The organism is Heterorhizobium halophytocola (assembly GCF_017873095.1).
GTDB lineage: Bacteria > Pseudomonadota > Alphaproteobacteria > Rhizobiales > Rhizobiaceae > Allorhizobium > Allorhizobium halophytocola.
In genome coordinates this window covers 110,294-224,401 of the sequence record NZ_JAGGJU010000001.1, presented here as the reverse complement: position 1 = coordinate 224,401, position 114,108 = coordinate 110,294, and the positions used below count along the sequence as shown (strand labels likewise).

Below are 114,108 nucleotides of genomic sequence, written 5' to 3'. Positions count from 1 at the left end.
CGCGCATATGTTGCATCTGCGAAGGTGGATAGGGCGGTGGCGAGAAGGCTGGGTCGGAAATGCGGCAGGTACGGGACGAGCCGGTGCCGCACGGGGCGGCACCGAAATTTCGTCAGCCGGCCATGGCCTGCTTGGCCGCGATGCGGGCGCGGATGGATGCGACGTCGGCGCGGGGCGTCGCGGCAAACAGGGTCTTGGTGTAGTCGTGCTTCGGATCGGCAAATACCGCTTCGCGGCTGCCATATTCCACCGCTTCGCCGAAATACATCACCATCACTTCATCGGCGATATATTTGACCACCGAGAGATCGTGGCTGATGAAGACATAGGTCAGGCCGAACTCTTCCTGCAGGTCGGCGAGCAGGTTCAGCACCTGGGCCTGGACCGAGAGGTCGAGGGCCGAGACCGGTTCATCGAGCACCAGCAGTGTCGGGTTCAGCATCAGCGCGCGGGCAATGGCGATGCGCTGGCGCTGGCCGCCCGAAAACATGTGCGGATAGCGGTTGTAGTGCTCCGGACCGAGCCCGACCTTGACCAGCATCTCGATCGCCCGGTCGCGACGCTCGGCCGTGGAGATCTTGGTATTGATCGCCAGCGGTTCGCCGAGCACGTCGCCGATCTTCTGGCGCGGGTTGAGCGAGCCATAGGGGTTCTGGAAGATGATCTGCACCTTCTGGCGCATCTCCTGCGTCAGGTGGCCGGGACGCGTGTCGACCTTGTGCCCGTCGATCAGGATCTCGCCCGAGGTCGGCTCGTCGATGAAGGTCAGGATGCGGGCAAGCGTCGACTTGCCGCAACCGCTCTCGCCGACGATGGCCAGCGTCTTGCCGGTCTCCAGCTTGAACGAGACGCCCTTGACGGCATGCACGGTCTTGTCCGCCTTGAACAGGCCGCCGCCGACATGGTAGTCGCGCTTGACGTCGCGGATCTCCAGCATCGGCGTGGCGGAAGTCTGGGATACGGGGTTCATTGAACGCCTCCGGCGCTTTCCTGGGCCATGAAGTCGGACACCGTGCTCAGACGGTTTCCGGTCGCGTTTTCCGGCAGTGCCGAGAGAAGCGCCTTGGTGTAGGCGTTCTTCGGGGCTTCGAACAGCGACAGCACGTCGGCCTCTTCCATCTTGCGGCCCTTGTACTGGACGATGACGCGGTCGGCGGTTTCCGCCACCACGCCCATGTCGTGGGTGATCATGATCAGCCCCATGCCGGTCTCGGCCTGCAGCGTCATCAGCAGATCGAGGATCTGCTTCTGGATCGTCACGTCGAGGGCGGTCGTCGGCTCGTCGGCGATCAGCAGCTTTGGATCGCAGGCGATGGCAATCGCGATCATCACGCGCTGACACTGGCCACCCGACATCTGGTGCGGGAAATGGCCGAGGCGCTCTGCCGGATCGGGCAGGCCGACCAGTTCGAACAGCTCGATGGCGCGCTGGCGGCGCTCCTTGCGGCCAAGGCCCATGTGGATGCGCAGCACTTCCTCGATCTGGAAGCCGACGGTGAAGCACGGGTTAAGGCTGGCGACCGGCTCCTGGAAGATCATCGCCATGTCCTTGCCGATCAGCTTGCGCCGTTCGGCGGCCGACATCTGCTGGATGTCGGTGCCCTGGAACAGCATCGTGTCGGCGGTGATCTTCGCCGTATCCGGCAGCAGGCCCATGACGGCCAGCATCGAGACGGATTTGCCCGAGCCGCTTTCGCCGACGATCGCCAGCACTTCGCGGGGCTCGACCGACAGCGATACGCCGTCGACGGCCTTGAACCAGCCGGTGGCGGTCTCGAATTCGACCGTCAGGTTTTCGATTTCAAGCAGCGCCATGATCAGGACCTCTTCATCTTGGGATCGAGCGCATCGCGCAGGCCGTCGCCCATCAGGTTGATGGCAAGAACGGTGATCAGGATCGCGAGACCCGGGAAGGTGATCACCCACCAGGCGCGCAGGATGAATTCGCGCGCTTCGGCGAGCATCGTGCCCCATTCCGGTGCCGGCGGCTGGGCGCCCATGCCGAGAAAGCCCAGCGCCGCCGCGTCGAGGATGGCGTTGGAGAAGGAGAGCGTCGCCTGGACGATCAGCGGCGCGGTACAGTTGGGCAGGATCGTGCGGAACATCAGACGCAGCGGACCGGCACCGGCAAGCCTGGAGGCCGTCACGTAGTCACGGTTCTTTTCCGACATCACGGCCGCACGGGTGAGGCGGACGAAATGCGGCTGCATGACGAGCGCGATGGCGATCATGCCATTGGTGAGGCCGGGGCCCAGGATCGCCACCAGCACGAGGGCCAGAAGCAGCGAGGGAAAGGCCAGCACGATGTCCATCAGCCGCATGATGATGGTGTCCACCCAGCCGCGATAATAGCCGGCGATCAGGCCGACGATGATGCCGGTCGACAGCGCGATGGTGGTGACGAAGACGCCGATGAACAGCGAATATTGCGCGCCGAAGATCAGGCGCGAAAGGATGTCGCGGCCGACGGCATCGGTGCCGAGCAGGAAGGTCGCCTTGCCGCCCTCGGACCAGGCCGGCGGCATCAGGATGGAATCGCGGTACTGCTCGAAGGGCGAATGCGGGGCGACGAAATGGGCGAAGACGGCGATGAAGATCAGCGCCAGAAAGATCACCAGTCCGAGGACGGCGCCACGGTTCTCGGAAAAATAGAACCAGAATTCCTTGAGCATCTGCCGGCGCATGGCGGCCGATGTGGTCGGAGCGACCTCGTTGTCGATTTGTGACAGATCTGCCATGGGGATTTTATCCTTCTTCTTCTAGTGGCGGATGCGGGGGTTGATCAGGCCGTACAGCACATCGACGATCAGGTTGACGATCATGATGATGCCGGCGATCAGCAGAAGGCCGCCCTGGATGACCGGATAGTCGCGCCGGAACACGCTGTCGACCATCCACTTGCCGATGCCCGGCCAGGAAAAGATGGTCTCGGTCAGGATCGCACCTGCCAGCATCACGCCGATCTGCAGGCCGATGGTGGTGATCACCGGGATCATCGCATTGCGCAATGCATGCAGGCCGACGACACGCAGAGGTGCCAGGCCCTTGGCGCGGGCGGTGCGGATGTAGTCCTCCGACAGCACTTCCAGCATGGCCGAGCGGGTCTGGCGCGCGATGACTGCGAGCGGAATGGTGGCGAGCACCACGGAGGGCAGGATCAGGTGGCTTGCGGCCGAGGCGAAGGCGCCCTTCTGGCCGGAGAGCAGGCTGTCGATCAGCATGAAGCCGGTGACCGGCGGGAAGAAATACATCAGCGAGATGCGGCCCGATACCGGTGTCCATTGCAGGATGCCGGAAAACAGGATGATCAGCAGCGGGCCCCACCAGAAGATCGGCATGGAATAGCCGACAAGGGCCGCCCCCATCATCGACTGGTCGACCACCGTGCCACGCTTGATCGCGGCGATGATGCCGGCCGGAATGCCGATCACGATGGCCAGGATGATGGCACAGAGCGACAGTTCGACGGTTGCCGGAAACAGTGTCAGGAACTGTTGCAGGATCGGCTTCTTGGTGACGATCGAGGTTCCGAAGTCACCGGTCAGCACGCCCTTCAGATAGTCGAAATACTGGAACACCAGGGCGCGGTCGAGGCCGAGCTCGTGGCTGATCGCCGCATGGCGCTCGGGCGACATGACGCGCTCGCCGGACAGCAGCGCCACCGGATCGCCGGGCAACAGGCGGATGAACAGGAAGGCAATGACGGATACCCCGATAAAGGTCGGGATCAGGACTGCGAGGCGTCGCAGAAGAAAGCCAAACATAAGGTGGACCTGCTTTATCTTCTTCTTGGATGTCTGGCTGTTCGACGATGTCTCATCGTCAGGAACGCCATCTCATGACCGGGCCATGTCTTCTTGTGTGCCCTGGTCTTTGTGCGAAGGCCGCGGAATTGGCAAATCCCGCGGCCCTCTGTCAAGCTAAAAAGCCTTGATCACTCGGAGATGTCGACCTTGTCGAACTTGAAGTCGCCGAGCGGGCTCTGGGTGAAGCCGGTGACTTCCTTGCGCATCGGAACGATCGACAGCGAGTGGTCGATGGTGGCCCAGGGTGCCTGTTCCTTGAAGATGACCTGCGCCTGCTCGTAGAGCTTGGTGCGTTCCGCCTTGTCGGAGGTCGCCTTGGCCTTCTTCACCAGCTTGTCGAAGTCTTCGTTGCACCACTGCGCACGGTTGTTGCCGCCGACGGCATCGCAGCCGAGCAGGGTGTCGAGGAAGTTGTCCGGGTCGCCATTGTCGCCGGTCCAGCCGAGCATGGCCGCACCGTCGCGATCCTTCTCCTTCGAGCGCTGCAGATATTCAGCCCACTCGTAGGATACGATCTCGACCTTGACGCCGATCTTGGCGAAGTCGTCCTGCATGATTTCGGCCGCACGGCGGGCGTTCAGCATGTAGGGACGCGAAACGGGCATGGCCCAGATCTTCATCGACAGATCCTTGACGCCGGCATCGGCCAGCATCTTCTTGGCTTCGTCGAGGTTGTAGGCGTCGTCCTTGATGTCCTTGTTGTAGGACCACATGGTCGGCGGGATCGGGTTGGTGGCGGGCTTGGCCATGCCCTGGAACACGGCGTCGACGATGGCGTCCTTGTTGATCGCCATGTTGAGCGCCTTGCGCACTTCCGGCTTGTCGAACGGCGCCTGGGTGGTGTTGTAGGCCATGTAGGCGACGTTCAGGCCTTCCTGCTCCAGAACCTTCAGGTTCGGATCGGCCTTCATCGATTCGACGTCGGCAGCGTTCGGATACGGCATCAGCTGGCATTCGCCGGCCTTCAGCTTCTGGTAGCGAACGGCGGCATCCGTGGTGATGGCGAAGACCAGATCGTCGATCTTCGGCGCCCCGTCCCAGTAGTCCGGGTTGGCCTTGTAGCGGATGACGGCATCCTGCTGGTAGGCGACGAAGGCAAACGGACCGGTGCCGAGCGGCTGCTGGTTCATCTGCTCCATCTTGCCGTCAGCTTCGAGCTTGTCGGCATATTCCTTCGACAGGATGTAGGAGAAGGGCATTGCCAGGTCGGCGAGGAAGGGTGCTTCCGGACGGTTCAGCGTCACCTTGACGGTAAGATCATCGACCTTTTCGATCGACTTGATCAGGCCGGGGAAACCCATGCCTTCGGCATATTCCCAGGAGGCGCCGGCAACATACTGGTTCCACTTGTTGTCCTTGTTGATCTGGCGATCGATCGAGAAGACAACGTCGTCGGCGGTGAGGTCACGCGAGGGCGTGAAATACTCGGTCGTCTGGAACTTCACGCCCTTGCGCAGGTGGAAGGTGTAGACGGTGCCGTCCTCGGAAATGTCCCAGCTCTCGGCCAGGCCCGGAACCGGGTTGGTCGTGCCCGGCTCGAATTCGAGCAGGCCGTTGTAAACGGTGTGGGCTGCGGCATCGAAGGTCGTGCCGGCGGTGTAGAGGCCCGGGTCGAAGCCTTCCGGCGAACCTTCCGAGCAATAGACGAAGGTCTTTGCGCTGGCGGCGCTGGAAAGGAACGATGCCGCGAGCAGGGCAGCTGCAGCAAAGGCGAGTTTCGTTTTCATTCTTGTCTCCCATGGCATGGACGTCCGTAGACACGTGCCAGCCGGTTGTTGTCGATCGAAATGACGACGGCTCTTTTTATCAGGGGCGGCTGCTCCCTTTTTCGTCCGCGCGTCAAATACCCCTTCATGGCTCGAGCGGCGAGGTCGGATCCTTCTCGAATGCCAACCCAGCGCTCGGGCGCCCCCCTCTTATCGGGGAAAACTGCGCGGTGAAAGATGGCGCCTGCCTAAATTATGCCCAATCGCGGAAGGAGAGCCTAAATTGTTCAATAACGAAATTATGATGCACAATCTTGAAATATAATTGCTTGGCTTTCCGAGCATATGAGAATGTTCGATGCGCCGAACCCGCGTGTTGAAGCATCGTATTGCGTCTATATTCGCTATCGCGGATGCATATGCTTTGGAGCATCTCCTTCGCCTTCACGCCGATCCTTGGCGCCGATGCTTGGAGGCGCCCGCGTCGAGCGCTTGCGGCAGGTCACTGTATATGAGGAGTTGTGAAGCGACGCTTTGTGTTATCTGATGCGGCCAGTGTCTGGCGGCAAAGGGTAATGGTCGGGGGACCGAGGAGGGGAGAAACCGTGTCGGTTTCAAGGGGGAAAATCACCGGTGTTCCGCGGCGACAAAAGAGCGGCCTCGACCGATTGAAGACCGTGCTAGTCGGGCTCGAGCCGCGCACGTTGCGCGTCAAGCTGCTGCTGCTGATCTGCCTTGTGACATTGTTCGGCACCGTCACCATCGGGGCTGCCGGTTATCTGCGCCTGCGCCAGGTGATCGTCGAAAGCGCGATCGAGGCGCTGGCGGGCGAGACCCGGCTCGTCGCGCTGAAATTCACCGCCGCCTATGAGGGCCTGCAGGCCGATGTGCGGCTGCTGGCCCATACGCCGCCGGTCCCCGGCATGATCCGGGCAAGCCGTTTCGGCGGCGTGGACCGGGACTCCGGCTCGACGGAGCAGCAATGGCGCCAGCGGCTGGAAACGATCTTCACCGGCCTGCTGGAACTGCGGCCCGCCTATACGCAAGCGCGCTATATTGGTCTGGCCGATGGTGGGCGGGAACTGGTGCGGGTCAACAAGACCGCAAAGGGCATCGAGGTCGTTTCGCGGGACGACTATCAACGCAAGGCTGGCGAACCTTATTTCTCCGCTGCCGTGGCGCTGCCGCCGGGCCGGGTCTATTACTCCGATGTGACCTATAATCGCGAGCAGGGCCAGATCGTGCTGCCGAAGGTCCCGACCATTAGAGTTGCCCTTGCGGTCTACGATGAGCAGGGACGGGAATTCGGTCTTATCGTCATCAATGCCGACTATGCCTCGCTGCTGGAGGAGACTTTCGATCAGGTACCGTCGAACCGCGAGGTGACGGTGATCAATTCGGCCGGCGACTATATGCGGCGGAAGCCCGGCGCGGGGCTCGAGCCGCTCGAATTCCACGAGAACTACAGCCGCCCGCCGCCGGTCTTCCAGAACTATTTCGGGCCGGGCGAGCAGGCCGAACAGGAATATCACACCGACGACGACCTCTACTATTTCGTCAGGCTCGGTATTTCGCCGTCCGAAACGGCGCACGAGATCGGCACGGCGATCCGCGTGCCCCTGGCCGCGCTTCTGGCGCCGGCCTATGTCGGCCTGCGCGAGACGGTGGTGATTGGCACGGTCCTTGTCGCCATCTCGCTCCTGGCCGCCTTCGCCTTCGGCACGCTACTGACCCGCCGCCTGGCGCAGATGACCGAGACGATCCGCGGTGCGGATGGGGCGAGCGGGAGGCTCGAACTGCCGGAGGGAGAGAACGACGAGATCGGTGAACTCTCGCGTGCCTTCAACCGGTTGCTGTCGGAGCGCGAGAAACTGATCGACAAGTTGGTCCGCTCCAATGGCGAACTGGAGGAATTCGCCCATGTCGCGGCCCACGATCTGAAGGCGCCGCTGCGGGTCATCGACAATGCCTCCAAATGGATCGAGGAGGATCTGGGCGACGACCTGACGGAAGAGATTACAGAAAACATGGGCCTTCTGCGGGGCAGGGTGCAGCGCATGGAGCGGCTGCTCGACGATCTTCTCGACTATGCCCGGATCAACCGGCTGGATGACGAGCGCTACCACGAAAAGATCAGCGGCGAGACGCTGATGCGCGACGTGACCGCGCTGCTCAATCTGCCGGAGGCGTTTCGCATCGAAGTTTCCCCGGCCTTCGACCACCTGCAACTGCACCGCATGCCGCTGCAGCAGATCTTCCTGAACCTCGTCTCCAATGCGGTGAAGCATCACGACAAGCAACAGGGTACGGTCTCGATCGGCGCGGAGGAAACCGCGAGCTTCTTCGTCTTCACCGTCAGCGACGACGGGCCGGGCATTGCGCCCGCCTATCACGAGACGGTGTTCAAGATGTTCCAGACCCTGCGGCCGCGCGACCAGGTGGAAGGCAGCGGCATGGGGCTCGCCGTGGTCAAGAAGCACATCGAACTCTTCGGCGGCACGATCCGCGTGCATTCGGAGGAAGGCGCCGGCACGACATTCCGCTTCACCTGGCCGAAGCGGCAAGAGCGCCATTGAGGCATGTTCCGGACGTGCGGACTCGCTTCCGCAAGTGAGTGCTCGGTTGTTGCGCCTGCCCCTTTGCCGAGATCGGCGCACCGGGCGGAGACAGGCGTCCATGGCGTTGCAAAACGGCAATCGGTCGGGGACGACGAACGAGAAATATCGGTCTGCCCCTTTCACCGGCAGGCTCAGTCCCTACACTGTATAAGGACTTCTAATTTTTTTCTGGGGGAGACATGACGCGCCTGCCGATCGACACCGACTACCTGCTGGAGACCCTGGGCAAACTGCTCTCGATCCCCAGTCCGACGGGCTATACCGACACGGTTGTCCGCTTCGTCACGCGCGAGCTCGAGAAGATGGGGCTCGAAGCGGAACTGACGCGGCGCGGGGCGATCCGCGTGGTGCGCCAGGGGTCCCGTCGGGAGGGAGCCCGCGCCATCGTCACCCATCTCGATACCCTGGGGGCGCAGGTCAAGGCGCTGAAGGACAATGGCCGTCTGGCCCTCGTGCCGGTCGGTCACTGGTCTGCCCGTTTCGCCGAGGGGGCGCGGGCGACGATCTTTGCCGAGAAGGGGGCCTATCGTGGCACCATCCTGCCGCTGAAGGCGTCCGGCCATACGTTCAACGACGAGGTCGACACGCTGCCGGTCGGCTGGGACTATGTCGAACTCAGGGTCGATGCCATGGCTCGCGACGCGGCTGATCTCGAACGGCTGCAGATCGATATCGGCGATATCGTCGCCATCGACCCGCAGCCGGAATTCATCGATAACGGATTCATCGTCTCACGCCATCTCGACGACAAGGCGGGCGTCGCGGTCGCCCTGACAGCGCTCAAGGCGCTGCAGCAGGAACATGCGGTGACGCCGGTCGACATCCACTTCCTGTTCACCATCGCAGAAGAGGTCGGGGTCGGCGCGGCCTCGATCCTGACGCCGAACGTCGCCTCGATGGTGGCGATCGACAACGGTACGTCGGCGCCGGGGCAGAATTCCTCCGAATTCGGCGTGACGATCGCCATGGCCGACCAGACCGGGCCGTTCGACTATCACCTGACGAAGCGGCTGGTCGAACTCTGCCGGGATAACGATATCCGCTACCAGAAGGACGTGTTTCGCTATTACCGGTCGGATTCGGCAAGCGCGCTGGAGGCCGGCGCCGATGTGCGCACGGCGCTGATCACCTTCGGTGTCGACGCCTCGCATGGCTATGAGCGCATCCATATGCATGCGCTGCGCTCGCTCTCCGAACTGGTGACCGCCTATGTCTCGAGCCCGGTGACGATCAAGCGCGACTTCGAGGCAACGGCCGAGGGCATCAAGGGCTTTACCCGGCAGAAGACGGTGGAGGCCGAGCAGGCGCTGACGCCGGATATCGAGAACGAGGAACTCGGACCGCAGTCCTGAAGACCGCGGTCGGCCGGCGGACTTGAAGGTTTATTCGAAGACGCAACGCGGAAAATAGAAGGACACCACCCAGTTCGGCGCGTCGACGATCTCGCTGATCCTGAGGTCGCCGCAGGTGGAGACCAGCATGTAGGCATCGACCGGCGACAACTTGTAGCGCGCCGAGAGAAGATCGATCATGCCGGAGACGGCATCGCGCGCGCCCGCCATCAGATCCGGACCGATACCGGTCGTCACCTCGTAGCCCTTGGCGTCGAGGTGGTTGGTAACGGGGCCGGGCGTGGTGAAGCGCGGCATTTTCAGATTGGCGTTCTTGACCAGATCGAGCGTCAGCACGACCTCCATCGGACTTTCGATCGCCGTGCCGCAGACCTCGCCGTCGCCTTGGGCTGCATGGGTGTCGCCGACCGAAAACAGCGCGCCTGCAACCTCCACCGGCAGATAGAGTTCGGCACCGGCCGAGAGATCGCGGATGTCGAGATTGCCGCCGACGCGGCGCGGCGGGATGACGGAGTGCTGGCCGGGTTCGGCGGGCGCCAGGCCGATCGTGCCTGTAAACGGCTTCAGCGGTACGCGCGCATGGTCGCCGAACAGGGCAGGGGTGAGCCCTGTCGCGTCATAGCTCCAGAGCGTCAGCGCGGGGTCCTCGAACTGGTCGGCCAGAAGCCCGAAGCCGGGAATATTGGCGGTCCAGCCGAAACCGGAGGGCTTGAAGCTTTCCAGCGTCACCTTGATCGCATCGCCGGGTTCGGCACCCTCGATATAGATCGGACCGGAGACCGGGTTGGTCTTGGAAAAATCAAGCGCGATCAGGTCGTCCAGCGTGCTGTGCGCGGTGAGATAGCCGCCCGAGGCGTCGAGGCATTCGAACCGGATGGTCGAGCCGGGCGTGACGCGTTCGGCGGGGCTGAGCGCATTGTCCCAGCCGAAATGGTGCTGTGCCGAGTGGATGGTGTAGCCGCATTGCTTGCACATCAGGTCTCTTGTCCTTCAGAGGCTTCGATCCGCAGCACCTGTCAGCCGGCAGATCGTGTTCAACATCAGTTCGGCGCCCTTTTCGATATGGGGCCAGTCGGTCCATTCCTCGGGCGCGTGGCTGATGCCGCCGCGGCTCGGCACGAAGATCAGGCCGGCCGGGCAAAAGGCCTGCATGGTCTGGGCATCGTGTCCGGCGCCCGACGGCATGATCCGGTGGGGAAGGTTCAGGCGGGTTGCCGTCGCAACGATAGCATCGCGCACGCCGGCATCAAGGGCCATCGGCGGCAGATGGCTGCGTTCCTCGATATCGAAGGCCAGGCCATGGCTCATCGCCGCCTGCCGGATGGCCGTTTCGATTTCGCCGCGCAGGTCCGCCATGACCTTCGCCGACGTATCGCGGATGATCATGGTGAACTCGGCTTCCCCGGCAATCGTGTGCGGAAAATTCGGTTTCAGATCGACCTTGCCGATGGTGACGCGCGACTGGTCAGAGCCGACCCTGTCGATCACGCCGCGAATGGCGCTGCCGGTTTCGGCAAGGCCGAGAAAGGCGTCGGCGCGTAGATGCATCGGCGTCGTGCCGGAATGGTTGGCAGTTCCCCGGAATGTGACGCCGAGCACCAGCACGCCGGACACCGCGTCGACGATGCCGATCGGCAGTCCCTCGCTCTCCAGCACCGGACCCTGCTCGATATGCAGTTCGAGGAAGGCCTTGATGCTGCCGGCCGGCCAGGCCGCTTCGCCAAGGCGTGAAGGATCAAGGTCCTGTGCCCGCACGGCGTCGGCGAGCCGGACGCCGTCGGCGTCTTCGGCCGTCCTGATCCAGTCCGGCGTGACGCGACCGCTGATCGTCTGGGATCCGAGCATGCCGCCGAACCGGCCCTCTTCCTCCGATGTGGCGACGACGACGAGAGGGGTTTCAAGCGCAAGCCCGGCGTCGCGGATGGCGCGCGCGCATTCGAGCGCGACTGCGACCCCCAGCGCCCCGTCGAAGGCGCCGCCCTCCGGCACCGTGTCGAGATGGGAGCCCGCCATCACGCACGCGCCCTCTGCCGGGCCGAGTCTGCCGAAGAGATTGCCGGCCTGGTCGCGGCTGACGGCCAGCCCGTCCGTCTCCATCTGCCCGGCCAACCAGTCGCGTACCGCCATGTCCGCATCCGAGAAACCGGGGCGGTTGAAGCCGCCGGTCGCAGGATTGGCGCCGAAGGCGTTCACCCCGTCGAGCAGGGCCTTCAGCCGCGCGGAATTGATCTCTGCCGTTTTGCTGGTCATTGAGTGCCCCTTCGATATCTCAGTCAATTCGATGTGCATAAATTATGAGCGAATTCGCTGGAGAGGCAAATTTATCATGATAAATACTTGTCATCCGGGATTTTTGCATAGTTAATTGAGGCAAGCGCCATTATGAGGGGAACACGACATGAAGACGCTTCTCGCTGCGGCCCTGACCGCGGCTTCTCTGCTCTTTGCAGCGCCGGCCTTCAGCCAGACGCCGCCCAATGTTTTGATCGTCGGGCAGATCGCCGAACCCAAATCGCTCGATCCGGCCGCCGACACGGCGGTCAACGACTTCCGCATCCTGGTCAATCTCTATGACGGCCTGGTCCGCTACAAGGACGGCACTCTGGAGGTCGAGCCATCGCTCGCCAAGAGCTGGGACATCTCCGATGACGGCAAGACCTATACCTTCAAGCTGCGGGAAGGCGTGACCTTCCATGACGGCACGCCGTTCAATGCCGAAGCGGTGAAGTTCAATTTCGATCGCATGCTGAAGGAAGACCATCCGCAGCACGATACGGGACCGTTTCCGCTCGCCTTCTTCTTCTCCACCGTGAAGGAGGTGAAGGTGATCGACGACCTGACCGTCGAATTCGATCTCTCCGACCCTTACGCACCCTTCCTGTCCAACCTTGCCTACCCGACCGGCCTGATCGTCTCGCCGGAGGCGGTGAAGCAGTACGGCAAGGATTTCGGTCGCCATCCGAGCGGCACCGGTGCGTTCAAGTTCGCCGAGTGGGAATCCAATTCCAAGGTGGTGATCACCCGCAACGAGGACTACTGGGACGGCGCACCGCCGCTGGAAGCCGTGGTGTTCCGGCCGATCACCGACGCCAATACGCGGGTCGCCGAAATGATGGCAGGCGGGCTCGATGTCATGGTCGAGGTGCCGCCGGACAATCTGGCGCAGTTTCGCGACGATGGAAATTTCAAGGTCTACGAGCAGGCCGGGCCGCATCTCTGGTTCCTGATCCTCAACACCAAGGAAGGTCCCTTCGCCGACAAGAAGATCCGGCAGGCCGCCAATTACGCGATCAACAAGAAGGCGCTCGTCGACAATATCCTGCAGGGTACGGCCGATGTCGCGGCCGGCCCGACGCCGCCGGCCTTTGCCTGGGCCTATGACGAGAAGCTGCAGCCCTATCCCTACGATCCGGACAAGGCCAAGGCGCTGCTGAAAGACGCCGGCTATGACGGCAAGGAACTGACCTTCTACGTCACCGAAGGCGGCTCCGGCATGCTCGACCCGATGGCCATGGGAACCGCCATCCAGGCCGATCTCGAAGCCGTCGGCATGAAGGTCAAGATCGAGACCTATGAGTGGAACACCTTCCTCGGCAAGGTGAACCCCGGCCTCGAGGACAAGGCCGACATGGCCGAGATGGCCTGGATGACCAACGACCCGGATACCCTGCCGTTCCTGGCGCTGCGGTCGGAAGCGCTACCCGACAAGGGCGGCTTCAACTCGGGCTATTATTCGAACCCGAAGGTCGACGACCTCCTGGAAAAGGCCCGCCAGTCGACCGACCAGGCCGAGCGTGCCAAGCTCTACAAGGAAATGCAGCAGATCGTGAAGGACGACGCGCCCTGGGTCTTCGTCGCCAACTGGAAGCAGAATGCAGTAACCGGCGCCGGCGTCGCCGACTTCAAGCTGCAGCCGTCCTTCTTCCTGATGCTGCAGAAGGTCTCCAAGCCCTGAGCTGCTGACTATTGAGGGGCTTCCCGGTTCGTCGGGGAGCCCTGAGCCTCGCCAACAAGGACCGGGAGCATGGCCGCCTATATCGCAAAACGGCTCGTCGCCGCCATACCCGTCATCTTCGGACTGTCGATCATCGTCTTCGTCATCATGGCGATGATCCCCGGCGATCCGGCACTCGCCATTCTCGGCTCCTATGCCACCCCTGACAATGTCGCCAAGCTCAACCAGCAGCTCGGCCTCGACAAGCCGCTCGTCAGCCAATATTTCATCTGGCTCGGCAATATGCTGCAGGGCGATTTTGGCCGGTCCTATACGCTCAACCGACCGGTGATCGACGAGGTGCTGGAGCGCTTCGCCGCAACGCTCATTCTCGCCGGCCCCGCACTGGTCCTCTGTTCGGTCTTCGGCCTGCTTGCCGGCATCGTCTCTGCCGTGCGCCAGTATGGCTTCGCCGACAAGGCGATCACTTTCGTCGTGCTGATCGGCATTTCCATGCCGTCTTTCTGGCTCGGCCTTCTGCTCATTCTGGTCTTTGCCGTGAAGGTGCGGCTGTTTCCGCCAAGCGGCATGTACGCCATCTATGGCGGCGGCGATCTCTTAGACCTGCTCCATCATCTGGCGCTGCCGGCTTTCACCCTCGCGGTCGTGGCAACCGGGGTGATCGCCAGGCTGACGCGCACCTCGATGCTGGAGGTGCTGCGGCAGGATTATATCCGCACCGCGCGCGCCAAGGGGCTCACCGAGCGCAAGGTCATTTACAAACACGCCTTCAAGGCGGCGCTCGTCAGCGTCATCCCGGTGATCGGCATCCAGGCCGGCTTCGTGCTCGGCGGCGCCGTCTATATCGAGACGGTGTTCCAGTGGCCGGGCATCGGCTCGATGCTGGTGAAGGCGATCTCGACGCGCGATCTCCTGCTGGTGCAGGGCGGCGTGCTGGTGGTGGCGACCGCCTATGTGCTGTTCAACCTGCTGGTCGACGTGATCCAGACCATTCTTGATCCGAGGTTACGCTGATGGCCGATACGATGGCGGAGACGAAGCCGCAGGTGGCCCGCCCGAAAAACCGGCCCGGCGCCTGGCGGCTGCTGGCCAACAACACGCTCGCATCGGCAGGCCTTGCCGTGCTGGCGATCGCGATCCTGCTGGCGATTGCCGCGCCGATCCTGCCGCTCGCCGACCCCAACGCCACCGCGCCGGCCGACCGTTTGCTGCCGGTGCTGGCCGACGGCCATCTGCTCGGTACGGATGCGCTCGGTCGTGACATTCTGTCCCGCCTTATCTGGGGCACGCGCGTCAGCCTGGCGGTCGGCATATCGGCAACCCTGATCGCCGCCTTTTTCGGTTCGCTGATCGGGCTTGTCGCCGGCTATGCCGGCGGGCGGGTGGACAGCGCGCTGATGCGCGGCATCGACATGGTGATGGCCTTTCCCTACATCCTGCTGGCGCTTGCCATCGTCGCGGCGCTCGGGCCGGGGCTGCTCAACGCGCTCTACGCGATCGCGGTCGTCAACATTCCGTTCTTCGCCCGCAATATCCGCGGCATCACGGTTGGCCTGTCGCGGCGCGAATTCGTCGATGCCGCGCGGCTCTCGGGCAAGTCGCACACGCAGATCCTGTTTCTCGAAATCCTGCCCAATGTGCTGCCGATCATCATCATCACCATGTCGACGACGATCGGCTGGATGATCCTGGAAACCGCGGGCCTCTCCTTTCTCGGCCTCGGCGCCCAGCCGCCGCAGGCCGATCTCGGTTCGATGCTGGGGGAGGGGCGCAAGATCCTGTTCACCGCGCCGCATGTCTCGATCGTGCCCGGCCTGATGATCTTCGTGCTGGTGATGAGCATCAACCTGCTCGGCGACGGCGTGCGCGACGTGCTGGACCCGCGGCTGAAATCCGGCGCCCTGACCCGGCCGGTCGCCCGCACCGCCGTGATGCGCGAGACGGTGCCGCAGATTGCCGCAACGCCCGACATGACGCTCGACATGCGCGACATGCGCACCGAATTTCACATCGGCGGCGATATCTACAAGGCGGTCGGCGGCGTCGACCTGCAGCTGAAGCAGGGGGAATGTCTGGGCATCGTCGGGGAATCCGGATCGGGCAAGTCGGTGACCGCGATGTCGATCATGGGGCTGGTGCCGACGCCACCCGGGAAAATCGTCGGCGGCGCGGCGCTGCTGCAAGGGGACGATCTGTTCTCGATGTCGGACGAGGAGATCCGCCGGCTGCGCGGCTCGACCGTGTCGCATGTTTTCCAGGACCCGCTCTCGACATTGCACCCGCTGTTTACCGTCGGTGACCAGCTGATCGAGGCGATCCAGGCGCATCAGCCGGTGTCCCGGAAGGAGGCCGAGGACAGGGCGGTGGACCTGCTGGCCATGGTCCGTATCCCCAATCCGCGCGAGCGGCTGAAGGCCTTTCCGCATGAACTGTCCGGCGGCATGCGCCAGCGCGTCTGCATCGCCATGGCGCTGTCGAACGACGCGAAGATGATCATCGCCGACGAACCGACAACCGCGCTCGATGTGACGGTGCAGGCGCAGGTGCTGTCATTGCTCGCCACCCTGCGCCGCGAGCACAATGTCGCGATCCTGTTCATCACCCACGATTTCGGCGTCGTCTCGGCGATCTGCGACCGGGTGGCGGTGATGTATGCCGGCAAGATCGTCGAGACCGGAACCACCGAGGAGATCTTGGCAGCACCCGCCCATCCCTATACCGCAAAGCTGATCGCCTGCGTGCCGGCGCTGGGCGAACCGGGCCGCAGGCTTGATGCAATTGCCGGCCGTCCGCCGGTGGTCAACCGGCTGCCGCCCGGTTGCGCCTTTGCCGATCGCTGTCCGCGGGTAGAACCGGACTGCCGCAAGGGCGAAATCCCGATGGCGCCGCTTGGCACGGGACGGAGCGTGCGCTGCCTGCATCCCGTCAACCGGGAGACTGCCGATGTCTAGGACGCTGCTCGAAATCACCTCGGTGGAGCGCCGTTTCGGCGGCGGCAAGACCCTGTTCGGCAAGGTGAAGCCCGCGGTACACGCCGTCCAGGGCGTGGACCTCTCGGTCGCCAAGGGCGAAACGCTGGGCGTGGTCGGCGAAAGCGGTTGCGGCAAGTCGACATTGGCGCGCCTGATCGTCGGTCTCGACCGGCCGACCGGCGGCACTATCGCGCTTGCCGGCGAGGATCTGGTGGCGCGTGCCAGGACCGATCACCGGGCGCTTGCCCGCAAGGTGCAATATGTCTTCCAGGACCCCGTCGCCTCGCTCAATCCGCGCAAGACCATCCGCACCATTCTCGAAGCGCCGCTGATCCATCTGCTGAAGCTTGATGCGCCGGCGCGGCAAAGGCGGCTGGCCGAGATCATGGAGGCGGTCAATCTTGCGCCTGAGTTCCTCGATCGCTACCCGCACGAATTTTCCGGCGGGCAGGCGCAGCGCATCGGCATTGCAAGGGCGCTGGCCGCCGATCCAGAGCTGATCATTCTCGACGAGCCGGTCTCGGCGCTGGACGTTTCCGTGCAGGCGCAGGTCCTCAACATCCTCGACGGCCTGAAGCGGGATTTCGACCTTACCTATGTGTTCATCAGCCACGACCTTTCCGTGGTCGAAAGCATCAGCGACCGGGTGGCGGTGATGTATTTCGGCCGGATCGTCGAGATCGGACCGGCAGCGGAAGTGTTCTCCAACCCGCGGCATCCCTATACCCATCTGCTCTTGAGCTCGGCGCCGGTTCCCGGGCGCAAGTCGCTGATCCCGGAAGACACCAATACCGAATTGCCGGATCCCTATCATCCGCCGCCGGGATGCGCCTTTTATGCCCGCTGCCCGCGCGCCACGGATATGTGCAAAACCCGGGTGCCCGGCCTTGACGAGGGGCAGGCCTCTGCCGATCATCTGGCCGCGTGCTATCATCCGCATGAAGAGACCCGTTAAATCCATGAAGCAAGAGCGCGAGGCCGAGATCCTCGATGCGCCGCCGGCCGTTCTGGCCAGGCGTCGCAAGCGGCCCGATATCCTCGCCGACCAGATCCGCGAAGCGATCGTTACCACCGGCCTGAAGACCGGCGACCGGGTGCCGGCCGACTGGATCTCGCCGGAAAAGCTCGGCGTCTCGCGCGGCACCTGTCGGGAAGCGCTGAAGGTGCTGGAGTTCCAGGGATTGGTGAGCTCCAAGACCGGACCGGGCGGCGGCATCTTCGTGTCCCAGGTCTCGGCTGACGACGCGATCCGCCTGCTCGACAATTTCTTCCTCTCGGATGCCCCTTCGATTTCCGACATCTATGCCCTGCGCAAACTGCTGGAGCCCGAGATCGTCGCCGATCTGGCGGGAGAGCTGACGCCGGCACAGCTGGTGCAGCTGCAGGCACAGATCCATCTCTACGAGGACGAACCGACATCGGCGGCCGACGAATATCGCCAGCGGCTGGCCGAACTCGACTTCCACACCGGTCTGGCGCGGATGAGCCGCAACCGCCTGCTCGGCTTCGTCTGTACTTTCCTGCTCAGCCTGTTGCGCGACAAGACCGAATGCCGGGCGATCTATCTGGAGCCGACGCCCTGGTGGATGCGGGAAAGCGGTATCAACTACCAGGTTCGGCTGTTGAAGGCGCTGAAGGCCGGCGACAAGGAGCGCGCCCGGCAATTGATGCGCGAGCATATGGGCGAGGCGGAACGCTTCATGCTGGAGCGTGCGGTGCTGGTGGAGAAGAACGGCAAGCCGGAGGCTGGATAGGCCCCACCAGCCGGTGGAACTGTTACAGCACAGTCCGCCGCTCAGCTGCCCCCGCTGGAACCCCCGCCGCGGCCATCGCACCAGATGTTACCTTTGTTCGGCCAGGGCTGGGCCAGTCCTTCCCTGATCAGCACCTCACCGGCGTCGCGTCGGTCCGCCAGTATCACGCTGACCAGTTCGCGGTGATAGTAGCCCTTCTTGCCCTCGTCCTTCAGCGTATAGCCACGGCTCATCAAAACCTGCAGCCGCTTCGTCGCGGCCATGCCGATCTGCTTTTCCCGGGGGCATTCGGGATGAAAGGTCTCAGGTGTGTCGATGCCCGTCATCCGCCACTTCTTTCCCTTTTCCCAGCCTGTATCGCCATCGACGAGGCAGGTGACCTTGCGCGCCGCCCGGTCTCCGCCATCGCAAAGGTCGATGGCCTGCGCGGGACTGGCGGCGATGGCGAAGAGCAGAGCAGCGAATAGTCCGGGGAGGGGCAGGTTCAGCATGAGGGATGGCGTCGTCCGGTTGCAGGGCAGGCCGGCCATCAGTCTGATTCGTCTGGCGAAAAGGAGGCGAGGCGCCAAGACCGAAGCAACCGCACATCACAAGACCGAGCCCTTGCGGGGTCTGGCGCGTTTCTTGCTTCGGAATAGTCATGAACTTTCAAAGGATCATGGCGCCGCGTGCGCATCCCGATATCGTCTGGCAACGGCTGTTTGCCGAACTCGATCGCGACGGCCAGGGGCTGAGCATCCAGATCCGTCGTACCATCGTGTACGGGATCGAAACCGGGACGCTGACGGAACGCACCCGCCTGCCGCCGAGCCGGCAACTGGCGAGCCTGTTGGGGGTTGCCCGCAACACGGTCACGGCCGCCTATCAGCTGCTGATCGACGAGGGGTTTCTGGTGTCGCGCGAACGCAGCGGCATTTTCGTCGCGAGCGGGCGGCCGCACAGCTTGCCGAGCCTGGAAACGGTGAAAACCAGTGCCGACGAATGGACGCCTGCCTTTGCCGTCCGCCCCTCGGCGTTGCGCCAGATCGACAAGCCGCGCGACTGGTTCGACTATCCCTATCCCTTCCTGTTCGGCCAGTTCGATCCCGGCATTTTCCCGACCAACAACTGGCGCGAGGCGATCCGGGCAACCTCGAGCGTCAAGGAGATCAATGGCTGGGCCGGCGACCAGATCGACGATGACGATCCGGATCTTGTCGAGCAATTGCGCGTGCAGGTGCTGCCCAAGCGCGGCATATTTGCAGATCCTGGCGAGGTGATCGTCACCATCGGTTCGCAGCAGGCGCTTTCCATGCTGGTGCAGCTTTTCGTCGGCCGGCAGACGGCCGTCGGCATCGAGAATCCGGGCTATCCCGACATGCGCAACATGGTGCGGCTTGCGACGGACGATACCCGGCTTCTGTCCATGGACAGGCACGGGGTCTTGCCGGACCCGGTGTTTTCCCGCTGCGATATCGCCTTCCTGACCGTCGGCCACCAATGCCCGACCACCGCCGTCATGCCGCTCGACCGACGCAGGGCACTGCTTGCGGCAGCGGACCGCGACAAGGTCATCCTGGTCGAGGACGACTACGAGGCCGATCTGATGCTGGATGGCGAGCCCGAGACGCCGTGTCTGAAGAGCCTCGATGAAACCGGCCGGGTGATCTATGTCGGCAGTTTTTCCAAGGCACTCGCGCCCGGCCTGCGCATCGGCTACATCGTGGCCCCCCGGCCGGTGATCGACGAATTGCGGGTGCTCAGGCGCATGCTGCTGCGCCATCCGCCGACCAACAACCAGCGGGTGCTCGCGACCTTCATCGCGCTCGGCCATTACCGTCTTCATCTGCAGCAGACCGGCGCGATCCTCAGAAGGCGCGCCCAGATGATTGTCGATCGGCTGCCCTTGCTGCTGCCGACATGTCGATGGCGCCGCGATCCGGGCGGCAAGAGCTTCTGGATCGAGGGGCCGGCCGGTCTCGACAGCCGCCAGCTTGTGCACTCTGCCCGCGAAAGAGGCGTGCTGATCGAGGCCGGCGACATCTTTTTCGACGATCCCGAAGCCGGCCTTCGCACCTTCAGGCTCGGCTTCACCGCAATTGCGGACCGCAGGATCGAGCAGGGACTGACGCTGCTGGGCGAACTCATCCCCGGCCATGGATAGGGCGTGCGGGCAGGGAGGCTGGCGCATGGATTGCCCATGCTTTGGGCTGAGGGTGCCAGATCGGGGACTGGCACCATAGAAAGCCGGCCTTGGCTCTATGCCGCCGGATGTTCCTGTCCTTTATTTTGCAGTGCGGGATAGATCGGGGCGGCATTGAAAGCTTCTCCTCCAGTCCCGCTAAAGAATTGAAAAGGCCGTAAAAGCCAAAAGGGGAACTTCCATGACCGATACCATCGTAAAGGCTGGCATCAGCCGGCGTCAGGTGCTGAAGGGCGGCGCCCTGGCGGCTACCGCACTCGCCATGCCGGCCGTCATCAGCTCCAGGGCGCTCGCCTCCTCGGGCGAGATCAACATTCTCATGTGGTCCGACTATCTGCCGGAAAGCTTCCTGAAGACCTTTCAGGACGGCACCGGCATCAAGGTGAACTACACCGGCATCGGCTCCAACGAGGAAATCATCAACAAGATGAAGGCGACCAAGGGTCGCGGCTTCGACATCGTCTCGCCGACCAATAACCGCTCGCTGCAGTGGAAGCCGCTCGAAATCCTCCAGCCCTTCGACATGTCGAAGGTCGATATCGACAAGCTCAACCCGGCGATGGCGAAGATCGGCTCGACCGACTGGGCCTTTACCGATGGCGACATCTACTGGGTGCCGCATATCTGGGGCACCGAGGGCATCGGCTGGCGGACCGACAAGTTCAAGCCTGAGGGCGCACAGCCGAGCTATGGCGATGTCTGGAAGGATGAGAACGCCGGCAAGACCATGGGCCGCGGCCATTCCATGTTGCTCGGCGCCGGCCTCTACATGGAAACGTTCGGCGAGCTGGAGCCGGGCTCGGTCTGGAAGGCCTACGAGTCCCCCGAAGCCATGCAGCCGATCTGGACCAAGATCACCGACTGGTGCATTGCCCGCAAGAAGAACATCAAGCTGATCTGGAACGACGCCGACAGCCAGAAGAACGGGTTGATGAACGAGGGCGTCATCGTCGGCCAGACCTGGGACGGGCCGCCGCTGGCGCTGAAGACCGCCGGCGAGCCGGTAACCTATGCCGCACCCGTGGAAGGCGCTCTCGCCTGGGTCGACGGCATGGCCTTGCCGACCGGTGCGGAAAACACCGACCAGATCTACGAATTCCTGAAATACGCGTTCAATCCGGAATATGCCGGCGAAGCCATCGATCACCACGGCTACAATTCGCCGGTCATCGGGGCCGAAAAATTCGCCGGTGAGGCCTATTCCAAGAACTTCGCCGAAGCCTATCCGGGCGATGCGCTGGCCAAGCTCAACCCCTGGCCGGCGGAGCCGCAATGGTATGCCGACGCCCGCACCGAGTTCACCAACAAGTTCGTCTCGGCCTGATGCTTCATGCTTCCCCGGCGGCCGCATGACGGTGCCGGGGAAGTCCGAGGCAGCCTCCGGCCGGACGATGTCCGCGCCCGATCACGACCGCTTTCGGTTTCCTGGAGTGTTGGATGACCAAAGACATCACGCTTGACCATGTCTCGGTGAGTTTCGGTGACTATACCGCCGTCGATGACGCCCATCTGACCATTCATGGGGGCGAGTTCTTCTCGTTTCTTGGGCCCTCGGGCTGCGGCAAGACCACGCTGCTGCGCTGCATCTCCGGCTTTCAGGAACCCAGCTGGGGCGAGATCCGCATCGGCGGCAAGAACATGCGGGGAATCGGGCCGAACAAGCGCCCGACCGCGCTGATCTTCCAGAATCTGGCACTCTTCCCGCTGATGTCGGTCGCCGACAACATCGCCTTTCCGCTCGAGGTTCGCGGCATCGACCGCAAGACGCGGCGCAAGCGCGCCGACGAATTGCTCGAACTCATTGCGCTGCCGGGGCAGGGCGACAAGAAGGTGAGTGCGCTCTCCGGCGGCCAGCGTCAGCGCGTGGCGATCGCCCGCGCGCTGGCCGTCGAACCCGACATCCTGCTGCTCGACGAACCGCTTTCGGCGCTCGATCTGAAGCTTCGCCAGCATATGCGCCGCGAACTGCGTGCCATCCAGCAGCAGGTCGGCCTCACCTTCATCTACATCACCCACGACCAGGGCGAGGCGCTGACCATGTCGGACCGGGTCGCGGTGATGAGCCGCGGGCGGATCGAACAGGTGGCCGAATCCAGAACCGTCTACGACCATCCGGCCACCGGTTTCGTCGCCAGTTTCGTCGGCGAAAACAACGCGCTCTCCGGCACGGTGCTGGAAAATGACGGCACACGCCTGACCGTCGATCTCGGTCTCGGCACGCCTGCCGTCGTGGCGGCGGTTGGCCGCGGGGCGAAGCTGAAGGTCGGCGAGGCATGTCACGTCTTCGTCCGTCCCGAAAGCATTGCTCTCGGGCCCGGCGACAGCGTCAACCGCTTCGACGCCGCCGTGGTGCGCGAGGAGTTCGAGGGGCAGGTGCGCCATCTGATCGTCCGCTGCGGCGAGCGGGACCTGCGGGTGACGCAGGTCGGGCAGGGGCAGGGCAACGGCGGCGGACAGCCCTCCGTTCCGGGCGGCGCGGTGTCGATCGCGTTCGCGCCGGAGCTGGCGACGGCGCTTCCCGTCGGCCATCTGGCCAGCGTCTGAGGAGGCCGGGATGGGCAAGATCACCGGTTTCTTCTCGGGCTTTGCCAGCCGCAACGGCCTGCCGGTCGCCATCTACCTGCTGACCGCGGTAACGATCTGGATCTTCGTGCTGGTGGTGCTGCCGCAGCTCACCATGTTCGACTTTTCCTTCCGCCATAACCTTCCACCGCCGAAGATCGGCGGTCCGGAGGATGTCTACACGCTGGAACAGTACCGGTATTTCGCGCTCGGCAACGAGATGGGCGGCAGCAGCTACAATGTGCTCGATATCGCCGTCCTGCTCAAGACGCTGGTTGCTGCGGTGTTCGTCACCATCCTCGATCTGCTGATCTGCTATCCCGTCGCCTTCCTGCTGGCGCAGTCGGCCGATGGCGGCACCAAGCGGCTGCTGATCCTGGCCCTCATCGTGCCCTATTGGGTGAACGAGATCCTGCGCGCCTTCGCCTTCCGCATCCTGTTCGGCGCCACCGGCGTGATCAACAGCCTCGGCATGGGGATCGGCATCTGGGATACGCCGATCGATTTCATCGGGGAGAATGTCGCGCTCTATGCGGGGCTTGCCTATGCCTACATCCTGCTGATGATCTTCCCGCTCTACAACGCGATCGAGAGCCTCGACCGCAACCAGATCGAGGCCGCCCGCGACATGGGGGCCAGCTGGTGGCAGGTGCATCGCCGCGTCGTCATTCCCTATGCCAAGCCGGGCATCGCCTCGGGCGCGACCATGGTCTTCATGCTGACGGCCGGCGCGCTGGCAGCCCCGCAGATCCTCGGCGGTCCTTCGAGCCTCTGGTTCACCCAGATCGTCTACCAGTGGTTCAACAGCGGCGGCAACTGGCCGCGCGGTTCGGCCTATGCGGTGATCCTGCTGATCCTCTGCATCAGCTTCGTGCTGCTGGTCATGCGCGTCTTCAAGGTCTCGATCGCGGAGATCGGTCGATGAGCGCACAACGATCCTTCGGGCCGACCGGCGCCTTCTACCTCACACTATTCTTCCTCTATCTGTTTGGCCCGCTGCTGGTGATGATCGTCACAGCCTTCAACTCCTCCGGCTTTCCCCGCATCTCGCCCTGGGACTGCCTGACGGCCGACTGGTTCCACAAGCTGGCATCCGACGAAAAGCTTTTGACCGGCCTCGGCACCTCCTTCATCATCGGTCTTGGCGTCATGGTCGTCGCCGTGCCGATCGGGCTTGCGGCGGCCATGGTGTTGAGCCAGGTCGGACCGCATCTGCGCTCCATCCTGTATGCGATCTTCATCGCGCCGATCTTGATGCCGGGTGTCGTCATCGGCCTGTCGACGCTGATCTTCTGGGACCGGCTCGGCACCTTTTTTAATGCCGGCTACAATTCGCTGTTCTATGACGGCATGTTCCTGACGATCATCGGACAGGTCACCTTCATCTCCGCCTATTCCATGCTGATCTTCCTGTCGCGGCTGCAGCGCTTCGATCCGACGCTAACGGAGGCCGCCCTCGACATGGGCGCCACCCAGACCCAGGCCTTCGTCAAGGTGCTGCTGCCCTTCATGACGCCGGCAATCCTGTCGGCGGCCGTGCTTGCCTTCCTTGCTTCGATGGAAAACTACAACACCACGGTCTTCACCATCGTTGCCGATGCCACCTTCACCACTGTGCTCTCGCAGAAGGTGCGCTACGGCCTCGACCCGTCGATCTCGGCGGTCGCCGTCATCATCGTCGGCTTCACGCTGGTCGGCGCCATCCTGTTCGAGACCTGGAAGCGAAGCCAGGCACGGGCGGCAAGGCCGGCCGTGATAGGGACGACCGAACGTGCCTTCGTCCGCCTCGTCCGGCACCCGGCCACGATCACCGCGCTGGTGCTCGGCTGCTGCGCCGCCGCCTTCATCTGGGTGAAGACCTATGATTCCAGCGCTTGCATCGCCCATGTCGAAGAGATGAAGCGCGCCTACCAGCAGGAGCTGCAGGACGAGCAGCGCCCCGCAACCCCGTCCGCACCTGCCGAAAAACCTCCAGCCGCCAACGCCCCCGCCGCCAACACCGGCGCCTTCGCCCCCGGCAATCTCGCGCCGGCAACCCTGGCGCCCGCCGCGCCCGCAAAGCCGGCCTCGCCCTTCGGCAGCGCGTTTTCGCCGGATAATTTGAAGGGCGGGGACTGAGAGGGGGCGGGTAGGAGGGGCGGCGGCGCGTCTTCTTCGGCACGCCGGATGGTCGTGTCAGTGTGACAAAGTGGGCCCGCATTCTCGCGACAACCTCACCGCCTTAGGCTTGTAGTCGCGGCTGAACTTGCTTCGCCGCCTTCTGTCGCTCCATTTTCATTCAAAACACACTAATTCACTGTCTCCGAAGCCGGGATCAGGCCAACAAGCCAATATTTCTATCCAGAGCAAGCAAAACTATCAGCCTTCAATATGTGCGAGGTCTCTTCATTATAAAACCTGTTGATCCTCTATTTCTTTAAATAAAAATGTGTGGTTTGGTTGCGTGAGTGTGATCGGCCGTCGCATCATTGATTGCGATGGGCGCAAGTAAGTCTATAAAGATTCGAGAGTAATTTCGCAGATTTACTGCGCTGCAAAAGCGATATGTCATATGCAGGACCCGAACGAACAACCCTTAGTGCGTAAAATAAATGGTATCTCAAACCAAATTTTAGAACTCGTAGATGTTTTGAACGAGGCAAGCTACGGATCAATTTCGAGCCCTGTAACGCCTGAAAATCTAGCCGAGCTTACGCGAGAAATGATTGGTGACCTCTTTGAAATGGGAGGCCGCATTGGTCAGGTAGAAGCTAAGCTATTGGCCAATGAGATAGGAGACGCCGCAGCGCTGTTTCGTATGAAGACGTTCAGGGTGGAGGTTGGATCGCTGCGTTTGGCAAGGCGGTATCAGCCGTTACGTGAATCGACAACACATCAGACGAAGCGGACTATCGGCGACGCGCTCGAGCGGATTGAGAGGCGTATCGTTGATCTCATCTGGGACATTGACGGGCAGTTCGATAAATCGAATTCGCCGATGTCGCTTTTCATCCTAATGTCACTCAGCGTGAAGGATCGTGAGCGTTTAGAAGCAGTACATGAGCTCTTTATTTCGGAGGGGTTTCCTGTCTGGTGGTGCTTCGATCTCCCGCCGGGCGCAGACTGGAGATCTGTTCTTGATGAGCAACTGCAAAAAGCTGCTGCAGTCGTAACGTTTTGGACAGAGGAAAGCGTGCGTTCGACAGCAGTGACAGAGGAGGCTGCAGTTGGTCAAAAAGGCGGAAAGCTCCTGCACGTTCTTATGGATGACGTAACTCTTCCTTACGGCTTCTCAGAAACTCAATATGCTGACTTGCGGAACTGGGATGGATCCGCGCTTCATCCAGAATATCGCAAGCTATCACAGGCCATCCGAGACAAGTTAAATCCGCCGACCCCTGAAGAGATCAATCAGCGAATCGTGGCTGCTGCGCCGATTGCTGCCACCATTGAGGATGGGCGCATTACCGCTCGGGATGCACCTCCAACTGCCAAGCCACTTCTAACTGACGAGTTTGATCTTGAGCAACGTCTGGAGGCGCAGGCCACTCTGGCAGAGAAGGCGAATCGCGCCATCACCAGTCTCGATAACAATCTTGGCGATGCCATTAGGCTGGACATCGACCATTTTTTGAACCAAGCGAGGCGGCGGCCCGCATCGTGGTATACGCTAACTGATAGCATATCAGACCTCCGCTTCTATCTTAGAATGGGGGACGAGCTAAGCTGGCCTGGTAGCTCGCGCAACATGATCGAAAATCTATGTGACAGGCACGAAGCTCTTCGTCCCTATTTGCAGCCTGTTCAACCATCGGCGGTTTCTTCACCATCGTTACCAGTCCCAATGTTTGGCCAAGATAGCTATAACGCTGACCTTTTAGGGATGATCACATCGAAGGCTATAGCAGCTTTCGAGAGCGTCGAAGCAGCACATGTTTTAGCAGAGCCAGCGCGAAAGACTGCTGAGTACTTCACTGGATCAATCGAGCAAGCCCTCTCTTCCCAGCCAAGCAGCGAGCCGTCAGATAATAAAAGGCTAGCGAAAATACGTAGGGGATTGCTCGATCTTGCAGGTTTCATAGGAAGTGTAATTGTATCGATTGGCGCGGGTGTCGCAGGGAATTTGTTAACATCCGTTACTGCAGCGAAAACGCTGAAGCAAACGTTAGAAAAAATAATGAATTTACTCACCGATCTATTTTGAGGGTGCGAGATCTTAACGACTATCTCACCGTCTGAACGCTGTCTCGTCAGGCTATCAGCGTGCCGCCTGCGGCGCAAATATTCTGATGGAGCAGATCCCGCGAACAACTGCGAAATCGCGAGCCTCTACCGCGGATTTCAGGATGCCAAGGCAATGCGAAACAACATAGGCAACGATTTGTAAAATTGAAAATTCGAACTTTCTACCAAAAGTCAGAAAACTCAATTCAGAATAGAGTGTTCTGATATCTCTTCTTGAAGACAGCGATTTATGAATTTTTGGTAGCGGGAGAGGGACTCGAACCCCCGACACGCGGATTATGATTCCGCTGCTCTAACCACCTGAGCTACCCCGCCACACGCGCCGGATTGCAGGTCTTTGGAACCGCCCGGCGTCAGGATGAGCGGCTTATAGGGCGGGGTGGCGTTGTGTGTCAAGCGCGGGCGCAGCAAAAATCCGGCTTTGTGGGCAGGGATTTGTCATTGACGCCGAACGGCTCGCAAGCGGCCGGGCTTTCCTGTCTTTGGCGCCCCGTTCAGCCGGGACAAGACGGCGCCGGTACTCCAGCTGCGACAGGCATTGTCGCCGCGTTCGGCACCCGGAAATGTCCGCGTGACAGCAGTGCCGGCAATGGGTTAGCCTTCCTGCCGACCACTGCCATTCGGACCGGGAGACACTGTAGATGCGGATTGCCTGTCTCGGCTGGGGATCGCTGATCTGGGATCCGCGAGATCTGCCGATCGTGCCTGCCTGGCATGACGACGGTCCCCTGATCGGGATCGAGTTTACCCGGATGTCGCATGACGGGCGCATCACGCTGGTCATCCAGGAGGGGGCTGCGCCGATCCGGGTCTACTGGGCACTGATGCAGAAAATGGAGCTTGCCGCCGCCCGCGAGGCCCTGCGGCGCCGCGAAGGCAATGCCGCTGACCGGCATATCGGTTCCTGGAGCGTCGGCGCGCCCGTGCCGCCGGGGATCTCCGACCTGGCGGAATTTGCCGCAAGGCACAAACTCGACCACGTCATCTGGACGGCGCTTCCGGCGCAGTTTCACGGTGTGGTGGGCGACGTACCTTCGGTCGAACGGGTGATCGCCTATCTGCAGGGGCTCAAAGGCGAGCTGGCGTTTCTGACGGAACGCTATATCCGCCGCGCACCGGCGCAGACCGATACGCTCTATCGCCGGCGGATCGCGGACGCACTCGGCTGGAGGATAAGCGACACCTGGCCGGATTGAGCAGGCGACCATGCGGCGTGCCTGCAATGTTCCTCTGCCTGCCGGCGCGAGGACAATGGAGGGCACGCCGATGAGGCGCCGCGATGAACGCCGGTTTACGCGGCGGCGGTCGCCAGCAGGCTCTTCAGCGCTTCTTCCGCGTCGGCTGCCCGTTCCGAGCGGTCGATGAAGCCGCCGCCATAGACGCGGGCGTCGGGGCCGGGAGCCGAATAGAGCACGCAGGCCTGGCCCGACGCGATGCCGGCCTCGCCATCGGCGAGATCGACATAGATGCCGCTGTCGTCGGCATGAAGCGTCGCAGGCGTCGGGGGGCGGGTGGAGCGCACCTTGGCAAAGCAGGCAAAGCCGCCCCGCGCCTCGTCCTCGATCGTGGCATCGCCGATCCAGTTGATGTCGCGCAGATAGACGCGGTGGGTTTCGAGCGCCTCGCGCGGACCGACGATCACCCGGCGCGAGCGGGCGTCGAGATAAATCACGTAGAGCGGTTCGCCGGTGGCAACGCCCAGACCCTTTCGCTGGCCGATCGTGTAATGCAGGATGCCGTCATGACGCCCGAGCACCCGGCCATCCAGATGCACGATCTCGCCGGCCAGCGCCGCATTCGGCTTCAGCTTGGTGATCACGTCGGCATATTTGCCCTGCGGCACGAAGCAGATGTCCTGGCTGTCGGGCTTGGCGGCGACGACGAGGCCCATGTCCTCGGCCAGCTTGCGGGTCTCGGCCTTCGACATTTCTCCAAGCGGAAAGCGCAGATAGTCGATCTGCTCCTGCGTGGTGGCAAACAGGAAATAGGACTGGTCGCGTTCGCTGTCGATCGGGCGATAAAGCGCGCGGTGGCCGGGATCGTCGGGCAGCGGCGTCGCCTTGGAGCGGATGTAGTGGCCGGTCGCCAGCGCATCGGCACCGAGCTCGCGCGCGGTCGCCAGCAGGTCGGCGAATTTGACCGTCTGGTTGCAGGCAACGCAGGGGATCGGCGTCTCGCCGGCGATATAGCTTTCCATGAACGGGTTGATCACCGTGTCGCGGAAGCGCTGCTCGTAGTCGAGCACGTAATGGGGAATGCCGAGCGTTTCGCAGACGCGGCGCGCATCGTCGATATCCTGGCCGGCACAGCAGGAGCCGGCGCGGTGGACGGCGGCGCCATGGTCGTAGAGCTGCAGGGTGATGCCGAGCACGTCATAGCCCTCGGCCTTCAGCAGGCCGGCAACGACGGAGGAGTCGACGCCGCCGGACATGGCGACGACTACGCGGGTATCTTCGGGTCTCTTGTCAAAGTCCAGCGTGTTCATCGGGCAGATCGTCTCGTCGGGTGCGGGTCGGGCTTCTCAAGGGTCGGGCATGTCGGAAGCCGGGCCCTGCACATGGCCGGCGGCCTTGTGCCGCCGCGTTCCTGTCCCGCACGATATAGAAAGGATCGTCCGTTCATGCAAGGCATTCGCCGTGGCAGCGGAGAGAAGCGCGATGCGGCAAAGGCGGGGGAGTGTCTGCCGGCCCCCCGTGATTTCGCCGCCAAGCCATGCCAGTATGCGCGCGACCGAACCGGAATTTCAAACCAGAGCGGTGGCTTGCGCCCGATATTGCGCGGGGTGGCACCGTCCAAGGAGCGGCAGATGATCGAACGTCCCTATCTTCTCTTTCTCGGCGATGCGCCGGACAAGCTGGCGGCCAAGGTGGCGCAGGGCATTCGCGACTGGCGGCCCGACAATGCCGTCGGCCAGCTGCGTTTGCCGGGCTGCAAGGCCGATCTGGGGCTGCCGGACCTGTCGATCGGCGAAGCCGTCGAGGCGGGCGTGAAGACGCTGGTGATCGGGGTTGCCAACCGCGGCGGCGTCATCTCGCCCGCATGGAAGACGGTGCTGATCGAAGCGCTGGAGGCGGGGCTCGATATCGCCTCCGGCCTGCACAACCTGCTGCGCGACGAGCCGGAACTGGCCGAGCGGGCGCGTGAGCGCGGGCGCCAGTTGCACGACGTGCGCGTGCCGAGCGTCGCCTATCCGATCGCCAATGGCCGGCCGCGCACCGGCAAGCGGGTGCTCGCCGTCGGTACCGACTGCTCGGTCGGCAAGATGTATACCGCGCTCTGCCTGGAAAAGGCGCTGACGGAAAAGGGCGTCAAGGCGACGTTTCGCGCCACCGGCCAGACCGGTATCCTGATCACCGGCGAGGGCGTGCCGCTCGATGCGGTCATCGCCGATTTCATGGCAGGCTCGATCGAGTATCTGACGCCGGACAACGAGCCGGATCACTGGGATCTGATCGAAGGGCAGGGAAGCCTGTTCCATGCCTCCTATTCCGGGGTGACGCTGGCACTGATCCATGGCGGCCACCCGGATGCGCTGGTGCTTTGCGACGAGCCGGGGCGGCCGCATATGCGGGGCCTGCCGGATTACCGTCTGCCGTCGCTGGAGGCGCTTCGGGACCTGGCGCTGTCGATGGCGCGGATCGTCAATCCCGATTGCAAGGTGGTCGGCATATCGCTGAACACCTCGGCGCTGGACGACGAGGCGGCACTGAAGCTCTGCGAGGAGACCGAGGCCCGCATGGGACTGCCGACGGTCGATCCCTTCCGTCACGGCGCCAAGCGGTTGGCCGACGCGCTGGACGGGCTCTGAAAGGCCCTCTCTCATCTGATCTCAAACCGGATACTGCCACATGCCTTCGATCTCTCTCGATATCGCCGACGAACGTTTCCCGGTCGCCGGCGCCTTCACCATCTCGCGCGGTTCGCGCACCGAAATCCGAGTGGTCCGGGTCACGCTGGCCGCAGGCGGGGTGAAGGGCGAGGGGGAATGCGTGCCCTATGCGCGTTACGACGAGACGGTGGAGAGCGTGACGGCGGCAATCGCGGCGCTGCGGGACGATCTTTCCAACGGCATCAGCCGGGCGGAGCTGCAAGGCCTGCTGCCGGCCGGTGCCGCGCGCAATGCACTCGACTGCGCCTTCTGGGACCTGGAGGCCAAGCAAACCGGCCAGTCGATCCCGATGCTGGCCGGATTGTCACCGCCCGCGCCGCTGGAAACCGCCTTCACCCTGTCGCTCGGAACGCCTGAGAGCATGAAGGCGGCGGCGACAAAAAATGCCCATCGTCCGCTGTTGAAGGTGAAGCTCGGCAACGAGGGTGATCTGGAGCGGATCGAGGCCGTCCGGGCCGGCGCCCCGGCATCGCGCATCATCGTCGATGCGAACGAGGGCTGGACGGTCGAACAATACCAGGCGCTGGCGCCGAACCTGGTGCGGCTCGGCGTGGCGCTGGTCGAACAGCCGCTGCCGGCGGGCAAGGACGCAGCCCTTGCCGAGATCGACCGGCCGCTGCCGGTCTGCGCCGACGAGAGCTGTCACGACCGGGCCTCGCTTGCCGATCTCAAGGGCAAATACGACGTGATCAACGTCAAGCTCGACAAGACCGGCGGGCTGACCGAAGCCCTGCTTCTGGTCTCCGAGGCGCGTCAGCAGGGCTTCCAGATCATGGTCGGCTGCATGCTCGGAACCTCGCTTGCCATGGCGCCCGGCTTCTATCTGGGGCAGGGTGCCGAATTCGTCGATCTCGACGCACCGCTGCTGCTGGCCGGCGACCGGGACGAGCCGGTGCCCTATGAAGGCTCGCTCATGCACCAGCCGCCACCCCTGCTCTGGGGCTAGGTTTGGAGCCGGAAACGAATGTATTATTTTAGAAATATGTAGATTTGCGATCCCTCGCATGCTCTCCTCACCACGGGTTGCGAGGGGATAGACTATGAAAATTCGCATGGGGATAATCGCGATGCTGTGCTGTGCGGCTGTTTCGTCCTCCTGGGCGCATGGGGGCGGCTGCCGGAAAAATTCTCCGCCCGGCCAATGCTGCCACATGGATCGCAAGGCCGGCACCAGTCATTGTCATTGAAGTCATTGCCATTGACGTTCCAGCTACTTGCAAGGCATCAGCAGCGGCCCGCGCGGAACCGGCGGCCCGGTGGGCTGCAGGCAATGATCAGAAGGCCACCTGTTCCGTCGCGAGTTCAGACGGCGGGAACATGTCTTCAGCAGAATTCCTGCCGTTCAGCCGCGCATAGCGGGCAGGCGGCATGCCGGTGTGACGGGAAAAGGCGGTCGTGAAAGTGCTGGCCGAACCGTAGCCGACCCGCTCGGCGATTTCCTGGACCGTCGAGCCGTCGTCCCGCAGAAGCCGTTTGGCGAGTGCCATCCGCCAGGCCAGCAGATATTCCATTGGCGCGATACCGACAATGCGGCTGAAGCGGGCGAAGAAAGCCGAGCGTGACAGGGCGGCTTCGCCTGCCAGTTCGGTGACCGTCCAGGCATGGTCCGGCCGCGCGTGCAGCGCGTGTAGCGCCGGGGCGAGCCTTTCGTCGGCAAGGCCGCGGGTAAGACCGGGTGCACCGGACCCAGCCGCACCGGAGCGCAGCGCCTCGATCAGCAGCACCTCCAGCAGCCGCTCCAGGACGAGTTCCCGCGCCTGCCTGCCTGCGCGCGTCTCGTCATTGACCAGCTCCATCAGCGTGGCAAGCCGCGGCTCTGCGCGCACCACCACGATATCGGGCAGCAGCGAGACCAGCAGGGCGGCATCCGGTGAACCGAACTGGCAGTGCCCGATCTGCGCGCGCATGTCCGGCAGGCCGTCCTGCCGGCCGATCCGGAAATGCCCCTCCGCGAGACGGGTCGGAGCGGTCGCCTCGAGGTCGTCGGGGGCCTCAAGGCTTTCGTTGACGAGATCCTGCATGGCCGGGACCAGAACGAAGTCGCCGGCCTCCAGAACAAGGGTCTGCTTGCCGCCGAAGATCATGCGGCAGCGGCCTTCCAGCACCGCGCAATAGAAGGGTTCACCCAGTGCCGGGCGGTGGACCCTCCAGTGCCCTGCGCCCTCCACAAACTTGGAAAAGCGTGCTCGGGGCTGAAGCAGCGTGACGATCTCGGTCAATGGGTCAATGGTCATGATCAGGACTTTGGCAAAAGAAACGTGGATCCTGAACTATAGGAAGTCTTCACCTCCGCCGCTAGCCTTGGTGCATAACGAAACAAGGAGATAGTCATGCCTAACATATTGATCACCGGTTGCTCGTCGGGTTTCGGTCTCGAGACGGCAAAGCTCTTTCTCGATCGGGGCTGGTCGGTCATCGCTACCATGCGCAGGCCCGACGCATCGCAGCTGCCCGTCCACGAGCGCCTGCGCATTCTCGCACTCGACGTTACCGACACGGCCAGCATTGCGTTTGCGGTCGAGGAGGCTGGCACTATCGATGTGCTGGTCAACAATGCCGGCTTCGGCGCGCCAGCGCCGATCGAGCTGACCGCGCCGGAAACCATAAAAGCTCTGTTCGAGACCAACACGATCGGCACCCTTGCCGTCACGCAGGCGGTTCTGCCGCAAATGCGCAAGCGGCGGTCAGGCGTCGTGGTCAACGTCACATCCTCCGTGACCCTCAAACCCCTGCCGGTGATCGGCGTCTATCGCGCGAGCAAGGCTGCGGTCAATGCGCTGACGGAGTCGCTCGCAATCGAGATGCAGCCGTTCGGTGTTCGGGTCCATATCGTGCTGCCGGGGCGCTCGCCCGAGACCCAATTCGGCGCGAATGCGCGGCCGCACCTGCGGGGAATGGACGATCCCGACTATGCACCACTACTCCAGTCCTTCGTGGAGACGGTGCAGAGCGACAGTGGACCGATCACGCATGCGCCTGACGTGGCGGAAGCCGTCTGGAAGGCCGCGACCGATCCGACCGCATCCCTGCGCATCCCGGGGGGCGCCGATGCCGAACTCTGGATGGCCGAGGCCGGGCAGTAAGTGCCGCATTTGAAGGGCTGGCGGCGCTCCGCCGCCCTCGACGGGGGAGCGCGAAGACTGCGAGGTTCTCCCCCCGGTGAGCCGGACTACATCGCGTCCAGTTCGGCGCGGTGCCGCTGCATCGCCTTGAAGCGGGCATAGTCCCGGTCATAGCGCGGGCGTGTCGCGGGGTCGGGTTTGCGGATGGCAGGCTCGGGGATCATCGCCGCACCGGCTTCGGCAAGGCTGCCATATAGTCCGCCTGCCATGGCCGCGTTGATCGCATTGCCGATCAGCACGGCGTCATCGGTCTTCGGCAGCATGAGGTCGCAGCCGGTCACGTCGCCATAGAGTTCGACGAGCAGCGGGTTCTTCACATGGCCACCGGTCAGGTGCAGCCGCTCGGGCGTAAAGCCGCGCTCGCGCATGTGGTCGAGGATCTGGCGCAGGCCAAGCGCGATCGCCACGCAGGCGCGCCAGTAGATCCGGCAGAGCCCGTCGAACGAGGGGTCGAGCGTGAGGCCGGAGATCACGCCATACATCGAGGGATCGGCAAAAGGCGAGCGATTGCCGTGGAAATCCGGCAGGACATTCAGCCGCGCGGCAAAGGCCGCTCCTTCGATGGCACGCAGGTCCCGGATCCTCGCGATGATCGTCTGGTGCTTGTCGGTGGTCGGTTCGCCGCCGGCGGAATGGATGCGGATCAGATGGTTCAGCAGCCCGCCGGTGGCCGACTGTCCCGCCTCCACCAGCCATTGATCTGGAATGACGGCATCCTTGAACGGGCCCCAGAGGCTGCGCCCGAAATGCGGTTCCGGCGCAAAGCTGATCAGGCAGCTCGACGTGCCGCCGATCAGCGCCGCCTGACGTGCCAGCTGGTCGGGATCGCTGGCCGCAGGTCCCAGAACGCCAAGCGCGCCGGCATAGGCATCGACCATCCCGGCTGCGACGGGAATGCCGGGATCGAGCCCGAGTTCGGCCGCAGCCCGGATCGTCAGATGGCCGACGGCATGGCCGACCGCGACCGCCGTTTGCGGCAGTCCGCCCTTCTCGATCAGGTCTTCAAGCCCTGTGGCCGCCAGGAAATCCGTCGCCCAGCCGGTCTTCTCGTGCGAGCGAAACGTCCATTTCGAGCTGAGCGTGTTGAGCGACCGGGCGGTGCTGCCGCTTGCCTTCCACGTCAGGAAGTCTGCGAGGTCGAAGAAATGGCCGGCTCGGGTCCACAGATCCGGCCGATGCCGCTTCAGCCACATCAGCTTGGGGATCTGCATTTCCGGCGAGATCAGTTCGCCGGAATGGGACAGCACGGGGTGGCGGGTGGCGCTCACCTCATCCGCCTCGCCGATGGCGCGGTGGTCGAGCCAGGCGATGGTGTCGAAGGCATGGGCGCCCTCGGGGTTGAGGACCAGCGGCGCACCCTCGGTGTCGCGCAGGACGAGCGAGCAGGTGGCGTCGAAGGCAATCGCGGCAATCCGGTCCGGCGTGATGCCGGCTGCCGTCAGCGTGGTGCGCACGGCAATGGCCGTGGCGCTCCAGATCTCCTCGGAGGAATATTCGGCAATATCGTCACCCTCGACGCGCATCTCGATCGGGTGCTCGCGGCGTGCCAGAAGCTGGCCGTCGCGCGTCACCACACCGGCGCGCGCGCTGCCGGTTCCGACATCGACGGCAATAAGATGATCGCGCATTACGGGTGTTGTCCGTCCCTTTGGTCGTTTTGGCGGACAAGGTGGAGCAAATCCCCCATCGCGTCAAACGAGAGATCGGCATTAAGCTTACCAACCGCTTCCCGCAGGGCAGGGGCCTGGGCATGGCCGCCACCGGTAAAGGCGAAAACCCGCATGCCGGCGGCACGGGCCGCCGTGATCCCGGCCGGGCTGTCCTCGATGACGGTACAGCGGGCGGGATCGTGGTGCATTTCGCGCGCGGCATGCAGAAACAGATCGGGCGCCGGCTTGCCATGCTCGACCATGGTGGCGGAAAAGATCTGCGGCGCAAAGCGCGGCAGGATGCCGGTGATCGTCAACGACAGGCGGATGCGCTCCGGCTGCGACGAGGAGGCGACGCACCAGTCGATATCGTTGTCCTCAAGTGCCTGCAAGGCGTCGGCAATACCGTCGATCGGCTTCAGTTCCTCGTGGAACCGGCTGTAGAGCTTGGTGCGCATCTGATGCAGGAAGCCGTCGTCGATATGCACGCCGAACTGTTCCCGCGCGATCGCGATCGTCGAGGAAAGGCTGCGGCCGAGGAAAAGCTCGGCCGCGCGCTGTTCGTCCATGGCGAGACCTGCAGCGGTCAGCATCTCGACCAGTACGGTGAGCGAAATCGGCTCACTGTCGACGAGAACGCCGTCGCAATCGAAGATGATGAGCGGTCGCTCATCGACCGCTGCAGGTGCGCCCTGGAATGTCAGCCGAGTTTCCCTTCGAGGTAGAGCGTCAGGGTCTTCGCCGTGCCGACCGAACGCAGGCTTGTCAGCGCCTCGACGAAGCGCTTGGTGAAGGCCGGGTTGGTGCCGACGCTGCCGAAGATGTCCTTCAGTTCCAGGAAGGCCAGCGGATCGGACTGCGACTTCACGGCCGCCGCATGGATGCGGTCGGCATTCGGATCGTTGAAGACGATGTCCTTGCCGCTGTCCGACTTGCCTTCGAAATAGCGGCACCAGAGCGCCGAGACCAGTGCCAGACCCTGGACGTCGAGGCCCTTGGCCAGACGGTCGGCGGTCGACGGCAGGATGAATTTCGGCTGGCGGTTGGACCCGTCCTGGGCCAGCCGCGGGATCGTGTCGCCGATCTTCGGGTTGAGGAAGCGGCGCTCGATCAGGTCGAAATACTCGTCCAGGCTGGTGTTCGGCACCGGCGGCACGATCGGGATGATCTCTTCCTTCTCCAGCTTGGCGAGGAAGGCGCGGATCAGATCGTTTTCCATGGACTCATGGACGAAGTGGATGTCCATCAGCGCTGCCGGATAGGCGATCGCCGCATGGCCGCCGTTGAGGATACGCAGCTTCATCAGCTCGTAGGGCGCAACGTCATCGACGAAGGTGACGCCGACTTCTTCCAGCGCCGGACGGCCGAGCGTGAACTTGTCTTCCAGCACCCACTGCTTGAACTCCTCGCAGAACACCGGCCAGTTGTCGTCGATGCCGTAGGTGTCGCGGGTGATCGTCAGTTCGCGCTCGCCGGTTGCCGGCGTGATGCGGTCGACCATGGCGTTGGGGAAGGAGACGTTTTCGTGGATCCAGTGGGCGAAGCCGGCATCCGACATTTCGGCCAGGCCAACCACGGTTGCTTCCGTCACTTCGCCGTTGCCGGGAATGTTGTCGCAGCACATGACGGTGAACGGCGCAAGCCCCGCCTCGCGGCGCTTCTTCAGGCCGGCGATGATCAGGCCGAAGACGCTTTTCGGCTGGTCGGGCGTTGCGGCATCCGCTGCCATGGCCGGATGGGTCGGGTCGAACTTGCCGGTTGCCGGGTCGATGAAGTAGCCACCCTCGGTGATCGTAAGCGAGACAATTCGGATCGCCGGGTCCGCAAGGGTGGCAATGATCTGGTCGAAGTCAGGTGCCGCAATCATGTCGATCATCGGGCCGGTGACGGTGGCCGAAGAGCGATTGTTGTCCTGTTCGACCACGGTGGTGAGGTAATCCTGGGCGGCCAGCTTTTCCTTCATCTTGCCGTCGCTCGGCATGACGCCGGCGCCGACGATCGCCCAGTCGTGGTCGCGACCGGCGTTGAAGAGTTCGTGCAGGTAGATCGCCTGATGGGCGCGGTGAAAATTGCCGACGCCGAAATGAAGGATGCCGGGCGACAGGTCGTCGCGCTTGTAGGTTGGCACCGACGCCGTCTTGGCCGCTTCATCCAGGGTTGCGAGCGAAAGCTTGCAGGTCATGTTGGTCTTCCTCGATTGATGAGGTTGGGGGTCCGGGACGGCCGCTCAGCTCATCCAGTTGCCGCCGTCGACATTGTAAGTCTGGGCGACGATGTAGTCCGCGTCGGCGCTGGCAAGAAAAACGGCCATGCCGGTCAGATCCTCGGCCGTTCCCATCCGGCCGAAGGGGACCGCCTCGCCGACGAGCTTCTTCTTCTCGCCGATAGGACGGTTTTCATATTTGGCAAACAGCGCGTCGACGCCTTCCCAGTGCTCGCCGTCGACGACGCCGGGGGCGATGGCGTTGACGTTGATGCCATGCTCGATCAGGTTCAGACCCGCCGACTGGGTGAGCGAGATCACGGCGGCCTTGGTGGCGCAGTAGATCGCGACGAGCGCCTCGCCGCGGCGGCCGGCCTGGCTTGCCATGTTGATGATCTTGCCGCCCTTGCCGCGGGCGATCATCGATTTCGCCGCAGCCTGCATCATGAACAGCGTGCCCGAGACATTGATCGAGAACAGCCGCTCATAGCTCTCGCGGCTGATCTCGGTGATCGGCGCCAGATCGAAGAGGGCGGCGTTGTTGATCAGGATATCGAGGCCGCCTGTGCGCTCCTCGACCACCTTGATCGCCGCATCGATCGAGGCCTGTTCGCGCACGTCAAGCAGCACCGGATAGGCCGCGTCACCGATTTCGGCCGCCGTCTGGCTGGCACGCTCGAAATTGATGTCGGCGATGGCAACGGTGGCGCCTTGCGCGACATAGGCCTGGGCGAAAGCCCGCCCGATCCCGCGGGCGGCACCTGTAATAAGCGCCGATTTCCCGTCGAGGCGCCCGCTCATTTCGCCATGCCCTTGTCGTCGAAGCGGTGGAGGCGCTCTTCGTCCGGGGTGACATAGACGGTATCGCCGTGACGGACCGGAATTTCGCCGCTGGCGCGGGCCGTGATCTGACCGATGCCGTCGATATCGATATGCAGGAAGGTGTCGGAGCCCAGATGTTCGGCGACGACGACCTTGCCCTTCCAGGCGCCTTCGGTGGTCGACAGCGTCACGTGCTCGGGGCGGATGCCGACGGTGGGGGCGCCGAATTTCTGCGCCGTCTCACCCGACAGCAGGTTCATCTTCGGCGAGCCGATAAAGCCGGCGACGAAGAGGTTGCGCGGGCTGTGATAGAGCTCCAGCGGCGAGCCGACCTGCTCGATATTGCCCTTGTTGAGCACGACGATCTTGTCGGCCATGGTCATGGCTTCGACCTGGTCGTGGGTCACGTAGATCGAGGTGGCGCCGAGCTTGTGGTGCAGTTCGGTGATTTCGAGACGCATGTTGACGCGCAGCGCCGCATCCAGGTTCGACAGCGGTTCGTCGAACAGGAAGCATTCCGGCGAGCGCACGATTGCCCGGCCGATGGCGACGCGCTGGCGCTGGCCGCCCGACAGCTGGCGCGGCTTGCGCTCCAGGTAGTCGGTGAGATTGAGGATCTTGGCTGCGTCTTCGACCTTGCGATCGATTTCGGCCTTCTCCACGCCAGCCATCTTCAGCGGGAAGCCGATATTGGAGCGGACGCTCATATGCGGATAAAGGGCGTAGGACTGGAACACCATGGCCAGGCCGCGCTGCGACGGCTGGAGGTCTGTGGCGTCCTTGCCGTCGATCAGGATCCGGCCGCCAGAGACGTCTTCCAGACCGGCGATCAGGCGCAGAAGGGTGGACTTGCCGCAACCCGACGGGCCGACAAAGACGCAGAACTCGCCATTGTTGATCTCGAGGTCGAGCGAGGGGATGACGACGGCCTCGCCGAAGGACTTGGAAACTTTTTCAAGCTTGATGCTGCCCATTGTCGTTTTCCTTACTTAACAGCGCCGAATGTGAGGCCGCGTACGAGTTGCTTTTGGCTGAACCAGCCGAGAATGACGATCGGGGCAATTGCCATGGTCGATGCCGCCGAGAGCTTGGCATAGAACAGGCCTTCGGGGCTGGAGTAGGAGGCAATGAACGCCGTCAGCGGAGCCGCTTTCGAGGTCGTCAGGTTGAGCGTCCAGAAGGCTTCGTTCCAGGCCAGGATGACGTTCAGCAGAAGCGTCGAGGCAATGCCGGGAACGGCCATCGGGGTAAGGACGTAGATGATTTCCTTCATCAGCGATGCACCGTCCATGCGGGCCGCCTCGAGGATCTCGCCGGGGATTTCCTTGAAGTAGGTGTAGAGCATCCAGACGATGATCGGCAGGTTGATCAGGGTGAGCACGATCACCAGTCCGATCCGGCTGTCGAGCAGGCCGAGGTCCCGGAAGATGATGTAGAGCGGCACCAGAACGCCGACCGGCGGCAGCATCTTGGTCGACAGCATCCACATCAGCACGTCCTTGGTGTGCTTGGTCGGCGAAAACGCCATGGCCCAGGCTGCCGGAATCGCGATGATCAGGCCGCAGACGGTCGAGCCGACCGAGATGATGACCGAGTTCATGAAGTAATGAAAATAGGTCTCGCCACGGGTGCTGGTCAGGATGTCGTGATAGTTTTCCAGCGTCCAGCGGAAGAACAGGAAGGAGGGGGGAGAGGCAATCGCCTCGCCCTCGGTCTTGAAGCTGGTCAGGAACGTCCAGAGGATCGGGAAGAAGATCAGGAAACCGATGAGCCAGGCGAGACCGGTCCATACGACCTTTCTGCGGGTTGAGATTGCGCGTGCCATGGTTCAGCTCTCCAGATTCTTGCCGATCAGGCGGATGAGGAAGAAGGCGACGATGTTGGCGAGAATGACGGCGACGATACCGCCTGCCGATGCGCCACCCACGTCGAACTGCAACAGGGCCTGGGCGTAGATCAGATAGGTTAGATTGGTGCTCTGCGTGCCGGGACCGCCATTGGTGGTGACGAGGATTTCGGCAAAGACGGAGAGCAGGAAGATGGTCTCGATCAGCACGACCACGGTCATCGCACGCGAAAGATGCGGCAGGATGATGTAGACCAGCTTGGAGATCGGCCCGGCGCCATCCATTTCGGAGGCTTCCTTCTGCTCCTCATCGAGCGACTGCAGCGCGGTGAAGATGATCAGCGTGGCAAATGGCAGCCACTGCCAGGCAACGATGATGATGATCGAGGTCAGCGGCGCCGTGGCGAGCCAGTCGATCGGCTGCATGCCCAGCGATTTGGCGATCCAGGCAAACAGCCCGTTGACCGGGTTCATCAGCATGTTCTTCCACACCAGCGCCGACACGGTCGGCATGATGAAGAAGGGCGCTATGACGAGAATACGCACAATACCCTGGCCGAACATCGGCTGGTCGAGCAGCAGGGCGAGGGCAATGCCGCCGATCACGGTGATGGCGAGCACGGAGCCCACCAGGATCAGCGTGTTCTTCAGAGCGGCGAAGAAGGCCGGATCGGTCAGGAAGTACTTGTAGTTCGTGAAGCCGGCAAATTCTTCCATGCCGGGCATCAGCAGATTGTATCGCAGGAACGAGAAATAGATCGTCATCGCCAGGGGCACGATCATCCATGCCAGTAGCAGAAGCACGGACGGTGCCATCATCAGACGTGCCGCAGAATGTGTGTGGGTGGTCGCCATAGGGACTGCGCCTTTCGCCATCAGCTGTTGATGAGGCCGCGGTTTGCGCGAGGTCGCGGACAAAACAGGCGACCCTTGCACCTTCCCGGCACCGCAGCCGATCCGGCCTTTTGAATACTGCAAAAAAGAAAATGGGGCGGTCGTCGGCTGTTCGCGTTCGGGCGGGCCGGCGTCCGCCCCAGTTGGGACAGGGAAGGGTTTAAGCTTCCCTGTGCCTTATCTGAGGAGGATTATTACTTGATGTAACCGCCCTTGGTCATCTCACGCGTGGTGAGCGACTGTGCGTTCTGGAGAGCCTGGTCGACCGAAACCTGGCCGGCAAGCGCTGCGGAGAACTGCTGGCCCACGGCCGTACCGATGCCCTGGAATTCCGGGATCGCGACGAACTGGACGCCCGTATAGGGGACCGGCTTGACCGTCGGGTTCTTCGGATCCGCCGAGTTGATGCTGTCGAGCGTCATCTTGGCGAAGGGAGCGGCTTCCTGGTATTTCGGGTTTTCGTACAGCGAAGTACGGGTGCCCGGAGGTACGTTGGCCCAGCCATCCTTCTCGGCAACCAGTTCGCTGTAGTGCTTCGAGGTTGCCCAGGAGATGAACTTCTCGGCAGCATCGACCTTCTTGGAGCCTGCCGGGATGGCGAGGTTCCAGGCCCAGAGCCAGTTGCCGTTCTTCTCTACGCCGTCCTTGTGGGGAGCGAGCGCAAAGCCGACCTTGTCGGCGACCTTGGAATCGGCCGGGTTGGTCACGAAGGACGCAGCCACGGTCGCGTCGATCCACATGCCGCATTTGCCGGTCTGGAACAGAGCGAGGTTTTCGTTGAAACCGTTGGACGAAGCGCCGGGAGGACCCGATTCCTTCATCATGTTGACATAGGTTTCGAGCGTGTCCTTCCACTCCGGCTGATCGAACTGGGGCTTCCAGTTTTCGTCGAACCAGCGTGCGCCCATCGAGTTGGACATGGCGGTGAGGAATGCCATGTTCTCGCCCCAGCCGGCCTTGCCGCGCAGGCAGATGCCGTAGACTTCATTGTCCTTGTCCGTCATCTTCTTGGCGGCATCGGCAATGAAGGACCAGGTCGGCTTGTCGGGCATGGTCAGCCCCGCCTTTTCCATCAGGTCCTTGCGGTACATGATCATCGAGCTTTCGCCGTAGAACGGTGCCGCATAGAGCTTGTCGTCCTGGGTCAGACCCGAACGGATGGCCGGCAGAAGGTCGTCGACATCATAGTCGTCGCCGAGCTTGTCGAGCGGCACGAGCCAGCCCTGCTTGGCCCAGATCGGAACTTCATAGGTGCCGATGGTCAGAACGTCATACTGTCCACCCTTGGTGGCGATGTCGGTCGTGACCTTCTGGCGCAGGACGTTTTCTTCCAGCGTGACCCATTCGAGATCGATGTCGGGGTTGGATTTCTTGAAGTCATCCGTCAGCTTCTGCATCCGGATCATGTCGCCATTGTTGACGGTGGCGATGGTGAGTGTTTCAGCCGAGGCTACACCAGCCAGGGCCAATACCGAGCACGCGCCCAGCAGAATTGTCTTGAAAGTCATAACTTCCTCCCAGAAGAGAAATGAGCAATCGCTTTGCTCATGGGCAATTACTCACTTTTGTAGATCGCAAAGTCAATGCGGATTCCGTGTTGCAGTGCCGAAAGGCGACCGCAAGCCCATGAAAGTTATCAATAAAAAATCTATTTTAGGGTCAGTTTTCGAGCAGAAAACGCGCCGCATCCTCGTCGGTGATCAGCGCATTGATCTGCTGACCCCGTACCGCCGCGCGGATTGCCGCGTGCTTGCGCCGGCCCCTGGCCAGGCCGAAGACGCAGGACGTCTCGCGCGAGGGAAGCGGCAGACTGGCGATCCGCTCCTTGACCGGGCTTTCGACCAGATTGCCGTCCTCGTCGAACATCCAGCCGCAGATTTCGCCGACGACGCCGGCCTCGCTCAGGATCTCGATTTCCTCGGGTTTCAGGAAGCCGTCGAGCATCAGCGGCGCGCGGGCGTTGAACTCGCCGATGCCGACAAAGGTGACATCGGCCTTGGCGCCGAGGGCGATGGTCGGGCGCACCAGCGCCTGCTGGTGCAGCAGGTCGCGCTCGGCCCTGGACGAGACGATGACCGGCATCGGCATCGGAAAATGCTGCGCCTTGATCGCATCGGCCATCGAGAAGATGACGTTATAATAGGCGGCGGAACCGTCGGGGCTGATATTGCCGGTGAGCGAGACGATCCGGTGCTGGGGACATTCCATCGGCGAGAGCTGGTCGATGATGGCGCGCAGCGTTCGCCCCGTGCCGATCGCGACGATCATCGGGTCGGTCTTCTTCAGCCAGCGCTCCAGTTCGACGGCGCCGGCTTCTGCTATGCCGGCATTGCCGGTTTCCGATCCCGGGTCGCTCGGCACCACTTCGACCTGACGCAGATCGTATTTCTGCTTCACCGCCTGGGCCAGTTCCATGCATTCGGCAATCGGATGGTCGAGGCGCACCTTGACCAGCTTTTCGGCGACGGCAAGCGACACCAGGCGCTGCGCACTCTGGCGGGAAATGCCCATGGCGGCTGCGATTTCGTCCTGGGTCCGGCCCGCAACATAGTATAGCCAGCCGGCGCGTGCCGCGTCGTCCAAGCGTCCGCTACTGCCAACCCGTCGTGCCATGATCACCTCTTCGTCCAACGAGTAGCCAGCACACTCACAGGTGTCAATGCGCGCAAGACGCGCGTGCCGTCAAAGGATGCTGACGATATCGGCATGGGTTTTGGCCAGCCTCGAGCGGACGCTGCGGATGGTATCCTCGGTGAAATGCGACGTCGGGCCATAGACCGACATCCCGGCAATCATGCGTCCGTCGGCGGTCAGGATGGGGATGGCGATCGCCGCCACACTGTCTTCCCGCTCGGCCCGGTTGAAGGCGATGCCCTGCACGCGGATCTCGTCCAGCTCCTCCTGCAGGCGGACCGGATCGACGATCGTATTCTGTGAAAACGGCGACAGGTCGGTTGCCGCAAGATAGCTCTTCCAGGCCGAGGGATCGCTGAACGCCAGCCAGAGCTTGCCGTTGGCCGTCGCATAGGCCTCCATGCGCGCGCCGACGCGGGCGTTATAGAGGAAGGTCTTGTCCGAATGGGCGGCCGCGATGCAGGTGATCATCGTTCCGTCGAAGGTGGTCGCCATCGCGCTCTCGCCGGTCTCGTCGGCTAGGCGATTGAGGAAGGGCTGGATCTCGACGGCGAGCTTGCGGAAGCTCTTGGCCCGTTCGCCGTAATCCACAAGCTTGTTGCCCAGCCGGAAAACCCCTTTTTTCGGCGAGACGAGCACGCCTGTAGCCGTCAGCGTCTTCAGGAAACGGTGGGCGGTAACGGCATTCAGACCCACGAGGTCTGCGACGTCCCGGGCGCTGATCTGCTGGCGGCTGTCGTCGAGCAGATCGAGGATGGCAAAGGCCTTCATCACCGAGTTGTTCAACGGGGTTACCATGATTTCGCGCCACGGTTGCGGAGGTGTCGCCGACCGACAGGCGGCGCTTGACGCTCCATACAGACAATGTAATATTATTTGAGATTAAGATATCACTATGTGAAATGTCAAGGTGTCGGGGAAGAGGAGCCCCATTCACGGTCCCGTCGGTTCAGCCTATTGGAGGAGGTGAAGCCGGCCTGGGATCTGTATCGGCAAGTGCTTATATTTTCGTGAGATTGTGCCGGATACGCTGACTTTTGCGGTAAACACCTTAAGGTGGCTCCGGCAACTATTCCAAAGGGAGGGAACAACATGAAACTGGTCAAGACCGCTATACTGGCAGGCGCCATCGCAACACTGATGTCGGGTGTGGCTGCCGCACAGGAATTCACCTTCAAGCTGCACCATTTTCTCGGGCCCAAGGCGCCGGCCCAGACCCAGATGCTGGAGCCCTGGGCCAAGGCCGTGGAGGAAAACAGCGGCGGCAAGGTGAAGATCGAGATCTATCCGTCGATGTCGCTCGGCGGCGCGCCGCCGGAGCTCGTCGCCCAGGCGCGCGACGGCGTCGTCGACCTGATCTGGACGGTCAACGGCTATACGCCGGGCCTGTTTCCGCGCACCGAAGTGTTCGAACTGCCGTTCATCCACACCAATGACATCACCGCCACCGATCTCGCCATGCGCGACATGTTCGACGAGTATCTGGCCGACGACTACAAGGGCCTGAAGGTCCTCTTCCTGCATGTCCATGCCGGTCAGGCGATCCAGATGGCTTCGGCCGAGGTACGCAAGCCGGAGGATCTCGCCGGCAAGAAGATGCGCATTCCGACCCGCACCGGCGCCTGGGTGATCGAGGCGCTCGGCGCCTCGCCGGCCGCCATGCCGGTGCCGGACCTGCCGCAGGCGCTGTCCAAGGGCGTGGTCGACGGTGCGTTGATCCCCTGGGAGATCATCCCGGCGCTCAGCCTGCAGGACCAGACGAAATACCAGATCGAGGGCGCCGACATGACGCGCTTCGGCAACACGACCTTCCAGGTGTCGATGAATCTCGACCGCTGGAATGGACTGCCGGAAGACGTGCAGAAGGCGTTCACCGATGCCTCGAACGAGGACTGGGTGAAGAAGGTCGGCGAGATCTGGCGCAATATCGACAATAACGGCATCAAGGTCGCGACCGACGCCGGCAACACGCATATCGAGCTGACCCCGGAAGAGACCGATGCCTTCAAGGCCAAGCTCGATCCGGTTGTCGACCGCTGGGTTGCCGACGTGAAGGGCAAGGGCATCGATGGCGACATGCTCGTCAAGAAGGCCCGCGAACTGATCGCGTCCCACGCGTCGAAGTGAGAGCGGATGGCTGAGGAAACGACAATGTCGAAGCGGACGGGGCTGGAAGGCCTCGTCCGTGCCGTGATCGTCGGCTGGGCGCTGTGCGGCGGCGTGGTGCTTCTGGCCGTGGTCGCCATGCAGACGGCAAGCGTCGTGATGGGCGCCTTCGGGGCGCCGTTGCCGGGTGATTTCGAGCTGACCGAACTCGGCATCGCCGTCGCCGTCTTTGCCTTCCTGCCCTATTGCCAGATGACCGACGCCAATGTGACGGCCGACATCTTCACCAGCGGCCTTGGCTCCCGGGCGCTTGGCATACTCGGACTCATCGCCTCGTTGCTGGCGCTGGTCTTTGCCGTCGTCATGGTCTGGCGCACCTGGGCGGGGATGGAAAACCAGTTCGACTACGGCTACCAGACGGCGATTCTCTCGATCAAGATCGGTTATGCCTTCATCCCGATCATCGTTTCGCTGGTGCTGCTGGCAATCGCCTCGGTGCTGTCACTGATCGACAATGTCCGACAGACCGCATCCCCTTCCAAGCATGTGACGACGTAATGGACCACAGCCTCTTTCTCGGCCTGATAGGCCTTGTCGCCCTCATCGTGCTGATCGGGCTGCGCGTCCCGATCGCCTATGCGATGATCCTGATCGGCGCGGTCGGCACGATCTCGCTCAATGGTCCGGCCATCTTCCTCAACCAGTTGAAGACGCTGGGCTACAGCCAGTTTTCCAAATACGATCTCTCGGTCATCCCGATGTTCGTGCTGATGGGCTATCTGGCCACCAGGGCAGGGCTGTCGCAGGACCTGTTCCGCGCCGCCAATGCCTGGTTCGGGCGGATGCGCGGCGGGGTGGCGATGTCGGCGATTGCCGCCTGCGCCGGCTTCGGCGCGGTCTGCGGCTCGTCGCTGGCGACCGCGACGACCATGGGGCAGGTCGCCCTGCCGGAGCTCAAACGCTACAATTATTCCGGTTCGCTCGCCACCGGCTCGCTGGCCGCCGGCGGGCTGCTCGGCATCCTCATTCCGCCGTCCGTCGTACTGGTCATCTACGCGATCATCGTCGAGGCCAATATCGTCTCGATGTTTGCCGCAGCCCTGATCCCGGGTCTGATCGCCGTCCTCCTGTTCATCCTGACGATCGCCGTCTTCGTGCGGATCAACCCGCAGGCCGGCCCCGCGGCGGAAAAGCTGCCCGAGGGCGAGTTTCTGGCGGCGACGCTTTCGGTCATCCCGGTGCTGGCGATCTTCGTGCTGGTGATCGGCGGCATCTATGCCGGCTTTTATAATCCGACACCGGCCGCCGCCATCGGCGTCGCGCTGGTGGCGATCTACGGCACGCTGCGCCGCGGCGTGAAGCTCTCCGACTATCGCTGGGCGATCCTGGAGACCGCCAAGACCTCCGGCATGATCTACCTAATCCTGTTCGGTGCCGAACTGCTGAAGATCTTCATGTCGCGCGGCGGCGTGCCGCAGGCGGCCGCCAGCTGGATGGTCAATTCCGGTCTGCCGCCGATGGGCATCGTCATCGTGCTGCTGATCGCGCTGATCTTCCTCGGCTGTTTGATGGATTCGATGTCGATGATCCTGCTGGTCATGCCGTTCTTCTGGCCGGTGGTGGCCGAACTCGATCTCGGCATGGATCCGGGCGACGTGAAGATCTGGTTCGGCGTGCTTGCCCTGATCGTCGTCGAACTCGGGCTGATCACCCCGCCGGTCGGGATGAACGTCTTCGTCATCTCGGCGCTTGCCAAGGATGTGCCGATGCGCGAGACCTTCCGCGGCGTCATGCCCTTCTTCCTGGTCGAGATCCTGCGCCTTGCGATCCTGATTGCCTTTCCGGCCCTGTCTCTCTGGCTGCCGCATCTGGTCACCGGCTGAGCCTCGGGAGTAGGGGCTCTGGGAGTGGTCGTATTCGTCACGGCCGCATTGCGTCGGGCCGGCAAATGGCTATCGTCACGCTGCATGCGCGAGATTGCGAGGAGGAGACCCGCCGATGCCTGCACCCGAAAACCGCTTCAAGTCCGCACTCGGCAAGGGCAGGCCGCTCTATGGCCTGTGGGTGGCGCTCGCCTCGCCGCATGTCGCCGAGCTCTGTGCCGGCACCGGCTATGACTGGCTGCTGATCGACGGCGAACACGGCCCCAACGATATCCCGCTCCTGGCCTCGCAGGTGCAGGCGATGGCCGCCGGTCCGGCGCAGCCGATCGTCCGGCTGCCGGCCGCCGATCCGCGGCTTGTCCGCCAGGCCCTCGATTTCGGCTGCCAGACACTGATGATCCCGATGGTCGAGACGGCTGCGGTCGCGGAAGATCTCGCCCGCGCCAGCCGCTATCCGCCGCGGGGCGTGCGCGGCATCGGCGCCTCTTTGACGCGGGCGACCGGCTTCGGGGCGATTGCCGACTATGTCGACACGGCCGATGACCAGATCTGCCTGATCCTGCAGATCGAAAGCCTGGCGGCGATTGCCAGTCTTGAGGAGATCGCCAGCGTGCCCGATGTCGATGTGCTGTTCATCGGGCCGGCGGATCTGGCGGCCGACATGGGCCTCAAAAGCACACCCGGTGCCCCCGAGGTGGTCGAGGCCGCCATCGACGCGATCCGGCGGATAAAGGCACTCGGCAAGCCGGCCGGCATCATGACCGTCGATCCCGCGATGATCGCGGCGGCGGTCGATGCCGGGGTCGACATGATCGGCATCGGCAGCGATGTCGGCGCGCTGATGAAGGGCGCCCGTGACCTTCTGGCAAGCACGAAGGGTTGATGTATGGCGTGCGGCGCTTTCGCGGACGAGGCGCGGCCAACTGAAAAGGCGTCTGGCGCATGTCTCCCGAGGGGGCGCGGTAAAGAGAAGCGCAAAACAGGCCTTCAAAGCGGTTGGGCTGATCGGGAAGAGCGCGACCTTGCGTCAGGACGCCAGGCTCTCGGGCTGGCGGGCTGCAGCAGCGGTCGCCGACAGCGGTGCGTTGGCCGGTTCCCTGACCGTCATCCGGTTGCCGCGCCATTCGAACCCGTTGCCGAACCATGCGGATATCCAGAGCGCGGGCAGCGCCAGGTCGCGCAGGATCAAGGCCGCCGGCGTGCGCCAGGACAAGGGCCAGCCATAACTGGCAATCAGCACGAGTTCAGCCCCATACCAGAGGCCGGCATAACCGACCGCCGAAAGGGGGGGCCATGATCCGGTCATGGCCAGCAGAAATGCGGCGATCAGCGGCAGCGCGCCGCCGACAAACAGTTCCGGCAGGAAGAACAGCGGGAAGGAGGCGCGCCTTAGTCGCGCCCAGCGCAATTGGCGGCGCCACACGCTCAGCCATTCGCGGGCGCCGAGCGGCTGGGCGAAGGGGCGGGTGACAAGCCGGACACTGAGCCCGTCGCCGCGCACGATCTTCGTCGCCGCCGCATCTTCGGCCACCTCGTCGGCCAGTCGCGCGATCCCGCCATGGCGGTCGAGCAGCGCGCGTGGCAGCATCATCGTCTTGCCCTGGGCAAAGCCGAGGCCGATCTCGTCGGCGACCAGCTGCCAGCGGGCCTGGTAGCTGTTGAGCCAGGCGCATTCGATCTCGGCAGCAAAACCGTCCGGCGCGCTGCCGACCGGCGGTGAGCAGACCATGCCGGTACGATCTTCCTGCCATCGGGCAAACAGCTGGCGCAGATAGTCGGCGGGCATCAGCACATTGCTGTCGGCCATGACGACGAAGCCGTGGCGGGCGGCGTGCCAGCCTTTGACCAGATTGTTGAGCTTGGGATTGATGCTGACCGGATCCTGTCCGACCAGCAACTGGGCAGGCTGCTGCGGATAGCGCTCGATCAGCCGGCGCGCGACGGCCGCCGCCGGGTCCATGTCGCTCTCGACGCAGAACAGGATCTCGTATCCGCTCGGCCAATCCAGCAGAAAGGTGGAGCGCAGAGTCTGCTCCAGATGGTTTTCCAGTCCGCAGAGCGGCCTGAGAATGCTCACCGGGGGAAGGGGCATGGTCGGCTCGATCTCGGCCGTTTTTTCGGCCCGGAGCGCCCTGCGGATGGCGATCGCGATGCCGGCCAGTTGTGCGCCGCCTGCAAGGAGAAGAATGGTCGTCAGTGTGCCGATCATTTTCGAGACTCGGATTTCAGCATGATCCGGATATGACGCCAGAACCAAAACAGTTTTGTGACAAGGGCAGCAGGGCGACCTTGCGCACGCGTCCTTGCTGTCCGTCCTGCCGGCGAAAGGGTGCAAAACGGAAGGCCTCGGGTTGACTCTGCCGGCCCCTGGTTTTCAATCGCCATGGGGTCCATGGACAACAAGGGCGCCACCACAAGGAGTGCCGGCAGGGATGACGACAACAGACGTGAAACTGGAGGAGAGCTGGAAAAAGGCGCTGTCCGGCGAATTCGACAGCCCCTATATGCAGGCGCTGAAGACCTTTCTGAAGGACGAGAAGGCGCAGGGAAAACAGATCTTCCCCAGGGGGGCGGAATATTTTCGCGCACTCGATCTGACGCCGCTCGACCAGGTCAAGGTCGTCATTCTCGGTCAGGATCCCTATCACGGTCCGGGACAGGCGCATGGCCTGTGCTTTTCCGTGCGTCCGGGCGTGCGCGTGCCGCCCTCGCTGGTCAATATCTACAAGGAATTGAAGAGCGATCTTAACCTTGCACCGCCGCCGCACGGATTTCTGGAGGATTGGGCGAAACAGGGCGTCCTGCTGCTGAACAGCGTGCTGACCGTCGAACAGGCCCGTGCCGCCTCGCATCAGGGGCGCGGCTGGGAGCGGTTTACCGATGCCGTTATCCGTCACGTCAACGACGAGCGGCCGCATGTCGTCTTCATCCTCTGGGGCGCCTATGCGCAGAAGAAGGCGGCTTTCGTCGATCAAACCAAGCATCTTGTGTTGAAATCCGTCCACCCGTCGCCGCTATCAGCCCATAACGGCTTTTTCGGCAGTCGGCCGTTCTCGAAGGCCAATGCCTTTCTTAAGGCGCACGGGATGGCGCCGATCGACTGGAGCCTGCCTGCAAACGCCGACAGCGCGTGAAACGCTCTTGCCGCCGCGACCCGTCTCTGCCTGACTAGATTGACTGCTGTTTTTGACCTGATTTCCGGGAGCCCCGATGTCCTCCATCTTCAATCCACCGAGCGTGCGCAAACCCTTTGGCCAATACAATCACGGCCTGCTGGTGCCGCCGGGTGCCAGCCTGCTGGTGACCTCCGGCCAGCTCGGCATCAAGCCCGACGACACGATACCGGCCGATCTCGAAGGACAGGCCGAACTCTGTTTCCAGGCGGTCGAGGCAATCCTCACGGAGGCCGGAATGGGGTTCGAGGACGTCATCCGCATTTCCGGCTTCGTCACCCGCAGGGAAGATTTCCAAACTTACATGGCGGTGCGGGATCGTTACACGAAAGAGCCGCGGCCAGTCTCGACTTTGCTCGTCATAGGTGGCTTTACCCGCCCGGAATTTCTCGTGGAGGTGGAAGTAACGGCGGCGAAAGTCTTTTGAGGGCGTCCGTTCCTGATGGGCGACCATACTTTTTCTTGAAAAATTCCCCAGTGGTTTTAACGGGTTGCGCAGTATTTCCCCCGGGGGATGGCGAATAGTTGCCGGGCGGCTCAGGAACAAAAAATCAAGCCGGATGTTTTCTTGCCATGGTAACTGAGGAGAAAGGATCCCCGCCATGAACACGAAGCTGATTGCTATTACCGCCGTATTCGCAACTGCCCTTTCGGGTGCAGCTCTGGCCCAGGAAGGCACCGTAACCGGCGCTGCCGGCGGCGCTGTCACCGGTGCCGTCGTTGGCGGTCCCGTGGGTGCTGCCGTGGGTGGTGTGGTCGGCGCGATTGCCGGTACCGCTGTTGCCCCGCCGCCGCAGAAGGTCGTCACCTATGTTCAGGAACAGCCGGTTCCGGCGCAGCCCATCGTCGTCCAGCAGCAGGTTGCTGTCGGCCAGCCGCTGCCGCAGACCGTCGCTCTGACCCCGATCCCGCAGGATCCGACCTATTCCTACGCCGTGGTCAACAACCAGCGCGTTATCGTCGACCCGCAGACCTATGTGGTCGTCGGCGTCTACTAAGACCCGTATCAGGAGAGAAGGCCGGTCCACGGCCTTCTCCTCTCACGATTTTCTAAGGCTAAGTCCCGCGCCGGGGCCAAGCTTGCCGACCATTTGCAAATTGTCAGTTATCGCCGGGGCACATGGTCTTGGCACCACAGCGCTTAATAGTTATATTGTATAATGGCCAAGAGGCCCCGTTATCCCGCCATTCCAGCACCTTCACTGGTGCCGGATGCCAATTCGAGGTCATCAGATGCAGAGCGACAACGCCGAATTCGACGACAAGAGTAGCCGCAGCGGCTATGCCGGCTGGATGGTGATCATCCTGATCGCCGCCATCCTGGGCATCTCCGCCTATTTCATGTTCGGGACGTCCAGCGGCGTCAGCCAGGAAAAGATCGCGGTCGATCTCAAGGATGCCAAGCAGAGCGTCAAAACCGACAGCCCGCCCGCGCAGAATTAAGACCGAGCTCGCCGCTGCCGGGTTCCGCGAGATTACTTCGCGCGGAGCGAACCCTTTTCCTGTGAGAGAAACCAGGCATAGGTTTGCCTGATCCCGTCTTCCAGTTGAATCGTTGCCTGCCAGCCCAGCCGGGTGAGCCGGCTCACATCCATCAGCTTGCGCGGCGTGCCGTCCGGCTTTGAGGGGTCGAAGGCGAGCGTGCCGCCGAAACCCACGACCGCTGCCACGGTCTCCGCCAGTTCGCGGATGGTAACATCGGTACCGCAACCGACATTGATATGGCTGAGCATCGGCGCGGTCTCGCGCTCGTAGGTGGCTTTTTCGAGATCCATGACGAAGAGCGAGGCGGCCGCCATGTCGTCGACATGCAGGAATTCGCGCCGCGGCGTGCCCGTGCCCCAGATCATAACCTCGTCGCGGCCCTCCAGCTTCGCCTCGTGCAGGCGTCGGATCAGCGCCGGGAGCACATGGGAATTCTGCGGGTGGAAATTGTCGCCGGGGCCATAGAGATTGGTCGGCATGACCGATCGATAATCCGTGCCATATTGCCGGTTATAGCTCTCGCACAGCTTGATGCCGGCGATCTTGGCAATGGCATAGGGTTCGTTGGTCGGCTCCAGCGTTCCCGTCAGCAGAGCATCCTCGCGCATCGGCTGTTCCGCCCGTTGCGGGTAGATGCAGGAGGAGCCGAGTTGCAGAAGCCGCTCGACGCCGGCCGCATAGGCCTGATGGATCACATTGGCTTCGATCATCAGGTTTTCATAGATGAAATCGGCCGGATAGATATTGTTGGCCAGAATGCCGCCGACCTTGGCGGCGGCCAGGATCACGGCATCGGGCTTTTCCTGCTGAAAGAATTCCCGGACCGCCGACTGCTCGCGCAGATCGAGTTGCGCCGAGGTGCGGGTTACGAGTTCGTCGGTGCCGCGGGCCTCCAGTGCCTTGACGATCGCCCCGCCGACCATGCCGCGATGTCCGGCCACGAAGATTTTCATATGTCTTTTCCTTACCCGAAAGGATAGTGCCTAGGGCCTTGCCAGCGAAAGGGGGAGCCTGCGTCTGTCCCGATTGCGCTTTCCTCAACCCCTGTCGTTCGGTCAGTTTTCTGCGCTGACCGGCACCTGAAGTCCGTGGGCCTTCAACAGAGCATGGCGCTTGGCGGTCTTCAGATCGTCCGAAACCATCTCTGCGCACATGTCCTGAACGGTGATCTTCGGTACCCAGCCGAGTTTCTCCCTGGCCTTGCCCGGATCGCCGAGCAAGGTGTCGACTTCCGCGGGGCGGAAATAGCGCGGATCGATCCGCAGCACCACGTCGCCCGGCGCGACGAAAGGCGCATGTTCGCCCTCGACCGCCGTTACCGTGGCGATTTCGTCGACGCCCCTGCCGGAAAATTCGAGCGTGATGCCGAGATGGGCGGCGGACCAGGTGATGAACTCGCGCACGGAATATTGTACCCCCGTGGCAATGACGAAATCTTCGGCGGCGTCCTGCTGCAGCATCATCCACTGCATCCGGACATAGTCCTTGGCATGGCCCCAGTCGCGCAGGCTGTCGATATTGCCCATATAGAGGCAGGTCTCGAGACCCATCGCGATATTGGCAAGGCCACGGGTGATCTTGCGGGTGACGAAAGTCTCGCCGCGGCGCGGGCTCTCGTGGTTGAAGAGAATGCCGTTGCAGGCATACATGCCATAGGCTTCGCGGTAGTTCACCGTGATCCAGTAGGCATAGAGCTTGGCGGCCGCATAGGGCGAGCGCGGATAGAAGGGTGTCGTCTCGCGCTGCGGCACTTCCTGCACCTGGCCATAGAGCTCTGAGGTCGAGGCCTGGTAGAAGCGCGTCCTCTTTTCCAGCCCGAGAAAGCGGATCGCCTCCAGCAGGCGCAGCGTGCCGATGCCATCGACATCGGCGGTATATTCCGGCGCCTCGAAGGAGACGGCGACATGGCTCTGCGCCCCGAGATTGTAGATCTCGTCCGGTTCGACCTCGGAGATGATCCGGTTCAGGTTGGAGGTGTCCGAAAGATCGCCATAATGCAGCTTCAGCTGCGCCCGGTTCGTATGCGGATCTTCGTAAATATGATCGATGCGCTGCGTATTGAAGAGAGAGGCCCGGCGCTTGATGCCATGGACTTCATAGCCCTTTTCCAGCAGAAATTCGGCAAGATACGAGCCGTCCTGGCCCGTAACACCGGTGATCAGGGCTTTCTTCATCTGAAATCCTTTAGAGTATTGTTTATTTCTAAATTCGTATAAATATAGTTTCTGTGGAGTATTACTTGCAGACCGCGCGCGCTTGTACAAGCCCAAAGCTTGCAAGGGAATTGTGTTCCTGCCGTTTATATGAACGGGCGGAACAACAACTGGAAAATAAAGGGGGCGGCGGGACCGGGTGAGGGGCTTGCGCCCGTCAGAACCGCGTCATCTCGGCCCTGACCCTCTCCATGAACGCGGCCCTCGTCTCAGGCGTGCAGTTGTTCATGTCGTAATGGGCAAGATATCGGACCGGCGCGCCGAGCTTCACCTGGCCGCGGATGACGCGGTTGATGGTCTTTTTCGGCGGATTGCCGACGAGAAAGGCCCGCCAGCGGGTGCCGCCATAGCTGACGACGGCGGCGACCTTGGTGATGTGGCGCAGCGTCGGAGTCAGCTTGCCGTCCTTCAGGTCGAAGGATACGCCCGGCAGCCAGACGCGATCGAAATAGCCCTTCAGCATGGCGGGAAAGCCGAAGTTCCAGACCGGCGAAACAATGACAAGCGCTTGCGCCGCCCTGAGGCGTTCGACATGGGTTTCCACCGGCGCGGTATTGGCCGGATAGTCGTGATAGGTCCGCCGGTCATGCGCCGACATCACGGGGTCGAAGCCCTCGGCATAGAGGTCGCAGGCATCGACCTGGTGGCCTGCCTGTTCCAGGCTTTCGCAGACGAGCCGGAACAGGGCCTTGTTGAAACTCTCCTCGACGGGATGGGCATGGATCACGAGAACGCGCATGGGACGAAAATCTCCAAACGTCGCCGACAGCGCAGTTCCTGCCTGTCGGACGGCGGGTTGAAATTTTCCGCGACGTTTTCCCTGCAGGCAGGGGTACCTTCGGATCTTTATGTGTGCCGGCGCGCCATGCCTAAGGCTCGACGCGCATGGCGGTTGAAGCCTCAGTCCTGGCCGAGAGCCTGCAGGCCCGGAAACAGATAGTTCCTGCCGGACTTGAAGTCGAAGTCGGGATTGTCCCAGGCGATCATCTTGCCGGGATTGAGAAGCCCCTTCGGGTCGGTCTCCTTCTTGAAGGCGAGCTGCACCTGGTCGGTCTGCTTCATGCCCCCTTCCTCCAGCGTATAGCGATGCGGGTTGAAGATCGGGCAGCCGTTTTCCTCGTGCAGGCGGATGATCTCCTCCAGCCGCTCCTTCGTCGTATAGCGCACCAGCGGCAGGCCGGAGCACTGGATGCGGCCGTCGAACTTGATGAATTCGAGATGGCCGATCACCTCGTCCGCAAACATCCTCGTCATCTTCTCGACCTTGGCGACATGGTCGGGGCCGGGATACTGCACCTGCAGATAGGTGATGTTGCTGTCGAGCTTCAGAGCCCGCAGCGTCGTGTGGTTCCAGCCGAGCTCATAGGCATGCGGAATCCCCTTCATGCTCTCGACCGTATCGGACCGGAAGCGGATATCGCCCTTCATCTGCTCGGTGTAGGCGAGGAACGGGGCCATCGAATGTGGCGCCACCATCAGCACGACGACCGATTGACCTTCCTTCAGCCAGGGCTTGTGCCGGGTGAAATAGTCGAAGGGGATGGGGGCCGCGATCGGCGCGACTTCCTTCAGCAGGATGCCGTTCTTGTGCGTCAGCGCATCGGCGAAACGCACGGCATCCATGAAGTCGTCATAGCCGACGATCACGTCGACCCAGTCATAGGCGGGTGCCAGCGGCATTTCCACTTCGGTGATGATGCCGTTGGTGCCATAGGCATGGGAGACCTTCTGCAGGTCCCAGGTCGACAGGTCGAGCACCCGCGGCTCGGCCTCCATGGTGACGACCCGCAGCCTCAGGATATTGCCGAGGTCGCGCAGGCCGCCCCAGGTGATCGAGCCGACCCCGCCCGAACCGCCGGCAATGAAGCCGCCGATCGAGGCCGTCTGCGCGGTCGAGGGATGGAAACGCACCTCCTGGCCGGAATGCGCCTTTGTCTGCCGGTCGAGTTCGGCGATGATGATGCCCGGTTCGCAGATGACGCGCCCCGGATGGATTTCCCTCACCCTGTTCATGTTGATCAGGTTGAGCACGATGCCGCCCGACAGCGGCATGGCCTGGCCGTAGTTGCCGGTGCCGCCGCCGCGCGGGGTCACCGGCACGCCGTGGGCAAAGGCGACCTTCAGCGTGCGGATCACCTCTTCTTCCGACTTCGGCGAGACGACCAGATCGGCCGTCACGTGGTCGAGCTGCTCCTTCAGGATCGGCGAATACCAGTAGAAGTCGCGGCTCTTCTGCTTGACGAGGGCCGGGTGGTCCTCGACATCGATGCCGGCAAGCTCTTCCTTGATCAGCGCGTAATCGGGCATGGTTCAGTCTCTCATGATCGGGTCGAGTTCGCGATAGTCCGGCAGGCTGCGGTCGATGCCCATGCCATTCCGCATGACGATGCGGTCGGCCTGCGGACGGGAGAGGAATTCGCTCCAGTTGCGAGCGGAGAAAAGTACAAGATCGGCCGGCGATCCGACCTTGATGCGGCCGATGTCAGGACGCTTCAGGATGTCTGCCGGTGTCGTGGTGACGATCCGCGCGGCAGTGTCGAGCGGGTGGTCGAGATGGAGGATCCGGACCGCCTCGCGAAACACCTCGACGCAATCGAGATCGCCATAGGCATAGAAGGGATCGCGGGTGTTGTCGGAGGAAACCGCGGTGGCTACGCCGGCGGCGGCCAGTTCCTTGAACAGGGTGACGCCGCGGGAGCGCGGCGTGCGATCTCCTGGCTGGCGGTCCTGCAGGTAGAGATTGCACATCGGCAGCGAGACGACGGAAAGTCCGGCCTCGGCCACCCTGTCGATCACCCGGGTGGCAAAGTCGTCGTCCTGACGGGCGAGCGAGCAGCAATGACCGACGGTGACGGCACCGTCGAAGCCGTTGCGCAACTTGGCCTCGGCCACGGCCAACAGTGCGTGGACGCCCGGATCCTGCGTCTCGTCGACATGCAGGTCGATGTCGAGGCCGTTTTCTGCGGCCGCCTTGAAGAGGATGTCGAGTCGCTGGTCGAGATCGGGCCACATCTGCGGCACGCCGCCGAGCAGGCCGCCGTGGCGGGCAACGGTTGCGACCAGATCGGCGAAATAGCCATCGTCGTCGATGCGGTCGAGGGGAAAGAGGGCGACCGCCTGCAATTCGACCCGTCCCGCCCATGCCTCGCGCTTCTCGGCAAAGACCTCGAAAGAGATGGCGTGTTGCGGGGCGACGCTGTCGAGATGGGTGCGCAGCAGTTTCGTGCCATGCGCGTAAGCCGATTTCAGCGAGAATTCCATGCGGGCGGCGAGGTCGTCCGCTGACCACCTGGCCTGCCTGTCCTCGCCGACAGCTGCCAGCGCGCCTGGAAAATCACCGGTCGGATTGGGCTTGCGCGGCCAGATATGGCCCTTGTCGATATGGGTGTGCATGTCGACGAAGCAGGGCCAGACCATGCCCTGATCGATATCGGCCATGGCGAGGTCTGCGGGAGCCGAACCGGCCGGCAGGATCGCTTCGATCCGGCCTGACGCAATCACGATGTCGGCGCTGACCAGCCCCTCGCGGGCAGAAGTGTCGAAACCTTCGACGCAGACGGCGGGCAGCGTGGCATTGCGCAGCGCATAGCGGTCGGTCCGGGGTAGGGTGATCGAAAAGGGCGCCATCAGTTCTCCCGCTTCAGGCTGCTTTCGTGCCAGCGGTGCAGCGCCAGCCACGAGATGAAGGAGGTAATGGCGAAGATCACCACGCCGAGGCAGGAGAGCAGGAAGAGGGCTGCAAAGAGCCGCGGGATGTTGAGCCTGTACTGGCTTTCCAGCAGGCGGAAGGCAAGACCGGAACCTGCGCCGGCCGAACCGGCGGCAAATTCGGCGACCACGGCGGCAATCAGCGCCAGTCCGCCGCCGATCCTCAGCCCCGTCATGAAATAGGGGAGCGAAGCCGGCAGCTTCAGATAGAGCAGCGTCTGCCAGCGCGAGGCGCCGTAGAGGTCGAAGAGGTTGAGCAGATTGTGATCGACGCTCTTCAACCCCTGTACCATGTTCGACAGGATCGGGAAGAAGGCGACGAGGAAGGCACAGATCAGCAGCGCCACCTGCGTCGACGGCGCGTAGATCAGGATCAGCGGCGCGATCGCCACCACCGGCGTCACCTGCAATATGACGGTGATCGGCGCAAACGCCATCTCGATCCAGCGCGACTGGACGAGGAAGATGGCGATCGCCACGCCGCCGATCAGCGCCAGTGCCAGCGAGGCCATGGTGATCTTGGTGGTGACCCAGAGGGCAGGGGCAAGCGTGCCCCAGTCCTTGTAGAGTGAGCCTGCGACCGCGAGCGGGCTCGGCAGGATATAGGGCGGGACGCCGCTGATGATCACGCCGACATGCCAGATCAGGATCAGCGCCGCCACGACGCCCATCGGGATGACGATCGGCAGCAGCTTTTGACCGCGGTTCGATGCATGCGGCATTTGCGGGGCGGGGCGGCGAGATGTGTCGGCCATCAGTGCTCCTCCGATCCGATCGCTTCGAGCAGCGCGTTGGACACCGTCTCGCAGGCCTGGCGATAGTCCTCGGACGTGCGGTAATGTGCGTCGCGCGACAGGCTGGTGACCAGCGGCATATCCGCATGCACGCGGCCGGGCCGCGCCTTCATCACCACGATGCGGTTCGACAGATAGGCGCTTTCATAGACCGAATGGGTGACGAAGATCACCGTGATGCCGGTCTCGTGCCAGAGCCTCAGCACATCGTCGTTGAGCTTCTGCCGGGTGATCTCGTCCAGCGCTGCGAAGGGCTCGTCCATCAACAGCAGCTTGGGCTTGGTTACCAGCGCCCGGGCGATGGAGACGCGCATTTTCATGCCGCCCGACAGTTCGCGCGGATAGGCGTCGGCGAAATCCTGCAGGCCGACGGTCGCAAGGGTTGCCAGGATGTCGGAGCGCGCGGCCGATTTGGAGATGCCGCGCAGTTTCAGCGGCAGATGGACATTGCCGAACACCGTCTGCCAGGGCATCAGCGTCGGTTCCTGGAAGACGAAGGAGATGTCGCCTTCCGGCAGGCCCCTGGCATTGATCCGGCTTGCCGGCCAGTCGATCGCGCCCGAGCTCGCATCGCCAAGCCCGGCGATGATCCTGAGTGCCGTCGACTTGCCGCAGCCCGAGGGACCGAGAAGGCTGACGAATTCGCCAGCATTGACGGTCAGCGACATGTCGGACAGCGCAAGGGTGCCGCTGGAAAACTGCTTGGAGACATTCTCCATCACCACCAGCGGGCGGCGGGGTCTGGCCGAGGGGGAGGAAGGTGTCGCCATGCCTACTGTTTCTTCATGCCTTGCAGGGCCGGAAACGATGCCGATTGGATGTCGGGCGCCATCCATGCCTTATTTCTTCAGGTCCATGCCGACCTTCTTGCAGACGAACTGCGTCGTATAGGCTTTCTTGTAGTCGAGATCGGCCGGCTCGACGCCAATCTGCACCATTTCGTCGAAGAAGGTCTTGTAGCGCGCATCGGTCATGCATCCGATACCCTTGTCCTCGGCATCGCCTGATACAACGATGCCGTATTCCTTCAACTTGGCGATCGTGTATGCGATCTGACCATCCGTCATCTCCGGATTGTCCTTCTTGATCAGCGCGTTCGCCTTGGTGTTGTCGCCGTAGAGATAGTTGTACCAGCCCTCGATCGAGGCATCGACGAAGCGCTGGACGACATCCGGCTTCTCGTCGATCGTCTTCTGCATCGCGGTGATTTCGGTCGAATAGGGGCTGTAGCCGTTGTCGGCGAGCAGGAAGACCTTCGGCGCCCAGCCGGCCTGCTTCTCGATCTCGTAGGGCTCGGAGGTCAGGTAGCCCTGCTGCGCCGATTTCGGATCGGCGATGAAGGGGGCGGGATTGAAGGTATAGGGCTTGTACTGCTCGTCCTTGAAGCCTTCGTAATTCTTTTTCATCCACTCGAAATAGGTGGTGTAGCCTTCATTGCCCATGAAGATGGTGTCGGCCTTGGCGAGATCCGCGAAGCTGTCGATGCCCTGATCGGGATGGGCCATCAGCACCTGCGGATCCTTCTGGAAGATCGAGGCGACGCCGACCATCGGAATGCCCGACTTGACGCCATCCATGTCACCCAGCTGGCCGCCCATGTAGAAATCGACCTTGCCGGCGATCAGCAATGCCCGGTTGGCGGCGTTCGGCCCGCCCTGCACGATGGTGACCTTCAGGCCGTATTTCTCGTAGGTGCCGTCGGCGACCGCCTGGTAGAAGCCGCCATGCTCGGCCTGGGCCAGCCAGTTGGTGCCGTAGGAAACATCGTCCAGCGCATAGGCCGGTGCCGCTGCCGCGAAGGTCGCGGTAATCGCGGCCGCAGCCATCAGGGTCGTCATGGAAAAGGTTTTGGTCATGGCTGGCAAATCCCCTGTTAAACCGCAGGCATCGTGGGAGCCTTCAATCGTCAGGGGTATTTGAGCGGTTGCCATGCGCGTTGAAAAGCATCAAAATTCGCGCGCATTGATGCCTTTGCGGCATCAGCTACTCAGCTGTTGCGTAATTAAGCGATGTGATCAAAACTTGGGCAGAAGAGTCCGCCATGCTGCATTCCCGCAAACTACAATATATCGATGAAATCGCTCGCTGTGGTTCGATCCGCAAGGCGGCCGCACGCCTCAACGTGGCCTCTTCCGCGGTCAACCGGCAGATCCTGGCGCTGGAGGAGGAGTTCGGTGCGCCGATCTTCGAGCGCTTGCCGCGCGGCCTGAGGCTGACGGCCGCCGGCGAGCTCTGTGTCGAACATATTCGCGAGGTGCTGAAGGATTTCGAGCGGCTGGAAAGCCGGATCCGCGCGCTGAAGATGCCGCAGGCCGGCAAGGTCTCGATCGTCGCGACCGTCGGTCTGGCGGCCGGTCCCCTGCCGGAGATCATCGCCCGCTTCATCGAGGCGCATCCGCGAGTGCGCCTGCATCTGAGAAATGATGCGGGCTCGACCACCGTAAACCCGGTGCTGACCGGCGAGGTGGATATCGGCCTCGGCTTCAACATTCCGGCAACCCCCGGCATCCGAACGCTTGCCAATTTCGACATCCCGATCGGTGCCGTGCTGCCCCCGGGCCATCCGCTGGCCGCGGAGGAGGGGCCGATCGATCTCGTCGACCTGGTGCAGGAGCGTCTGGTGCTGGCCCAGCCGGGCACCAGCCTGCGCAATGTCATCAACCTGATGCTGTCGCCGGTGCCGCTACCGGTCGAGCCGGTGCTGGAGAGCAATTCGTCCGAACTCTTGAAACAGCTCGTCCGCTCCGGCACGGGCCTCAGCCTGCTCAACCCGCTCGACGTGATTGCCGAGTGCCGCCGCGGCGAGCTGGTCTTCCGGCCGCTGGCCGATGCGCATGTGCGACACCAGCCGATGAAGCTCTTCGCACGATCACGGGCAACCCTTGATGCCGCCACCAGCCTGTTCGTCGAATATCTGCTGCAGGAGATCCTGCTGCTGGTGCGCGAACTGCAGGACAAGGGGCATGTGCCGGCGCCGGAGCGCGGCGCATCGGCCCTTGCGGTTCCGCCCGATGCCGATCAGGGCTTGTAGAGGTTTGCCAGCGGATAGTCGCGCAGGTCGCGCAACAGCTCGATGAAGCCGGCGACCTGATGCTCGCAGATCGCCTTGCCCTTCTCGGCCGTGCCCTTGGAGGCATCGCCGACGACGCCGTTCGGATTGAGATCGTGCGCGATCCAGGCCAGCGAATGCGGCGGCAGCGGCGTCAGGTATTTCGAGTTCGCCTGCATGTCCTCGGCCCTCGAGACGAAGTTCTGGGCCTTGTCCATCCGCACCAGGTCGGGGCGGAAGGCGAGCATCAGCGAGGTCTCGACCTCGCCGCCATGGATGCCGTATTTGCGCTCGTGCTCGGAAATCATGCCGTCCGGATTGCCGAACCGGCCCCACTGGGTCGAGACGACGGCCATCTGGCAACGGACTCTGAGCTCGCGCGCGACAATGCTCATGATGTCGACATTGCCGCCGTGGGAATTGACGATGACGAGCTTGCGCACCCCGGCCTCGGCCACCTTGGCGCCGATCGCGGTCCAGGCGGGGATCAGGATCTCCGGGCCGAACGAGAGCGTGCCGGGACCGAAGACATGTTCGTTGGCCTTTCCGATCTCCTGCGTCGGCAGCACCAGGAAGTCGAGGTCGTCAGGCCGCTGGCGCTTCAGTTCGGCCAGCATGCCCTGCGCAATCGCCACGTCGGTGGCAACAGGCAGATGCGGCCCGTGCTGCTCGGTCGAGGCGATCGGCAGGATGGCAACGGTGGTGTCCGGCGAGAGTGCGGCAAAATCGCCGGTATTCAGCTCGTTCCAGTAGAAGGGCTTGGCGGCCATATCCGGTGTGCTCCCGTTCTGTGATCTCCCGGCATAGGCAATACGGTGAGGTGCGAAAAGCATCAATTTGCGGTCGGCCCGCTGCCAAAAAGGGGGCATGGGCTTCCGGCGGTCCATCATCGTCCGGCCGCGCGCGCGCGGTAATCCGGCGTAACGCGATCCTTGCCAATCCATGGCCGATTGTGTCACTCCAATGGCCATGAAACAGCTGCTTTCGCGCCTTCTCAAATCCGATGTCCCGCCCCCTTCAGACAGGGCGCGTCCGCGCCTGACGCGTGACCCGGCGGACTATGCCGCGGTCTATGCGATCGGGGACGTGCATGGCTGTTTTCAGGCCCTGCGCGCCCTTGAACAGCGCATTGTCGAGGATGCGGCCGCGCCGCCCGGCGCCAAGCTGATCGTCATGCTTGGCGACTATGTCGACCGGGGACCGCAGTCGCGCCAGGTGCTGGACCATGTGACGGGCCCGCCGCCGGAAGGGTTCGAACGGCTGATCCTTGCCGGGAATCACGAAGAAGTGTTTCTCGATTTCCTCGCCGATCCGCAGGCCCATATGCGCTGGCTCGATCTCGGCGGGGTCCAGACCCTGCTGTCCTATGGTATCGACGTCGAGCCCGTGCTGGTGCGCGGCGGCATCAAGGAACTGGGCGACCTGGCACGGGATGCCGTGCCCGAGCGCCATGTGGAGGCCTTGTTGTCAGCGGCGGTCAGCGTCACGCTCGGCGATATCGTCTTCGTGCATGCCGGCGTGCGGCCGGGCGTTGCCATGGACGAGCAGACCGACGAGGACATGATGTGGATTCGCCAGCCGTTCCTGACCACCGGACCGGAGCTGCCGATCGTCGTGGTGCACGGCCATACCCCCAACCCGCAGCCGAGCCGGGCGCCGGGGCGGCTGGGCATAGACACCGGCTGCTATGCCACCGGCGTGTTGACCGCGGTGCGGATCATTGGCGGCGAGATCGAGATCTTCTGACGGCGAAGGCTGCACGTCGTCCATCCAGCCATTCGGGCCCCGAAGAGGCTATGGCGCATCCGGCCGCAGGTCCGGATCGAGGCCGGCGGCAAACAGGCCGTCGCGCCGATCGCGCGGGATCAACCGCAGGCTTGCGCGAATGAAGGGTTTCAGCGATGTCCCGCTGTCGGCCAGCGTCGCGGCGATCTGCTTGGCGCTGGCATAGGTGAGCAGGGTCAGGAGGTCGGCCTCCACCGCATCCTGTGCTGCGGCGAGCGAGGCAGCGCTTGCCTTGCGCCAGACGACGAAGCGGGGGACCAGCACAGCATATTCGGCCGGCGCATATTCGATCGACCGCTGCATCAGCCAGGCCAGTTCGTCGGGGTTTTCGGCGATCGCAAGACGGATCATCGCAAGGCGTGCCCACAGGTCACCATCAGTCGGCGTGCAGCCGATTGCATGTACCACATAGGCATCGCCATCCGTCATGGCCGCGGCCCAGGCCTCGTAGCGGTGAAACGAATTCTGTCGGTCGAGATTGGCAAGCATGACGGTCAGCCCGGCGCGCAGGATGTCGGCCCGGCATTCGTCGTCCTCGATGAGGGCCATTGCCTGACGCTCGGCGCTGGCCAGGGCTGTAGCGCTGATATCGGCGCCGGCAGACAGGCTTCGGGCGGTCGAGATCAACTGGCTGTGGCGGGCGGAGCGGGCGAGCTCATCGATACCAAGCCAGAGCGCCGCCGCTGCCGCCAGCAGGGTGGCGCCGACCAGCCAGCGCGGCCGCGCCGACGGGCCATGCGCCTTACGCCTCCTGGTAATAGGAGGCGTAGCGCGAGGAGTAATATTCGTTCGATCCATAGGCACGGTAAAGCTTCATCTTGTCCTCATCGACCTTGTTGAGGATCGCGCCGGCGCATTTGCCGTAGATCGTCTCATCCAGATGCAGGGCGCTCTTGGCCGCCTTGCGCGAGGTGCGGCCCCATTCGACGACATAGAGGAAGCTGTCGAGCTTGGGGGCGATTGCGCGTGCGTCGACGACCGGCAGCAGCGGCGGCAGATCGAGGATGACGTAATCGAAAAGGGCGCGGGCGTTCTGCAGGATGCCGTTCATCGCCGGAGAGGCCAGGAGTTCGGACGAATGCAGCACCCGGCGGGTGACCACGGCCGGCAGGAAGGCCAGTTTGGTCTTCGGGTCCATCAGGGCAAGATCGCGCACGCTGCGGCCGTCGAGCAGGGCCTCGAGCAGGCCTTCCTCGGCATGTCGCCCGAGTGCCCTTGTCGCGCCGGGATTGCGCAGATCCGCGTCGATCAACAGCACGCGCGCGCCCTGCATGGCCAGCAGCGAGGCGAAGTTGACGGCGATCGTCGACTTGCCCTCCGACGGCAGCGAGGAGACGATGCCGACCAGCTTGCAGCCGGTGGTCCGGCTCGACAGGTCGACGCCGATCTTGGCGCTGCGCAGGGTCTCGGCAAACATCGACATCGGGTGGTCGATGGCATAGCTGGAAATGCTGTCGCTCTTGTGGATCTGCTGGGTATGGTCGCGGTCATCGCTCTGCTCGATCCGCTTGCGGCTGGTGACGATCGGCGCCATGCCGAGGAACTCGACGCCAAGCGTCTGGCGCACCTGCTCGTTTGTGCGGAAATAGCGGTCGCGGAATTCACGGAAGGCGGCGCCGGCACTGCCGACCAGACCGCCGAGCAGGACGGACAGGACCAGCACCAGCGGCTTGCTCGGTGCGCTCGGGCGCGACGGCGCCGACGCCTTGCCGATCACCCGGGCATCGGTAATCGGGAAGGACTGCTGCTGGGTCGCCTCCTGATAGCGCTGCAGGAAGGTCTGGTAGAGGTTCTTGTAGGTGTCGGCGGTGCGCTCCAGTTCGCGCATCTGCACCTGGGTTTCCGAAGCGGTCACGGTGACGCCCTGGGCTGCCGCGACGCTGGTGTCCAGCGCCTGCTCGCGCGATTCCGCCACCTTGACGTCGCTCTGGTAGCTTTCGGCAATGCGTCCGAGTTCCTCGAACATCAGCCGCTCGTATTCCTTCATCTCGCGGCGAAGACGCACGGCCTGAATATGGTTGGAGCCGAGTCGGCCGGAAATGTCGGCTTCCAGCTTCGAGGCTTCCAGATATTTGCGCCTGAGGTCGTTGGAGATCGAACTCTGCAGCACGTCGTCGACGATCGCATCGGTGCGGTGGCTGTCGATGATCGACTTGATCCGCTCATAACGCGCCTTGGCCTTGGCGGTGTCGGCACGCGCCAGGATCAGCTGACTGTTGAGCTCGGACAATTGCTGGTCGGACATCAGCTGGCCGCCGGCGGCCACCAGGCCGTTGTCGGCGCGGAACCGCTGGACCGCGAGGTCGGATTCCAACGCCTTTTCCTTCAACTCGTCGATGCGTTCCAGCAGCCAGTCGCTGGCCCTGCGGGTGGCGTCGTATTTCGAGTTGAGCTTGTCGAGCAGATAGGTGCTGGCGATGGTGTTGGCGATGCGGGCGGACAGGGCGGGATCCGGCGAGGTGTAGTCGATCCGCAGCACATAGCTGCGATCGACGCGGTCGACCGCCATATTGCTCTGCAGCGTCTCGATCGCGGCCAGGCGATCGCGCTCGGCCTTGTCCGCATCCGACAGGTCGGGCGTGCTGGAAAACCAGTCGGCGGCATTCACGAATGTGCGGACAAAGCCCTTCACCATGGCAAGCGGGCTTGCCGGCTGATGGGTGAATTCCGGCGCCTCGGTCAGCTTCAGCTTGTCGACCACGGCGCCGGCGATCGTCTCCGAACGCATGATCTGCACCTGGCTCAACACCGAGGCCTCGTCATCGGCCAGCGACCCGATCGCCGACAGCTGGTTGACGATATCGCTCTTGCTGCGGTCGATCAGCACGGCGGTGGAGGCGGTGAAATACGGCACCGCCGTCAGCAGGTAGATCAGGCCGAGGACAATCGCGACGAGGACGCAGAGCATCACCAGCCGCCACTGGCGCCGCACCACGGCAAGGACCCGCTCGACATCGATCGCCAAGGCTCCGTCGTCGTCGGGCATATCATGCCCGACGTCGGAACCCACCTTATCTGGAGAGAGCACGTCCTAACCTCGCAAATGTCGACGCAATACTGGTATCTGAGACGTCGCGATCAGTTCGTCGGGCTGATGATGAACCGCGTTCCGCCGCCGCCGCCGGCGGAATAGCTGCCGCCACCGCCGGTGGAGAAGCCGCCGCCGCTCTGGCCGATGGAGGAGCTGCCGCCGACACCACCCGAACCGCCGCCGCCGGTACCGCCGGCTCCAGCCCCGCCAATGGCGCCGCCACCACCGCCGCCACCACCGATCGCTCCACCGCCGTCACCACCACCAAGGGCAGCCGTCTGGACTTCGTTGGAGGCCGACAGGAAGGCGGCCGTCACTTCGGGCGCGTTGAGTTCGGCGATCTTCTGCTGGATCAGCGCCGCATATTCCGGCTGCGTCGGAGCGCAGGCCCGTGCCGCGCGGGCAAGGCCCGAGCCGATTGCCGATTTCTGCGCGCTGTTGGCTCCGCCGACCTGGGCGATGATCGCATCGAGCGACTGCGAACTCGACCCCGCAAGGGCGCGGACCCGTGTCGACAGTGCAAGTCCGCCGGCCGGGTTCTGGCTCAGAAGATCTGCCGGATTGGCCAGGAAGGATTCAATGTTCTCGTCGCTGAGCCTGGCAGGTGTCTGGAAGCAGGCGGCCGCGCCCTGCGCATTAGCTGAATTTAAATCAGCGTTGCTAAATGTATAGGCAAGCGCGAGGCCCAAGCTGTATTGAATAATAGTTATATGCAAAGTCATGTCAGCGACCTTTCGTGCGGCCTTTAAAATAAAAGTAACCCTATTATACTTGGCCGGAATTTGCAACGCGGCATTGCACCTGGGCTCTATAGCGGAAAATGCCGCGTTGTTATTCCGTTACGCTAATGTGTCAGGTCTTCCGCTCCGTCGCGGACAGTCAGCGCATCGCTGGTGACACCCGAGGCTGTCGAGGTGACCGAGTTGACGATGCTCAGGAATTTGACCAGTTCGATCGACTTGGCGTTCGAGACGTAGATCAGGTCCTTGTCCTGCATGGCAAACTGCTTGACCGCGAAGAAGGTGCCGGGGTCGCGCAGATTGGCCCGGAAGATGACCGGGATCTCGTCGCCCGCGAGTCCCGAGGTGTCGATTGCCAGCTTGTCGAGCGTGTGGCGGTCGACCATGCGGTAGAGCACCACCTCCGCCGGATCGCCCCGATCGTCGAGCACGCCGCCGACCTTGGCCAGCGCTTCGGCCAGCGTCAGGTTGGATTCCTCGAAATCGAAGCGGCCATTGGTGCCGGCTGCGCCGAAGGCAAGATAGGTGCGCCGCTCGCGATCGATATTCACGATGTCCCCCGGAGCGACATAGATGTTCTCGGCCGGGGTCTTGACCAGCTTGTCATAGGGAACGGTGGCCGTGCGGCCGCGCCGCTGCAGCGTCACCGTCGTCTCGATGCTCGGCGAGGAAATGCCGCCGGCCGTCGAGATCACGTCGAGTACCCGCTCGCCGGCCGCCGTCACGCTGACCTTTTGCGGCGCATTGACGTCGCCGAGCACCGCAACCTGGCTCGACCGGCTGTCGGTGACCGTGATCACCACCTGGGGCTCGATGGCGCGGTTGGCCAGAAGATCCTCGATCTGCTGTTCCACGGCTTCCTTGGATCGCCCGCCGGCACGGACATTGCCGGCATAGGGCACGCTGATCATGCCCGAGCTGTCGATCTGCTGCGAGGGCAGGGTGATATAGTTGCCGGGACGGCTGCCGGCTTCGGCCGGAATGAACAGGCCGCCCGCCTGTGCTTCGAAGATCGACACCTGAACCGTGTCGCCGATCCCGAGCGGAATGGCCGGGGCCGCGCCGCGCCCGCCGCCGAAGCCGCCGCTCAGCGACGAGGAGATCTCCGACTTGAAATAGGGGAGAATGCTCTTGCTGATGTCGATCAGCACATAATCGATCCCGGTCTTCTTCTGGTCGTTCGAGACGGTGATCGAAGCCTGCTTGACGATTGCGTCCGAGGAGGGGCCGGATGTCGGCAAAGATGTGCAACTGCTTAAGGTGGCGACGGCAGCAAGTGTGATAAACTTCTTGTCGAGCAACATTCAGGAGCCTATTATTTTAAAGTAATATATCGCAAATTTTTGCATATTTATATTGAGTGAGACAATGTTTAAGGCAGATTATTTGTTTTGCAGTGCATCCGTTAATGTTTTTGTGTTGCCGCATTGCAACTAAAAACAGATTAATTCGTTGATTACTCAAAAAGAACTAATGTATAATTAGATTTTTGTATTTTAAGTTTGTGCTTAAAATGAAAATTCTAAATCATTGATGGCTGTTTCAGCGAGAATTAACTGTCTGCGGCTCATCGCCTCGTCTCGCGACTTGATAGAGGCGGGCGAACGCCGGCTGCAGATGCTGTGCGGTGGTGAGACAGGTCTGGATGAAGCGGACTTTTATCCGCGCCGATTGCGCATCAGGCTGAGGGCGCAGAGTGGTGCGAGGAGGGCCGCCAGATAGCCGGCCATGCCCGGAAGCTGCACCGAGAAGTCGACCGCGGAATGGACCAGGACCAGCGCGAGCACGGCAAAGCCGAGAGCTGCGTAGTGGCGTGCCGAGCGGCGCTGGCGCCATCCGATGAAGAAGGTGGCCGCCAGGCGGTAGAACCCATAGCCGGCAGCCAGCGCAAAGCTCAGGCCGAAGCCCATCAATCCCTCGAGATAGACATTGTGGCCACGCTGGAATATCCCGTCGATCCCGCAGGCTCCGTCGCGAAAGGCGGGGAAGGCCTGGGCGAAGGTGCCGAACCCGTATCCGGCAAGCAACTGTGCGGCAAAGGCCCTGACCTCCAGCGGGTAGATGCAGAAGCGCTGGTCTCCAAGCCCCTGTATCTCCGCCCTCAACTGGACCCGGCCGGAGATGGACCACATAATCAAGACTGTCGCCAGGATCGCGATCGTCATGCCGGCGAGCCGCATCCGGCGTCCGGTTGCCCGGCTGAACCTGTAGCGACCCAGATGCCAGGCGCCGGTGAGCAGGGGGACCAGGGCCAGCGCCGCCACGGCACTCGCAGCTATGCCGCCGCGCGATCTCGTCAGCATCAGGCCGGTGAGGCAGAGGAGCGCCAGCAGCCCGCCTAGAACGAGCCTGCGCCGGCACCGGTCATGCTGGCGCTTCGGCACCATCCCCTGTGCCAGCCCGCCATCGCGGGCGTCGCGCCAGGCCAGTGTCGCAAGCGCCAAGGCGGTGACCCCGAGAAAAGTGGCGGCGGAATTGCGGTTGACGAAGCTTGCGGTGAAGTCGCCGATATAATGCACCTTGTCGGTGAGCATCAGTCGGTCCGGATAGACGAGGAAGCCGATCAGGGTCACGACCGCCAGTCCTCCGGCGCCGATCACAATGCCGCGCAACAGCCGTTCGGCATCGGCGTCGGTGCGCGACAGGGCAAGGCCGGAGACAAAGATCAGGAAGGGATAGGCGATCTGCAGCAGGGCGCTGCGTGTTTCGGCCGGCGCCACCGAGAGGTGGGACCCGCCAATGGCCGTCAGCCTGTCGGCTTCGTCCCAGGCCGGGTTGCTGACGCCGATGGCGGAAAGGTCGATGGTCTGGAGCAGCGCAAGGGCTGCCAGGAAACCGGCAATGGCGAAGGCTGCCGCGGCAAGAGGCCGGCTCGTCGCCGGGATGCCGTAAAGGCAAACCGTGACTGCGCCAAGGATTGCGGAGCATATGGTCAGCAGTGCCTGGACTTCCAGCCGCGCGGCACCGAAGGCCATGAGGCCGAACAGCACGGTCACGGTGAACAGCCCGATGATGGCCCGCTCCGCCGGAATGTGCAGCGCCGGGCCGGCGGCCAAGCCCGTCTGTGTCCTCACGCGTGTCCCCCTGGCGGCTCGGTCGGATGCGCTCCCTGGTTGCGCAGCGCCATTCTATCCGGGCAAATGGCGGGGATTGCAAGCCTTCGCTCTTCACGGTCCTGCAGGCCGGGACCGCAGCGCGGACCGGCACAACTGGCCCGTTTTGACCCAAAAAGATGCAGATCGATAAAATTGGAGATATCCGTTTAAGTGTCTCGCAAATGGATATGCGTAGGGTTCTTCACACGGAGACGTAGTGGCCTGCCGATAACCAGACACGCACTGCTCCCGTCCCAGGCGCAAAGCCGGGCATAGTCAGCGACAGGCGCCGCAAACGGCGTGACCGCAAACGCGAACGGGGAATGCTCATGTGGAAGAAGATGCTCATCGCGGCCGTCTCGGCGGTGGCAGGACTGGCTTTTGCATTTTCTGCGGAAGCGGCAGGACCGGGTGGTCTCGCCCGCAATCTCGCCAGCGCGCCGGGCGTCAGCTTCATCAGGGTTGACCGGCCGACACTTGCGCCCTTTGCCTATGTGAAATTCTGCATGACCTATCCGGGTGAATGCAACAGCCGCGGCGGCACCTCTCTGGTCCATCTCAACCGCGCCAAGCGTGGTCAGCTGTTTGCCGTCAACCGGCGCATCAACCAGCAGATCCGGCCGGTTCACGATGCCGCAGGGCTCGGTGGCGATGTCTGGCAGGTCAATGTCACCTCCGGCGACTGCGAGGAATTCGCGCTTGCCAAGCGCCAGCGGCTGATCGCGCTCGGCTGGCCGTCGAGCGCTCTCAGGATTGCCGTTGCGCGGACCTATTCGGGCGAGGGCCATGCCGTGCTGGTGGTCAAGACCAGCGCCGGCGACCTGGTGCTCGACAACCGCACCACGCTCGTCAAGCCCTGGCAGACCGTTGCGCTGCACTGGGAGAAGATCCAGTCCTCGGACAATCCGCGCCTCTGGTACACGATGTAATTCGAAACGATACCGCCGGTCCTTGCGGCAATGCCCATGCCCGGCGGCCCGACGGCCTGAAAGATTTGCGGACGAGCGCTGTTCGTCCCCCCGCTCTGCCTCCTGTCCGCCATGATCCTCCAAAGGGACTGGCGGACTTTTTTCATTGGATGGTTTCGACCGGCCTCGGCTTGCCCCATTCGGAAATGGCGATGCCGCCGATCACCAGGACCAGGGCCAGAAAGTGGAATGGCTCCAGCCGCTCGCCGTTCAGCAGCACCGAAAGGCCGGTGCCGAAGACCGGAACCAGGTTGATGAACAGCCCGGCCCGGTTGGCGCCGATGCCTTCGACACCCTTGATGTAGAGGATCTGCGAGACCAGCGAGGGGAAGATCGCCGTATAGAGAATGACCCCGATGCCGATATGGTCGGGCCAGATCGCCTTCGCCTGGGCGATCTCGTAGAGAAGCGGGGGCACCGCGGCGATGGCCGCCCCCAGTGAGGCCGCCGCCATCATGCTCTTCCAGTGGATGGCCGGCTTCCAGCGCAGGCCAACCGTGTAGAGGGCATAGGCCAGCACCGCCACCAGCAGCAGCGCGTCGCCGTAATTGAGGTTGAGCTGGGCGAGGGTCGCAAGGTCGCCGTGGCTTGCCGTCAAAACCACGCCGAAAAAGCTGATGGCGAAGCCTGCGATCTGGACGGCGGTCACGGGCACGCGGAACAACACGAAGTTCAGCACGAAGATCAGCACCGGAATGCCGCCCTGTTCGATCGCGCCGTTGACGCCGGTGGTGTATTGCAGGGCGGAATAGAGGAAGCCGTTGAAGGCGGTATAGCCGACGGCACCGAGACCGAGAAGGATATGGAGGTTTCGGCGAATCAGTGGCCAGTCGCGGCGCAATTGCGGCCCCGCGATCGCCGAGATGATCGCCAGCGCCAGGATCCATCGCGACAGCGTCAGCACCATCGGGCTGACATGGCCGACGGCCATCTTGCCGAAGGCTGCATTGCCACCCCAAAGCAGGGTTGTCACGATGAGGAACAGGTAGGATCTGCCGGACACTTCATACCATCAGCGTTTACTAGGGCGACGGTGGGCGTCCGTCGACAACAAGGTTGTGGGCAATAGGCGAGGCATGCTTGTTTGTCACGTAAAAAGCCAAATTGCTGGGCACAAACCGGTCGCTTTCCTGAGAACAACACATTATAGATGCGCGGGTTTGCTCAGGGCCGTACAGTCGCTCTGATTGCATGGCAAGGGTGTAGAAAGACAGGATCTTTAGAAATGACCAATGTGGTGGTGATCGGTTCCCAATGGGGTGACGAAGGCAAAGGCAAGATCGTCGACTGGCTGTCGGAACGGGCCGATGTCGTCGTGCGCTTCCAGGGCGGTCACAATGCCGGACATACGCTGGTCATCGACGGTGTCTCCTACAAGCTCTCGCTTCTGCCCTCGGGCGTGGTGCGTCCCGGCAAGAAGGCCGTCATCGGCAATGGCGTTGTGGTCGATCCGCATGCGCTGCTGGCCGAAATCGACCGGCTCGGCGCGCAGGGCGTCACGGTCACGGCCGATAGCCTGCGCGTTGCCGACAACGCCACCCTGATTCTGTCGCTGCACCGCGAACTCGACGGCATGCGCGAGGATGCCGCCTCCAACAGCGGCACCAAGATCGGCACGACGCGCCGGGGCATCGGCCCTGCCTATGAAGACAAGGTCGGCCGCCGCGCGATCCGCGTGATGGATCTCGCCGACCTCGATGCGCTGGGCGCCAAGGTCGAACGCATTCTCACCCACCACAACGCGCTGCGTCGCGGCTTCAATGTCGCCGAAGTCGAGCACCAGACGATCATGGACGAGCTGACGGCCGTTGCCGACCGCATCCTGCCGTTCATGGAAACCGTCTGGGCGATGCTCGACAAGGAGCGTCGCAAGGGTTCGCGCATCCTGTTCGAGGGCGCCCAGGGATCGCTGCTCGACATCGACCACGGCACCTATCCCTTCGTCACCTCCTCGAACACCGTCGCCGGCCAGGCCGCGGCCGGTTCGGGCATGGGACCCGGCGCGCTCGGCTATATTCTCGGCATCACCAAGGCCTATACGACCCGTGTGGGCGAAGGCCCGTTCCCGACCGAGCTCAACGACGAGATCGGCCAGTTCCTCGGCGAGAAGGGGCATGAATTCGGCACCGTCACGGGCCGCAAGCGCCGTTGCGGCTGGTTCGACGCAGCCCTGGTGCGCCAGTCGGTCGCCACCAACGGCATCACCGGGATCGCGCTGACCAAGCTCGATGTCCTCGACGGCCTGGACGAGCTGAAGATCTGCGTCGGCTATATGCTGGACGGTCAGCAGATCGACCATCTGCCGGCTGCCCAGGCCGCCCAGGCACGGGTCGAGCCGATCTACGTCACACTCGAAGGCTGGAAGCAGTCGACGGTCGGCGCCCGCAAATGGGCCGACCTGCCGGCGCAGGCGATCAAATATGTGCGTCAGGTCGAGGAGTTGATCGGGGCGCCGGTTGCACTACTTTCAACCAGTCCCGAGCGGGACGACACAATACTTGTGACTGATCCGTTTGAGGATTAATGTCTTACCTCTTTATGTTTTTTGTAACGTTGCCCGGGCAGCGTTCAAGAGAAAGTTCTGATGGCTGACTTCATCGCAGTAATTCGTCGCGCGGTTTCGGGCCTTTCCAGCAACACGCCTGAAATGCGTGAGAAGGTCTACGACAAGGCACGCACGGCCGTCCGGCGGCAATTGGAAAGCATGAATCCGCGTCCGTCGGACGAACTGCTTGCCCGCCAGCTCGACAAGCTCGAAGCGGCAATCGTCGAAGTCGACGCCGAATATGCCGAGGCACTGCCGGCGGATGAAGCTCCCGTGGTGGCAGAGCCGCCTCCGGTCATCCCTGCCGCAGCGCCTGTGCCAGCACCAGAGCCAGAACCAGAACCAGAACCAGAAACAGAGCCCCGGATCGCCGCAAGCCAGCCGCTGCCGCCGGTCGTGGAGCCGACGCCGGTCGAGCCGGTCACGGAGCCCGAGCCGGTCGAGCCGGAGCCGCCGCGCGACAGCGTCGTCGAGGCGCCCTCGGTCGATGCACGGGACACCGGCCCGGTCGATTGGGCCTATGAGGGCCCGTCCGAACCGATTTCGCCGCCTGCCGTGACCCCCGAGACATCGGAAAAGCGGGTGGCAGCGCTCGACTGGCCCGCCGAGCGGGCAGCCTCCGATATCGACTATGCGACGGAAGCGGAAGAGCAGGTCGATGGCTTCGTGCCGGTCTCCGAACTGCCCGGCGGGGTTGCCGAGTTTTCCGCCCATGGCGAGGAGCAGGAGGCGGCCGAGGGCGCCCCGAGCGAGGACACGGTCGCAGCCTGGGAGCTCTATGAGGCCAGCCGGGAGCGGGAAACGCTGGCGTCGAACGCAACGATGCCCGCCAGCGGCCATTTCGAACCGGAGCTGGAGGCGCCCGCCGTCTTCGAAGCACCGGCGGGCGAGCCGGAACCGACTTTGTCGCCTGAAACCGCTCTGCGCGGTGAGCCGAGCGTCGACATTCCGCATGGCGGCGGGCTGGACAGCCGCGAGACGGAAGCCGCGCGCGACGAATTCGATCTGCTGGCGCACACCCATGCGCCGGCCGATGCGGCTGCCCGCTCGAACCAGCCTTCGCTCGACCTGCTGCAGTGGGAACCGGAAGCGGCCGCCGCACCGGCGCCTGCCGAAAACCACGATGCCTTTGCCCAGTGGTTTGCCGAGAACGCCGCTGCGAACCAGTCGGAGATCGACGAGCATCTGGAGGCGACAGACAACGATCCGATGATCGATGATGGCGGCGTCACCTTCCCCGAGTCCGCAGAGCCCGCCACCGACGAGGCATTGCTCGCCGGGGCGGCAAGCAATGCCGCCTATGGGCAGAAGCGGACCAAGCCGCGTCCGCGCCGCAGCGTCATGCCGCTGGTGCTTTCGGTCGCAGTCCTCGTGGTGATTGCCGGCGGCGGTTACGCTGCCTGGTCCAACCGCGATGCCATCCAGGTGATGATCGCCGACATGACCGGCGCGTCCACGGCGGACGACACGGCGCAGACCCCGGTCGCGGATACGACGACCGACCTTGCGCCGGAGGCGACGACGCCCGCCGAGACCGACAGCGGGGCTGGCACCGACACGGCCTCCAACGACCAGCCGGCAGAGACGGCGCCGCCGGCGCTTGCTGATGGCGAGACGTCCGGCAAGTTCACCCAGCGGCTGCAGACCGATGGAACCGAGGTCGACGAGGGCGAGGCACCGGCCTCGAGCGCCGGCGAGGGACGCTCCGTCGCCCAGCAGACATCGGCCCCGAGCAACGAGACCGCGGCCGCCGGCAGTGGCGCCGCTGCCGATGGTGCCGGTGCCAATCAGGGGGCCGGACCGACGACCGAAAATGCCGCAGCCCTTGAAGGGGGCCAGAAGGCCCTGCTTTACGAGGAACGCATCGGGCAGGCGACCCCGACCGCCCATACCGGCCGGGTCGAGTGGAGCCTGGTCAGCGAGACCGGCGAGAATGGCCGTGCGGAACCGGAAGTGCAGGGCAAGCTTGTGATCCCGGATTCGGGTCTCAGCGCGCTGATCACCTTCAAGCGCAATGCTGACAATTCGCTGCCGGCCAGCCATCTGATCGAGATCGTCTTCTCCGTTCCGCCAAACTTCGAGGGCGGCGCAATCCAGGACGTCCAGCGTGTGGCGATGAAGAAGACCGAGCAGGACCGCGGCGATCCGCTGGTCGCCGTTCCGGCCCGGATCACCGACGACACCTTCCTGATCGCGCTCAACGATTTCAAGGATGTCGTGCAGCGCAATATCGAGCTGATGCGCGATCGGGACTGGATCGACATCCCCGTCACCTACCGCAATGGTCGCCGCGCGCTGATCACGCTCGACAAGGGCGCCGCCGGTAAGGCCGATTTCGACAAGGCGATCAAGGAATGGGCGGCCCTCGGCACCAGCGGCGGCTGATACGGCAAGCCTCGCCGGTGATCGTACCGTAAAGTTCAAGAAGGGCCGCGAGATGATCGCGGCCCTTTTGCCTTTCCGGCAGATCCTGCGCGGATCGCGTCAGGGCACCCGCCCGAACGCAAAACGGCGGCCCGAGGGCCGCCGTCGTTTTCAATTCAGTGGCTGAGTTCTCATTCCGCCTTGTGGGCAGATCCTCAGGCTTCGACGACGTTCAGCGCCTGGGCCCTCTCGCGGGCTTCCTTCTGTACGGCGAGCTGCACCTTTTCAAAGGCGCGGACCTCGATCTGGCGGACACGTTCGCGCGAGATGTCGAATTCGCTCGACAGTTCCTCCAGCGTGATCGGATCTTCCGAAAGGCGACGTGCCTCGAAGATGCGGCGTTCGCGCTCGTTCAGGACGCTGAGGGCCTTCGACAGCATGCTGCGGCGGGTTTCTAGCTCGTCCTGCTCGATCAGCGTGTCTTCCTGGCTGTCGTGCTCGTCGACCAGCCAGTCCTGCCATTGGCCGGATTCGCCTTCGGTGGCGCGGATCGGAGCGTTCAGCGATGCGTCGCCGCTCAGGCGACGGTTCATCGAGATCACTTCCTCCTCGCTGACCTTCAGCTTGGTGGCGATTTCCGACACCTGATGCGGCTTCAGATCGCCTTCGTCGATGGCCTGGATCCGGCTTTTCATACGGCGCAGGTTGAAGAACAGACGCTTCTGGTTGGCGGTGGTGCCCATTTTGACGAGCGACCAGGAGCGCAGGATATATTCCTGGATCGCGGCCTTGATCCACCACATCGCATAGGTGGCAAGGCGGAAGCCGCGCTCGGGATCGAACTTCTTCACCGCCTGCATCAGGCCGACATTGCCTTCCGACACGACCTCGCCGATCGGCAGGCCGTAGCCGCGATAGCCCATGGCGATCTTGGCAACGAGACGAAGGTGACTGGTGACGAGCTGGTGGGCCGCGTCACGGTCTTCATGTTCCTGATAACGCTTCGCCAGCATGTATTCCTGCTGCGGTTCCAGCATCGGGAACTTGCGAATTTCATCGAGATACCGGCTGAGACCGCCTTCGCCGGCGGCAATGCTCGGTAATGTACTGCGGGCCATCTAGCACCCTCCTTTAAAGTTGGGCTCCTCTGAAGAACGCATGTTCGAGCAAGCCCGTTCCGGCGGATTTTCAGAAAAACTCCACACGGATCCAGCTAACAGATAATTATGGCCGAACACGGATTCAAGACTTCGCAAGCATCGCCACCAGAGGTGACGCATTGTCGCGCCGGCGTTGACAGCGCGACATTGCTTTCTGCCGGCTGGATGGCCGGGCCTGTCAGTAGGTTCGGAAGGCCTGAAGCAGCGCTTCCATGTCGTCCGGCACCGGCGCCTCGAAATGCATGGTCTTGCCGGTCGAGGGATGCTCGAACTGCAGCAGAAAGGCATGCAGCGCCTGTCGGTGAAAGCCTTTTACCACGGACCTCGCCGGTTCGTCGAGCAGATTGGCCTTGGTCTTGAACGCCGCGCCATATTCCTGGTCACCCACCAGCGGGTGGCCGATATGGGCCATGTGGACACGGATCTGGTGGGTGCGCCCGGTTTCCAGCCGGCACTCGACCAGCGCGGCAAGCGCACTGGCGTCAGGCTTTTCGACGAACCGCTCCAGCACCTGGTAATGGGTGATCGCCTCGCGCGCGTCATCGCTCTCGGCGCGCTTGACCGCCCGCTTGGTGCGGTCGCCGGCACGCCCCAGCGGCGCGTCGATCGTGCCGTGCAGACCGCGTGGCCGGCCCCAGACAAGGGCCTTGTAGGCGCGTTCCAGCGGCCCGGTGCGCCCATGGTCGGCAAACTGGTCGGCCAGATGCCGGTGGGCGAGATCATTCTTCGCCACCACCATGACGCCGGACGTGTCCTTGTCCAGCCGGTGGACGATGCCCGGGCGCTTGACGCCCCCGATCCCCGACAGGGTGTCGCCGCAATGGTGGATCAGCGCATTGACCAGCGTGCCGGTCCAGTTGCCGGCGCCCGGATGGACGACCAGACCCGGCGGCTTCGACACGACGATCAGGTCGGCGTCCTCGTAGAGAATGACGAGCGGAATGTCCTCGCCTTTCGGCTCGGGATCTTCCGGCTCGGGCAGATCGATGTCGATCCGGTCGCCGGGCATGATCTTGCGCTTCGGCTCGGTCACCGGTTTGCCGTTGATGCTGACGGCCGACTGCTCGATCAGCGCCTTGATCCGGTTGCGCGAAAACTCGCCGGCCAGCGCCTGCGTCAGCCAGGCGTCGAGCCGGCCTGCCGCATCCTCGTCGGCAATCAGGGCTTTCCTTGCCGTTCCAGCTTCGGTAAAGGGGTCCGTCATTTCGTCATCCCGCGTGAATTCCACCGGCAGCGCGGCGAAGGGCTGGCGAGCCATTGGCACAGACCGCGGCTCACGACAATCCTGAATGGCCATCGGATATGGCTGTTTTTCCCCGAACCCCGGTTCGCATCGGGGAAAAGCCCCTTTTTGAGCGGACGGTCAAGTGCGGAGACCCGTGATCATGTCAAACGTCGATATCGACGACCAGGAAGAAAAGCCGCTCGATCCGGCGATGGAATCGGTGCGCCGCAAGATGATCAAGCTGCAGCTGGTCTCCGGCGGCGTCATGCTGGTGATGTTCATGGCCGTGCTTGCAGCGATCGTCTACAAGGTGACGCGGCCGGAGCCCGGTGCTGCGGCCGTCGCCTCGGGGCAGGGGCTCGTTGTTCCTTCCGACCAGCCGATCCAGGCGACCGCCAATCTTCCCGCCGGCTTCACCGTCACCTCGACCGCGCTGTCCGGCGGACAGATCCTGTTCTATGGCACCGCCGGCGACGGCGCGGCCCATGCGCTGGTCTTCGACGTGAAGGCCGGGCGGATGGTCGCCGACGTCACGGTTCGCGAACAGTAGGCGGCGCGATGGCCGGGCCCCTGATCAGGATCGAGGATGCCGCAGATCCGCGCATCGCGGAGTTTCGCGACATCCGCGAGCGAGACCTGACGGGACGCCAGGGCCGGTTCATTGCAGAAGGCACGGTGGTCCTGCGGGTGCTGTCGCAGGTGCATGCGGCCTCCACCAACGCCAATCCGCAGACGCCATCCGCCCGCTTCGTCGCGGAAAAGCTGCTGCTGCTGGAAAACCGGGTCGATGGCCTCGAAGACCTACTCGCCGCCTTTCCCGAGGAGGTGCCGGTCTATGTGGCGCGTTCGGCCTTGCTCGACGCCATTGCCGGCTTTCCCCTGCATCGCGGCGTTCTGGCCCTTGGCCGTCGCGAGGCGCAACCCGAGAACCACACGTTTCTCGGCTGCTTGCCTGAAACCGCGCTGGTGGTCGCTGCCTGCGGCATTTCCAACCACGACAATATCGGCGGCATCTTCCGCAATGCGGCCGCCCTCGGCGCCGACGCCGTCCTGCTCGACGAGACCTGCTGCGATCCGCTATATCGCAAGGCACTCAGGGTCTCGGTCGGCGGGGTGATGAAGGTGCCCTATCGGCGCGGCAACGCGATCGAAGCCAATCTGGCGGCGCTGGCCGAGGCGGGCTTCTCGATTCTGGCACTGTCGCCTGCCGGCCGAAGCGAGATTGGCGATGTCGCGGCAAGTGGCCGGGTGGCGCTGGTGCTCGGAACGGAAGGCGAGGGGCTCTCGCCATCCGTGCTGCAGCGTTTCGACACGGCCCGGATTGCCCAGTCGCCGTCGATGGACAGCCTCAATGTCGGCGTTGCCGGCGGCATCGCGCTCTACACGCTCGCGCGCAAACTCGGCCGCATCTGATCTTGCCCGACCCTGACCGGTCGGGCGCTCAGGCGCTGCCGCCCGATCCCTGCGCCCTGTCCATGTCGATCTTGCGCTTGCGGGCACGCTCCGCCAGCGTGATGCGCTTGCCGTTGTCGCGTCTTGTGGTCTTGGTCGACAGGATGTCGTCGACGGCCGAGCCGCGGCCGTCCTGCATGGCGCTGAGCACGATCATGCCGGCTGCGATATCCGCGACCTCGTTGCGCAGCGCGTCGTCATTGGAAGCCGTCGTCGCCTTCAACAGCAGTTCCGTGAGAGCCGTCTGGCGGTGGTGCAGTTCGTCGGCGAGCTTCTGCCGGTCGGCAGCGGTGCTTGCGGGCGTGCTGGGGCCCAGGCGGTCCTCGGCCTCGGCGGCCTTTTGCGGCGGCGGCAAGGCGATCGGCTCCTGCTCGCCACGCGCATCGGCCTGGAGGTCGGGTACCGGAAGGTTCGCCTCCTGCAGGGCACGGTGGGCGGCGCGGGCGTCGGTTGTCGCGCGGCGCAGGCGCTCCTTCAGCTGGGCGATCTCGCGCATGCGGCGCTCGAGCAGCTGCTCCTTGTCGGCGCTTTCGGCCATCTGCCGGCCCAGCCGGTCGTCGAGGCGAAGCCGGGTGTGCTCTTCCTGGATCAGCCGCTGCTCGGCGTCCTTGGCCCGCTGGGTCGTCAACCTGTTCTCGCGGCGAAGCTCTTCCCGTTCGTCGCGCAGGCTCTGGATGCGGCTCTTCAGGTGCTCGACCTCGGTGCCGAGCGTGCTGTTGCCGATCTTCAGTTCGTCGATCGTCGAGGCGAGCGTGCGCACCTGCTGGCCCAGGTCCTCGATCTCGACATCCTTGCCGGCGGAAAGCTCTTCCTGGCGGCGCACGGCCTCGGCGAAGGTCACCACCTCGTTCTGGTGGCGCAGCGCCTCGGCGCGCAGCCGGCTGGCGTCGACTTCCATCTCCTCCAGGCGCCCCTTCATCACCTCGCCGTCACCGGCAAGCCGGCCGGCCTCGCGCGACAGCGCATCGGTCTGCATCTGCAGATCGACGGATTTCTCCCGCTCGCGGATCAGGTCCTGCATGGTTCTGGCATTTTCGGCAGCGTAGGCCGCGCGCGCCAGATCCTTCTGGGCGCGGATTTCCTGCGGGCTGAGCGGCATGGTCGCCTTCAGCCGGGTCTCGGTGAAATGCACGATGCGCTGATGGATCGCCGGTGCGAGCAGCATCGCCACGAGGGCGGCGGACAGGAAACCCAGTCCATAAAGCAGGGCGAATTGGATCACAGTGGCGCTTATCCGTTGGGGGCCGTTCGAAACGCGCCCATTATCCACGGGCGCGTTTTCAGAACAAGAGAGCGCGGCATCCTTCCCCCAACAGGCTTAATATCGGCCGTGCCGGAGCGGGGGGATCAGGCGGGGATCAGAAGGGGTTCCAGGTCGGCTGGTGGGTGAGCTTCAGATATCCGACATTGACGCCGAGGCGGGCGCCCACGCCGGTGCGGATCGGAACGAGCAGCATGTTGCCGTTCTTCAGCGCGGTCATGCCGAGCCCGGCAATCACATAGGCCGAGCCGCTGACACCGCCGAAGCGGCTGTAGAGCGCCTCGACCGTCGGCAGGTCATAGACCAGCATCATCACCCGCGTGCCATTGCCGCCATAGTCGATACCGAGCGACGGCCCCTGCCAGAAGGTCGGGTGCTCGCCGGCATTCTTGGTATAGAGCGTGCCTTCGCCGTAGGTCAGGCCGGCGATAAAGGCGCCGGAGCCTTCCTGGCCGAGCACATAGCCGTTCGGCAGGCCATATTGCTGGAAGGCGCGCTCCAGAACCTTGGCCAGCGCACCGCTGGCCTCGCCGAAGAAGCCGTGGCCCGCATCTACCACTTCCTGCATGGTGTATTCGCCGGCCGCCCGGGCGGGCATGGCGATGACCAGAGCCGACACCAGGGATGCGAAAAGGGTAACGATCACCCGCTTTGTCGCGCTGTTGCGAAAGCTGAAAAGGCGCATCGCATTCTCCGTCATATTTGCTGTAAGATCGGCCATGTACCGGCCCTTTGCTGCATTTTGAGGTTAGGGTGTTAACAATCGGTTTACCAAATATGGTGTCATTATGGCCTCAATGAAAACGGAATATGCGACAGGCGCGTCGTGCGCTAAGACAGCGCTTCAGGCTTAGCCAGACGACGCTTCAGGAGAGATGATGCCGAAGAACCCCAATATCACGCTTGCAGGTCCGGACCTTGCCGCACTTCTGTGCAGCCGTGTCTGCCATGACGTGATTTCGCCGGTCGGCGCGATCAACAACGGTCTGGAACTGCTCGACGAGGGCGGTGCGGACGCCGACGCGATGGAACTGATTCGCGCCAGCGCGCTCAACGCATCCGTGCGCCTGAAATTCGCCCGCCTCGCCTTCGGCGCGTCCGGCTCGGTCGGCGCGTCGATCGACACCGGCGAAGCCGAAAAGGCCGCCCGCGACTTCATCGAGGCCGAGAAGAAGGCGACTTTCGCCTGGAACGGTCCGCGGGCGATCATCGCCAAGAACCGCGTCAAGCTGCTGCTCAACATGTTTCTCGTCGCCTATGGCGGCATCCCGCGCGGCGGCGACATGGTCGTGACGCTGGAAAACCCGGAATACGATGCCCGCTTCACCATCGCGGTCAAGGGACGCCTGATGCGCGTTCCGGCCAAGTTCGCCGAGCTGCTGGCCGGTCCGGTCGAAGAGGCGGTCGACGCCCATTCGATCCAGCCTTACTACACCGTGCTGTTGGCCGAGGAATGCGGCATGGAGCTGTCCTATACCCAGAGCGAGGAAGAGATCGTCTTCATCGCCGAGATGCGCAAGGACTGATGCGCTTTTGATGCCGGCCTGCCCGGCAGCACCGAAAGATCGAGAGCCTCGCCGCCGGCGGGGCTTTTTCCTTTTGAAAACAGCTTGTTTTGGTAACGCTTCTTTAGCGGGCCCGGCCTACATTGCTGGCAGGGGCAGCGACCCCGAGGGTGGCCATGAGGGGACCGCAGCAATGCAGAGATTGATTATCGCCGATGGTTCGGACATCGTCCGCAAGGTCGGAAAACGGATCCTGTCCGAATTGAATTTCGATGTCTTGGAAGCGCCGAGCGCGCGCGATGCGCTGCGCGCCTGCCAGACCGAATTGCCCCAGGTGATGATCATCGATGCCGGCCTGGAAGGCGCGATCGACCTGATCACCAATGTCCGCGCCATGCCCGAGGGCAAAGAGGTCAAGATCTACTACTGCGTCGTCGAAGCCGACCTGAAGACGATGATGGCCGGCAAGCGCGCCGGTGCCAGCGACTTCCTGCAAAAGCCGTTCGACCGCAAGATCCTGACCAAGATCTTCTCCGACAATCCGATCGCCGCCTGAGCCCCGCTCATCATTTGCCGCATATCGAGGGAACGGGAACCGCTCGTTGCCCTCGTGGTGCCGTGGCCTGCCGGCGCGGGGCTCCTCTTGCTGCCGACCGGCGCGTCGCTTTATGGCCTTCTTCTCAACAATCCCTTCGACAGGGCACAAAAAAACCCGCCTTTCGGCAGGTTTTTCTGTCATTTCGGAAGATGGACGGCCGCTGATCAGGCGGTTTCGGCCAGCTCTCCACCATCGGGTTCGCGCAGCACGTAGCCACGACCCCAGACGGTCTCGATATAGTTGGCACCGCCGGCGGCATTCGCGAGCTTCTTGCGCAGCTTGCAGATGAACACGTCGATGATCTTCAGTTCCGGTTCGTCCATACCGCCATAAAGATGGTTGAGGAACATTTCCTTGGTCAGCGTCGTGCCCTTGCGCAGCGAGAGCAGTTCCAGCATCTGGTATTCCTTGCCGGTCAGATGGACGCGCTGGCCGCCGACTTCGACGGTTTTTGCATCCAGGTTGACCACCAGTTCACCGGTGATGATGATCGACTGGGCATGACCCTTGGAACGACGGACGATCGCGTGGATGCGAGCAACCAGTTCGTCCTTGTGGAACGGCTTGGTCATGTAGTCGTCGGCGCCAAAGCCCAGGCCGCGAACCTTATCCTCGATGCCGGCCATGCCGGACAGGATGAGGATCGGTGTCTTGACCTTGGAGAGCCGCAGCGTGCGCAGCACCTCATAACCCGACATGTCGGGCAAGTTCAGATCCAGAAGGATGATGTCGTAGTCATAGAGTTTTCCAAGGTCCACGCCCTCCTCGCCGAGATCGGTCGTGTAGACGTTGAAACTCTCAGATTTGAGCATCAGTTCGATGCTCTGCGCCGTGGCGCTATCGTCTTCGATTAGAAGAACCCGCATAATTATCCCCTTTACCGCCGCCGAAAGGTCAGTTTAGCCCCCTTACGCGAAACGGATCCAGTCGTTGCCTGATTGGAAGGCTGCCACCAAATGGTTAACAAATTCTAATTCGCTTTGGCAAGCCGCTAGAATTTATTAAGTAAGATTGACAGACTCCTGATTTTCCGAGCTTTTCCGACATCGCCACAGATGAATCTTTACGCGAGTTTTTCCCGCTAAGTGATTCTTTTGACTCTTCATTGTCAGGTTACCCAAATTGAGGGCGCGGCATTTACTGACCCTTAAGTGATCGTCCTTATCATTAACGATGCCCGTAAACGAAAGGTTACCAGCGGTAGCTTTTTATTAACGCCGTGAACTTTTTTTGGGACGTGATTCGCGTTTCGACGGAAAATTGCGGGCAGTGAGTTCTTGTTGCGGGGTCTCGCATCAACGGAGTATTGCGTATGAAGTCGCGTGAGAGCCTAGTGCGCCTGAAAGAATTTCAGGTTACCGAGAAGCGCCGCCAGCTGCAGCAGTTGCAGATGATGATGGCGGAATTTGAAAGGATGTCGAAGGAGCTCGAAAGCCAGATCGCTATCGAGGAAAAGAAATCGGGCATCAGCGATGTCAGCCATTTCGCCTATCCGACCTTTGCCAAGGCAGCCCGTCAGCGCTCCGACAATTTGCAGACCTCAATTCGTGAATTGAAGGTCCAGCAGGATGCGGCCGAGCTGGCCCTGGAAGAGGCCGAGGCGGAGTTTTCCAAGGCCGCCGCGCTCGAAGAGCGTGACGGACAGCGCGCACGGGCCTGAAGACGGGCCTTTGCGCACTGGAACATTGTCTTTCCGCACGTCCTGAGGCGAAACGCTTTTCCCCTCGCTGGACCTGCTTGAGACCGACGGAGAGCCACGTCCTGCCCGGACGGGGCCTTTCTGTTTTATAAGGCATCATAGTCGTTGGCCGCGGCTGGACAGCCGTTGCCGGACATCATCGACAGGCGCTCAGGGCGCCTCCTGTTCGGTCGATCCGGCAAGCCGCCCCGACAAAGCCGCGTCCAGTTGCCGGGGCAGGGGACTCAGCCTTGCTGGATGTCGCGCCACTCCGGATGGCGATCGAGCTGGCTTTTGAAAAACGGGCAGAGCGGAATGATTTTCCAACCGCCGCGCCGGGCCTCTTCAACCGCATGCTCGGCGAGCATCTGTCCGACACCCTGGCCGCGGAACGCATCGGGGACTTCCGTATGGTCGATGATGATCAGCTTCGGCGAGGCGCGCGAATAGGTCATCAACGCCTGCGTCTCGCCCTCGCCGGCAAGATAACGGCCGCCACTCGGCGTTTCCTCGTTCACAATTTTCATCCGCGATCCGATCTGTTAAGCCATCTCCCCGAAAGCGGGGCGGTCGGGGTTCAGACATATGTCAAAACCCGGCGCCAAGGCAAAGCAAGCTTTTGCGGATGGCCGCCGTGCAAGTGGACCTTGACCGGCTGCCGCCGGTTCGTCCGAACGGAAGCAAAAAAGATCACGATGCCATCGAGCAGGAGGCGGAATTTGACGGTCTGGGTGTTGCGTCTGCTGGTTTTCGCCTGCGCCGTGCTGTTTGGCCTCGGTATCACGCTGCCCTTCGTCGAATTCGAACGGCTCTTCGTGTTTTCCAGGGCTGTCTCGCTGAGCGGTCTGGTGGAAAGCCTCTGGACGGGCGGCGATGCCGGGCTGGCCGTCGTCGTCGGCCTGTTCTCGATCGCATTGCCGAGCGTGAAACTTGCCATTCTGTGTGCCGAGGTGGCGGGATTGGCGCCAGCGGCCGGTGCCCGGTGGCACTGGTTGCTGGCGCATATGTCGCGGTGGTCGTTGATGGATGTGATGCTGGTCGCGCTCGCGATTTTTGCCGTCAAGACCAGCGGTCTTGGCGACGCGATAACGCAACCGGGATTATGGTGCTACGCGGCTTCGGCGCTGCTTGCAGGCCTTTTGCCGGTATTGTCGGAAAGGTATTTTGCAGAAAAATAGACATCCCCCGCAAACGGGAGACAAAATCAATGGCGATATTGCTGGATGCGCGTGGTGCGCAGGCCCTGCAGACCATGGTCATTGATGGACGACTGCCAGGACAGAAACTCCTCGACAGTCAGCGTATATCGGTCACAGGCTTCCTCAAGGCTCAGCAAGCCACCTCTCACAGCAGCCACGACTTCAGCCTTGCGGCGGATGACCCAACGGCGCGTATTGGCCGGCGGCAGGTCAGCAATCGTCAGTGGGCTGCCATCGGGGCCGATGACATACTTCACTCTTGGGCGGATCATTTCGGTCATGGAACACTCTACTAAAACTCAAGACCACTGCCGGGCATCCTAGTCAGGCAGATTTAAAAATTGACTAAGCTCCGTGTAAGGATTTGATAAGAATCGTAAAAAGATTGCGCCAGCCCACGGATTCCTCGGGTTTTTCTCAAAAAAAAACGGGTGTGGATAAAATCTATTCGCGTCATTTCGGGAACAGCGCGTGCGTCGCGCCGGCCGGGAAGGGCCGTCAGAAGCCGCGTCCGCCCTTCAATTCGGCATAGAGCGTGCCGAAAATGATGCGGAAATCCAACCAGATCGAAAAATTTTCGATGTAGTGCAGATCGCTGGCAATACGGGCCCTTGCCTTGCTCGGCCGGTCGGTCGGGCCGCGCAGACCGCGCATCTGGGCCAGGCCGGTGATCCCCGGACGCATGGCATGCCGCTCATGGTAGCGCGGCACGAGGGTTTCGTAGGGAAGGCCGCTGGCCAGCATGCCGATCGCATGGCAGCGCGGGCCGACAAGCGACATGTCGCCGCGCAGCACATTCAGCAATTGCGGCAGTTCGTCGATATTGGTGCGCCGCAGGAAGGCGCCCATCCGGGTGATGCGTGGATCGTCCCGCACCGTCTGGGCGACGCCCGACATGTCGCACAGATCGGTGCGCATGGAGCGGAACTTGTAGATCCTGATCTTCCGGTTGTTCATCCCCCAGCGATACTGGGAGAAGATCGCAGCCCCCGGGCTGTCCAGCCTAATCAGCGCCCAGATCGTGCCGAGGAACGGCAAGAGGACCAGCAGTGCGGTCAGCGAGACCGTGACGTCGAGGACACGCTTGGCCGCGTGATGCGGCGAGAACGGGCCACGTGTAGCTGGCAATCGCAGGAACGACCGTCGCAAGACGAAGCTTGAGGCATCATCCGGAAGTCTATTGGGCACGCTCTGATCTTGAAATTGCGGGATACTCACGCTTCCGCCCCGTAAATTTGAGATCGCAACAACTCACCACAGTTCATGAGTATATTGTTCAGTAGGAAAATGTATTTATCGAATTAAGCATTGATTAACCCTGGTGATCGGCTTTTGCAAGCCTCATTTATGTAAATATGGAAGTTATTGAGTATAATGTTGCCATCCTGCATGTATTCAATTCCATTCTTGTATGCTTTCATTCTGATTTTATTGGATTTGTGAAATGCAATTCAGGCCTGCATCAGCTTATCCTTATTGATGTATCCTCTCATATGTAGTATGCGCTGAGCTCCGTCCGCCCGTAGGAGAAGTCGATGGAAGCGGCGCCGGCATGTCCGACGGTCAGTCCGTCGCCCCCGTTGAGCCAGCAGATGGTCGACAAGGACCGCAGGCCCGGATTGCTGTCCGCAGTGCCCGAAACCGTGCCGAGCGTCTCGGTTCCGTTGCGCAAAAGTCGGGCCGAGAATGCACCGGAGCCGCTGGCCGTCAGTAGCAGAACGACACAGTAATAACCGGAGCGGGCCACGTTAAGCGGCTTGCCGAGACCGGAGGACAACGCCGCGCCCAGAGTAAAGCCGCGGGCGAGGTAGAGTGTGTCGAAGCCGCTCTGTAAATTGGCGGCCGGTTGCTGCGCGCCGATCGTCAGGCCGGCACGCACCAGCGGACGCTGACCGGTTTCGACCACCCCGTCGCTCCCGATCGCCAGCGCCGTCAGCCAGTCGGCGCCGTCGCTGATCTTGAGCGAAAAGCCGTCGGACCCGGCAAGGCCGAGTTCCGCCCGTCCGCTCCAGCCCGACTGGAAGAGCAGGGTGGCGGTATCGCCCGTGGCATTCTTGTTGATCACCATGCGATGGCTGTCGCCGCCATGGGTAAAGAGGCTGGCCGGGGCTGCGACCGCCAGCCGATTGGTCTGGTCCGGCGCGGCATTGATGCCGAGCTGTTCGAAGCGGCCGGTCGCCGGCAGGGGGAGGGGTGCCCAGGCCGCGCCATCGAAGACCGCAATCGCGCCGGCGTCCAGCCTGTAGGCGCGCCAGCCGACGCGGGGGCTCAGATACAGCCAGGCACCGTCCTGGCGAATGGCAAGGCGGCCGGCCTTGCCCGACCACGCGCCGGAGGCGGCCGGCCCGATCGCGTAGCAATCACCCTCCTGCGGGGCGTCCGGTTCGGCGTCGAGGGTCGCGGTGATCACCAGTTGCACGGCGCCGTCCAGCCGTTGCAGCGCCTCGTTGTGGGTCACGTGCTTCTGCGCCTGGGCCGGCATGATATAGGGCAGCCCGATGGTGTTCGTCGTCTCGCTCATCTCGTTCATTCTCCCTTTCATCCGTCACAGACCGCCTGGGGGTCTGGTCCCTGATTGTCGTAAGGCGCAGGCGCGCGTGGAAAACCCGCAACCGGCGCCGGGCGTCCTTTGCTTGATTCAGCTGGTCTATTTTTCAGCCGGGGGCGGCAATACCGCGCGAATTTTCCACCGGCTGCATGGAGCGTGAGCGCCACGGCCTGGATTTTACGCCGTCTCTCCAAAGCGACATTCTGCTTCGCAAGTCGGACTTTTGGGTCCCCGGGATTGCCGCTAGGCTCGGCGGCAAATCATCGGTTTTCGCCCGCCATGCGCGGGCTTTTTGGCGGTCGTTCCGCAGCAGGAGTTTGCAATGAAGAGCCATGCGCGTGTTGTGGTCATTGGCGGCGGTGTCGTCGGCTGCTCGATCCTCTATCATCTCACCAAGTTCGGCTGGACCGACGTGGTGCTTCTGGAGCGCTCCGAGCTGACCTCCGGCTCGACCTGGCATGCGGCCGGCGGCATGCACACGATCAATGGCGACCCGAATGTCGCCAAGCTGCAGAAATACACGGTCGAGCTCTACAAGGAGATCGAGACCTATTCCGGCCAGGATATCGGCCTGCACATGACCTCCGGCCTGATGCTGGCGGCGACGAACGAGCGGTTCGACTGGTTCAAGTCGCTGCTCGCCAAGGGCAAATATGCCGGCGGCGAGGCGCGTCTCGTCTCGGTGGAGGAAGCACACGCGATGATGCCGCTGCTCGATCCCTCGCAGTTCGTCGGCGCGGTCTTCGATCCGCATGAGGGCCATCTCGACCCCTATGGCACCACCCATGCCTACGCGAAGTCGGCCAAGAAGAACGGCGCCGAGATCTATCTGCACACCAAGGTCGAGGATCTGGTGCAGCTGGAAGACGGCACCTGGCGGGTGATCACCGACAAGGGCGAGATTCGCGCCGAGCACGTGGTCAATGCCGCCGGTCTCTGGGCGCGGGAAGTCGGCCGCATGGTCGGGCTGGAACTGCCGGTGCTGGCCATGGAGCACATGTACCTGATCACCGAGGACATGCCCGAGGTCATCGACTTCAATCGGACATCCGGCCGCGAGCTGATGCACTGCGTCGATTTCGACGGCGAGATCTATATCCGCCAGGAGCGAAACGGCATGCTGATGGGCACATACGAAAAGGACTGCCGTCCCTGGTCGCCGATCGAGACGCCGTGGAGCTTCGGCCACGAACTGCTGGTGGAAGACCTCGACCGCATCTCCGGCGAGCTGGAGGTCGGCTTCCGCCATTTCCCGGCTTTCAACAAGGCCGGTATCAAGACCATCATCAACGGCCCCTTCACCTTCTCGCCCGACGGCAATCCGCTGGTCGGGCCGGTGCGCGGCATGACCAATTTCTGGTCGGCCTGCGCCGTCATGGCCGGTTTCAGCCAGGGCGGCGGCGTGGGACTTGCGCTCGCCCAGTGGATCATCGAGGGCGATCCCGGCTTCGACGTCTTCGCCATGGATGTCTGCCGCTACGGCGACTATGCGACGCTCGGCTTTACCAATGCCAGGGTTCGGGAAAACTATTCCCGCCGCTTCTCGATCCGCTATCCGAACGAGGAGCTGCCGGCCGCCCGGCCGCTGCTGACGACGCCGATTTACGACCGGCTGAAGGAGAAGGGCGCCGTCTTTGGTGCGTCCTCAGGGCTGGAAACGCCGCTCTGGTTCGCGCCGGATGGCGTCGAGGACCGGTTTTCCTGGCGCCGCTCGACCGATTTCGACCATGTCGGCCGCGAGGCGAGGGCCGTGCGCAACGGCGTCGGCCTGATGGAAAGCTCCGGCTTTGCCAAATACACGGTGTCGGGCGAGGGGGCCGCCGACTGGCTGGACCACATGCTGGCCGGCCGCATCCCGTCGGAAGGGCGCATGTCGCTCACCCCGATGCTGAACGAGGCCGGCAAGCTGATCGGCGACTTCACGCTTGCCAATCTCGGCTCAGGCGAAGGCCATGGTGAATTCCTGCTGATCGGCTCCGGCGTTGCCGAGGACTATCACATGCGCTGGTTCGAGAGCCATCTGCCGCAGGACGGCTCGGTGGAACTGGCGGCACTCAATCTGGGCATGGTCGGCCTGGCAATCGCCGGGCCGCGGTCACGCGATGTGTTGCAGGCGCTCACCCACCTCGACATGTCGAACGCGGCCTTCCCCTTCATGGCGATCCGTGAAATGGATCTCGGCATGGCCCCGGCGATTGTCGGCCGGGTCAGCTATACCGGTGATCTCGGCTACGAAATCTGGATGAAGCCCGAATACCAGCGCTATCTGTTCGAGGCGCTGATGGAGGCGGGCAAGCCGCACGGGATCAGCCTGTTCGGGCTCAGGGCGCTCAATGCGCTGCGCCTCGAAAAGGGCTTTGGCAGCTGGTCGCGCGAATACCGTCCGCTCTACGGCCCGCAGGAGGCGGCGCTCGGCCGCTTCGTCTCGCTGAACAAGCCGGCCGATTTCATCGGCAAGCAGGCGGCAAACGCCGAAAAGGCCTCGGGCGGGGCGATGCGGCTCGTCACCTTTATCGTCGAGGCGCAGGATGCCGACGTGATCGGCGACGAACCGATCTTCCGCGACGGCGAGGCCTGCGGCTGGGTCACCTCGGGCGGTTACGCCCATGCGAGCGCATGCTCGGTCGCCATGGGGTATGTGCCGGCGGCAAAGGCCACTCATGCGGATGGCTGGCAGATCGAAGTGCTGGGCCATATGCTGCCGGCGCGCCTGCAGGCAGTGCCGCTTTTCGATCCCGACGCCACGCGCATGCGCGGTTGAGGCGCGCCATGTCGGGGGATGCCAGGCGGCGCTCAACTTCTAAGCAGCGATTGGCGCGAAAGTGATTTTTGCCGGGGTCAATCGACTAATTTGTGGGCAATTGACACGAAAATGAACGTTAACCGCCTTTTACACTTCACATTCTCCGGTGAAACGCTATTCAATCCTCCGTATTGAAGGCCCGAAGAGGCCCGGCACACAAATGAGATGCGGCGAAGCTTGCGACTGCATCCAGGGGATGAAAATAAATGGAGTATTTCGTCCAGCAGCTCATTAACGGGCTGACTCTCGGATCCATCTATGGCCTTATCGCGATCGGCTATACGATGGTTTATGGCATCATCGGCATGATCAACTTCGCCCATGGCGACATCTTCATGCTCGGCGCCTTTGCCGCCCTTATCGTCTTTTTGATCCTCACCACATTCTTCGCCGGCATCCCGGTGGCGCTGGCACTTCTGATCATGCTGGTCGTCTCGATGCTGATGACGGGGCTGTGGAACTGGGTGATCGAGCGCATCGCCTACAGGCCGCTGCGCGGTTCCTTCCGCCTGGCGCCGCTGATCACCGCGATCGGCATGTCGATCGTGCTGTCGAACTTCATCCAGGTGACTCAGGGCCCGCGCAACAAGCCGATCCCGCCGATGGTGACCGACGTCTATCATCTCGGCAACATCACGGTGTCGCTGAAGCAGATCATCATCGTGCTGCTGACCAGCGTGCTGCTTGCGGCCTTCTGGTACATCGTCAACAAGACGCCGCTCGGGCGCGCCCAGCGCGCCACCGAACAGGACCGCAAGATGGCGGCGCTGCTCGGCATCGACGTCGACCGCACCATCTCGATCACCTTCGTCATGGGGGCGGCGCTGGCGGCCGTCGCCGGTACCATGTACCTGATGTATTACGGTGTCGCGACCTTCACCGACGGTTTCATTCCCGGCGTCAAGGCGTTCACCGCAGCCGTTCTCGGCGGCATCGGCTCGCTGCCGGGTGCCGTGATCGGCGGCCTGCTGATCGGCCTCATCGAGAGCCTCTGGTCGGCCTATTTCACCATCGCCTACAAGGACGTCGCCACCTTCGCCATCCTGGCGTTCGTGCTGATCTTCAAGCCGACCGGTATTCTGGGTCGACCCGAAGTCGAGAAGGTTTGATCCCATGACCGTATCTGTGAATTCCGCTGCTGCGACCGAGCCTTCGAGGTTCGGGCGGGCGGTGAAGGAAGGCCTGTTTGCCGGTCTCTTCGCCCTTGGCATGTTCATCCTCTATGTCGGCATCCGCACCGACCAGGACATCAACAACGAACTGGTCTGGTACACACGCTGGGGCCTGCTGTCGGTCTTCGTGGCGATTGCCGCCGTCGGCCGCTTTCTGATCGTCGCCTTCGTCCAGCCATGGAATGTCGAGCGCAAGAACCGGCGGGCCAAGGTGCCGGTGCACGAGATCGAGGCCGAGCCGTCCTTCTTCCACAAGCATTTCCTGAAGATCGCGGTCGTTGCCGTGCTGATCTATCCGTTCGCCGCCCTCGGCCTGTTCGGTGTCCAGGGGTCACTGAAATATGTCGACAATTTCGGCATCCAGATCCTGATCTACGTCATGCTTGCCTGGGGCCTCAACATCGTCGTCGGTCTCGCCGGCCTGCTGGATCTCGGCTATGTCGCCTTCTACGCGGTCGGCGCCTATTCCTACGCGCTGCTGTCGCAGTATTACGGCCTGTCGTTCTGGACGCTGCTGCCGCTTTCGGGCATCCTGGCAGCCCTGTGGGGCATCATTCTCGGCTTCCCGGTGCTGCGCCTGCGCGGTGACTATCTGGCGATCGTGACGCTCGCCTTCGGAGAAATCATCCGTCTGGTGCTGATCAACTGGCAGGATGTCACGCGCGGCACCTTCGGCGTCTCGGGCATTCCCAAGGCCACCTTCTTCGGCATCGAGTTCAATGCCTCGAAGACCGGCTTTGCCAAGATTTTCGACCTGCCGATGTCGTCGGCCTATTACAAGATCTACCTGTTCTATGTGATCGTCGCGCTTTGCGCGCTGACCGCCTATGTGACGATCCGGTTGCGCCGCATGCCGATCGGTCGCGCCTGGGAGGCCCTGCGCGAGGACGAGATCGCCTGCCGCTCGCTCGGCATCAACACGGTGACCACCAAGCTGACCGCCTTTGCCATCGGCGCGATGTTCGGCGGCTTTGCCGGCTCGTTCTTCGCCGCCCGCCAGGGCTTCGTCTCGCCGGAAAGCTTCGTCTTCCTGGAATCGGCCGTGATCCTGGCGATCGTCGTGCTCGGCGGCATGGGCTCGCTCAGCGGCATTGCGATCGCTGCGATCGTGATGATCGGCGGCACCGAACTGTTGCGCGAGATGAGCTTCCTCAAGCAGATCTTCGGCCCGGAATTCACCCCGGAACTCTACCGCATGCTGATCTTCGGCCTGGCCATGATCATCGTCATGGTGTTCAAGCCGCGCGGCTTCGTCGGTTCCCGTTCCCCGACCGCCTTCCTCAAGGAAAGGAAGGCCGTGTCCGGAAGCTTTACCACGGAAGGTCACGGCTGATGACAAGCAAAGCGAACGCCATGACCGATACGATCCTGAAGGTCGAACACCTGTCGATGAAGTTCGGCGGCCTGATGGCCATCAACGACTTCTCCTTCGAGGCCAAGCGCGGCAACATCACCGCGCTGATCGGGCCCAACGGGGCGGGCAAGACCACGGTGTTCAACTGCATTACCGGCTTCTACAAGCCGACGATGGGGATGATCACGCTCAACCAGAAGAACGGCCATTCCTTCCTGCTGGAGCGGTTGCCCGACTTCGAGATCCCGAAAAAGGCGAAGGTGGCGCGTACCTTCCAGAACATCCGGCTGTTTTCCGGCCTGACGGTTCTGGAAAACCTGCTGGTCGCCCAGCACAATGCGTTGATGCGGGCGTCGGGCTACACCATTCTGGGGCTTCTCGGACTGCCGTCCTACAAGCGCAAGGAGAAGGAAGCGATCGAGCTTGCCCGCTTCTGGCTCGACCGGGCCAATCTGATGGACCGTGCCGACGATCCGGCCGGCGATCTGCCCTATGGTGCCCAGCGGCGCCTGGAAATTGCCCGCGCCATGTGCACCGGTCCGGAGCTTCTGTGCCTCGACGAACCGGCCGCCGGCCTCAACCCGCGCGAATCCGCTGTGCTCAACGAATTGCTGCAGGGCATCCGGGCGGAAACCGGCACCTCCGTTCTTCTGATCGAGCACGACATGTCGGTGGTGATGGAAATCTCCGACCATGTCGTCGTGCTGGAATACGGCCAGAAGATTTCCGACGGCACCCCCGATCACGTGAAGAACGACCCGAAGGTGATCGCAGCCTATCTCGGCGTCGAGGATGAAGAAGTTGATGAAATCGAAGACCAGTTGGACGAGGGGACGATCTGATGTCTGAAGAGCCCCTTCTGAAGGTCCAGGCCGTCGAGACCTATTACGGCAATATCCGTGCGCTGGCCGGTGTCGATGTCGAAGTGCATCGCGGCGAGATCGTCAGTCTGATCGGTGCCAACGGCGCCGGCAAGTCGACGCTGATGATGACCATCTGCGGCAGCCCGCAGGCGCGGCGCGGACAGATCATCTTCGACGGCACCGACATCACCCAGATGCCGACCCATCTGATCGCCCGCAGGCGCATCGCCCAGTCCCCCGAGGGACGGCGGATCTTTCCGCGCATGACGGTGATGGAAAACCTGCAGATGGGGGCGAGCCTCGACAACCTGAAATATTTCGATACCGACGTGGAGAAGATCTTCACGCTATTCCCGCGCCTGAAGGAGCGCCAGCACCAGCGCGGCGGCACCCTGTCGGGTGGCGAGCAACAGATGCTGTCGATCGGCCGGGCGCTGATGGCAAGGCCCAAGCTGCTGCTGCTCGACGAGCCGTCGCTCGGCCTGGCGCCCCTGATCATCAAGGGGATTTTCGAAGCCATCAAGGTGCTGAACAAGGAAGAGGGGCTGACCGTCTTCCTCGTCGAACAGAATGCGTTTGCCGCCCTCAGGCTCTCCGACCGGGCCTATGTCATGGTCAACGGCCAGGTGACGATGAGCGGCTCCGGCAAGGAATTGCTGGCCGATCCGTCGGTCCGCGCGGCCTATCTCGAAGGCGGACGCCACTAGGCGAGAAGAAGGATTATCCACATGCAAGGTTTGTTCTTCGAAACGGATAGCGGCGTGCGCTATATCCTGCGCGCGCTCGTCGTGCTGCTCGGCTTCTGGACCGCCTGGCGCTCCGGCAAGGCGGTCGCCACCAACTGGCAGCACTATCCGACCGTCGTCGTCTATACGCTGATCCTCGGGCTCGCCATGCGCTTCCTGCACTACGCGCTGTTTGCCGGACCCTTCGTCAGTCCGTTCTTCTACGTCATCGACGTGGTGCTGCTTCTGATCTTTTCGACCGCCGGATATCGCCTCCAGCGCACCCAGCAAATGGTTGAAAACTATTATTGGCTTTATCAGAAGACTTCGCCGTTTTCCTGGACGAAGAAACAGGCCTAGCTCGATTGACAGGCCGGTATTTTCTGTCTCACATGCTGCGTGAGTGGAACAGGTTTCTCGGACAGTGAAGGTGGGTATTGTGCCGGGACCGCTTAAACCAACCCGCCAAAATAATTGGGAGTAACAAAATGAAAAAGTCGCTTCTCTCCGCTGTTGCCGTCACGGCAATGGTTGCCTTCGCCGGTAGCGCCTATGCCGACATTCTTGTCGGTGTTGCAGGTCCGCTGACCGGCCCGAACGCTGCGTTCGGTGCACAGCTGCAGAAGGGTGCAGAGCAGGCTGCCGCCGACATCAACGCGGCTGGCGGCATCAATGGGGAACAGATCAAGCTCGAGTTCGGCGACGACGTCTCCGATCCGAAGCAGGGCATTTCGGTCGCCAACAAGTTCGTTGCCGACGGCGTCAAGTTTGTTATCGGTCACTTCAACTCGGGCGTTTCGATCCCGGCTTCGGACGTTTACGCCGAAAACGGTATCCTGCAGATCACCCCGGCTTCGACCAACCCGCAGTTTACCGAACGGGGCCTGTGGAACACCTTCCGTACCTGCGGCCGTGACGACCAGCAGGGCGCCGTTGCCGGCAAGTACATCGCCGACAACTTCAAGGACGGCAAGGTTGCCGTCATTCACGACAAGACGCCTTACGGTCAGGGCCTTGCCGATGAAACCAAGAAGTCGATGAACGGCGCCGGCATCACCGAAGTCATGTATGAAGGCATCACGCCCGGCGACAAGGACTTCTCCGCCCTGATCGCCAAGATGAAGGAAGCCGGCGTCACCGTCGTCTACTTCGGCGGTCTGCACACCGAGTTCGGCCTGATCGAACGCCAGGCAGCCGACCAGGGCCTGAAGGCCACCTTCATCTCGGGCGACGGTATCGTTTCCAACGAACTGGCTTCGATCGCCGGCGACGCCGTTCTCGGCACGCTCAACACCTTTGCTCCGGATCCGCGCAAGAACCCGGCTGCCCAGGACGTTGTGAAGAAGTTCCGCGATGCCGGCTTCGAGCCGGAAGCCTACACGCTCTACTCCTACGCCGCTCTCCAGGTCATCGCCGAAGCCGCCAAGGCCGGTGAATCGACCGATCCGGAAGCCGTCGGCGAAGCAATGAAGGCAAAGGGTCCGTTCAAGACTGTCATCGGCGACCTCGGCTTTGACGACAAGGGCGACATCACCCGCCCGGACTACGTCATGTACGAGTGGAAGAAGGGCGACGACGGCAAGATCTCCTACTTCGAAATGGAAGACGGCAAGTAAGATTTGCCTCATTTCTGATCCGACGGAAAACCCGGCCTCGCGCCGGGTTTTCTGCGTTTTCGCAACACCGCGAATGCGGGCCTTACCAGACAATCGGTCCTTCGGCTTCTCGCACCCGGCGGACGGCGGGGCGGGCCTCGATCCGTGTCATGTAGGCCTGGATGTTGGGATAGGCTTCTAGTGACAGCGCAGCCGGTTCGGCCCAGTTCAGCACGACCAGCGCATAGCCGTCGATCACCGAAAAGCGGTCGCCGAGAATGAAGGGCTTGTCTGTCAGCCACGCCTCGAGCACCTTCAGCCGGCGCGCGACCCGTTTCTCGTACAGCGCCCGCGCAACCTCTCTGCCCTCTTTCGTCTTTGCAGTGCGGGGATAGATATACTCAATCAGGGTGGGATGCAGATCTGAGGCCACGAAGGCGAGCCAACTCTCTGCACGCGCGCGTTCGATCGTGCCTCTGCGTGGCATCAATTCCCGCTCCGGCGCCATGTCGGCGATATAGGAGAGGGTGGCTGCATTCTGCGTGAGGATGCCTCCATCTTCCAGCAACAGAACCGGTGTCATGGCCATGGGGTTCAGCGACCGGAGCTTGACCGTCAGGGGATCGTCGAGGCGATCGAGATGAACCTCGATTGCCTGATAAGGAAGGCCGGCTTCCTCCAGGGCGAAATGGTTGGAGGTGGAGCAGGCGCCGCGATGGTAATAGAGAGTAGTCATGATTTGCCCTTTCACGAGTTCATGGTATTAAGTGGATCGCTGAACCGTATATATGGATCAGTGATCCATTTTTCCAGGGGAAATGCATGCGCGCCGATGCGGAAAAGAATTACGGCCATCTGCTGGCGGTTGCGGGAGAGGTCCTGCGCGAGGACGGCATCGATGGTGCCTCGATGCGCGACATCGCGCGCAAGGCCAAGGTCGGCCTGGCCACGATGTTGCGGCACTTTCCGACACGGGAGGCGCTGCTCGACGCGCTGCTGCGCACGGCGCTCGATGAGCTCACGGCAAGGGCCGCCAGTCTCGCGGCGTCGGCCCATGCAGGTGACGCGCTCGTGACCTGGCTGCGCGATGCGGTCGCTTTCGTGCATGTTTACAGCGGCGCCGTTGACATGATGGCAGCTGCGTTGGCCGATCAGGAGTCTGACCTGCACGCGTCCTGCGTGGCCGTGCGCAGTGCCGGCAGCGAACTGCTGGCGACAGCGCAGGCCCAAGGTGACGCCCGATCGGACATTGACGGCGAGGATCTGTTCGCCCTGACCGCCTCGCTTGGCTGGCTTCATGATCAGCCGGCCCTCTCCGCGCGCGCTGACCGGATCTTCGACATGGTTGCGCAGGCGGTTCTGGCGAAGGGAACGTAAGTATGGACGGCCCGCGGTTTCAGGTCTGCAGGTGCACCTGCAGGCAGCGAAGGATCTCCGCCACGCGCACCTCCACGCTCGCCTCTGGTAGCATCATCGTTTCGTATCCGAGCCGCGGATAGACATCGAGCAGCCGTTCGTATTCCGCCTCGGCGGCTGCCAGATCATGCTGCCGCTCGGTGTCTTTGCGGTAGATTTCCGGCCAGGGCGGCGTCAGGAAAACGAGCCTGTGGTACCGGTGTTCGGCAGCCAGCCGGGCAAGCCACCCGGCTTCCCCGGTCGCATGGTGGAGAGCGGTTGCGGCATCGATCAGACTGCGGTCGAAGAAGACAGGACCGTCGAGGCGCATTGCGTCCGCGCGATCCTGCAGAGCCATTTTCAGGGCCGCGTGGGCAAACTTGCCAGGATCGATCCCCGGCAATTCGTCGCGTCTACCGCCTTCGGCGAGTGCCCTTTCGACGATCCGCCGGCCGGGTTCCTCGACCGTTGCATAGCCGCGTTCGGCCAGTGCCGACAGGAGCGTCGACTTGCCGCCGCCCGAGCAGCCGGACAGGATGACGAAGCGATCCATGTCGGTCTCCTGGTTCTCCTGGAATGCTGCCTCAGGCCTCGTGCATCACATGCGCCGCCTTGACGGCAGCCGAGGCGCGGTTCTCGACCCCGAGCTTCACGTAGATCTGTTCCAGATGCTTGTTCACCGTGCGTGCGGACAGCCCGAGGATCTCGCCGATATCGCGGTTGGATTTACCCCGCGCGATCCACACCAGCACCTCGGATTCGCGCTGGGTCAGGCCGAAGCTATGGCGCAGTACCTCGTCATGCCCCTGCGCGGCGCTCGATGTCAGGCGGAACAGATATTCGTCGGCGCCGATGGCGCCGAGAAAGCTGATCTGCAGGCTCGGTGCCTTCCGGAACGGGTAGGGCGCCTCGCGCTGGACGCCGGGTTCGTCGCGCCGTTCGAGCCAGCCTGCGATTTCGGGGCCCAGGGCCTCCACGCCGTCGTCGCGGCCGACGGCGGCATTGACCAGGCGGGTTGCCTGCGGCGTCGACCAGTTGAGGCTGCCGTCGGCCCGCACGGCCAGCAGATGCCGCCCGGCGGCATCCAGCGCCACGCGGGCGCTCTGCGCGGAACGGGCGTTGGACAGATGCACCCGGATGCGGGCGCGCAACTCGTCGACATTGATCGGCTTGGTCAGGTAATCGACACCGCCCGAATTCAGCGCGTGGACGACGTGTTCGGTCTCGGTCAGTCCGGTCATGAAGATTACCGGCACCTGCGACACCGAAGCGATGGATTTCAGCCGCACGCAGGTCTCGAACCCGTCCATCACCGGCATGACGGCGTCGAGCAGGATGATGTCGGGGCTGATCTTGTCGGCGATCGACAGGGCTGCCGAGCCCGAGGTGGCGATCAACACGGAAAAGCCGTTGGCCTCCAGCGTCTCGGTCAAGAAGCCGAGCGCATCGGGGCTGTCGTCCACCAGAAGGACGATGTCGCGCGGTCTCTTCGGTTCAGCCACCGGTTTCTGCCCTCTCCGTTTCGAAGGTTCGGAGATAGCGCATGGCGCCATCCATGTCGAATGCCTGGACGAAGCGCCCGACGGCATCGGAAAACGGCTGGTGGGCCTCGTCCTTGGCAAGGTCGGCGAGCTTGGCTTCCATGCCCCTGACATAGCCGATCTCGGCAAACCGGATGAGGTCGTCGACATGCGCCCGACCGGGGCTCTGGATCACGACGGCCGGCGTCTTCGCCAGGGTCCCGGCCAGCAGCACGGCCTCGTCGGCATAGACCCATTCGAGGCCCATATGCAGCGCCAGCTTGTCGCGCAGCCGCTTCAGGTTGACCGGCTTGGCGATCGCATCCGTATGGCCGTCGGTGCCGACCGCGCCGCCGGCATCGCCGATATTGGCCGACAGCATGACGATCGGCGCCGTCTGGCCCGTCTGGCGCAGCTTTTCCACCAACTGCCAGCCATTCATGCCGGGCATCGAGACATCGACAAGGAAGAGGTCCGGCCGGATGCCCTCGATCAGCGTCAGGCAGTCGGGGCCGGAATTGGCGGTCAGCACGACGAAATCGAGGGGGGCCAGCACTTCCCGCATCAGGTCGCGGTGATCCTCGTTGTCGTCGACAACGACGATCGTGCGGCGCGGGCCGGTATAGCTGGCGATCGTGCGTTCCGGCGCCGGCGCCGTGCTCGGGCGGTTGACGCTGGACAGCATCAGCCGCACCCGAAATGTCGTGCCCTTGTCCGCCTCGCTCTCGACCGCGATTTCGCCGCCCAGCGTATTGGTCAGAAGCTTTGTGATCGTCAGCCCGAGGCCCAGGCCCGGCATCGGCTTGATGCTGTCGGCATCGCCGCGCTGGAAGGGTTCGTAGATGCGGGTGAGGTCGCGCGGCGAAATGCCGCGTCCGGTGTCGGCCACGGTAAAGCTTGCCACCTGGCTGCGATAGGTGACGGCAAAGCGCACGGTGCCCCGGTCGGTGAACTTGATCGCGTTGGACAGCAGGTTGACAAGGATCTGGCGCAATCGCTTCTCGTCGGTGCGGACATATTGCGGCAGGTTACGCGGCCGCTCGTGTTCGAAGGTGAGGCCCTTGGCCTCGGCCTGGGGGGCGAACATGTCGATGATCTGGTCGAGGAAATCTGGAAAGATCACCTCGTTGGAATAGACCTGGAGCCGGCCGGCCTCGATCTTGGAAATGTCGAGCAGCCCGTCGATCAGGCCGGACAGATGGTCGGCGGAGCGGCGGATCACCCGGATCGCCGACTGGCGCGGCGCCGGGATCATCTCGTCACGCTCGAGGATCTGCGCATAGCCGAGCACGGCATTCAAAGGTGTCCGCAGCTCGTGGGACAGGCCGACGACATAGCGGCTCTTGGCGCGGTTGGCGGCCTCGGCCTGTTCCTTGGCCGCCTGCAGGGCAGCGTCGGTCTTCTGGTGGGCGGCGATTTCCTTCAAAAGCAGGGTGTTCTGGCGGGAGGATTCCTCCTCCGCCACCACCCGGCTGTCATGGGCAAGCACATAGAACCAGGCGGCGATGCCGGCCAGCACGGCAAAGACGAAGAAGACGATCAGCACCGCTCCGTAGACGACGTCTGCGGTCTGCGGATCGCGCGTCGCCACCTGCTTGGCGATCATCGCCAGAATCGCACCGATCACCGACACTGCGGCAAAGGCGGTCATGCCGTAGCGCCCGAGCCTCGTCGTCAGCTTGGCCACCACGGCGTCCGGCAGGATTTTCCGCGCCACGGTGCCGGTCTGGGCATTCAGCTTCGCATGCGGCTTGCACATGTCGTGGCAGCGGCTGTCGAGCGAGCAGCAGAGCGAGCAGATCGGCGCGGCATAGGCCGGACACCAGGCCATGTCCTCCGGCTCGAAGGGATGTTCGCAGATCGAGCAGGTGATCGAGGACAGGGTCTTCCAGCTGTGGCGCGGCTTGCGCGCCAGATAATATCTGCCCCGGGTGGCAAAGGCGATCACCGGCGAGACGAGAAAGGCAACAAGCGTCAGATAGGTCGACAGCGAGGCAGCCGTCGGCCCGAACAGCCCGAAATGCGCCACCAGCGCGATGCCGGCGGCAATCGACAGCGTGCCGAGCCCGACCGGGTTGATGTCGTAGAGATGGGCGCGCTTGAACTCGATGCCGGGCGGCGCGAGACCGAGCGGCTTGTTGATGAACAGATCGGCCGAGATCGTGCAGAGCCAGCTCATGGCGATGATCGAGAAGATGCCGAGCGTCTCTTCCAGCAGCCGGTAGATGCCGAGCTCCATCAACAGCAGCGCGATCGCCACGTTGAATACCAGCCAGACGACGCGGCCCGGATGGCTGTGGGTGAGGCGCGAGAAGAAGTTCGACCAGGCGAGCGAGCCCGCATAGGCGTTCATCACGTTGATCTTCAGCTGCGAGACGACGACGAAGGCGACCATCAGCAGCATCGCCGCCGTGTGGTTGGGGATCATGTAGCCGAAGGCGGTCAGATACATGTGGGCCGGGTCGGCGGCGGTGCCGGCCGGCATGCCGGTCGACAGCGTCAACACCGCGAGGAAGGATCCCGCCAGCAGTTTCGGCACGCCGACCACGACCCAGCCGGAGCCGGCCAGGAACACCGCGAGGCGGTGGCGCAGCTTGCGCTGGCCCTCGGGCGGCAGGAAGCGCAGGAAGTCGACCTGCTCGCCGATCTGCGGCATCAGCGCCAGGATGACGGCCGAGGCCGCGCCGAATTCCAGGAGGTCGAAGGGCGCGGCACCGCCAAGATCGGCATTGGAGTGGCCGATGCCGGCAAAGGCGCGCCAGAGGTCGATCTTCTGCCAGTCCATCAGCGCGATGAAGATGAACGGCAGGATGTTGAGCACGATCCAGAAGGGCTGGGTGAGCAGCTGGAAGCGCGAGATCAGCTGCACGCCGTAGGTCACCAGCGGGATCACCACCATGGCCGAAACGATATAGCCGATCCACAGGGGAATGCCGAAGGCAAGATCCAGCGCGCCGGTCATGATCGAGGCCTCGATCGCAAACAGCATGAAGGTGAAGCTCGCATAGATCAGCGAGGTGATCGTCGAGCCGATATAGCCGAAGCCGGCGCCGCGGGTCAGAAGGTCGATGTCGACGCCGTGGCGGATCGCATAGCGGCTGATCGGCAGGCCGACCACCAGCATGACGACGGCTGCCGCCAGAATGGCGAAGAAGGCATTGGTGGTGCCGTAGGACAGCGTGATCGTGCCGCCGATCGCTTCCAGCGCCAGGAACGAGATCGCCCCGATCGCCGTCTGCGAGATCCGGCTGGACGAGAACCGCCGCGCGCTCTTGGCGGTAAAGCGCAGCGCATAGTCCTCCAGCGTCTGGTTGGCGACCCAGCGATTGTAGTCGCGACGAACGGGGATGATGCGTTGGCGTGCGGCCATGCGGGAAAACGGGCGCCTTTCGGGGATGAAACCGGATCCCCGGCATTTTCACGCGATTGGCGGCAATGGCAAGGGGCGCAGCGTCCGGCTGCGTCCGATTATCGTCCGGTCGCGTCGGCAGACGGATAAAAAAGGGGACCGGATGCAAAAGCAGCCGATCCCCTCTGAACTATCTGAAACGCCTTGGCCCGGCCTGTTCGTCACGTCTCCGCAAGCCGCCGACCCAGCGCCTGGATCAGCTCTGCCGCGTCATAGGGCTTGCGCACCACCGGGATGGAGAGCAGTTCCTCGGGCAGGGCGGTGCGGTCGTCATAGCCGGTGGCGAAGATGAAAGGCACATTGCGCCGTACCAGTTCCTGCGCCACAGGCACCGAGGTCCCGGTGCCCAGATTGATGTCCAGCAGCGCGACATCGGGGGTGAAGCGCTTCAGGTGATCCAGCGCGTTGGCGCTGGAATTTGCGACGGTAATCTCGTTGATGCCGTTGTCCGACAGCATCATTTCGACGTCCATCGCGATCAGGACCTGGTCCTCCACCAGCAAGACAGAAGCCTCGTCCAGTTTGCGGGCTTCGGTAAGTGCTGTTTGCGTACCGTTGATCATTTTTTCCTCCGGACGTTGCTCCAACACCGTGATGAAGCGTGCAGGTATTGTCATGGTGGCCCGCAGGCCACCGGGATCGAAATCGACCTTGCTGCTTCCTCCGAGATCGAAGGGAATGCTGCGTTCGATCAATGCTGTTCCAAATCCTCGGCGGGACGGTCTGTCGACCGGTGGACCGCCCATTTCCTGCCAGATGATCTCGATCTCCCCTTCGGGGCGCACCGACCAGCTGACCTCCAGAGACCCTCCCGGTCTCGACAGGGATCCATACTTAGCCGCATTTGTGCACATTTCATGGAAGACAAGCGCTGCAACTGCATAAGCACGGCCATCGAGCTGGATTCCGGGGCCGAGAATGGTGATTTTGTTGTTTTCGCTCTTGTAGGGAGACAGTTCCGCCTCGAGCAGACCCTTCACTTCTCCGCCGCCGCTGCCGCGAATCACCTGGTCATGGGCAAGCGACAGGGCCTGGATGCGACCTCTGAGAGATGTGACATACTCGCTGAGCGTCACCGCTTCGCGGGCCGGCGTTGCCACCAGGGACTTGATCACGGCAAGGATGTTCTTGACGCGGTGATTGAGTTCCTCGTTCAGCAATCGCTGGCGAATCTCGGCCTTCAGCCGCTCCTCCTGCATCATTTCGCTGTGGCGCAGGACCACTTCGACGGCGGCCGAATGGATGGCCGAGGCGATCTCGCGGTCGGCGTCGTTCCAGGGCTCGGAATTGCGCTCGACCGTTTCTTTCCAGATGGCGAAGCTCTTGCGCGGCGTCAGCCGGTCGCCCATCGGACCGGTCGCATAGGACTTGTCCGGATTGCCCGCCCAGTTGAGCGTCTGCAGCCTCTCCTTGCGGAAGAACAGCAGGCAGTCGCTCGACACCTGTGACAAGGGCACCGCGAGCACGCCGGATGCATCCTGGTAATAGTCTTCCGCCTTGGGATAGGTCAGGGACAGGTTGTGGGTGGCAAATATGCGGCTTTCGCTTGTCGAAGACATGAAATCGGCAAGACCGGGAATGGCCGCTGCCGGCGGCGTGGTGCCGATGCCGTGCCAGCGCTCGTTGAGATACAGACCTATGCCGTCGCAGGGCAGCATGTCCTTGAAGTCGGCCATCGCCTCGCGCATCAGGTCGAAGACGTCGCCCTCGTCGCCGGCGCGCTGCAGGAAGCGGTCGAGGGCATTACGGGCCGTGGTGACGGCCGTCAGCCGCTGCTTCTGCAACAGGCCGATCAGGTGCATGGAGAGATATTCACCGAACATTTCCGCCGAGATGCGCTGCGGCATCGACAGGAATTTCGGCGAGTAATGGTGGCAGGCGATCAGCCCCCAGAGCGCCCCGTCAATGATGATCGAGATCGACATCGAGGCTGCCACGCCCATATTGCGCAGATATTCCAGATGGATCGGCGAGACGCTGCGCAGATGCGCGTGCGACAGGTCGAGTGGCTGGCCGGAGGGGTCGAGTGTCGGTTCGATGGCGATGCTGTGGCCGGCGGAATCCGAAATGATGCGGATCGGGTTCTTCAGGTAAAGCGCGCGCGCCTGCTGGGGAATGTCGCTTGCCGGGAAATACTGGCCGAGAAAGCTTTCCAGATCCGGGCGCTTGGCCTCGGCCTCGACCTTGCCGGCACCGTCATGTTCGAAACGGTAGACCATCACCCGGTCATAACCGAGCACGGCCTTCAAAAGCACGGTCGTCTGGCGCAGCAACTGGGTGCTGTTGATCGTCGCATGGATGCGGCCGATCAGTTCGCGCGTCAACTGCAGGGCCATGACCTTGCCGTCGCTCGCCTCGAATTCGAGAATGGCGTGGCCGGCATGGCGGTGGATGCTTACGTCGAACACCCGGCCGGGCGCGATCTCGAGCTGCGGTATCAGCGCCGGACGCGATGCCTCGGGTGCTGCGGCGAGCGCGTTGCGGATATCATGGGTGGCGCCATGGCCGATCAGGTCGGCAAGATTGCGGCCGTTCAGCTCCGTCTCGAGGCCGAGCATCGCGGCTGCGTTACCGGAGTGCCGCAGAACGGTGCCAGCACCCGCGTCACAGGCGATAAGACAACCGTGAGGCTGAATACTGCCTGGAATATGGATGGGTTCGCGGTCGCAATTGGTGAGGTTTACAGGGTCGTTCGGTGACATCTAGGCTTTCTCGAAGGCATGCAAGGCGCGGTTAAAGGTTACCACAGCCGCCTCGACCATCGCTTCCTCATCGACGTTATCCGCCAGATCCAAGAACGCACAGAAGGCGTTCCAGTTCCCGAGACTTGCAGATTGTTTTTTCAGGTGTGCCGCGCCGGTCGTCTCGCCGAGCCCCAGGCGTTCCGCCCGCTTGACCAGAATGCGGGCACCGAGGGCCGAACCTTCCAGCACGTAGAGCATGCCGAGCATCGCGTCGCGCGACAGCGGCCGTCGAGGTTCTTCCGCCTGCGGCGTCGGCGGGACGCTGGTCGCGCCGCCGGTCGCAGCCAGGTCATGCTGCAGCTCCTCGACGATCAGGCTCGGCTGGTAGTCTCCCAGATGCCGCGCCATCGGCGTCACCGCCAGGTCAGCCTCGACGTCGCGACGGAAGGCGAGCATGCCGCGCAGATAGCGCGAATAGTCCGAAAGGTCGGAGAAATCCCCGACGAATTCGTCGAGCTGGCGATGGATGGGTGCGGTGCGAGTGCGCAACACCTGGCGTCGGTCTGACACTGGCATGGAAGTGAGAGGGTCCCGTTCTCAGCGGTTGAATAAGCTGGTGCATATATCATGCGAGCCAGGCGGCGGGTCAACCGTCTCGCCGGTCCGATCGTTAAGGGTAAGCATACGGAGAAAGAAGCGGTGCTGCCGCGTTTCCCCCACGACCTACGTCAATTGACGTATACGGTTTCGCACTGCAGCGTTCGATAGTCCCTTCCAGCAACGGTCGCCGAACAAGCCAAGACCGTTCGCATAATCAAGGAGAGGGGTCTAAAATCATGAAGCTCAAGGCCAAATTCGGCGGCGCGCTGTTTGGCGCCATGCTGGCGACAACTGCCTTCAACGGCGCATTCGCAGCCGACGACACCATCAAGATCGGCATCCTGCATTCGCTGTCGGGCACCATGGCGATTTCGGAAACCACGCTGAAAGACGCCATGCTGATGCTCATCGACGAGCAGAACAAGAAGGGCGGCGTTCTCGGCAAGAAACTGGAAGCCGTCGTCGTCGACCCGGCCTCCGACTGGCCGCTGTTTGCCGAAAAGGCCCGCGAGCTGATTGAAAAGGACAAGGTCGCGGCCGTCTTCGGTTGCTGGACCTCGGTGTCGCGCAAATCGGTTCTGCCGGTGTTCAAGGAACTCGACAACATCCTGTTCTATCCGGTCCAGTACGAGGGTGAAGAATCCGAGCGCAACGTGTTCTACACGGGTGCGGCTCCGAACCAGCAGGCGATCCCGGCCGTCGACTACCTGATGAAGGAAGAAGGCGTGCAGCGCTGGGTGCTGGAAGGGACCGACTATGTCTATCCGCGCACGACCAACAAGATCCTCGAGGCCTATCTGAAGGCCAAGGGCGTTCCGGCCGAAGATATCATGATCAACTACACGCCGTTCGGCTTCTCCGACTGGCAGACCGAAGTCTCGGCGATCAAGAAGTTCGGCGCCGAAGGCAAGAAGACCGCCGTGGTCTCGACCGTCAACGGTGACGCCAACGTGCCGTTTTACAAGGAACTCGGCAACCAGGGCGTCAAGGCCGAGGACATTCCGGTCGTCGCCTTCTCGGTCGGCGAAGAAGAGCTTGCCGGTATCGACACCAAGCCGCTTGTCGGCCACCTGGCCGCCTGGAACTACTTCGAATCCGTCGATTCCGATGTGAATGCCGAATTCATCGACCAGTGGCACGCCTATACCAAGAACGACAAGCGCGTCACCAACGACCCGATGGAAGCGCATTATATCGGCTTCAACATGTGGGTGAAGGCGGTCGAAAAGGCCGGCACCACCGATCCGGACGCCGTCATCGACGCCATGGTCGGCGTGTCCGTCCCCAACCTGTCGGGCGGCTATTCGGCCATGATGCCGAACCACCACATCACCAAGCCGGTGCTGATCGGCGAAATCCAGGACGATGGCCAGTTCGACATCGTCTACCAGACGCCGGGTCTCGTGCCGGGCGACGCCTGGTCCGACTACCTGCCGGACTCGAAGGACCTGATCTCCGATTGGCGCAAGCCGATGGAGTGCGGCAACTTCAACACCGCCACCGGCAAGTGCGGCGGCAAGGGATCCTGAGGACCAACCTCCTCCCAGGGCTGGGGGGCCTAAGGAGCGGAACGTGTTTGTAGTGTTCCGTGCTCTGACCCTCCCTTCACACGGTTGAAGGGAGGGAATTTTGCCCGGCAGGGCAGATCCTGCCCGCAGAGCCGGGGCAAGGGAGCAGGGGCGTCGATCCGATGCATCGGCGCCACCATGCCGATCCCGGCGAATCCGGCGGCGACGGCAGAAGACATGAGGGGCGAGATGACCATCGCGACACGATTTTTCCAGGCGCTGACAGTCTGCCTGCTGCTGCTGGCCTCCCTCGGGAGTGCGCGCGCCGCGGACGATCCGGCCGCCCTGATCAAGGCGCTGGGAGAGGCGAATTTTTCCCAGGCCGAGGAGATCATCGACAAGCTCGGCCACAGCGGAGAGCCCAAGGTGGTGCCGGCGCTGAAGGCGCTTTACAGTGGCGATCTTTACCTTCGCAAGGCCGATGGCGGCGTGTTCATCACCAGGAAGGGCTCCGGACGCAACCTCCTGCTGATCGACCCGCTGAGCGGTGAAGAGATCGGCGAAGAGGCCAAGCGCGGGCTTTCCAAGATCAAGGTCAACAACAGTCTGCGCCGCGCGATCAGCGGCGCCGAGGGCAGCCTTACACTGATGAGCCCGGACCGCCGGGTCCGGCTGCAGGCGGCCGAGGCCATTCTGAAGGCACCGTCCGACGACAATCTTGAACTTCTGGATGAAGCGCTGAAAAACGAAAAGGACAGCGAAGTCAGATTGTTGCTGACCCAGGCTCATGCGGTCTCGGTGATCAACTCGTCGCGTCCGCCCGAACAGAAGCAGGCCGCCGTCGCCGAAATCGAGGGGATCGGCGGACGCGAGGCGATCGGCATCCTGATGGCGGCGCAGGGCTCGGTGACCGACGATGCGGTGAAGACCGAGATCGCCACCGCGATCCAGCATATCGAGGATCGGCTGGCGCTCTGGGACGCCGCGCAGAACGTCACCTACGGCATTTCGCTCGGATCGGTGCTGCTGCTGGCGGCCATCGGCCTTGCCATTACCTTCGGCGTGATGGGTATCATCAACATGGCGCATGGCGAGATGGTCATGCTCGGCGCCTATTCCACCTTCTTCGTGCAGGACATCATCCGCTCGTCCTACCCGGCGCTGTTCGACTGGTCGCTGGCGATCGCCCTGCCGTTTGCCTTTCTCGTCACCGGCGCCGTCGGTCTGGTCATCGAACGCGGCGTCATCCGCTTTCTCTACGGCCGGCCGCTGGAAACGCTGCTCGCCACCTGGGGGATCTCGCTGATCCTGCAGCAGCTGGTGCGCACCATTTTCGGCCCGACCAACCAGGAGGTCGGCAATCCCTCCTGGATGTCCGGCTCCTTTGCGCTGGGTGGCCTGTCGATCACCTGGAACCGTCTCTGGATCCTGGTCTTCTCGCTTTCGGTGTTCTTCACCCTGCTGATCTTCATGAAGCGCTCGGCCTTCGGCCTGCAGATGCGCGCCGTCACCCAGAATCGCCGCATGGCCTCGTCGATGGGCATCCGTACGCCCTGGGTCGACGCCTTTACCTTCGCGCTCGGCTCCGGCATTGCCGGCATGGCCGGCGTGGCGCTCAGCCAGATCGACAATGTCTCGCCCAATCTCGGCCAGAGCTACATCATTGACAGCTTCATGGTCGTGGTCTTCGGCGGGGTCGGCAATCTCTGGGGCACGCTGGTCGGTGCCTTCTCGCTCGGCATCGCCAACAAGTTCCTCGAGCCCTATGCCGGCGCCGTGCTCGGCAAGATCCTGGTGCTGGTACTGATCATCCTGTTCATCCAGAAGCGGCCGCGCGGTCTCTTCGCACTCAAGGGAAGGGCCGTCGAAGCATGATCACCTCGTTCCTTCTTCGCTCGCTCGACCGGACGATCCTGACGGCGGTTGCCGTGCTGATCGCGGTTGCCCTTCTGGTGCCGGCCTCCAACCTGCTGCTGCCGGCCGACAGCGCCCTGCATATCCCGACCTATCTGGTCGCCCTGTTCGGCAAATACCTGACCTATGCGCTGCTGGCGCTCGCGCTCGATCTCGTCTGGGGCTTCTGCGGCATCCTTTCGCTCGGCCACGCCGCCTTCTTCTCGCTCGGCGGCTATGCGATGGGCATGTATCTGATGCGCCAGATCGGTGCGCGCGGGGTCTACGGCAATCCGCTGCTGCCGGACTTCATGGTCTTCCTCAACTGGAAGGAACTGCCGTGGTTCTGGTACGGCTTCGACATGTTCTGGTTCGCCGCCATCATGGTGCTCGCCGTGCCGGGCCTGCTGGCCTTCGTGTTCGGCTGGTTCGCCTTCCGCAGCCGCGTCAACGGCGTCTACCTGTCGATCATCACCCAGGCGATGACCTATGCCCTTCTGCTTGCCTTCTTCCGCAACGACATGGGCTTCGGCGGCAATAACGGCCTCACCGACTTCAAGGACATTCTCGGCTTCAACATCCAGGCCGACGGCACGCGCGCCGTGCTCTTTGCCCTCTCGGCGATCTTCCTGGCGCTGGCGCTGATCCTGTCGGCGGCGATCGTGAGGTCCAAATACGGCAAGGTTCTCGTCGGCGTGCGCGACGCGGAAAGCCGCACCCGCTTCCTCGGCTACCGCGTGGAACATATGAAGCTCTTCGTCTTCGTTGTCTCTGCGATGATGGCGGGCGTTGCCGGTGCGCTCTACGTGCCGCAGGTCGGCATCATCAATCCCGGCGAATTCGCACCCGCCAATTCGATCGAGGTGGTGATCTGGACCGCCGTCGGTGGCCGCTCGACCCTGATCGGCCCGATCATCGGCGCGGTGCTGGTCAATGGCGGCAAGACGGTGCTGACCGGCATTGCCCCGGACAGCTGGCTGTTTGCGCTCGGCGCGCTCTTCGTCGCCGTCACGCTGTTTCTGCCGAAGGGCATCGTCGGCACGATCCGCCAGGGCTTGCACCGCCGCCGCGCCTTCCGCCGAGCACGCCTTGCCGAAGCCGGCGTCGATGCCGAACCCCTTGCCGCGGAGTGACACCATGAACCAGGTCAAGCCTGCCAGCGATCTCAAGCCGAAGAGCCTGCTCTATCTCGACGGCGTCTCGGTCTCCTTCGACGGCTTCAAGGCGCTGAATTCCCTGTCGCTGGTCGTCGAACCCGGCGAGCTGCGCGCGATCATCGGGCCGAACGGTGCCGGCAAGACGACGATGATGGACATCATTACCGGCAAGACCCGGCCGGACGAGGGGGAGGTCTTCTTCAACGGCAATGTCGATCTCACCAAGCTCGACGAGGCCGATATCGCCCAGCTCGGCATCGGCCGGAAGTTCCAGAAGCCGACGGTGTTCGAAAGCCACACGGTCTGGGACAATCTGGAACTGGCACTGAACCGCGAGCGCGGCGTCTTCGCCACGCTGTTCTACACTCTGAGCGCCGAAGACCGGATCCGCATCGACGAGATCCTCGACACCGTGCGCCTGACCGGGCGCCGTAACGATCTCGCAGCCGACCTGTCGCACGGCCAGAAGCAATGGCTGGAGATCGGCATGCTGCTCGCCCAGGAGCCGCAGCTGCTTCTGGTCGACGAGCCGGTGGCCGGCATGACCGATGCGGAGACCGCCGAGACCGCGCTGCTGCTGCGCCAGATCGCCAGGACCCGCTCCGTCGTCGTGGTCGAGCATGACATGGGCTTCATCCGCGATCTCGGCGTCAAGGTGACCTGCCTGGCGGAAGGCTCCGTGCTGGCCGAGGGATCGATCGACTTCGTGTCGAACGACCCGAAGGTGATCGAGAACTATCTGGGGCGATGAGGATGCATGTTTTGACGCTGGAATTACCCCCCTCTGGCCTGCCGGCCATCTCCCCCTCAAGGGGGGAGATCAGCTGGGCGCTGCCGATCGGTTCTGTCCTGTCCAATGTCTCAACCGTGTTCTGGTCGCTTGACGTAGACGTGGAGGGCCGCCGCTTGCCGATCTCCCCCCTTGAGGGGGAGATGCCCGGCAGCGCAGAGGGGGGTAGCCCCGTGCATACACGGAGGACAGACACATGCTGACGGTCGACAAGGTCAATCTCCATTATGGTGCGGCGCAGGCCCTGCGCGGCGTCAGCGTCACGGCGCCGATGGGCAAGATCACCTGCGTGCTCGGCCGCAACGGTGTGGGCAAATCCTCGCTGCTGAGGGCCGTGACCGGCCAGCATGCGGTCTCTGGCGGAGCGATTGCCTTCGACGGCAAGACACTGAACGGCCTTGCGCCGTTCAAACGCGCCCGGCTGGGTGTGGGGTATGTGCCGCAGGGCCGCGAAATTTTTCCGCTGCTGACGGTGAAGGAAAACCTCGAAACCGGCTATGCGCCGCTGCCGCGCGCAGAGCGTCATATTCCTGACGACATCTTCAGTCTGTTCCCGGTGCTGCAGTCCATGCTCTCCAGACGGGGCGGCGATCTCTCAGGCGGGCAGCAGCAGCAGCTCGCCATCGGTCGCGCTATGGTTACAAGGCCGAAGATCCTGGTGCTCGACGAGCCGACCGAGGGTATCCAGCCGTCGATCATCAAGGATATCGGCCGCGCCATCCGATATCTGAGGGATTCCACCGGCATGGCCATCCTTCTGGTCGAGCAGTATCTTGATTTCTGCCGCGAGCTGGCGGACTATGTGTACATCATGGACCGTGGCGAGATCGTCCATGAAGGCGTGGCCGAGACGCTCGATACCGTCGAGGCCCGGCGCCACCTGAC

100 protein-coding genes and 1 tRNA gene (1 of these 101 running past the window's edge) are annotated in these 114,108 nt (G+C 62.9%); 49 read left to right on the top strand and 52 right to left on the bottom strand.

Translation table 11 applies throughout. The features are described 5' to 3' along the window. Positions 1-112: 112 nt before the first annotated feature. From J2Z17_RS01065 to J2Z17_RS01045, 5 genes are all read right to left on the bottom strand, one after another. Positions 113-970, bottom strand: a complete 858-nt coding sequence (locus J2Z17_RS01065; protein WP_209941413.1) for a dipeptide ABC transporter ATP-binding protein — start codon at positions 968-970, stop codon at positions 113-115. Then, entirely contained in the window at positions 967-1,815 is an 849-nt protein-coding gene (locus J2Z17_RS01060; protein WP_209941409.1) for an ABC transporter ATP-binding protein, read from the bottom strand. Before J2Z17_RS01060 ends, J2Z17_RS01065 begins: the two co-directional genes overlap by 4 nt. 2 nt (positions 1,816-1,817) lie before the next feature. Beyond that, positions 1,818-2,738: an ABC transporter permease subunit gene (locus tag J2Z17_RS01055; protein WP_209941407.1), complete on the bottom strand. Its 921-nt coding sequence runs from the start codon at positions 2,736-2,738 to the stop codon at positions 1,818-1,820. 21 nt (positions 2,739-2,759) lie between these two features. Continuing rightward, on the bottom strand, positions 2,760-3,764 hold the full coding sequence (locus J2Z17_RS01050) for an ABC transporter permease subunit (RefSeq protein ID WP_209941405.1): 1,005 nt from the start codon (positions 3,762-3,764) through the stop codon (positions 2,760-2,762). A gap of 170 nt (positions 3,765-3,934) precedes the next feature. Then, on the bottom strand, positions 3,935-5,533 hold the full coding sequence (locus J2Z17_RS01045) for an ABC transporter substrate-binding protein (RefSeq protein WP_209941402.1): 1,599 nt from the start codon (positions 5,531-5,533) through the stop codon (positions 3,935-3,937). A gap of 656 nt (positions 5,534-6,189) precedes the next feature. Between J2Z17_RS01045 and J2Z17_RS01040 the strand changes: the two genes are divergently transcribed. Next, positions 6,190-8,088: a sensor histidine kinase gene (locus tag J2Z17_RS01040; protein WP_342454356.1), complete on the top strand. Its 1,899-nt coding sequence runs from the start codon at positions 6,190-6,192 to the stop codon at positions 8,086-8,088. 221 nt (positions 8,089-8,309) lie between these two features. Continuing rightward, on the top strand, positions 8,310-9,482 hold the full coding sequence (locus J2Z17_RS01035) for an osmoprotectant NAGGN system M42 family peptidase (RefSeq protein ID WP_209941398.1): 1,173 nt from the start codon (positions 8,310-8,312) through the stop codon (positions 9,480-9,482). A gap of 30 nt (positions 9,483-9,512) precedes the next feature. Here the strand turns inward: J2Z17_RS01035 and J2Z17_RS01030 are convergent, their stop codons facing one another. Next, on the bottom strand, positions 9,513-10,457 hold the full coding sequence (locus J2Z17_RS01030; protein WP_209941396.1) for an acetamidase/formamidase family protein: 945 nt from the start codon (positions 10,455-10,457) through the stop codon (positions 9,513-9,515). Between the two features lie 15 nt (positions 10,458-10,472). After that, a complete protein-coding gene (locus J2Z17_RS01025) occupies positions 10,473-11,732 on the bottom strand; it encodes a Zn-dependent hydrolase (RefSeq protein ID WP_209941394.1) in 1,260 nt (419 codons plus the stop codon). A 148-nt stretch (positions 11,733-11,880) separates the two neighbouring features. On the opposite strand from J2Z17_RS01025, the gene J2Z17_RS01020 reads away from it, so the two are divergent. From J2Z17_RS01020 to J2Z17_RS01000, 5 genes are all read left to right on the top strand, one after another. After that, positions 11,881-13,437 carry an ABC transporter substrate-binding protein gene (locus J2Z17_RS01020; protein WP_209941392.1) on the top strand — a complete coding sequence of 519 codons (1,557 nt, stop codon included), beginning with the start codon at positions 11,881-11,883 and terminating at the stop codon, positions 13,435-13,437. A gap of 69 nt (positions 13,438-13,506) precedes the next feature. Further along, positions 13,507-14,451: an ABC transporter permease gene (locus J2Z17_RS01015; RefSeq protein WP_209941390.1), complete on the top strand. Its 945-nt coding sequence runs from the start codon at positions 13,507-13,509 to the stop codon at positions 14,449-14,451. Continuing rightward, positions 14,451-16,388: a dipeptide/oligopeptide/nickel ABC transporter permease/ATP-binding protein gene (locus J2Z17_RS01010; protein WP_209941388.1), complete on the top strand. Its 1,938-nt coding sequence runs from the start codon at positions 14,451-14,453 to the stop codon at positions 16,386-16,388. The genes J2Z17_RS01015 and J2Z17_RS01010 overlap by 1 nt, the downstream gene beginning before the upstream one ends. Next, positions 16,381-17,364, top strand: coding sequence for an ABC transporter ATP-binding protein (locus tag J2Z17_RS01005; protein ID WP_209941386.1), 984 nt, complete (start codon positions 16,381-16,383; stop codon positions 17,362-17,364). The genes J2Z17_RS01010 and J2Z17_RS01005 overlap by 8 nt, the downstream gene beginning before the upstream one ends. Before the next feature lie 4 nt (positions 17,365-17,368). Then, positions 17,369-18,163: a FadR/GntR family transcriptional regulator gene (locus J2Z17_RS01000; protein ID WP_209941385.1), complete on the top strand. Its 795-nt coding sequence runs from the start codon at positions 17,369-17,371 to the stop codon at positions 18,161-18,163. Positions 18,164-18,204: 41 nt separating this feature from the next. Here J2Z17_RS01000 and J2Z17_RS00995 read toward each other — a convergent pair whose 3' ends face one another. Next, positions 18,205-18,693: a thermonuclease family protein gene (locus J2Z17_RS00995; protein WP_209941384.1), complete on the bottom strand. Its 489-nt coding sequence runs from the start codon at positions 18,691-18,693 to the stop codon at positions 18,205-18,207. 110 nt (positions 18,694-18,803) lie between these two features. Between J2Z17_RS00995 and J2Z17_RS00990 the strand changes: the two genes are divergently transcribed. From J2Z17_RS00990 to J2Z17_RS00965, 6 genes are all read left to right on the top strand, one after another. Further along, positions 18,804-20,306 carry an aminotransferase-like domain-containing protein gene (locus J2Z17_RS00990; protein ID WP_245223788.1) on the top strand — a complete coding sequence of 501 codons (1,503 nt, stop codon included), beginning with the start codon at positions 18,804-18,806 and terminating at the stop codon, positions 20,304-20,306. A gap of 220 nt (positions 20,307-20,526) precedes the next feature. Next, a complete protein-coding gene (locus tag J2Z17_RS00985) occupies positions 20,527-21,669 on the top strand; it encodes an extracellular solute-binding protein (RefSeq protein ID WP_209942181.1) in 1,143 nt (380 codons plus the stop codon). 113 nt (positions 21,670-21,782) lie between these two features. Next, positions 21,783-22,889, top strand: a complete 1,107-nt coding sequence (locus J2Z17_RS00980) for an ABC transporter ATP-binding protein (RefSeq protein ID WP_209941383.1) — start codon at positions 21,783-21,785, stop codon at positions 22,887-22,889. Between the two features lie 10 nt (positions 22,890-22,899). Continuing rightward, complete coding sequence (locus J2Z17_RS00975) at positions 22,900-23,832, top strand: ABC transporter permease (protein WP_209941382.1); 933 nt, start codon at positions 22,900-22,902, stop codon at positions 23,830-23,832. After that, a complete protein-coding gene (locus J2Z17_RS00970) occupies positions 23,829-25,025 on the top strand; it encodes an ABC transporter permease (protein ID WP_209941381.1) in 1,197 nt (398 codons plus the stop codon). Before J2Z17_RS00975 ends, J2Z17_RS00970 begins: the two co-directional genes overlap by 4 nt. A gap of 433 nt (positions 25,026-25,458) precedes the next feature. Next, positions 25,459-27,090: a toll/interleukin-1 receptor domain-containing protein gene (locus J2Z17_RS00965; protein ID WP_209941379.1), complete on the top strand. Its 1,632-nt coding sequence runs from the start codon at positions 25,459-25,461 to the stop codon at positions 27,088-27,090. 279 nt (positions 27,091-27,369) lie between these two features. Here the strand turns inward: J2Z17_RS00965 and J2Z17_RS00960 are convergent. After that, positions 27,370-27,446, bottom strand: a tRNA-Met gene (locus tag J2Z17_RS00960). 326 nt (positions 27,447-27,772) lie between these two features. Here J2Z17_RS00960 and J2Z17_RS00955 point away from each other — a divergent pair. Further along, on the top strand, positions 27,773-28,327 hold the full coding sequence (locus tag J2Z17_RS00955) for a hypothetical protein (RefSeq protein ID WP_209941377.1): 555 nt from the start codon (positions 27,773-27,775) through the stop codon (positions 28,325-28,327). A 95-nt stretch (positions 28,328-28,422) separates the two neighbouring features. On the opposite strand, the gene mnmA is transcribed toward J2Z17_RS00955, so the two are convergent. Continuing rightward, positions 28,423-29,616, bottom strand: a complete 1,194-nt coding sequence (gene mnmA / locus J2Z17_RS00950; protein ID WP_209941375.1) for a tRNA 2-thiouridine(34) synthase MnmA — start codon at positions 29,614-29,616, stop codon at positions 28,423-28,425. 321 nt (positions 29,617-29,937) lie between these two features. Here mnmA and dgcN point away from each other — a divergent pair, with 321 nt between their 5' ends. Then, complete coding sequence (gene dgcN / locus J2Z17_RS00945; RefSeq protein ID WP_209941373.1) at positions 29,938-30,939, top strand: N-acetyltransferase DgcN; 1,002 nt, start codon at positions 29,938-29,940, stop codon at positions 30,937-30,939. A 40-nt stretch (positions 30,940-30,979) separates the two neighbouring features. Continuing rightward, entirely contained in the window at positions 30,980-31,966 is a 987-nt protein-coding gene (dgcA, locus tag J2Z17_RS00940; protein ID WP_209941372.1) for an N-acetyl-D-Glu racemase DgcA, read from the top strand. 328 nt (positions 31,967-32,294) lie between these two features. Here the strand turns inward: dgcA and J2Z17_RS00935 are convergent, their stop codons facing one another. Continuing rightward, entirely contained in the window at positions 32,295-33,254 is a 960-nt protein-coding gene (locus tag J2Z17_RS00935) for an AraC family transcriptional regulator (RefSeq protein WP_209941370.1), read from the bottom strand. A gap of 96 nt (positions 33,255-33,350) precedes the next feature. On the opposite strand from J2Z17_RS00935, the gene J2Z17_RS00930 reads away from it, so the two are divergent. Next, the gene (locus J2Z17_RS00930; RefSeq protein WP_209941368.1) at positions 33,351-34,103 is read left to right on the top strand and encodes an SDR family oxidoreductase; all 753 of its coding nucleotides are present in this window, start codon (positions 33,351-33,353) and stop codon (positions 34,101-34,103) included. An 86-nt stretch (positions 34,104-34,189) separates the two neighbouring features. On the opposite strand, the gene J2Z17_RS00925 is transcribed toward J2Z17_RS00930, so the two are convergent. The 10 genes from J2Z17_RS00925 to J2Z17_RS00880 all read right to left on the bottom strand — a co-directional run bounded on the left by J2Z17_RS00925 (position 34,190) and on the right by J2Z17_RS00880 (position 44,988). After that, entirely contained in the window at positions 34,190-35,770 is a 1,581-nt protein-coding gene (locus tag J2Z17_RS00925) for an FGGY-family carbohydrate kinase (RefSeq protein ID WP_209941367.1), read from the bottom strand. After that, entirely contained in the window at positions 35,770-36,495 is a 726-nt protein-coding gene (locus J2Z17_RS00920; RefSeq protein WP_245223825.1) for an HAD family hydrolase, read from the bottom strand. Before J2Z17_RS00920 ends, J2Z17_RS00925 begins: the two co-directional genes overlap by 1 nt. After that, positions 36,492-37,973 carry a mannitol dehydrogenase family protein gene (locus J2Z17_RS00915; RefSeq protein WP_209941365.1) on the bottom strand — a complete coding sequence of 494 codons (1,482 nt, stop codon included), beginning with the start codon at positions 37,971-37,973 and terminating at the stop codon, positions 36,492-36,494. Before J2Z17_RS00915 ends, J2Z17_RS00920 begins: the two co-directional genes overlap by 4 nt. 45 nt (positions 37,974-38,018) lie before the next feature. After that, entirely contained in the window at positions 38,019-38,795 is a 777-nt protein-coding gene (locus J2Z17_RS00910; RefSeq protein WP_209941363.1) for an L-iditol 2-dehydrogenase, read from the bottom strand. Next, on the bottom strand, positions 38,792-39,790 hold the full coding sequence (locus J2Z17_RS00905) for an ABC transporter ATP-binding protein (protein ID WP_209941361.1): 999 nt from the start codon (positions 39,788-39,790) through the stop codon (positions 38,792-38,794). Before J2Z17_RS00905 ends, J2Z17_RS00910 begins: the two co-directional genes overlap by 4 nt. A gap of 11 nt (positions 39,791-39,801) precedes the next feature. Then, the gene (locus J2Z17_RS00900; RefSeq protein ID WP_209941359.1) at positions 39,802-40,641 is read right to left on the bottom strand and encodes a carbohydrate ABC transporter permease; all 840 of its coding nucleotides are present in this window, start codon (positions 40,639-40,641) and stop codon (positions 39,802-39,804) included. A 3-nt stretch (positions 40,642-40,644) separates the two neighbouring features. Next, entirely contained in the window at positions 40,645-41,517 is an 873-nt protein-coding gene (locus J2Z17_RS00895; protein WP_209941357.1) for a carbohydrate ABC transporter permease, read from the bottom strand. Between the two features lie 233 nt (positions 41,518-41,750). Further along, the gene (locus J2Z17_RS00890; RefSeq protein WP_209941355.1) at positions 41,751-43,064 is read right to left on the bottom strand and encodes an ABC transporter substrate-binding protein; all 1,314 of its coding nucleotides are present in this window, start codon (positions 43,062-43,064) and stop codon (positions 41,751-41,753) included. Positions 43,065-43,215: 151 nt separating this feature from the next. Further along, on the bottom strand, positions 43,216-44,169 hold the full coding sequence (locus tag J2Z17_RS00885; protein WP_209941352.1) for a sugar-binding transcriptional regulator: 954 nt from the start codon (positions 44,167-44,169) through the stop codon (positions 43,216-43,218). A 69-nt stretch (positions 44,170-44,238) separates the two neighbouring features. Beyond that, on the bottom strand, positions 44,239-44,988 hold the full coding sequence (locus J2Z17_RS00880) for an IclR family transcriptional regulator (protein ID WP_209941350.1): 750 nt from the start codon (positions 44,986-44,988) through the stop codon (positions 44,239-44,241). Positions 44,989-45,282: 294 nt separating this feature from the next. Between J2Z17_RS00880 and J2Z17_RS00875 the strand changes: the two genes are divergently transcribed. The 4 genes from J2Z17_RS00875 (at position 45,283) to J2Z17_RS00860 (ending at position 49,062) form a co-directional block, all read left to right on the top strand. Continuing rightward, complete coding sequence (locus J2Z17_RS00875; protein ID WP_209941348.1) at positions 45,283-46,317, top strand: TRAP transporter substrate-binding protein; 1,035 nt, start codon at positions 45,283-45,285, stop codon at positions 46,315-46,317. Positions 46,318-46,341: 24 nt separating this feature from the next. Continuing rightward, entirely contained in the window at positions 46,342-46,854 is a 513-nt protein-coding gene (locus J2Z17_RS00870; RefSeq protein WP_209941346.1) for a TRAP transporter small permease, read from the top strand. After that, positions 46,854-48,179, top strand: coding sequence for a TRAP transporter large permease (locus tag J2Z17_RS00865; RefSeq protein ID WP_209941344.1), 1,326 nt, complete (start codon positions 46,854-46,856; stop codon positions 48,177-48,179). The genes J2Z17_RS00870 and J2Z17_RS00865 overlap by 1 nt, the downstream gene beginning before the upstream one ends. Before the next feature lie 115 nt (positions 48,180-48,294). Then, entirely contained in the window at positions 48,295-49,062 is a 768-nt protein-coding gene (locus tag J2Z17_RS00860) for an HpcH/HpaI aldolase family protein (protein ID WP_209941341.1), read from the top strand. A 144-nt stretch (positions 49,063-49,206) separates the two neighbouring features. Here the strand turns inward: J2Z17_RS00860 and J2Z17_RS00855 are convergent, their stop codons facing one another. Continuing rightward, a complete protein-coding gene (locus J2Z17_RS00855) occupies positions 49,207-50,388 on the bottom strand; it encodes a glycosyltransferase (protein ID WP_209941340.1) in 1,182 nt (393 codons plus the stop codon). Positions 50,389-50,611: 223 nt separating this feature from the next. On the opposite strand from J2Z17_RS00855, the gene ung reads away from it, so the two are divergent. From ung to J2Z17_RS00835, 4 genes are all read left to right on the top strand, one after another. Further along, positions 50,612-51,313, top strand: a complete 702-nt coding sequence (gene ung / locus J2Z17_RS00850; RefSeq protein ID WP_209941338.1) for a uracil-DNA glycosylase — start codon at positions 50,612-50,614, stop codon at positions 51,311-51,313. A 76-nt stretch (positions 51,314-51,389) separates the two neighbouring features. After that, a complete protein-coding gene (locus J2Z17_RS00845; protein ID WP_209941336.1) occupies positions 51,390-51,779 on the top strand; it encodes a RidA family protein in 390 nt (129 codons plus the stop codon). 175 nt (positions 51,780-51,954) lie between these two features. Then, positions 51,955-52,350, top strand: a complete 396-nt coding sequence (locus tag J2Z17_RS00840; RefSeq protein ID WP_209941334.1) for a DUF1236 domain-containing protein — start codon at positions 51,955-51,957, stop codon at positions 52,348-52,350. Positions 52,351-52,585: 235 nt separating this feature from the next. Then, positions 52,586-52,795: a hypothetical protein gene (locus J2Z17_RS00835; protein WP_209941333.1), complete on the top strand. Its 210-nt coding sequence runs from the start codon at positions 52,586-52,588 to the stop codon at positions 52,793-52,795. 32 nt (positions 52,796-52,827) lie between these two features. Here the strand turns inward: J2Z17_RS00835 and fcl are convergent, their stop codons facing one another. The 8 genes from fcl to J2Z17_RS00795 all read right to left on the bottom strand — a co-directional run bounded on the left by fcl (position 52,828) and on the right by J2Z17_RS00795 (position 61,408). Next, the gene (fcl, locus tag J2Z17_RS00830) at positions 52,828-53,790 is read right to left on the bottom strand and encodes a GDP-L-fucose synthase (RefSeq protein ID WP_209941332.1); all 963 of its coding nucleotides are present in this window, start codon (positions 53,788-53,790) and stop codon (positions 52,828-52,830) included. A gap of 102 nt (positions 53,791-53,892) precedes the next feature. Then, the gene (gmd, locus tag J2Z17_RS00825) at positions 53,893-55,011 is read right to left on the bottom strand and encodes a GDP-mannose 4,6-dehydratase (RefSeq protein WP_209941331.1); all 1,119 of its coding nucleotides are present in this window, start codon (positions 55,009-55,011) and stop codon (positions 53,893-53,895) included. Positions 55,012-55,207: 196 nt separating this feature from the next. Continuing rightward, positions 55,208-55,789 (bottom strand): NAD(P)H-dependent oxidoreductase, encoded by a 582-nt coding sequence (locus tag J2Z17_RS00820; RefSeq protein ID WP_209941330.1) that lies wholly within the window; start codon positions 55,787-55,789, stop codon positions 55,208-55,210. 161 nt (positions 55,790-55,950) lie between these two features. Further along, positions 55,951-57,357: an FAD-binding oxidoreductase gene (locus J2Z17_RS00815; RefSeq protein WP_209941329.1), complete on the bottom strand. Its 1,407-nt coding sequence runs from the start codon at positions 57,355-57,357 to the stop codon at positions 55,951-55,953. A gap of 3 nt (positions 57,358-57,360) precedes the next feature. Further along, complete coding sequence (locus tag J2Z17_RS00810) at positions 57,361-58,677, bottom strand: cytosine deaminase (RefSeq protein ID WP_209941328.1); 1,317 nt, start codon at positions 58,675-58,677, stop codon at positions 57,361-57,363. Next, positions 58,677-59,480 (bottom strand): ABC transporter permease, encoded by an 804-nt coding sequence (locus tag J2Z17_RS00805; RefSeq protein ID WP_245223824.1) that lies wholly within the window; start codon positions 59,478-59,480, stop codon positions 58,677-58,679. Before J2Z17_RS00805 ends, J2Z17_RS00810 begins: the two co-directional genes overlap by 1 nt. A 32-nt stretch (positions 59,481-59,512) precedes the next feature. Then, positions 59,513-60,322 (bottom strand): ABC transporter ATP-binding protein, encoded by an 810-nt coding sequence (locus J2Z17_RS00800; protein ID WP_209941325.1) that lies wholly within the window; start codon positions 60,320-60,322, stop codon positions 59,513-59,515. A gap of 69 nt (positions 60,323-60,391) precedes the next feature. Continuing rightward, a complete protein-coding gene (locus J2Z17_RS00795) occupies positions 60,392-61,408 on the bottom strand; it encodes an ABC transporter substrate-binding protein (protein ID WP_209941323.1) in 1,017 nt (338 codons plus the stop codon). 185 nt (positions 61,409-61,593) lie between these two features. Here J2Z17_RS00795 and J2Z17_RS00790 point away from each other — a divergent pair, with 185 nt between their 5' ends. Then, positions 61,594-62,583, top strand: a complete 990-nt coding sequence (locus tag J2Z17_RS00790; protein ID WP_209941322.1) for a LysR family transcriptional regulator — start codon at positions 61,594-61,596, stop codon at positions 62,581-62,583. On the opposite strand, the gene J2Z17_RS00785 is transcribed toward J2Z17_RS00790, so the two are convergent. Then, on the bottom strand, positions 62,571-63,437 hold the full coding sequence (locus J2Z17_RS00785; protein WP_377299947.1) for a creatininase family protein: 867 nt from the start codon (positions 63,435-63,437) through the stop codon (positions 62,571-62,573). The two genes, J2Z17_RS00790 and J2Z17_RS00785, sit on opposite strands and share 13 nt — an antisense overlap. Before the next feature lie 127 nt (positions 63,438-63,564). Here J2Z17_RS00785 and J2Z17_RS00780 point away from each other — a divergent pair, with 127 nt between their 5' ends. Further along, complete coding sequence (locus J2Z17_RS00780; protein ID WP_245223786.1) at positions 63,565-64,347, top strand: metallophosphoesterase family protein; 783 nt, start codon at positions 63,565-63,567, stop codon at positions 64,345-64,347. Positions 64,348-64,395: 48 nt separating this feature from the next. Here the strand turns inward: J2Z17_RS00780 and J2Z17_RS00775 are convergent, their stop codons facing one another. The 5 genes from J2Z17_RS00775 to J2Z17_RS00755 all read right to left on the bottom strand — a co-directional run bounded on the left by J2Z17_RS00775 (position 64,396) and on the right by J2Z17_RS00755 (position 71,231). Next, entirely contained in the window at positions 64,396-65,184 is a 789-nt protein-coding gene (locus J2Z17_RS00775; protein WP_209941318.1) for a hypothetical protein, read from the bottom strand. Continuing rightward, the gene (locus J2Z17_RS00770; RefSeq protein WP_377299912.1) at positions 65,129-67,414 is read right to left on the bottom strand and encodes a Wzz/FepE/Etk N-terminal domain-containing protein; all 2,286 of its coding nucleotides are present in this window, start codon (positions 67,412-67,414) and stop codon (positions 65,129-65,131) included. Before J2Z17_RS00770 ends, J2Z17_RS00775 begins: the two co-directional genes overlap by 56 nt. Positions 67,415-67,464: 50 nt before the next feature. Beyond that, positions 67,465-68,139: a hypothetical protein gene (locus J2Z17_RS00765; RefSeq protein WP_209941316.1), complete on the bottom strand. Its 675-nt coding sequence runs from the start codon at positions 68,137-68,139 to the stop codon at positions 67,465-67,467. Between the two features lie 122 nt (positions 68,140-68,261). After that, a complete protein-coding gene (locus J2Z17_RS00760; RefSeq protein ID WP_465261888.1) occupies positions 68,262-69,398 on the bottom strand; it encodes a polysaccharide biosynthesis/export family protein in 1,137 nt (378 codons plus the stop codon). A gap of 417 nt (positions 69,399-69,815) precedes the next feature. Then, a complete protein-coding gene (locus J2Z17_RS00755) occupies positions 69,816-71,231 on the bottom strand; it encodes an O-antigen ligase family protein (protein WP_209941312.1) in 1,416 nt (471 codons plus the stop codon). Positions 71,232-71,581: 350 nt separating this feature from the next. Here J2Z17_RS00755 and J2Z17_RS00750 point away from each other — a divergent pair, with 350 nt between their 5' ends. Continuing rightward, positions 71,582-72,181 (top strand): transglutaminase-like cysteine peptidase, encoded by a 600-nt coding sequence (locus J2Z17_RS00750; protein ID WP_209941310.1) that lies wholly within the window; start codon positions 71,582-71,584, stop codon positions 72,179-72,181. A 142-nt stretch (positions 72,182-72,323) separates the two neighbouring features. Here the strand turns inward: J2Z17_RS00750 and J2Z17_RS00745 are convergent, their stop codons facing one another. Beyond that, the gene (locus J2Z17_RS00745) at positions 72,324-73,223 is read right to left on the bottom strand and encodes a DMT family transporter (protein ID WP_209941308.1); all 900 of its coding nucleotides are present in this window, start codon (positions 73,221-73,223) and stop codon (positions 72,324-72,326) included. Between the two features lie 222 nt (positions 73,224-73,445). Between J2Z17_RS00745 and J2Z17_RS00740 the strand changes: the two genes are divergently transcribed. Both J2Z17_RS00740 and J2Z17_RS00735 read left to right on the top strand, forming a co-directional pair. Next, the gene (locus J2Z17_RS00740; RefSeq protein WP_209941306.1) at positions 73,446-74,744 is read left to right on the top strand and encodes an adenylosuccinate synthase; all 1,299 of its coding nucleotides are present in this window, start codon (positions 73,446-73,448) and stop codon (positions 74,742-74,744) included. A gap of 60 nt (positions 74,745-74,804) precedes the next feature. Then, a complete protein-coding gene (locus J2Z17_RS00735; protein ID WP_209941304.1) occupies positions 74,805-77,150 on the top strand; it encodes a hypothetical protein in 2,346 nt (781 codons plus the stop codon). A 194-nt stretch (positions 77,151-77,344) separates the two neighbouring features. On the opposite strand, the gene rpoH is transcribed toward J2Z17_RS00735, so the two are convergent. Both rpoH and J2Z17_RS00725 read right to left on the bottom strand, forming a co-directional pair. Further along, entirely contained in the window at positions 77,345-78,247 is a 903-nt protein-coding gene (gene rpoH, locus J2Z17_RS00730) for an RNA polymerase sigma factor RpoH (protein ID WP_209941302.1), read from the bottom strand. Between the two features lie 220 nt (positions 78,248-78,467). Beyond that, positions 78,468-79,493, bottom strand: coding sequence for an RluA family pseudouridine synthase (locus J2Z17_RS00725; RefSeq protein WP_209942174.1), 1,026 nt, complete (start codon positions 79,491-79,493; stop codon positions 78,468-78,470). 181 nt (positions 79,494-79,674) lie between these two features. Between J2Z17_RS00725 and J2Z17_RS00720 the strand changes: the two genes are divergently transcribed. Both J2Z17_RS00720 and J2Z17_RS00715 read left to right on the top strand, forming a co-directional pair. Further along, the gene (locus tag J2Z17_RS00720) at positions 79,675-80,064 is read left to right on the top strand and encodes a hypothetical protein (RefSeq protein WP_209941300.1); all 390 of its coding nucleotides are present in this window, start codon (positions 79,675-79,677) and stop codon (positions 80,062-80,064) included. A gap of 8 nt (positions 80,065-80,072) precedes the next feature. Continuing rightward, positions 80,073-80,927: a TrmH family RNA methyltransferase gene (locus J2Z17_RS00715; RefSeq protein ID WP_209941298.1), complete on the top strand. Its 855-nt coding sequence runs from the start codon at positions 80,073-80,075 to the stop codon at positions 80,925-80,927. 28 nt (positions 80,928-80,955) lie between these two features. Here the strand turns inward: J2Z17_RS00715 and J2Z17_RS00710 are convergent, their stop codons facing one another. Further along, positions 80,956-82,188 (bottom strand): coiled-coil domain-containing protein, encoded by a 1,233-nt coding sequence (locus tag J2Z17_RS00710; protein WP_209941296.1) that lies wholly within the window; start codon positions 82,186-82,188, stop codon positions 80,956-80,958. A 136-nt stretch (positions 82,189-82,324) separates the two neighbouring features. Further along, entirely contained in the window at positions 82,325-82,912 is a 588-nt protein-coding gene (locus J2Z17_RS00705; protein WP_209941294.1) for a DUF1134 domain-containing protein, read from the bottom strand. Positions 82,913-83,105: 193 nt separating this feature from the next. Here J2Z17_RS00705 and chpT point away from each other — a divergent pair, with 193 nt between their 5' ends. Then, positions 83,106-83,753: a histidine phosphotransferase ChpT gene (chpT, locus tag J2Z17_RS00700; RefSeq protein WP_209941292.1), complete on the top strand. Its 648-nt coding sequence runs from the start codon at positions 83,106-83,108 to the stop codon at positions 83,751-83,753. Between the two features lie 172 nt (positions 83,754-83,925). After that, a complete protein-coding gene (locus tag J2Z17_RS00695) occupies positions 83,926-84,288 on the top strand; it encodes a response regulator (RefSeq protein ID WP_209941290.1) in 363 nt (120 codons plus the stop codon). Between the two features lie 206 nt (positions 84,289-84,494). On the opposite strand, the gene ctrA is transcribed toward J2Z17_RS00695, so the two are convergent. Further along, entirely contained in the window at positions 84,495-85,196 is a 702-nt protein-coding gene (ctrA, locus tag J2Z17_RS00690) for a response regulator transcription factor CtrA (RefSeq protein ID WP_209941288.1), read from the bottom strand. Between the two features lie 446 nt (positions 85,197-85,642). Between ctrA and J2Z17_RS00685 the strand changes: the two genes are divergently transcribed. After that, positions 85,643-85,990, top strand: a complete 348-nt coding sequence (locus J2Z17_RS00685; protein ID WP_209941287.1) for a flagellar export protein FliJ — start codon at positions 85,643-85,645, stop codon at positions 85,988-85,990. Between the two features lie 263 nt (positions 85,991-86,253). Here the strand turns inward: J2Z17_RS00685 and J2Z17_RS00680 are convergent, their stop codons facing one another. Then, a complete protein-coding gene (locus J2Z17_RS00680) occupies positions 86,254-86,535 on the bottom strand; it encodes a GNAT family N-acetyltransferase (RefSeq protein ID WP_209941285.1) in 282 nt (93 codons plus the stop codon). On the opposite strand from J2Z17_RS00680, the gene J2Z17_RS25500 reads away from it, so the two are divergent. After that, positions 86,419-87,186 (top strand): paraquat-inducible protein A, encoded by a 768-nt coding sequence (locus J2Z17_RS25500; protein ID WP_342454355.1) that lies wholly within the window; start codon positions 86,419-86,421, stop codon positions 87,184-87,186. The two genes, J2Z17_RS00680 and J2Z17_RS25500, sit on opposite strands and share 117 nt — an antisense overlap. A gap of 26 nt (positions 87,187-87,212) precedes the next feature. Here the strand turns inward: J2Z17_RS25500 and sciP are convergent, their stop codons facing one another. The 3 genes from sciP to J2Z17_RS00660 form a co-directional block, all read right to left on the bottom strand. Further along, on the bottom strand, positions 87,213-87,488 hold the full coding sequence (gene sciP, locus J2Z17_RS00670) for a CtrA inhibitor SciP (protein ID WP_209941283.1): 276 nt from the start codon (positions 87,486-87,488) through the stop codon (positions 87,213-87,215). Positions 87,489-87,705: 217 nt separating this feature from the next. Further along, on the bottom strand, positions 87,706-88,335 hold the full coding sequence (locus tag J2Z17_RS00665) for a sugar transferase (protein ID WP_377299911.1): 630 nt from the start codon (positions 88,333-88,335) through the stop codon (positions 87,706-87,708). Between the two features lie 361 nt (positions 88,336-88,696). Continuing rightward, the gene (locus tag J2Z17_RS00660) at positions 88,697-89,728 is read right to left on the bottom strand and encodes a DUF2793 domain-containing protein (protein WP_209941280.1); all 1,032 of its coding nucleotides are present in this window, start codon (positions 89,726-89,728) and stop codon (positions 88,697-88,699) included. A gap of 349 nt (positions 89,729-90,077) precedes the next feature. Here J2Z17_RS00660 and J2Z17_RS00655 point away from each other — a divergent pair, with 349 nt between their 5' ends. The 7 genes from J2Z17_RS00655 (at position 90,078) to J2Z17_RS00625 (ending at position 98,288) form a co-directional block, all read left to right on the top strand. Continuing rightward, positions 90,078-92,516, top strand: a complete 2,439-nt coding sequence (locus J2Z17_RS00655) for a GcvT family protein (RefSeq protein ID WP_209941279.1) — start codon at positions 90,078-90,080, stop codon at positions 92,514-92,516. 248 nt (positions 92,517-92,764) lie between these two features. After that, positions 92,765-93,667, top strand: a complete 903-nt coding sequence (locus J2Z17_RS00650; RefSeq protein WP_209941278.1) for a branched-chain amino acid ABC transporter permease — start codon at positions 92,765-92,767, stop codon at positions 93,665-93,667. Positions 93,668-93,671: 4 nt separating this feature from the next. Then, positions 93,672-95,063, top strand: coding sequence for a high-affinity branched-chain amino acid ABC transporter permease LivM (gene livM, locus J2Z17_RS00645; protein WP_209941277.1), 1,392 nt, complete (start codon positions 93,672-93,674; stop codon positions 95,061-95,063). Further along, on the top strand, positions 95,063-95,926 hold the full coding sequence (locus J2Z17_RS00640) for an ABC transporter ATP-binding protein (RefSeq protein WP_280923331.1): 864 nt from the start codon (positions 95,063-95,065) through the stop codon (positions 95,924-95,926). The genes livM and J2Z17_RS00640 overlap by 1 nt, the downstream gene beginning before the upstream one ends. Continuing rightward, positions 95,926-96,654: an ABC transporter ATP-binding protein gene (locus tag J2Z17_RS00635; RefSeq protein ID WP_209941276.1), complete on the top strand. Its 729-nt coding sequence runs from the start codon at positions 95,926-95,928 to the stop codon at positions 96,652-96,654. Before J2Z17_RS00640 ends, J2Z17_RS00635 begins: the two co-directional genes overlap by 1 nt. 21 nt (positions 96,655-96,675) lie before the next feature. Further along, entirely contained in the window at positions 96,676-97,032 is a 357-nt protein-coding gene (locus J2Z17_RS00630) for a DUF6867 family protein (RefSeq protein WP_209941275.1), read from the top strand. A gap of 128 nt (positions 97,033-97,160) precedes the next feature. After that, positions 97,161-98,288, top strand: a complete 1,128-nt coding sequence (locus tag J2Z17_RS00625) for a branched-chain amino acid ABC transporter substrate-binding protein (protein WP_209941273.1) — start codon at positions 97,161-97,163, stop codon at positions 98,286-98,288. Positions 98,289-98,370: 82 nt separating this feature from the next. Here the strand turns inward: J2Z17_RS00625 and J2Z17_RS00620 are convergent, their stop codons facing one another. After that, a complete protein-coding gene (locus J2Z17_RS00620) occupies positions 98,371-99,003 on the bottom strand; it encodes a glutathione binding-like protein (RefSeq protein WP_209941271.1) in 633 nt (210 codons plus the stop codon). A gap of 86 nt (positions 99,004-99,089) precedes the next feature. On the opposite strand from J2Z17_RS00620, the gene J2Z17_RS00615 reads away from it, so the two are divergent. After that, positions 99,090-99,644: a TetR/AcrR family transcriptional regulator gene (locus J2Z17_RS00615; RefSeq protein ID WP_209941269.1), complete on the top strand. Its 555-nt coding sequence runs from the start codon at positions 99,090-99,092 to the stop codon at positions 99,642-99,644. A gap of 19 nt (positions 99,645-99,663) precedes the next feature. Here J2Z17_RS00615 and J2Z17_RS00610 read toward each other — a convergent pair whose 3' ends face one another. The 5 genes from J2Z17_RS00610 to J2Z17_RS00590 all read right to left on the bottom strand — a co-directional run bounded on the left by J2Z17_RS00610 (position 99,664) and on the right by J2Z17_RS00590 (position 107,851). After that, on the bottom strand, positions 99,664-100,215 hold the full coding sequence (locus J2Z17_RS00610; protein WP_209941267.1) for an AAA family ATPase: 552 nt from the start codon (positions 100,213-100,215) through the stop codon (positions 99,664-99,666). Positions 100,216-100,246: 31 nt separating this feature from the next. Next, a complete protein-coding gene (locus tag J2Z17_RS00605) occupies positions 100,247-101,164 on the bottom strand; it encodes a response regulator (protein ID WP_209941265.1) in 918 nt (305 codons plus the stop codon). Beyond that, positions 101,157-104,552 (bottom strand): hybrid sensor histidine kinase/response regulator, encoded by a 3,396-nt coding sequence (locus tag J2Z17_RS00600; protein WP_209941263.1) that lies wholly within the window; start codon positions 104,550-104,552, stop codon positions 101,157-101,159. Before J2Z17_RS00600 ends, J2Z17_RS00605 begins: the two co-directional genes overlap by 8 nt. Positions 104,553-104,752: 200 nt before the next feature. Beyond that, positions 104,753-107,293, bottom strand: a complete 2,541-nt coding sequence (locus tag J2Z17_RS00595) for an HWE histidine kinase domain-containing protein (RefSeq protein WP_209941261.1) — start codon at positions 107,291-107,293, stop codon at positions 104,753-104,755. After that, the gene (locus J2Z17_RS00590; protein ID WP_209941259.1) at positions 107,294-107,851 is read right to left on the bottom strand and encodes a biliverdin-producing heme oxygenase; all 558 of its coding nucleotides are present in this window, start codon (positions 107,849-107,851) and stop codon (positions 107,294-107,296) included. A 260-nt stretch (positions 107,852-108,111) separates the two neighbouring features. Between J2Z17_RS00590 and urtA the strand changes: the two genes are divergently transcribed. From urtA to urtE, 5 genes are all read left to right on the top strand, one after another. After that, a complete protein-coding gene (gene urtA, locus J2Z17_RS00585; RefSeq protein ID WP_209941257.1) occupies positions 108,112-109,404 on the top strand; it encodes an urea ABC transporter substrate-binding protein in 1,293 nt (430 codons plus the stop codon). A gap of 228 nt (positions 109,405-109,632) precedes the next feature. After that, the gene (gene urtB, locus J2Z17_RS00580) at positions 109,633-111,258 is read left to right on the top strand and encodes an urea ABC transporter permease subunit UrtB (RefSeq protein WP_209941255.1); all 1,626 of its coding nucleotides are present in this window, start codon (positions 109,633-109,635) and stop codon (positions 111,256-111,258) included. Then, positions 111,255-112,409 (top strand): urea ABC transporter permease subunit UrtC, encoded by a 1,155-nt coding sequence (gene urtC, locus J2Z17_RS00575; RefSeq protein WP_209941253.1) that lies wholly within the window; start codon positions 111,255-111,257, stop codon positions 112,407-112,409. Before urtB ends, urtC begins: the two co-directional genes overlap by 4 nt. 4 nt (positions 112,410-112,413) lie before the next feature. Next, positions 112,414-113,184, top strand: a complete 771-nt coding sequence (urtD, locus tag J2Z17_RS00570; protein WP_209941251.1) for an urea ABC transporter ATP-binding protein UrtD — start codon at positions 112,414-112,416, stop codon at positions 113,182-113,184. 235 nt (positions 113,185-113,419) lie between these two features. Beyond that, on the top strand, positions 113,420-114,108 hold the 5' portion of the coding sequence (gene urtE / locus J2Z17_RS00565) for an urea ABC transporter ATP-binding subunit UrtE (protein WP_209941249.1). 7 nt of this gene lie beyond the right edge of the window; only the first 689 of its 696 coding nucleotides appear in the window; the start codon lies at positions 113,420-113,422; the stop codon falls past the right edge of the window.

Excerpts from the sequence above, each read along its gene's own strand:
- J2Z17_RS01065 (WP_209941413.1), bottom strand. The coding sequence starts at position 970 with ATGAACCCCGTATCCCAGACTTCCGCCACGCCGATGCTGGAGATCCGC.
- J2Z17_RS01060 (WP_209941409.1), bottom strand. The coding sequence starts at position 1,815 with ATGGCGCTGCTTGAAATCGAAAACCTGACGGTCGAATTCGAGACCGCC.
- J2Z17_RS01055 (WP_209941407.1), bottom strand. The coding sequence starts at position 2,738 with ATGGCAGATCTGTCACAAATCGACAACGAGGTCGCTCCGACCACATCG.
- J2Z17_RS01050 (WP_209941405.1), bottom strand. The coding sequence starts at position 3,764 with ATGTTTGGCTTTCTTCTGCGACGCCTCGCAGTCCTGATCCCGACCTTT.
- J2Z17_RS01045 (WP_209941402.1), bottom strand. The coding sequence starts at position 5,533 with ATGAAAACGAAACTCGCCTTTGCTGCAGCTGCCCTGCTCGCGGCATCG.
- J2Z17_RS01035 (WP_209941398.1), top strand. The coding sequence starts at position 8,310 with ATGACGCGCCTGCCGATCGACACCGACTACCTGCTGGAGACCCTGGGC.
- J2Z17_RS01030 (WP_209941396.1), bottom strand. The coding sequence starts at position 10,457 with ATGTGCAAGCAATGCGGCTACACCATCCACTCGGCACAGCACCATTTC.
- J2Z17_RS01025 (WP_209941394.1), bottom strand. The coding sequence starts at position 11,732 with ATGACCAGCAAAACGGCAGAGATCAATTCCGCGCGGCTGAAGGCCCTG.
- J2Z17_RS01020 (WP_209941392.1), top strand. The coding sequence starts at position 11,881 with ATGAAGACGCTTCTCGCTGCGGCCCTGACCGCGGCTTCTCTGCTCTTT.
- J2Z17_RS01015 (WP_209941390.1), top strand. The coding sequence starts at position 13,507 with ATGGCCGCCTATATCGCAAAACGGCTCGTCGCCGCCATACCCGTCATC.
- J2Z17_RS01010 (WP_209941388.1), top strand. The coding sequence starts at position 14,451 with ATGGCCGATACGATGGCGGAGACGAAGCCGCAGGTGGCCCGCCCGAAA.
- J2Z17_RS01005 (WP_209941386.1), top strand. The coding sequence starts at position 16,381 with ATGTCTAGGACGCTGCTCGAAATCACCTCGGTGGAGCGCCGTTTCGGC.
- J2Z17_RS01000 (WP_209941385.1), top strand. The coding sequence starts at position 17,369 with ATGAAGCAAGAGCGCGAGGCCGAGATCCTCGATGCGCCGCCGGCCGTT.
- J2Z17_RS00995 (WP_209941384.1), bottom strand. The coding sequence starts at position 18,693 with ATGGCCGGCCTGCCCTGCAACCGGACGACGCCATCCCTCATGCTGAAC.
- J2Z17_RS00990 (WP_245223788.1), top strand. The coding sequence starts at position 18,804 with ATGAACTTTCAAAGGATCATGGCGCCGCGTGCGCATCCCGATATCGTC.
- J2Z17_RS00985 (WP_209942181.1), top strand. The coding sequence starts at position 20,527 with ATGACCGATACCATCGTAAAGGCTGGCATCAGCCGGCGTCAGGTGCTG.
- J2Z17_RS00980 (WP_209941383.1), top strand. The coding sequence starts at position 21,783 with ATGACCAAAGACATCACGCTTGACCATGTCTCGGTGAGTTTCGGTGAC.
- J2Z17_RS00975 (WP_209941382.1), top strand. The coding sequence starts at position 22,900 with ATGGGCAAGATCACCGGTTTCTTCTCGGGCTTTGCCAGCCGCAACGGC.
- J2Z17_RS00970 (WP_209941381.1), top strand. The coding sequence starts at position 23,829 with ATGAGCGCACAACGATCCTTCGGGCCGACCGGCGCCTTCTACCTCACA.
- J2Z17_RS00965 (WP_209941379.1), top strand. The coding sequence starts at position 25,459 with ATGCAGGACCCGAACGAACAACCCTTAGTGCGTAAAATAAATGGTATC.
- J2Z17_RS00955 (WP_209941377.1), top strand. The coding sequence starts at position 27,773 with ATGCGGATTGCCTGTCTCGGCTGGGGATCGCTGATCTGGGATCCGCGA.
- mnmA (WP_209941375.1), bottom strand. The coding sequence starts at position 29,616 with ATGAACACGCTGGACTTTGACAAGAGACCCGAAGATACCCGCGTAGTC.
- dgcN (WP_209941373.1), top strand. The coding sequence starts at position 29,938 with ATGATCGAACGTCCCTATCTTCTCTTTCTCGGCGATGCGCCGGACAAG.
- dgcA (WP_209941372.1), top strand. The coding sequence starts at position 30,980 with ATGCCTTCGATCTCTCTCGATATCGCCGACGAACGTTTCCCGGTCGCC.
- J2Z17_RS00935 (WP_209941370.1), bottom strand. The coding sequence starts at position 33,254 with ATGACCATTGACCCATTGACCGAGATCGTCACGCTGCTTCAGCCCCGA.
- J2Z17_RS00930 (WP_209941368.1), top strand. The coding sequence starts at position 33,351 with ATGCCTAACATATTGATCACCGGTTGCTCGTCGGGTTTCGGTCTCGAG.
- J2Z17_RS00925 (WP_209941367.1), bottom strand. The coding sequence starts at position 35,770 with ATGCGCGATCATCTTATTGCCGTCGATGTCGGAACCGGCAGCGCGCGC.
- J2Z17_RS00915 (WP_209941365.1), bottom strand. The coding sequence starts at position 37,973 with ATGACCTGCAAGCTTTCGCTCGCAACCCTGGATGAAGCGGCCAAGACG.
- J2Z17_RS00910 (WP_209941363.1), bottom strand. The coding sequence starts at position 38,795 with ATGAGCGGGCGCCTCGACGGGAAATCGGCGCTTATTACAGGTGCCGCC.
- J2Z17_RS00905 (WP_209941361.1), bottom strand. The coding sequence starts at position 39,790 with ATGGGCAGCATCAAGCTTGAAAAAGTTTCCAAGTCCTTCGGCGAGGCC.
- J2Z17_RS00900 (WP_209941359.1), bottom strand. The coding sequence starts at position 40,641 with ATGGCACGCGCAATCTCAACCCGCAGAAAGGTCGTATGGACCGGTCTC.
- J2Z17_RS00895 (WP_209941357.1), bottom strand. The coding sequence starts at position 41,517 with ATGGCGACCACCCACACACATTCTGCGGCACGTCTGATGATGGCACCG.
- J2Z17_RS00890 (WP_209941355.1), bottom strand. The coding sequence starts at position 43,064 with ATGACTTTCAAGACAATTCTGCTGGGCGCGTGCTCGGTATTGGCCCTG.
- J2Z17_RS00885 (WP_209941352.1), bottom strand. The coding sequence starts at position 44,169 with ATGGCACGACGGGTTGGCAGTAGCGGACGCTTGGACGACGCGGCACGC.
- J2Z17_RS00880 (WP_209941350.1), bottom strand. The coding sequence starts at position 44,988 with ATGGTAACCCCGTTGAACAACTCGGTGATGAAGGCCTTTGCCATCCTC.
- J2Z17_RS00875 (WP_209941348.1), top strand. The coding sequence starts at position 45,283 with ATGAAACTGGTCAAGACCGCTATACTGGCAGGCGCCATCGCAACACTG.
- J2Z17_RS00870 (WP_209941346.1), top strand. The coding sequence starts at position 46,342 with ATGTCGAAGCGGACGGGGCTGGAAGGCCTCGTCCGTGCCGTGATCGTC.
- J2Z17_RS00865 (WP_209941344.1), top strand. The coding sequence starts at position 46,854 with ATGGACCACAGCCTCTTTCTCGGCCTGATAGGCCTTGTCGCCCTCATC.
- J2Z17_RS00860 (WP_209941341.1), top strand. The coding sequence starts at position 48,295 with ATGCCTGCACCCGAAAACCGCTTCAAGTCCGCACTCGGCAAGGGCAGG.
- J2Z17_RS00855 (WP_209941340.1), bottom strand. The coding sequence starts at position 50,388 with ATGATCGGCACACTGACGACCATTCTTCTCCTTGCAGGCGGCGCACAA.
- ung (WP_209941338.1), top strand. The coding sequence starts at position 50,612 with ATGACGACAACAGACGTGAAACTGGAGGAGAGCTGGAAAAAGGCGCTG.
- J2Z17_RS00845 (WP_209941336.1), top strand. The coding sequence starts at position 51,390 with ATGTCCTCCATCTTCAATCCACCGAGCGTGCGCAAACCCTTTGGCCAA.
- J2Z17_RS00840 (WP_209941334.1), top strand. The coding sequence starts at position 51,955 with ATGAACACGAAGCTGATTGCTATTACCGCCGTATTCGCAACTGCCCTT.
- J2Z17_RS00835 (WP_209941333.1), top strand. The coding sequence starts at position 52,586 with ATGCAGAGCGACAACGCCGAATTCGACGACAAGAGTAGCCGCAGCGGC.
- fcl (WP_209941332.1), bottom strand. The coding sequence starts at position 53,790 with ATGAAAATCTTCGTGGCCGGACATCGCGGCATGGTCGGCGGGGCGATC.
- gmd (WP_209941331.1), bottom strand. The coding sequence starts at position 55,011 with ATGAAGAAAGCCCTGATCACCGGTGTTACGGGCCAGGACGGCTCGTAT.
- J2Z17_RS00820 (WP_209941330.1), bottom strand. The coding sequence starts at position 55,789 with ATGCGCGTTCTCGTGATCCATGCCCATCCCGTCGAGGAGAGTTTCAAC.
- J2Z17_RS00815 (WP_209941329.1), bottom strand. The coding sequence starts at position 57,357 with ATGCCCGATTACGCGCTGATCAAGGAAGAGCTTGCCGGCATCGATGTC.
- J2Z17_RS00810 (WP_209941328.1), bottom strand. The coding sequence starts at position 58,677 with ATGGCGCCCTTTTCGATCACCCTACCCCGGACCGACCGCTATGCGCTG.
- J2Z17_RS00805 (WP_245223824.1), bottom strand. The coding sequence starts at position 59,480 with ATGCCGCATGCATCGAACCGCGGTCAAAAGCTGCTGCCGATCGTCATC.
- J2Z17_RS00800 (WP_209941325.1), bottom strand. The coding sequence starts at position 60,322 with ATGGCGACACCTTCCTCCCCCTCGGCCAGACCCCGCCGCCCGCTGGTG.
- J2Z17_RS00795 (WP_209941323.1), bottom strand. The coding sequence starts at position 61,408 with ATGACCAAAACCTTTTCCATGACGACCCTGATGGCTGCGGCCGCGATT.
- J2Z17_RS00790 (WP_209941322.1), top strand. The coding sequence starts at position 61,594 with ATGCTGCATTCCCGCAAACTACAATATATCGATGAAATCGCTCGCTGT.
- J2Z17_RS00780 (WP_245223786.1), top strand. The coding sequence starts at position 63,565 with ATGGCCATGAAACAGCTGCTTTCGCGCCTTCTCAAATCCGATGTCCCG.
- J2Z17_RS00775 (WP_209941318.1), bottom strand. The coding sequence starts at position 65,184 with ATGGATCGAACGAATATTACTCCTCGCGCTACGCCTCCTATTACCAGG.
- J2Z17_RS00765 (WP_209941316.1), bottom strand. The coding sequence starts at position 68,139 with ATGACTTTGCATATAACTATTATTCAATACAGCTTGGGCCTCGCGCTT.
- J2Z17_RS00750 (WP_209941310.1), top strand. The coding sequence starts at position 71,582 with ATGTGGAAGAAGATGCTCATCGCGGCCGTCTCGGCGGTGGCAGGACTG.
- J2Z17_RS00740 (WP_209941306.1), top strand. The coding sequence starts at position 73,446 with ATGACCAATGTGGTGGTGATCGGTTCCCAATGGGGTGACGAAGGCAAA.
- J2Z17_RS00735 (WP_209941304.1), top strand. The coding sequence starts at position 74,805 with ATGGCTGACTTCATCGCAGTAATTCGTCGCGCGGTTTCGGGCCTTTCC.
- rpoH (WP_209941302.1), bottom strand. The coding sequence starts at position 78,247 with ATGGCCCGCAGTACATTACCGAGCATTGCCGCCGGCGAAGGCGGTCTC.
- J2Z17_RS00725 (WP_209942174.1), bottom strand. The coding sequence starts at position 79,493 with ATGACGGACCCCTTTACCGAAGCTGGAACGGCAAGGAAAGCCCTGATT.
- J2Z17_RS00720 (WP_209941300.1), top strand. The coding sequence starts at position 79,675 with ATGTCAAACGTCGATATCGACGACCAGGAAGAAAAGCCGCTCGATCCG.
- J2Z17_RS00715 (WP_209941298.1), top strand. The coding sequence starts at position 80,073 with ATGGCCGGGCCCCTGATCAGGATCGAGGATGCCGCAGATCCGCGCATC.
- J2Z17_RS00705 (WP_209941294.1), bottom strand. The coding sequence starts at position 82,912 with ATGCGCCTTTTCAGCTTTCGCAACAGCGCGACAAAGCGGGTGATCGTT.
- chpT (WP_209941292.1), top strand. The coding sequence starts at position 83,106 with ATGCCGAAGAACCCCAATATCACGCTTGCAGGTCCGGACCTTGCCGCA.
- J2Z17_RS00695 (WP_209941290.1), top strand. The coding sequence starts at position 83,926 with ATGCAGAGATTGATTATCGCCGATGGTTCGGACATCGTCCGCAAGGTC.
- ctrA (WP_209941288.1), bottom strand. The coding sequence starts at position 85,196 with ATGCGGGTTCTTCTAATCGAAGACGATAGCGCCACGGCGCAGAGCATC.
- J2Z17_RS00685 (WP_209941287.1), top strand. The coding sequence starts at position 85,643 with ATGAAGTCGCGTGAGAGCCTAGTGCGCCTGAAAGAATTTCAGGTTACC.
- J2Z17_RS25500 (WP_342454355.1), top strand. The coding sequence starts at position 86,419 with ATGGTCGATGATGATCAGCTTCGGCGAGGCGCGCGAATAGGTCATCAA.
- J2Z17_RS00680 (WP_209941285.1), bottom strand. The coding sequence starts at position 86,535 with ATGAAAATTGTGAACGAGGAAACGCCGAGTGGCGGCCGTTATCTTGCC.
- sciP (WP_209941283.1), bottom strand. The coding sequence starts at position 87,488 with ATGACCGAAATGATCCGCCCAAGAGTGAAGTATGTCATCGGCCCCGAT.
- J2Z17_RS00660 (WP_209941280.1), bottom strand. The coding sequence starts at position 89,728 with ATGAGCGAGACGACGAACACCATCGGGCTGCCCTATATCATGCCGGCC.
- J2Z17_RS00655 (WP_209941279.1), top strand. The coding sequence starts at position 90,078 with ATGAAGAGCCATGCGCGTGTTGTGGTCATTGGCGGCGGTGTCGTCGGC.
- J2Z17_RS00650 (WP_209941278.1), top strand. The coding sequence starts at position 92,765 with ATGGAGTATTTCGTCCAGCAGCTCATTAACGGGCTGACTCTCGGATCC.
- livM (WP_209941277.1), top strand. The coding sequence starts at position 93,672 with ATGACCGTATCTGTGAATTCCGCTGCTGCGACCGAGCCTTCGAGGTTC.
- J2Z17_RS00640 (WP_280923331.1), top strand. The coding sequence starts at position 95,063 with ATGACAAGCAAAGCGAACGCCATGACCGATACGATCCTGAAGGTCGAA.
- J2Z17_RS00635 (WP_209941276.1), top strand. The coding sequence starts at position 95,926 with ATGTCTGAAGAGCCCCTTCTGAAGGTCCAGGCCGTCGAGACCTATTAC.
- J2Z17_RS00630 (WP_209941275.1), top strand. The coding sequence starts at position 96,676 with ATGCAAGGTTTGTTCTTCGAAACGGATAGCGGCGTGCGCTATATCCTG.
- J2Z17_RS00625 (WP_209941273.1), top strand. The coding sequence starts at position 97,161 with ATGAAAAAGTCGCTTCTCTCCGCTGTTGCCGTCACGGCAATGGTTGCC.
- J2Z17_RS00620 (WP_209941271.1), bottom strand. The coding sequence starts at position 99,003 with ATGACTACTCTCTATTACCATCGCGGCGCCTGCTCCACCTCCAACCAT.
- J2Z17_RS00615 (WP_209941269.1), top strand. The coding sequence starts at position 99,090 with ATGCGCGCCGATGCGGAAAAGAATTACGGCCATCTGCTGGCGGTTGCG.
- J2Z17_RS00610 (WP_209941267.1), bottom strand. The coding sequence starts at position 100,215 with ATGGATCGCTTCGTCATCCTGTCCGGCTGCTCGGGCGGCGGCAAGTCG.
- J2Z17_RS00600 (WP_209941263.1), bottom strand. The coding sequence starts at position 104,552 with ATGGCCGCACGCCAACGCATCATCCCCGTTCGTCGCGACTACAATCGC.
- J2Z17_RS00595 (WP_209941261.1), bottom strand. The coding sequence starts at position 107,293 with ATGTCACCGAACGACCCTGTAAACCTCACCAATTGCGACCGCGAACCC.
- J2Z17_RS00590 (WP_209941259.1), bottom strand. The coding sequence starts at position 107,851 with ATGCCAGTGTCAGACCGACGCCAGGTGTTGCGCACTCGCACCGCACCC.
- urtA (WP_209941257.1), top strand. The coding sequence starts at position 108,112 with ATGAAGCTCAAGGCCAAATTCGGCGGCGCGCTGTTTGGCGCCATGCTG.
- urtB (WP_209941255.1), top strand. The coding sequence starts at position 109,633 with ATGACCATCGCGACACGATTTTTCCAGGCGCTGACAGTCTGCCTGCTG.
- urtC (WP_209941253.1), top strand. The coding sequence starts at position 111,255 with ATGATCACCTCGTTCCTTCTTCGCTCGCTCGACCGGACGATCCTGACG.
- urtD (WP_209941251.1), top strand. The coding sequence starts at position 112,414 with ATGAACCAGGTCAAGCCTGCCAGCGATCTCAAGCCGAAGAGCCTGCTC.